The sequence below is a fragment of the Sphingobacterium sp. SG20118 genome (assembly GCF_044740685.1).
GTDB lineage: Bacteria > Bacteroidota > Bacteroidia > Sphingobacteriales > Sphingobacteriaceae > Sphingobacterium.
Genome location: NZ_CP172826.1, coordinates 807,403 through 922,745, shown reverse-complemented (window position 1 = coordinate 922,745; position 115,343 = coordinate 807,403). Strand labels below are relative to the sequence as shown.

At 36.9% G+C, this 115,343-nt stretch carries 96 protein-coding genes, 6 tRNA genes, 3 rRNA genes and 3 pseudogenes (2 of these 108 only partly in view); 54 read left to right on the top strand and 54 right to left on the bottom strand.

Annotated features, from left to right (window positions below; all coding sequences use genetic code 11):
• Positions 1–286, bottom strand: partial view of a Gfo/Idh/MocA family oxidoreductase gene (locus tag ACFX5U_RS04275; RefSeq protein ID WP_400262597.1) — the 5' portion only. 464 nt of this gene lie to the left of the window's left edge; the window shows 286 of its 750 coding nt (coding positions 1–286); it begins with the start codon at positions 284–286; its stop codon lies off the left edge, out of view.
• An 11-nt stretch (positions 287–297) separates the two neighbouring features.
• Entirely contained in the window at positions 298–2,082 is a 1,785-nt protein-coding gene (gene argS, locus ACFX5U_RS04270) for an arginine--tRNA ligase (RefSeq protein WP_280570059.1), read from the bottom strand.
• Positions 2,083–2,191: 109 nt separating this feature from the next.
• Between argS and ACFX5U_RS04265 the strand changes: the two genes are divergently transcribed.
• Both ACFX5U_RS04265 and ACFX5U_RS04260 read left to right on the top strand, forming a co-directional pair.
• Positions 2,192–3,583, top strand: coding sequence for an arginine decarboxylase (locus ACFX5U_RS04265; protein ID WP_038696556.1), 1,392 nt, complete (start codon positions 2,192–2,194; stop codon positions 3,581–3,583).
• A 354-nt stretch (positions 3,584–3,937) separates the two neighbouring features.
• The gene (locus tag ACFX5U_RS04260; RefSeq protein ID WP_400262596.1) at positions 3,938–5,239 is read left to right on the top strand and encodes a DEAD/DEAH box helicase; all 1,302 of its coding nucleotides are present in this window, start codon (positions 3,938–3,940) and stop codon (positions 5,237–5,239) included.
• Positions 5,240–5,269: 30 nt separating this feature from the next.
• Here ACFX5U_RS04260 and ACFX5U_RS04255 read toward each other — a convergent pair whose 3' ends face one another.
• Both ACFX5U_RS04255 and ACFX5U_RS04250 read right to left on the bottom strand, forming a co-directional pair.
• On the bottom strand, positions 5,270–6,229 hold the full coding sequence (locus tag ACFX5U_RS04255) for a GNAT family N-acetyltransferase (protein ID WP_280570067.1): 960 nt from the start codon (positions 6,227–6,229) through the stop codon (positions 5,270–5,272).
• 4 nt (positions 6,230–6,233) lie between these two features.
• Complete coding sequence (locus ACFX5U_RS04250) at positions 6,234–7,067, bottom strand: 1-acyl-sn-glycerol-3-phosphate acyltransferase (protein WP_400262595.1); 834 nt, start codon at positions 7,065–7,067, stop codon at positions 6,234–6,236.
• Between the two features lie 231 nt (positions 7,068–7,298).
• Here ACFX5U_RS04250 and ACFX5U_RS04245 point away from each other — a divergent pair, with 231 nt between their 5' ends.
• From ACFX5U_RS04245 to ACFX5U_RS04200, 10 genes are all read left to right on the top strand, one after another.
• Positions 7,299–7,961 carry a CBS domain-containing protein gene (locus ACFX5U_RS04245; protein ID WP_400262594.1) on the top strand — a complete coding sequence of 221 codons (663 nt, stop codon included), beginning with the start codon at positions 7,299–7,301 and terminating at the stop codon, positions 7,959–7,961.
• Positions 7,962–8,034: 73 nt separating this feature from the next.
• Positions 8,035–8,922 (top strand): NAD kinase, encoded by an 888-nt coding sequence (locus ACFX5U_RS04240; protein ID WP_280570075.1) that lies wholly within the window; start codon positions 8,035–8,037, stop codon positions 8,920–8,922.
• Positions 8,923–9,300: 378 nt separating this feature from the next.
• Entirely contained in the window at positions 9,301–10,038 is a 738-nt protein-coding gene (locus ACFX5U_RS04235; RefSeq protein WP_038696542.1) for an isoprenyl transferase, read from the top strand.
• 121 nt (positions 10,039–10,159) lie between these two features.
• Positions 10,160–12,727, top strand: coding sequence for an outer membrane protein assembly factor BamA (gene bamA / locus ACFX5U_RS04230; RefSeq protein WP_400262593.1), 2,568 nt, complete (start codon positions 10,160–10,162; stop codon positions 12,725–12,727).
• A 77-nt stretch (positions 12,728–12,804) separates the two neighbouring features.
• Positions 12,805–13,206, top strand: coding sequence for an OmpH family outer membrane protein (locus ACFX5U_RS04225; RefSeq protein ID WP_400262592.1), 402 nt, complete (start codon positions 12,805–12,807; stop codon positions 13,204–13,206).
• Positions 13,199–13,339, top strand: a complete 141-nt coding sequence (locus tag ACFX5U_RS04220) for a hypothetical protein (RefSeq protein WP_400262591.1) — start codon at positions 13,199–13,201, stop codon at positions 13,337–13,339. The genes ACFX5U_RS04225 and ACFX5U_RS04220 overlap by 8 nt, the downstream gene beginning before the upstream one ends.
• 116 nt (positions 13,340–13,455) lie before the next feature.
• Positions 13,456–14,016 carry an OmpH family outer membrane protein gene (locus ACFX5U_RS04215; protein ID WP_280570086.1) on the top strand — a complete coding sequence of 187 codons (561 nt, stop codon included), beginning with the start codon at positions 13,456–13,458 and terminating at the stop codon, positions 14,014–14,016.
• A 319-nt stretch (positions 14,017–14,335) separates the two neighbouring features.
• Positions 14,336–15,091 (top strand): hypothetical protein, encoded by a 756-nt coding sequence (locus ACFX5U_RS04210; RefSeq protein WP_400262590.1) that lies wholly within the window; start codon positions 14,336–14,338, stop codon positions 15,089–15,091.
• Positions 15,092–15,101: 10 nt separating this feature from the next.
• Positions 15,102–15,635 carry a 4Fe-4S dicluster domain-containing protein gene (locus ACFX5U_RS04205; RefSeq protein WP_400262589.1) on the top strand — a complete coding sequence of 178 codons (534 nt, stop codon included), beginning with the start codon at positions 15,102–15,104 and terminating at the stop codon, positions 15,633–15,635.
• Positions 15,636–15,656: 21 nt separating this feature from the next.
• Positions 15,657–16,451, top strand: a complete 795-nt coding sequence (locus ACFX5U_RS04200) for a (Fe-S)-binding protein (protein WP_280571749.1) — start codon at positions 15,657–15,659, stop codon at positions 16,449–16,451.
• A 46-nt stretch (positions 16,452–16,497) separates the two neighbouring features.
• Here ACFX5U_RS04200 and ACFX5U_RS04195 read toward each other — a convergent pair.
• The 7 genes from ACFX5U_RS04195 to ACFX5U_RS04165 form a co-directional block, all read right to left on the bottom strand.
• Positions 16,498–16,581, bottom strand: a tRNA-Leu gene (locus ACFX5U_RS04195).
• A gap of 88 nt (positions 16,582–16,669) precedes the next feature.
• Positions 16,670–17,221 carry a hypothetical protein gene (locus ACFX5U_RS04190; protein WP_400262588.1) on the bottom strand — a complete coding sequence of 184 codons (552 nt, stop codon included), beginning with the start codon at positions 17,219–17,221 and terminating at the stop codon, positions 16,670–16,672.
• Positions 17,211–17,549, bottom strand: a complete 339-nt coding sequence (locus ACFX5U_RS04185) for a hypothetical protein (protein WP_400262587.1) — start codon at positions 17,547–17,549, stop codon at positions 17,211–17,213. Before ACFX5U_RS04185 ends, ACFX5U_RS04190 begins: the two co-directional genes overlap by 11 nt.
• A 159-nt stretch (positions 17,550–17,708) precedes the next feature.
• Positions 17,709–18,284: a Gfo/Idh/MocA family oxidoreductase gene (locus tag ACFX5U_RS04180; protein WP_400262586.1), complete on the bottom strand. Its 576-nt coding sequence runs from the start codon at positions 18,282–18,284 to the stop codon at positions 17,709–17,711.
• A gap of 7 nt (positions 18,285–18,291) precedes the next feature.
• On the bottom strand, positions 18,292–18,735 hold the full coding sequence (locus ACFX5U_RS04175; RefSeq protein WP_400262585.1) for a Gfo/Idh/MocA family protein: 444 nt from the start codon (positions 18,733–18,735) through the stop codon (positions 18,292–18,294).
• 15 nt (positions 18,736–18,750) lie between these two features.
• Positions 18,751–19,302 (bottom strand): hypothetical protein, encoded by a 552-nt coding sequence (locus ACFX5U_RS04170; RefSeq protein ID WP_400262584.1) that lies wholly within the window; start codon positions 19,300–19,302, stop codon positions 18,751–18,753.
• 74 nt (positions 19,303–19,376) lie between these two features.
• Positions 19,377–21,953, bottom strand: a complete 2,577-nt coding sequence (locus ACFX5U_RS04165) for a phosphoenolpyruvate carboxylase (protein WP_400262583.1) — start codon at positions 21,951–21,953, stop codon at positions 19,377–19,379.
• 191 nt (positions 21,954–22,144) lie between these two features.
• Here ACFX5U_RS04165 and ACFX5U_RS04160 point away from each other — a divergent pair, with 191 nt between their 5' ends.
• Positions 22,145–22,555: an organic hydroperoxide resistance protein gene (locus tag ACFX5U_RS04160; RefSeq protein WP_038696524.1), complete on the top strand. Its 411-nt coding sequence runs from the start codon at positions 22,145–22,147 to the stop codon at positions 22,553–22,555.
• A 57-nt stretch (positions 22,556–22,612) separates the two neighbouring features.
• On the opposite strand, the gene ACFX5U_RS04155 is transcribed toward ACFX5U_RS04160, so the two are convergent.
• Positions 22,613–22,876 carry a hypothetical protein gene (locus ACFX5U_RS04155; protein WP_400262582.1) on the bottom strand — a complete coding sequence of 88 codons (264 nt, stop codon included), beginning with the start codon at positions 22,874–22,876 and terminating at the stop codon, positions 22,613–22,615.
• Between the two features lie 46 nt (positions 22,877–22,922).
• Here ACFX5U_RS04155 and ACFX5U_RS04150 point away from each other — a divergent pair, with 46 nt between their 5' ends.
• The gene (locus ACFX5U_RS04150; RefSeq protein WP_400262581.1) at positions 22,923–24,845 is read left to right on the top strand and encodes an FUSC family membrane protein; all 1,923 of its coding nucleotides are present in this window, start codon (positions 22,923–22,925) and stop codon (positions 24,843–24,845) included.
• A 19-nt stretch (positions 24,846–24,864) separates the two neighbouring features.
• Positions 24,865–25,851 (top strand): YpdA family putative bacillithiol disulfide reductase, encoded by a 987-nt coding sequence (locus tag ACFX5U_RS04145; protein ID WP_400262580.1) that lies wholly within the window; start codon positions 24,865–24,867, stop codon positions 25,849–25,851.
• On the opposite strand, the gene ACFX5U_RS04140 is transcribed toward ACFX5U_RS04145, so the two are convergent.
• Positions 25,840–26,445: a TetR/AcrR family transcriptional regulator gene (locus ACFX5U_RS04140; RefSeq protein ID WP_038696518.1), complete on the bottom strand. Its 606-nt coding sequence runs from the start codon at positions 26,443–26,445 to the stop codon at positions 25,840–25,842. The genes ACFX5U_RS04145 and ACFX5U_RS04140 overlap by 12 nt on opposite strands.
• A gap of 104 nt (positions 26,446–26,549) precedes the next feature.
• On the opposite strand from ACFX5U_RS04140, the gene ACFX5U_RS04135 reads away from it, so the two are divergent.
• From ACFX5U_RS04135 to ACFX5U_RS04120, 4 genes are all read left to right on the top strand, one after another.
• A complete protein-coding gene (locus ACFX5U_RS04135; RefSeq protein ID WP_400262579.1) occupies positions 26,550–26,984 on the top strand; it encodes an FAD-binding protein in 435 nt (144 codons plus the stop codon).
• Positions 26,938–27,567, top strand: a complete 630-nt coding sequence (locus tag ACFX5U_RS04130; protein WP_400262578.1) for a hypothetical protein — start codon at positions 26,938–26,940, stop codon at positions 27,565–27,567. Before ACFX5U_RS04135 ends, ACFX5U_RS04130 begins: the two co-directional genes overlap by 47 nt.
• 261 nt (positions 27,568–27,828) lie before the next feature.
• Positions 27,829–28,341, top strand: a complete 513-nt coding sequence (locus ACFX5U_RS04125; RefSeq protein ID WP_038696514.1) for an RNA polymerase sigma factor — start codon at positions 27,829–27,831, stop codon at positions 28,339–28,341.
• Between the two features lie 18 nt (positions 28,342–28,359).
• Positions 28,360–28,605: a cytochrome b5 domain-containing protein gene (locus ACFX5U_RS04120; protein ID WP_038696512.1), complete on the top strand. Its 246-nt coding sequence runs from the start codon at positions 28,360–28,362 to the stop codon at positions 28,603–28,605.
• Here ACFX5U_RS04120 and ACFX5U_RS04115 read toward each other — a convergent pair whose 3' ends face one another.
• The 5 genes from ACFX5U_RS04115 to mgtE form a co-directional block, all read right to left on the bottom strand.
• Entirely contained in the window at positions 28,606–29,520 is a 915-nt protein-coding gene (locus ACFX5U_RS04115; RefSeq protein ID WP_280570114.1) for a PfkB family carbohydrate kinase, read from the bottom strand.
• A gap of 61 nt (positions 29,521–29,581) precedes the next feature.
• Positions 29,582–29,655, bottom strand: a tRNA-Asn gene (locus tag ACFX5U_RS04110).
• A 655-nt stretch (positions 29,656–30,310) separates the two neighbouring features.
• Positions 30,311–30,384 (bottom strand) — tRNA-Asn (locus ACFX5U_RS04105).
• A gap of 120 nt (positions 30,385–30,504) precedes the next feature.
• Positions 30,505–30,578: transfer RNA gene (locus tag ACFX5U_RS04100), tRNA-Asn, on the bottom strand.
• Between the two features lie 133 nt (positions 30,579–30,711).
• The gene (gene mgtE / locus ACFX5U_RS04095) at positions 30,712–32,094 is read right to left on the bottom strand and encodes a magnesium transporter (protein WP_038696508.1); all 1,383 of its coding nucleotides are present in this window, start codon (positions 32,092–32,094) and stop codon (positions 30,712–30,714) included.
• 782 nt (positions 32,095–32,876) lie between these two features.
• On the opposite strand from mgtE, the gene ACFX5U_RS04090 reads away from it, so the two are divergent.
• Positions 32,877–35,417: a TolB family protein gene (locus tag ACFX5U_RS04090; protein ID WP_400262577.1), complete on the top strand. Its 2,541-nt coding sequence runs from the start codon at positions 32,877–32,879 to the stop codon at positions 35,415–35,417.
• Between the two features lie 59 nt (positions 35,418–35,476).
• Here ACFX5U_RS04090 and ACFX5U_RS04085 read toward each other — a convergent pair whose 3' ends face one another.
• Complete coding sequence (locus ACFX5U_RS04085; RefSeq protein ID WP_038696505.1) at positions 35,477–36,667, bottom strand: phosphoglycerate kinase; 1,191 nt, start codon at positions 36,665–36,667, stop codon at positions 35,477–35,479.
• Positions 36,668–36,779: 112 nt separating this feature from the next.
• The gene (sppA, locus tag ACFX5U_RS04080; protein WP_280570124.1) at positions 36,780–38,543 is read right to left on the bottom strand and encodes a signal peptide peptidase SppA; all 1,764 of its coding nucleotides are present in this window, start codon (positions 38,541–38,543) and stop codon (positions 36,780–36,782) included.
• A 111-nt stretch (positions 38,544–38,654) separates the two neighbouring features.
• Here sppA and folK point away from each other — a divergent pair, with 111 nt between their 5' ends.
• Both folK and ACFX5U_RS04070 read left to right on the top strand, forming a co-directional pair.
• A complete protein-coding gene (folK, locus tag ACFX5U_RS04075; protein ID WP_400262576.1) occupies positions 38,655–39,146 on the top strand; it encodes a 2-amino-4-hydroxy-6-hydroxymethyldihydropteridine diphosphokinase in 492 nt (163 codons plus the stop codon).
• The gene (locus ACFX5U_RS04070; protein ID WP_051959766.1) at positions 39,139–39,486 is read left to right on the top strand and encodes an Hpt domain-containing protein; all 348 of its coding nucleotides are present in this window, start codon (positions 39,139–39,141) and stop codon (positions 39,484–39,486) included. Before folK ends, ACFX5U_RS04070 begins: the two co-directional genes overlap by 8 nt.
• A 3-nt stretch (positions 39,487–39,489) precedes the next feature.
• On the opposite strand, the gene ACFX5U_RS04065 is transcribed toward ACFX5U_RS04070, so the two are convergent.
• Positions 39,490–40,167: a phosphatidylcholine/phosphatidylserine synthase gene (locus tag ACFX5U_RS04065; RefSeq protein ID WP_038696499.1), complete on the bottom strand. Its 678-nt coding sequence runs from the start codon at positions 40,165–40,167 to the stop codon at positions 39,490–39,492.
• A 68-nt stretch (positions 40,168–40,235) separates the two neighbouring features.
• A pseudogene (gene rho / locus ACFX5U_RS04060) lies at positions 40,236–41,727 on the bottom strand (transcription termination factor Rho).
• A gap of 332 nt (positions 41,728–42,059) precedes the next feature.
• On the opposite strand from rho, the gene ACFX5U_RS04055 reads away from it, so the two are divergent.
• The 3 genes from ACFX5U_RS04055 (at position 42,060) to ACFX5U_RS04045 (ending at position 45,835) form a co-directional block, all read left to right on the top strand.
• Positions 42,060–43,787: an MFS transporter gene (locus tag ACFX5U_RS04055; RefSeq protein WP_400262575.1), complete on the top strand. Its 1,728-nt coding sequence runs from the start codon at positions 42,060–42,062 to the stop codon at positions 43,785–43,787.
• 243 nt (positions 43,788–44,030) lie between these two features.
• Complete coding sequence (locus ACFX5U_RS04050) at positions 44,031–44,885, top strand: N-acetylglucosamine kinase (protein ID WP_280570135.1); 855 nt, start codon at positions 44,031–44,033, stop codon at positions 44,883–44,885.
• A 131-nt stretch (positions 44,886–45,016) separates the two neighbouring features.
• Positions 45,017–45,835 (top strand): UDP-2,3-diacylglucosamine diphosphatase, encoded by an 819-nt coding sequence (locus tag ACFX5U_RS04045; protein WP_038696491.1) that lies wholly within the window; start codon positions 45,017–45,019, stop codon positions 45,833–45,835.
• 35 nt (positions 45,836–45,870) lie between these two features.
• Here the strand turns inward: ACFX5U_RS04045 and ACFX5U_RS04040 are convergent, their stop codons facing one another.
• Positions 45,871–46,554, bottom strand: coding sequence for a metal-dependent hydrolase (locus ACFX5U_RS04040; RefSeq protein ID WP_280570138.1), 684 nt, complete (start codon positions 46,552–46,554; stop codon positions 45,871–45,873).
• 71 nt (positions 46,555–46,625) lie between these two features.
• Complete coding sequence (locus ACFX5U_RS04035; RefSeq protein ID WP_400262574.1) at positions 46,626–46,865, bottom strand: YbaB/EbfC family nucleoid-associated protein; 240 nt, start codon at positions 46,863–46,865, stop codon at positions 46,626–46,628.
• 125 nt (positions 46,866–46,990) lie between these two features.
• Here ACFX5U_RS04035 and ACFX5U_RS04030 point away from each other — a divergent pair, with 125 nt between their 5' ends.
• A complete protein-coding gene (locus tag ACFX5U_RS04030) occupies positions 46,991–47,617 on the top strand; it encodes a hypothetical protein (RefSeq protein ID WP_400262573.1) in 627 nt (208 codons plus the stop codon).
• A gap of 108 nt (positions 47,618–47,725) precedes the next feature.
• Here ACFX5U_RS04030 and ACFX5U_RS04025 read toward each other — a convergent pair whose 3' ends face one another.
• Complete coding sequence (locus tag ACFX5U_RS04025) at positions 47,726–48,706, bottom strand: hypothetical protein (RefSeq protein ID WP_400262572.1); 981 nt, start codon at positions 48,704–48,706, stop codon at positions 47,726–47,728.
• 238 nt (positions 48,707–48,944) lie between these two features.
• On the opposite strand from ACFX5U_RS04025, the gene ACFX5U_RS04020 reads away from it, so the two are divergent.
• Complete coding sequence (locus tag ACFX5U_RS04020; RefSeq protein WP_038696481.1) at positions 48,945–49,529, top strand: thymidine kinase; 585 nt, start codon at positions 48,945–48,947, stop codon at positions 49,527–49,529.
• A gap of 209 nt (positions 49,530–49,738) precedes the next feature.
• On the opposite strand, the gene ACFX5U_RS04015 is transcribed toward ACFX5U_RS04020, so the two are convergent.
• A complete protein-coding gene (locus ACFX5U_RS04015; RefSeq protein ID WP_038702166.1) occupies positions 49,739–50,257 on the bottom strand; it encodes a glutathione peroxidase in 519 nt (172 codons plus the stop codon).
• A gap of 10 nt (positions 50,258–50,267) precedes the next feature.
• Positions 50,268–51,134 (bottom strand): N-acetylglucosamine kinase, encoded by an 867-nt coding sequence (locus ACFX5U_RS04010; RefSeq protein WP_038696479.1) that lies wholly within the window; start codon positions 51,132–51,134, stop codon positions 50,268–50,270.
• Between the two features lie 347 nt (positions 51,135–51,481).
• On the opposite strand from ACFX5U_RS04010, the gene ACFX5U_RS04005 reads away from it, so the two are divergent.
• Positions 51,482–53,215, top strand: coding sequence for a M61 family metallopeptidase (locus ACFX5U_RS04005; RefSeq protein ID WP_400262571.1), 1,734 nt, complete (start codon positions 51,482–51,484; stop codon positions 53,213–53,215).
• Positions 53,216–53,271: 56 nt separating this feature from the next.
• On the opposite strand, the gene ACFX5U_RS04000 is transcribed toward ACFX5U_RS04005, so the two are convergent.
• On the bottom strand, positions 53,272–53,772 hold the full coding sequence (locus ACFX5U_RS04000) for a hypothetical protein (RefSeq protein WP_038696475.1): 501 nt from the start codon (positions 53,770–53,772) through the stop codon (positions 53,272–53,274).
• Between the two features lie 190 nt (positions 53,773–53,962).
• Here ACFX5U_RS04000 and ACFX5U_RS03995 point away from each other — a divergent pair, with 190 nt between their 5' ends.
• The 3 genes from ACFX5U_RS03995 to ACFX5U_RS03985 all read left to right on the top strand — a co-directional run bounded on the left by ACFX5U_RS03995 (position 53,963) and on the right by ACFX5U_RS03985 (position 56,802).
• Positions 53,963–55,177: an AMP-dependent synthetase/ligase gene (locus tag ACFX5U_RS03995; protein ID WP_400262570.1), complete on the top strand. Its 1,215-nt coding sequence runs from the start codon at positions 53,963–53,965 to the stop codon at positions 55,175–55,177.
• The gene (locus ACFX5U_RS03990) at positions 55,107–55,733 is read left to right on the top strand and encodes a hypothetical protein (RefSeq protein ID WP_400262569.1); all 627 of its coding nucleotides are present in this window, start codon (positions 55,107–55,109) and stop codon (positions 55,731–55,733) included. The genes ACFX5U_RS03995 and ACFX5U_RS03990 overlap by 71 nt, the downstream gene beginning before the upstream one ends.
• 67 nt (positions 55,734–55,800) lie before the next feature.
• Complete coding sequence (locus ACFX5U_RS03985; RefSeq protein ID WP_280570159.1) at positions 55,801–56,802, top strand: YihY/virulence factor BrkB family protein; 1,002 nt, start codon at positions 55,801–55,803, stop codon at positions 56,800–56,802.
• A 58-nt stretch (positions 56,803–56,860) separates the two neighbouring features.
• On the opposite strand, the gene ACFX5U_RS03980 is transcribed toward ACFX5U_RS03985, so the two are convergent.
• The 3 genes from ACFX5U_RS03980 to cls form a co-directional block, all read right to left on the bottom strand.
• On the bottom strand, positions 56,861–57,439 hold the full coding sequence (locus ACFX5U_RS03980) for a hypothetical protein (protein WP_400262568.1): 579 nt from the start codon (positions 57,437–57,439) through the stop codon (positions 56,861–56,863).
• Between the two features lie 28 nt (positions 57,440–57,467).
• Complete coding sequence (locus ACFX5U_RS03975) at positions 57,468–59,591, bottom strand: carboxypeptidase regulatory-like domain-containing protein (protein WP_400262567.1); 2,124 nt, start codon at positions 59,589–59,591, stop codon at positions 57,468–57,470.
• A gap of 91 nt (positions 59,592–59,682) precedes the next feature.
• A complete protein-coding gene (gene cls / locus ACFX5U_RS03970) occupies positions 59,683–61,170 on the bottom strand; it encodes a cardiolipin synthase (protein WP_400262566.1) in 1,488 nt (495 codons plus the stop codon).
• 246 nt (positions 61,171–61,416) lie between these two features.
• On the opposite strand from cls, the gene ACFX5U_RS03965 reads away from it, so the two are divergent.
• Genes ACFX5U_RS03965 through ACFX5U_RS03945 form a run of 5 tightly spaced genes read left to right on the top strand, consistent with a single transcriptional unit; the run spans position 61,417 to position 67,233 of the window.
• Positions 61,417–62,577, top strand: coding sequence for an efflux RND transporter periplasmic adaptor subunit (locus tag ACFX5U_RS03965; protein WP_280570168.1), 1,161 nt, complete (start codon positions 61,417–61,419; stop codon positions 62,575–62,577).
• A gap of 34 nt (positions 62,578–62,611) precedes the next feature.
• Positions 62,612–64,405: an efflux RND transporter permease subunit gene (locus tag ACFX5U_RS03960; RefSeq protein ID WP_400262565.1), complete on the top strand. Its 1,794-nt coding sequence runs from the start codon at positions 62,612–62,614 to the stop codon at positions 64,403–64,405.
• Position 64,406: 1 nt separating this feature from the next.
• A complete protein-coding gene (locus ACFX5U_RS03955; RefSeq protein ID WP_400262564.1) occupies positions 64,407–65,768 on the top strand; it encodes an efflux RND transporter permease subunit in 1,362 nt (453 codons plus the stop codon).
• 9 nt (positions 65,769–65,777) lie between these two features.
• Positions 65,778–66,875, top strand: a complete 1,098-nt coding sequence (locus tag ACFX5U_RS03950) for a TolC family protein (protein ID WP_400262563.1) — start codon at positions 65,778–65,780, stop codon at positions 66,873–66,875.
• On the top strand, positions 66,862–67,233 hold the full coding sequence (locus ACFX5U_RS03945) for a TolC family protein (protein WP_400262562.1): 372 nt from the start codon (positions 66,862–66,864) through the stop codon (positions 67,231–67,233). Before ACFX5U_RS03950 ends, ACFX5U_RS03945 begins: the two co-directional genes overlap by 14 nt.
• Here ACFX5U_RS03945 and ACFX5U_RS03940 read toward each other — a convergent pair.
• The 11 genes and pseudogenes from ACFX5U_RS03940 to ACFX5U_RS03890 form a co-directional block, all read right to left on the bottom strand.
• Positions 67,226–67,924 carry a sulfite exporter TauE/SafE family protein gene (locus ACFX5U_RS03940; RefSeq protein WP_400262561.1) on the bottom strand — a complete coding sequence of 233 codons (699 nt, stop codon included), beginning with the start codon at positions 67,922–67,924 and terminating at the stop codon, positions 67,226–67,228. The genes ACFX5U_RS03945 and ACFX5U_RS03940 overlap by 8 nt on opposite strands.
• Before the next feature lies 1 nt (position 67,925).
• Positions 67,926–68,348, bottom strand: a complete 423-nt coding sequence (locus ACFX5U_RS03935; RefSeq protein WP_038696459.1) for a FixH family protein — start codon at positions 68,346–68,348, stop codon at positions 67,926–67,928.
• 31 nt (positions 68,349–68,379) lie between these two features.
• A complete protein-coding gene (gene ccoG, locus ACFX5U_RS03930) occupies positions 68,380–69,762 on the bottom strand; it encodes a cytochrome c oxidase accessory protein CcoG (protein WP_400262560.1) in 1,383 nt (460 codons plus the stop codon).
• 11 nt (positions 69,763–69,773) lie between these two features.
• Positions 69,774–70,643: a cbb3-type cytochrome c oxidase N-terminal domain-containing protein gene (locus ACFX5U_RS03925; RefSeq protein ID WP_038696455.1), complete on the bottom strand. Its 870-nt coding sequence runs from the start codon at positions 70,641–70,643 to the stop codon at positions 69,774–69,776.
• Between the two features lie 2 nt (positions 70,644–70,645).
• A complete protein-coding gene (locus ACFX5U_RS03920) occupies positions 70,646–70,837 on the bottom strand; it encodes a hypothetical protein (RefSeq protein ID WP_038696453.1) in 192 nt (63 codons plus the stop codon).
• A gap of 14 nt (positions 70,838–70,851) precedes the next feature.
• Positions 70,852–72,991: pseudogene (ccoN, locus tag ACFX5U_RS03915) on the bottom strand (cytochrome-c oxidase, cbb3-type subunit I).
• Positions 72,992–73,468: 477 nt separating this feature from the next.
• Positions 73,469–73,580, bottom strand: a 5S ribosomal RNA gene (rrf, locus tag ACFX5U_RS03910).
• 111 nt (positions 73,581–73,691) lie between these two features.
• A 23S ribosomal RNA gene (locus ACFX5U_RS03905) occupies positions 73,692–76,578 on the bottom strand.
• Positions 76,579–76,803: 225 nt separating this feature from the next.
• Positions 76,804–76,877: transfer RNA gene (locus ACFX5U_RS03900), tRNA-Ala, on the bottom strand.
• Positions 76,878–76,888: 11 nt separating this feature from the next.
• Positions 76,889–76,965: transfer RNA gene (locus ACFX5U_RS03895), tRNA-Ile, on the bottom strand.
• Between the two features lie 122 nt (positions 76,966–77,087).
• Positions 77,088–78,617 (bottom strand): 16S ribosomal RNA (locus ACFX5U_RS03890).
• Together the 16S, 23S and 5S rRNA genes with 2 tRNA genes alongside form the textbook arrangement of a ribosomal RNA operon.
• Positions 78,618–80,314: 1,697 nt before the next feature.
• Between ACFX5U_RS03890 and ACFX5U_RS03885 the strand changes: the two genes are divergently transcribed.
• Genes ACFX5U_RS03885 through ACFX5U_RS03865 form a run of 5 tightly spaced genes read left to right on the top strand, consistent with a single transcriptional unit; the run spans position 80,315 to position 85,493 of the window.
• Positions 80,315–80,662 carry an ankyrin repeat domain-containing protein gene (locus tag ACFX5U_RS03885; RefSeq protein WP_400262559.1) on the top strand — a complete coding sequence of 116 codons (348 nt, stop codon included), beginning with the start codon at positions 80,315–80,317 and terminating at the stop codon, positions 80,660–80,662.
• A complete protein-coding gene (locus tag ACFX5U_RS03880) occupies positions 80,652–81,824 on the top strand; it encodes an ankyrin repeat domain-containing protein (protein ID WP_400262558.1) in 1,173 nt (390 codons plus the stop codon). Before ACFX5U_RS03885 ends, ACFX5U_RS03880 begins: the two co-directional genes overlap by 11 nt.
• A gap of 4 nt (positions 81,825–81,828) precedes the next feature.
• Positions 81,829–82,314, top strand: coding sequence for a DUF2271 domain-containing protein (locus ACFX5U_RS03875; RefSeq protein ID WP_038696447.1), 486 nt, complete (start codon positions 81,829–81,831; stop codon positions 82,312–82,314).
• A 6-nt stretch (positions 82,315–82,320) separates the two neighbouring features.
• Positions 82,321–84,504 (top strand): PepSY domain-containing protein, encoded by a 2,184-nt coding sequence (locus tag ACFX5U_RS03870; protein WP_400262557.1) that lies wholly within the window; start codon positions 82,321–82,323, stop codon positions 84,502–84,504.
• Positions 84,505–84,527: 23 nt separating this feature from the next.
• Complete coding sequence (locus ACFX5U_RS03865; RefSeq protein WP_400262556.1) at positions 84,528–85,493, top strand: FAD:protein FMN transferase; 966 nt, start codon at positions 84,528–84,530, stop codon at positions 85,491–85,493.
• A 19-nt stretch (positions 85,494–85,512) separates the two neighbouring features.
• On the opposite strand, the gene ccoS is transcribed toward ACFX5U_RS03865, so the two are convergent.
• From ccoS to ettA, 7 genes are all read right to left on the bottom strand, one after another.
• Positions 85,513–85,689 carry a cbb3-type cytochrome oxidase assembly protein CcoS gene (gene ccoS, locus ACFX5U_RS03860; protein ID WP_038696441.1) on the bottom strand — a complete coding sequence of 59 codons (177 nt, stop codon included), beginning with the start codon at positions 85,687–85,689 and terminating at the stop codon, positions 85,513–85,515.
• A 24-nt stretch (positions 85,690–85,713) separates the two neighbouring features.
• Positions 85,714–88,101: a heavy metal translocating P-type ATPase gene (locus ACFX5U_RS03855; protein ID WP_400262555.1), complete on the bottom strand. Its 2,388-nt coding sequence runs from the start codon at positions 88,099–88,101 to the stop codon at positions 85,714–85,716.
• A 9-nt stretch (positions 88,102–88,110) separates the two neighbouring features.
• A complete protein-coding gene (hemN, locus tag ACFX5U_RS03850; RefSeq protein WP_400262554.1) occupies positions 88,111–89,487 on the bottom strand; it encodes an oxygen-independent coproporphyrinogen III oxidase in 1,377 nt (458 codons plus the stop codon).
• 4 nt (positions 89,488–89,491) lie between these two features.
• Positions 89,492–89,905, bottom strand: a complete 414-nt coding sequence (locus tag ACFX5U_RS03845) for a lactate dehydrogenase (RefSeq protein WP_280570219.1) — start codon at positions 89,903–89,905, stop codon at positions 89,492–89,494.
• A gap of 196 nt (positions 89,906–90,101) precedes the next feature.
• Positions 90,102–91,163, bottom strand: coding sequence for a response regulator (locus ACFX5U_RS03840; RefSeq protein WP_038696432.1), 1,062 nt, complete (start codon positions 91,161–91,163; stop codon positions 90,102–90,104).
• A 6-nt stretch (positions 91,164–91,169) separates the two neighbouring features.
• Positions 91,170–92,360, bottom strand: coding sequence for a PAS domain-containing sensor histidine kinase (locus tag ACFX5U_RS03835; RefSeq protein ID WP_038696430.1), 1,191 nt, complete (start codon positions 92,358–92,360; stop codon positions 91,170–91,172).
• Between the two features lie 3 nt (positions 92,361–92,363).
• The gene (gene ettA / locus ACFX5U_RS03830; RefSeq protein WP_038696428.1) at positions 92,364–94,046 is read right to left on the bottom strand and encodes an energy-dependent translational throttle protein EttA; all 1,683 of its coding nucleotides are present in this window, start codon (positions 94,044–94,046) and stop codon (positions 92,364–92,366) included.
• A 181-nt stretch (positions 94,047–94,227) separates the two neighbouring features.
• On the opposite strand from ettA, the pseudogene ACFX5U_RS03825 reads away from it, so the two are divergent.
• Positions 94,228–96,763 (top strand): annotated as a pseudogene (locus tag ACFX5U_RS03825) (ATP-dependent Clp protease ATP-binding subunit).
• Between the two features lie 307 nt (positions 96,764–97,070).
• On the top strand, positions 97,071–97,307 hold the full coding sequence (locus ACFX5U_RS03820) for a hypothetical protein (RefSeq protein WP_400262553.1): 237 nt from the start codon (positions 97,071–97,073) through the stop codon (positions 97,305–97,307).
• 194 nt (positions 97,308–97,501) lie between these two features.
• On the opposite strand, the gene ACFX5U_RS03815 is transcribed toward ACFX5U_RS03820, so the two are convergent.
• Both ACFX5U_RS03815 and ACFX5U_RS03810 read right to left on the bottom strand, forming a co-directional pair.
• Positions 97,502–98,596, bottom strand: a complete 1,095-nt coding sequence (locus ACFX5U_RS03815; RefSeq protein WP_400262552.1) for a hypothetical protein — start codon at positions 98,594–98,596, stop codon at positions 97,502–97,504.
• A gap of 14 nt (positions 98,597–98,610) precedes the next feature.
• The gene (locus ACFX5U_RS03810) at positions 98,611–99,423 is read right to left on the bottom strand and encodes a hypothetical protein (RefSeq protein ID WP_400262551.1); all 813 of its coding nucleotides are present in this window, start codon (positions 99,421–99,423) and stop codon (positions 98,611–98,613) included.
• A gap of 677 nt (positions 99,424–100,100) precedes the next feature.
• Between ACFX5U_RS03810 and ACFX5U_RS03805 the strand changes: the two genes are divergently transcribed.
• Complete coding sequence (locus ACFX5U_RS03805; RefSeq protein ID WP_400262550.1) at positions 100,101–100,568, top strand: helix-turn-helix domain-containing protein; 468 nt, start codon at positions 100,101–100,103, stop codon at positions 100,566–100,568.
• 286 nt (positions 100,569–100,854) lie between these two features.
• On the opposite strand, the gene recN is transcribed toward ACFX5U_RS03805, so the two are convergent.
• Complete coding sequence (recN, locus tag ACFX5U_RS03800) at positions 100,855–102,522, bottom strand: DNA repair protein RecN (RefSeq protein WP_400262549.1); 1,668 nt, start codon at positions 102,520–102,522, stop codon at positions 100,855–100,857.
• A gap of 649 nt (positions 102,523–103,171) precedes the next feature.
• Between recN and ACFX5U_RS03795 the strand changes: the two genes are divergently transcribed.
• The 6 genes from ACFX5U_RS03795 to ACFX5U_RS03770 all read left to right on the top strand — a co-directional run bounded on the left by ACFX5U_RS03795 (position 103,172) and on the right by ACFX5U_RS03770 (position 108,833).
• Positions 103,172–104,227 (top strand): Fic family protein, encoded by a 1,056-nt coding sequence (locus ACFX5U_RS03795; protein WP_400262548.1) that lies wholly within the window; start codon positions 103,172–103,174, stop codon positions 104,225–104,227.
• 162 nt (positions 104,228–104,389) lie between these two features.
• The gene (locus tag ACFX5U_RS03790; protein ID WP_400262547.1) at positions 104,390–106,003 is read left to right on the top strand and encodes a DUF4139 domain-containing protein; all 1,614 of its coding nucleotides are present in this window, start codon (positions 104,390–104,392) and stop codon (positions 106,001–106,003) included.
• 103 nt (positions 106,004–106,106) lie between these two features.
• Positions 106,107–106,724, top strand: a complete 618-nt coding sequence (locus tag ACFX5U_RS03785; protein WP_400262546.1) for a sprT domain-containing protein — start codon at positions 106,107–106,109, stop codon at positions 106,722–106,724.
• A 2-nt stretch (positions 106,725–106,726) separates the two neighbouring features.
• Positions 106,727–108,151 (top strand): M28 family metallopeptidase, encoded by a 1,425-nt coding sequence (locus ACFX5U_RS03780; RefSeq protein WP_400262545.1) that lies wholly within the window; start codon positions 106,727–106,729, stop codon positions 108,149–108,151.
• Positions 108,117–108,374, top strand: a complete 258-nt coding sequence (locus ACFX5U_RS03775; RefSeq protein WP_400262544.1) for a hypothetical protein — start codon at positions 108,117–108,119, stop codon at positions 108,372–108,374. Before ACFX5U_RS03780 ends, ACFX5U_RS03775 begins: the two co-directional genes overlap by 35 nt.
• Before the next feature lie 45 nt (positions 108,375–108,419).
• Entirely contained in the window at positions 108,420–108,833 is a 414-nt protein-coding gene (locus ACFX5U_RS03770) for a hypothetical protein (RefSeq protein ID WP_038696383.1), read from the top strand.
• A gap of 260 nt (positions 108,834–109,093) precedes the next feature.
• Here the strand turns inward: ACFX5U_RS03770 and ACFX5U_RS03765 are convergent, their stop codons facing one another.
• Positions 109,094–109,351: a hypothetical protein gene (locus tag ACFX5U_RS03765; protein ID WP_038696381.1), complete on the bottom strand. Its 258-nt coding sequence runs from the start codon at positions 109,349–109,351 to the stop codon at positions 109,094–109,096.
• Between the two features lie 286 nt (positions 109,352–109,637).
• Between ACFX5U_RS03765 and ACFX5U_RS03760 the strand changes: the two genes are divergently transcribed.
• Positions 109,638–110,165, top strand: a complete 528-nt coding sequence (locus ACFX5U_RS03760; RefSeq protein ID WP_038696379.1) for a hypothetical protein — start codon at positions 109,638–109,640, stop codon at positions 110,163–110,165.
• On the opposite strand, the gene ACFX5U_RS03755 is transcribed toward ACFX5U_RS03760, so the two are convergent.
• Positions 110,162–112,507 (bottom strand): BamA/TamA family outer membrane protein, encoded by a 2,346-nt coding sequence (locus tag ACFX5U_RS03755; RefSeq protein ID WP_400262543.1) that lies wholly within the window; start codon positions 112,505–112,507, stop codon positions 110,162–110,164. The genes ACFX5U_RS03760 and ACFX5U_RS03755 overlap by 4 nt on opposite strands.
• 6 nt (positions 112,508–112,513) lie before the next feature.
• On the opposite strand from ACFX5U_RS03755, the gene ACFX5U_RS03750 reads away from it, so the two are divergent.
• The 3 genes from ACFX5U_RS03750 to ACFX5U_RS03740 all read left to right on the top strand — a co-directional run.
• Complete coding sequence (locus ACFX5U_RS03750) at positions 112,514–113,263, top strand: RNA methyltransferase (protein WP_038696375.1); 750 nt, start codon at positions 112,514–112,516, stop codon at positions 113,261–113,263.
• Between the two features lie 67 nt (positions 113,264–113,330).
• On the top strand, positions 113,331–114,506 hold the full coding sequence (locus ACFX5U_RS03745; protein WP_400263564.1) for an MFS transporter: 1,176 nt from the start codon (positions 113,331–113,333) through the stop codon (positions 114,504–114,506).
• A gap of 48 nt (positions 114,507–114,554) precedes the next feature.
• On the top strand, positions 114,555–115,343 hold the 5' portion of the coding sequence (locus tag ACFX5U_RS03740) for an AI-2E family transporter (protein ID WP_400262542.1). Its footprint extends 72 nt past the window's final position; the window shows 789 of its 861 coding nt (coding positions 1–789); it begins with the start codon at positions 114,555–114,557; the stop codon falls past the right edge of the window.

The following is a 115,343-nucleotide window of genomic DNA, read 5'->3' as shown; positions in this document are numbered from 1 at the left end:
CAACCACATGCTTCCCTGCCAGCAATGCTTGCTTTGCAAAAGGATAGTGCATATCATTCGAAGTTGCTATGACCACCAAATCGATGGACGCATCTTCTAATATCGAATCGATATGATCTACAGCAATAGCCGTAGGGTATTGCTCTCTTAAAATTACTTTTTGCTCTTCTTTTCGAGCAGTTACTTTTACTAATTCCAAATCAGGAATAGACCGCATAACAGGGGCATGAAAGACTTGCCCTGAAATACCAAACCCAACTAAACCAACACGAATTTTTTGATCCATAATCATATAAATTACATACGTTCAGGAACTTCAATTCCTAGTAAACTCATTCCTTTAGCAATAATTTTTGCAGCAGAAGCCGATAGATGTAAACGGAAGTTTTTTACTTCTTCAATTTCAGCCTTCAAAATAGTCTCCTCATGATAAAATTTATTGTACAATTTTGCAACATCATAAATGTAATTGGACATTTGAGCAGGACTAAATTCTTGAGCTGAGATCGCGATTACACTCGGGAAATTCCCCAAAGTCATAATCAAATCACGTTCATATGCTGATATAGAGGCAGGAGTTGAGACCGCAGAGCATTCCTCAAAATTTGCTTTAGAAAGCACAGACTTAATACGAGCATAAGTATACTGGATAAACGGTCCAGTGTTCCCTTGAAAGTCAACTGACTCCTTAGGATCAAATAACAGACGTTTCTTTGGATCTACCTTTAATAGGAAATATTTTAATGCTCCCATACCGATGGTATTATAAAGCGCATTTTTATTTTCTTCTGAAAAGCCTTCAGTTTTACCCAATTCCTCGGTACGTTCTTTCGCAGTCTCGATCATCTCTTTCATCAAGTCATCCGCATCAACAACAGTTCCTTCGCGAGATTTCATTTTACCAGAAGGTAAATCCACCATTCCATAAGATAGATGTAATAAACCATCGGCCCAAGGTTTGCCTAATTTTTTCAAAATTAAAAACAACACCTTGAAATGGTAATCTTGTTCATTTCCCACTACGTAAATAGAATCATTCATCTTGAATTCATCATATTTCAATTGTGCTGTACCCAAATCCTGAGTGATATAAACCGAAGTTCCATCGCCGCGTAATACTAACTTTTCATCTAAACCTTCGGCAGTCAAATCAATCCAAACAGAATTATCTTCTTTCGTAAAGAAGACACCACTATCCAAACCTTCTTGGATGATATCTTTTCCTAACAAATAGGTATTTGACTCGTAATAATATTTATCGAAGTTAACGCCCAACTGATTATACGTTTTTTCGAAACCTGCATACACCCAGTTGTTCATCGTTTTCCAAAGGCCTATCACTGCTTCATCGCCAGCCTCCCATTGTTGTAACATTGCTTGCGCCTCTTTAATCAAAGGAGCATTCTTTTTGGCATCTTCTTCAGTTTGACCTTCAGCTTTTAGTGCATCTATTTCTTTTTTATATTCTTTGTCAAAGACAACATAATATTTTCCCACCAAGTGGTCGCCTTTCATACCTGTTGACTCTGGAGTTTCACCATTTCCAAACTTCTGCCATGCAAGCATAGATTTACAAATGTGAATACCACGATCATTGACCAAGTTAGCTTTTATCACTTCATAACCATAAGCCTTTAAAAGCTCTGCCACAGAATAACCTAATAAGTTGTTTCGAATATGTCCTAAGTGAAGTGGTTTATTGGTATTAGGAGAAGAGTACTCCACCATTAATCTTTTTCCATTCGACGGAAAAACTCCAAAATCACTTTTAACGATAGTCTCATTTAAAAGCGTGATCCAATATTGATCAGCAAGACAAATATTAAGGAAACCCTTGATGACATTGAAATCAGTTATCGCTGTTATATGAGCTTTCAAATATTCACCTATCTCCGTACCTGTTTGCTCAGGAGATTTCTTAGAAAATCGGGTAACAGGAAAAGTTACGATTGTAATTTGTCCTTCAAACTCTTTGCGTGTCTCTTGCAAAGCAATTTGATTTTCAGAAATATCTGCATTATAAAGCTGTTTTACAGCTTGAACAGTGACTTCAATAAGTCTGTTTTGAATAGAATTCGCCATGTAATGATTAAGTAAAATATGCAACTCCCTGAAATAGAAGACAAAAATAATTCACATTCCCTATTCTTGTATTCATATTGAAAGTATATCTTTGCAAAAATAATAAAAAATGCAGAGCTATCAGGAATTTCTTGACCTAAGTGTTGGTTTTCCGCAAGACGGATTCGAAATCATCGACGACGAATTGTATTTCCACGATTTGAATTTAATGGAAATGATAGAAACGTACGGTACGCCGTTACGTTTTACTTACTTGCCAATCGTCAGCAAAAAAATTCAACAAGCGAAAATTTTGTTTCAAACCGCAATTTTGAAACACAACTACAGAGGGTCTTACAAATATTGTTATTGCACCAAATCTTCCCACTTCAAACATATCGTTGAAGAGGCATTGAAGAATGAAATTCACTTAGAAACATCGTCTGCATTCGATATGCCGATGATTGACTCTTTGGAACGTCAAGGTACCGTAACAAAAGACATCACCGTTATATGTAACGGTTTTAAAACCTATCAGTACAAACAATACATCATCGATATGATTCATGATGGGTATACTAACATTATCCCTGTCTTAGATAATAAAGAAGAATTTAATCTTTATGATGATGAAATTGAATTGGAGCAGCCATGTGCTTTAGGTATTCGTATTGCATCGGAAGAACAACCCGACTCTCAATTTTATACATCGAGATTAGGTATTCGTATCGAAGAAGTAATCGAATTCTACAACAACAAGATTGCGAACAACCCTAATTTCAAGGTAAAGTTGTTACACTTCTTTATTAATTCAGGAATATCGGACACGCCATATTACTGGAATGAGTTAGAAAAGTACGTTACATTGTACTGTAAGTTTAAAAAGGTAAATCCAGACTTAGATACATTAGATATCGGAGGAGGCATGCCTTTCAAAGATTCTTTAGTTCACGATTTTGATTATGAGTATATGGTCAATGAAATTGTGAATAGAATCAAACAAATCTGTGCACAACATGAGGTGATGGAACCTGATATTATTACAGAGTTTGGAAAATATACGGTTGCGGAGGCCTCAGGTATCCTATACAAGGTATTAGGTCGTAAATTGCAAAATGATCGTGAAAAATGGTTTATGATCGATGGTTCATTTATTACTAATTTACCAGACGTTTGGGCTTTAAACCAAAAATACATTCTACTTCCAATCAACAATTGGGATTCAGAGTATGAGCGTGTGAACTTAGGTGGTATTACCTGCGACGGGCAAGATTATTATAATCAAGAAGCTCATACCAGTTCTGTATTTATGCCTAAGACGCGAAAATTGCAATATTTAGGATTTTTCCATACAGGCGCATACCAAGATGTATTAAGTGGCTATGGAGGCATACACCATTGTTTATTACCATCACCAAAACATGTCATCATCCGTCGTAACCGCGATGAAACATTCAATTACGAGGTGTTTGGCGAGGAACAGAATTCGAAACAGGTTATGAAATTATTAGGATATCAATAAATTCATCAATAGATGTTATAGAAAGGGGTTAGAATTATAAATTCTAACCCCTTTCTTGTGAATTATTGACTTTAACCGCAACAGATTACTACTTTTATTCTCCGGACTAGTCGATAAAAATATTTCATCCTAGACAGCCAATTTTAGATGTCATACTTTAATCCTATACGGCAACTATCCGGTTATATAACGTATTTTAAGAATACATATAATTTATAGTGTATAAATGTCTCAATTGAAGATCTGAACAAAGAAAGAGAATCCGCAACTAGAAAAAACTCAATTGTTTCAATAAATTACAAAGCAATCCACAAAATTAAGTTACCTTTGTCACTTACAAATACATAAATAAGATTGCAATTTCAAGATTTAAAACTCATAGCACCAATCCTTAAGGCGTTGGATGCTGTTGGATATACTACTCCCACTCCGATTCAGGAACAAGCGATTCCCATTATTTTTAGAAAAAATGATTTATTAGGTTGCGCTCAGACAGGAACTGGTAAAACAGCAGCTTTTGCTATTCCTATAATTCAAATGTTAAGCTATTCAAAAGTTAAAACTGCGAAAAAGAATATTCGCGCATTAGTTTTAACTCCTACACGTGAATTAGCTATTCAAATTGAAGAAAACTTCAATCAATATTCAAAAGACCTTCCAATTAAAAATCTAGTAATTTTTGGTGGTGTTGGCCAACAACCTCAGCGCGATGCTTTAAAGAAGGGTGTCGATATACTTATTGCAACACCAGGTCGTCTCTTAGATTTATATGGACAGGGATATATTGATTTCAAACATTTAGAATTTTTTGTTCTGGATGAAGCTGACCGTATGTTGGATATGGGATTTATCCATGATGTAAAGAAATTGATTAAAATAATCCCTGAAAAAAGGCAAACATTATTTTTCTCAGCTACTATGCCTCCTGAGATTCAAAAGTTATCAAGTCATATCCTAGTTGACCCTATTAAAGTGGAGGTCACGCCAGAATCGAGTACAGCTGAAAAAATTCAACAAGAGGTTTATTACGTTAAGAAAAATGATAAGAAGGATTTATTGATTCACATTTTAAAAGAAAAGAACGTAGGCCATGCATTAGTTTTCTCTAAAACAAAACATGGTGCAGACCGCATCGTTAAAGATCTTGAAAAAAAGAATATTCAAGCTGCTGCAATCCACGGTAACAAATCACAAAGTGCACGTCAAAATGCGCTTAAAAACTTCAAAGATCGTACTTTACGTGTGCTAGTTGCTACAGATATTGCAGCTCGTGGTATTGATATCGACGAATTGGCATTTGTTATCAATTACGATTTACCGAATATCCCTGAGTCATATGTACACCGAATAGGCCGTACAGGTAGAGCAGGTAAAGATGGAAAGGCAATCTCATTCTGTGATGAAGAAGAATATGCATTCCTACTTGATATTCAAAAATCCATACGTATGGAGATTCCTTTGGTCGAACAACATCCATATGCTATGCATATATCAGGGGTAGCACCTAAGAAGGCAGGAGCGAAAAAATCTGGCAAACCGGCATCATCCTCCAGAAATGGTCAAAGCTCGTCTATTACCAGCGGAAATAGAAGAAGACCTTCTGCTCCAAGATCGGACAGCCGAAATAGAAGTACTTCAAGAAGAAGAGATTCTTAATCCGAAAAGAGATAAAACAAAAAGAGAGGCTTAGCCTCTCTTTGGTTTTTTATTACCATACTCACGATCTCGCTCGAAAGTACTCATATGTCTCTCCTTTTTGACAGGGTATACATCATCAATCGTTATCAAGATACCAGTCTCCTCAACCTCACCAAACTCACCGTTCATGGCTGTACCAAATGACTTCATAGTAGGTGAAAGGTTCATGTAGGTATTGATTAAGGGCGGAATATTCTCTCCCAAGGCACGTACCTTACTGTTTAATAATTTATACGACTCTTTATAGTCCAAACCTTCAAACATACCTTCAAATTTAGAAAAATCATTTTCGCAATTCAAATTAGGTATTGGCACAACTAGATTTTCTTTATCTGGAAAGTGGTATTCCATAAAATAGAGCAGCAAATCACGCGCTTCTTTATTATAATGAGGATACATGGTTACCTTACCAAAAAGATACTTTATATCTGAATTAATCATAACCAAAGCCCCTAGACCATCCCATAAGTTATCCAAAGAGAATATTCCCTTTCTATTATCAATGGCAGGTTGAAATTTTGGCTGAACAAAGGACCTTCCTAACTCTATCGTGTAAGGTAAATAATCACTTTTAAACCGATCAGAAAATTCAAAATAATGTGCTGTTGATAAATTAGGAACACCATTTATCAAAGATGCATCAGCACATTTAATCACACGGTAGCCAGCTACAACTTCCTCCTCTTCAGGATTCCAAGCAATTAATTGATCATAACAGTCTGCACAGGTATCATTTTCATCAATATCAATCGATAATCCAGTACCACCACCTGCACCTCTAAAAGTCAATTCTCTTAATCTTCCTATTTCACGCATCACATTTGGTGCATTATGATAGTTGATCAAATATATTTCGTTATTTCCATTGTTGGTATACCGTAAAAAAGCATCCTTACCTAATTCTGCCTTTAATAAGTTTCTATCAACAGGAGCAATAATTTCTTGCATAATTCTATTTTTCTTGAGACATTCCGTAAACCAATCGCTTCACTTCTTCAGCCCATTTTTTTTCGCTTTTAGATTGATCGAAATGTGTATAAGATATTTTTTTGCCAATGACAATCGTCACAGTTTGATTTCGTTGAGAAAACATTTCATCGGGTAGATAAAGCATCTCCAAATTTACCTTTAAGCCAATCTTCTGTCTTAGCTTTGCAAAATTATAAAAAAAGTTAGAGTTTTTACCGTCAATATAGACAGGTACTACATCTTTTTTATATTTCTTCGCCTTATTTATAAAACTTTTCTTCCAATCAAGATCTTCAATTCTTCCACCTTGCTGTTTTCGAGAAACCAAACCGGCCGGAAAGACCAATAAAGCACTATCCGAAGCATAGGCTTGCTCTATAGCCGCAATACCACTTTTCCCTTGTCCACCTAATTTATTAACTGGAATAAATAGCGGTTGGAGATTGCTAACGTTCATCAATATATCGTTCACCAAAAATTTAACATCTTTGCGATGACGACCAATAGCATGCATAAAAGCAATTCCATCTAAACCTCCTAAGGGATGATTGGAAGCAAAAATAACACTTTCATTAACCAGAATATTCTCGACACCTTTTAACTGTACATTGACGCCTAGATCTTCAATCAATGCATCCACAAAATCCAATCCTTTCAAATCTGAAAAACGAGTCATAATATCATTGATGTCATCCTCGTGAATCGTCTTTTCTAAATATTTCAACAAAAAAGAAGGAATCCATTTTGCTAATTTCGGACTCTTGTTCCGAAGGACTTCTCTTACTTCAATAAATTTTCGACTTGCGATCTCACTCATAAAATTCCAGTACTATGATTTAACTTACTTACATATATAAAATATAAATCGCACTTTTGTAAAAGTAGATAAAATTTGTGCAATACATTATCAATAATATAATAAACTGTGCAAAGTTAAAGTAAAAATTTAATGACCTTTACTGTAATAAAGCTTTTTTAGTACTAAACAGTTTTATTTCTAAACTTTTTAGTAATTTTAAGGTCATTAGTATACAGATAAATAATTCATATGTATATCGCAAACATTCCCCTATCCCAAAACACAACGATTAAGCAAACCGATACCGTCGCTTTTGCCTTAGATCGTATGGAAGATTTTCAATTTCATTTACTACCTGTTGTAGATGGTGATGACTATTTGGGTTATATCGGTCAAAATGATCTACTGAATGCATTGGATGATCAACTTTCTATTGCTACGATACACTTAAAAACCGAACCTATATACGTCAAAGCAAACCAACATCCATATGATGCGATTCGTTTAATGACGGCATACCATCTCGATGCTTTGCCAGTTCTGGACGAAAACAATAAATTTAAAGGAATGTTAACTTCATTAGAACTTGTAAAAACAATTTCAGTACTGCAATCTCTCAATGATATAGGAGCCATTATCGTTTTAGAAATTGGCACTCATGATTTCTCATTATCAAAAATAGCACACCTTATCGAGGCCGAGAATTGTCAGATATTAAATTGTGCTACAAAGGCGGTTCCTGAAAACGATTCATTACAGGTCATCATAAAAGTGAATAAATCAAATATCTCCAGTTTACTTTCCTCATTTGCCCGTCAAAATTATAAAGTGATTACTAGTTTCAATACTTTACAAGAATTTGATGATTTAGACGATCGCTATCAACAATTGATGAATTACATCAATATTTAGCATTACGCTACTTTTTTCTCATCTTTGGCAAAATAATGTAATCATTACCCCTAGATAAAAATTACTGTACAATATGAGAGTAGCAATTTATGGTAGAGATTTTAGTCCTTCGGTTATCCCGCACGTAAGCCATTTGATGGAATACTTAAAGGGTAAAAATGCCGAAATTTGGATTTACGACAGCTTTTATAAATTCCTAAAAAAACAATTTGAGTGTTCGGAAACTTTCCCGACCTATACCTCAAACCAAGATTTACCTATTGATACTGATTTTATGCTCAGTCTAGGTGGAGATGGGACAATGTTATCTGCAGTATCATTAATTCACAATTCGGGAATCCCAATCGCTGGAATAAACTTTGGAAGATTGGGTTTTTTAGCTTCAATCAATAAAACAGATTTTGAAACATCCATAGATCAGATTTTCGCAAAAACATATAAAATACAAAAAAGGGCACTTTTAGCTGTGGAATCTCCGGACAGGGAACTTTTTGGGGGAAACAGTAATTATGCTCTTAACGATATTACAGTTTTTAGATATGATAGCTCGGCAATGATTACCGTGAATGCTTATTTAAATGGCGAGCTATTAAATTCATACTGGGCCGATGGTCTAATCATAGCAACCCCAACCGGATCGACGGCTTACTCCTTAAGCTGTGGTGGTCCCATTATTATGCCGGGTAGTGGTAATTTTGTTATCACCCCCATCTCTCCTCACAATTTAAATGTACGACCTGTCGTTATATCTTCTGAATTTGAATTAGAACTAGAAATTGAGAGCCGCTCTGAAAAATATATATTGAGCTGTGATTCTAAAAATGAAACAGTGGAGAGTAATGTAAAACTAAAAATAACTAAAGCACCATTCTACATTAATTTAATTCGATTAGAAGGAGAAAGTTATTTTGAGACCCTTCGAGAAAAATTACTTTGGGGATTAGATGTGAGGAATTATTGATATTACCATAAATTTCTAATTTGCGATTCATCAAAAAGATTTATATTTACCAAAAAATATTTAGACTAGCTTATTCGTATATGTTTCCCTAGCCAGAAATAGCAGCTAATTTACAGCATATGTGATAGCCCAGCTGGATCAAATTATTTAATAAACTGTAGACACTGGGGTATAGGTATTCACATCATTATAGCGCTATTATAGCCGATGTGATATGCGCTCTTCAAAACCATTCTCTGCAGGAATAAGTAAAACAATGGTGATAAAAGCAAGAGAAATTAATTTAGAACGCATAACTAAACTATACATAATTTAAGATAGTTTTTATTATAAATGTTTGTACGAATCGTGAGATAGGCAGAAGAAAAGAAATAGAACATGAGCACAATAGATCATATTGACAAAAACAATCTTCCCCAACATATTGCCATCATTATGGACGGTAATGGAAGATGGGCAAAAGAAAAGGGTAAATTACGCATTTTTGGCCATCAGAGTGGTGTTAAGGCAGTAAGAGAAGCTCTAGAAGCCACAATCCAAGTCGGCGTTAAACACCTTACATTATATGCATTCTCATCTGAAAACTGGAATAGACCTAGATTAGAGGTGATAGCACTCATGGAGTTGCTGGTTTCTTCATTAAAAAAAGAAGTCAAGACTTTTCAAAAAAATGGTGTTCGCTTGAATGCAATTGGAGATTTATCCAAATTACCAAAAAATTGCCAAGAAAAGCTCCGAGAAACAATGGAATTGACAGCGAACAATACCAAATGTGTTCTTACTTTAGCATTGAGTTATGGTTCTCAAGAAGAAATCGTACAAGCAACAAGAGAAATAGCTGAAAAAGTTGTTAAAGGAGAGTTAAATATTGATGAAATCACCACCGAAGTATTTCAACAAAATCTATATACCGCGAACTTACCAAATCCAGATTTACTCATACGGACAAGTGGTGAATATAGAATTAGTAATTTTCTTTTATGGCAGATTGCTTATGCAGAATTTTGCTTTTTAGATAAGATGTGGCCTGAATTCGAGCAAGAAGACCTATTTAAAGCCATTCTTGATTATCAAAAAAGGGAAAGAAGATTTGGAAAAACTAGCGAACAGATCTAATCTTTATTAGTAACTTTGCTGACTGATTTTAAACCTTCACATTTGCTGGTTCTTAAATTTTTCTTAATTAACAAAAATTAACAACTGATTGATGTACTTTAGCATCAATAAAAATTTATAAATGAAGCGCATACTATTTGTTATATTATTTTTAGCATGTACCCAACCACAATTCGCACAAGCACAAGTGAATGGAACTGCTATTAACCTGAACGACCCCTCCCAAATAAGTTATCTATCCCCTAAAGATTATATCATTGGTGGTGTCACAGTTTCGGGCACGCAGCACCTGGACAACAATGTATTGATTACGATATCAAAACTAGTTGTTGGGCAATATATCCAAGTTCCTAGTGAGGAAACATCAAGTGTAGTAAAAGTGATGATGGCACAAGGTCTTTTTGATGATGTGCAGCTATGGGCTGAAAAAATTGAAGGTGAAACTATTTTTCTTGACATCCGTGTCGTTGAAAGACCTCGTTTAACGCGTATAGACATCAATGGCTTAAGTAAGAGCCAGACTGAAGAAGTACGAAAAAGATTAAACGATAATACTGGAAAAGTAGTAAATGAAAATTTAATCAACACTACTCGTAATACAATTCAACGTTTTTTACGAGAAAAAGCTTACTTGTATCCAGAAATTAAAATCAGTACATTAAAGGATACCGCACAGGTAAACAATGAGATTTTAGTGGCAGATGTAGATCGTAAAAGCAAAGTCCGCGTTCAAAAAATCACCTTTACTGGAAATAAAGATTTTACACAAAAGCAACTTCGTAAAAATTTAAAAGGTGTTAAGCAAAAAGCTTGGTTCCGTATTTTTGGACCTGGTAAATTTAAGGACGAAAAGTACAAAGAAGCAAAGGAAACTCTAGTTTCCAAAATGCACAATAAAGGTTACCGGGATGCTGAAATACTGAAAGACTCTGTCATTAAAGTTGATGACAAAAATGTATTGGTAGACATCGACATTTATGAAGGTCCCCAATATTATATTGGTAACATCAGATGGACGGGTAATGCGAAATACACTGATACGGTTTTAAATCGTATTTTGGGGATGCGCAAAGGTGATATCTTTAGTGAAGAAAAGCTAACAACGAAATTATTAGGTGGAGGTCGTAACAGTGATGATATTTCTTCATTATATATGAACGATGGTTATCTAACTTTTTCTATTGACCCTGAGCAAACAAGAGTATACAACGACACTATTGACTTAAATTTACGCGTCTATGAAGGTGCACAATTCACCATCAACAACATTATTGTAAAAGGTAATGATGTTACAAATGACCGCGTTGTATTGAGATCCATTCGTACTAAACCTGGTCAAAAATTTTCAAAGGAATTAATTATGACATCTGTTCGTGAGATTGCACAATTGGGTAATTTTGATGAGCAGAAAACAAACCCAGTTCCAGAAAATATTAATCATGCAGATGGAACAGTTGACCTTATATACAATGTCGCTGAAAAACCTTCGGATCAGGTAGAGTTATCAGGTGGTTACGGTGCCGGACAGATTATCGGTACTTTAGGATTAACATTCAATAACTTTTCGACAAGTAACCTTTTTAATAAAAGCTCTTGGAAACCATTGCCACGCGGTGACGGACAAAAACTAAGTATTCGTGGACAAACCTCAGGTAAACGTTACCAGTCGTATAGCTTCTCATTCTCAGAGCCATGGTTAGGTGGTAAAAAACCTATTTACTTTGGATTAAGTGCTTATACATCAAGCTCTTCATATGGAGGTTTCAACATGTACACTGGAGAGCAAATGGTAAAAGATGCCGAGTTAAACCGTATTTGGATGACTGGTATAACCGCAACCTTAGGTAAACGTGTACAATGGCCAGATAATTGGTTCCAAGTAAATACGTCATTATCTTTCCAACGCTATAAATTGCAAAATTATGCCAACTATTTCTTATTTGACAATGGTACAGCATATAATATTAACTTAACACAGGAAATTAGCCGTAATACAATTGATGCGCCGATTTACCCAACTTCAGGATCCAACCTTAAGTTCTCGGTACAGGTTACGCCTCCTTATTCGTTATTTAATAACATAAATTATCAAACAGCTGCGGATGAAGTTAGATATAAATGGACAGAGTACCACAAATGGAAATTTGATTCACAATGGTATGCAAAAATTGCTGGTAAGTTAGTCTTCAAAGCACAAGCACAATTTGGTTTCTTAGGTAGCTACTCTAATAAAACTGGCATCTCAACCTTTGAGCGATTCAAAGTGGGTGGTGATGGTATGCAAGGATTTGACTTCTTACAGGGTTCTGAAATCATCGCTATGCGTGGATATGCAAACGGCGTTATCATTCCAGAAGGAACACAAAATGTAGGTGTGGCAAGAAGTTCAGGAAGTCCTATCTATACAAAATATCAAATGGAATTGAGACATCCTGTGATGTTGAATGAACAAGCGACTGTCTTTGTATTAGCCTTTGCTGAAGCAGGTAATACTTGGAACAATTTTTCAGAATATAATCCATTTAAAGTTAGACGCTCTGCTGGTGTAGGTGCACGTATTTTCTTACCAATCTTCGGAATGTTAGGAATTGATTACGGTCATGCATTTGATCCAATTCCAGGATTAACAAGCAGCGTTTGGAAACAAAACTTCACATTTAGTATCATGCAAAATATGGGCGGATTTTAATCCGGCTTAAACTTTTTGCTCGAATAAATGTCATATAAAAGGAATTCATATATTAGTGGAAGTATAACAAGAAGAACATGAAAAAAATAGTTTTAGCAATAGCATTTGTTGTAGTTACGGTATCAGCTACTTTTGCACAGAATTTTGCATATGTTAATTCGGAATACATTTTAAAACATATTCCGGAATATACATCAGCTCAAAAACAATTAGATGATCTTTCTCAAAAATGGCAATTAGAAGTTGATCAACAATACGCTGAAATTGAAAAATTATATAAAGCGTATCAAAACGATCAAGTTTTATTAAACGAAGACATGCGTAGACGTCGTGAGGATGAAATCGTAAAAAAAGAAAAAGATGTTAAAGATTTTCAAAAGCAAAAATTTGGTTTTGAAGGCGAGTTGTTCAAACAGCGTCAGCAATTGGTAGAAACCCATTCAACTACGTGTTTCAAAAGCCATTCAGGATTTGGCTAAAGCACAAGGATTGGATATCGTAATGGATAAAGGTCAAGAAACTACTTTCCTTTACGCAAATCCAAAGCTAGATAAAAGTAATGATGTCATTATTAAATTAGGATTAAAACCTAATGCAGCACTTGCAAACTAAATATTAGTTTATTAATATTGCGGTAAGGAATACGAGAATTAATAAGTATTAAATTAGAAACACGAAAATTAGTCTCATAATATTTAAAGGGACGATTTAAGATTAAAATGAAAAGAATGAAAAATTTATTTAAAGGTGCTATTGCATTTGTAGCAGTTTTTTTCGCTACTCAGTTAGCGCATGCACAACAAAAAATTGGGCATCTTAATTTGATGGAAATCATACAATCAACTCCAGAATTCAAAACTGCTGAAGGTCAATTGAAAACTCTAAGCGATGGAAAGACTAAAGAGCTTCAAGACATGTATGCGATGTATCAAACAAAGCAAAAAGAAGCAAATGACAAAGCGCGTAACAGAAGTGAAGCAAATAAAGAAACAGTTGATCTTGAATTACAGAAATTAGGTAATGAATTACGTGATATCGAAACACGTATCAACGAAAACCAACGTGTTGCTCAAGAAGATTTAAACAAAAAAGAAGAAGAATTAATCTCTCCTATCCATAAAAAAGTAACAGATGCTATCACTTTAGTATCTAAAGAAAAAGGTTTTGCTTATGTATTTGATATTTCAAGCACAAACATTCCTTACTTTCAAGGTGGTGATGATTTAACTGCTGATGTTAAAACAAAATTGGGTATCTCATCAACTGCAGCTACTCCTGCAAAAAAATAATTTCATGCATCCCTCAAGTAAAATTTAGGTTTACATAAAAAACAGCAGTCCCAAAAGGGCTGCTGTTTTTTTTTACCTTACCTTACCTTACCTTACCTTACCTTACCTTACCTTACCTTACCTTACCTTACCTTACCTTACCTTACCTTACCTTACCTTACCTTACCTTACCTTACCTTACCTTACCTTACCTTACCTTACCTTACCTTACCTTACACTTATCCATATATGTCATTTATTTTTAAGAATTATAAATAATATATTATGCATGCATACTATATTATTTATATTATATTTGTGTATACTGTGATAAAAAAATATGATTAACCAACTTATATTTACATTATGCTTTATTGGCGCCATCTTGCTGTTTGCCAAAAATGCCAGACAGCTATATAGAAATATTAATTTAGGCAGAGCGCTTAATAGAAACGACAAACCTGGAGAACGTCTTAAAACTATGCTATTAGTAGCCTTTGGTCAAAAGAAAATGTTCAAAAGAATTACTCCTGCCATTCTGCATCTTTTCGTTTACATAGGTTTTTGTATCATCAATATTGAAATGATTGAAATCGTCATAGACGGGATGTTTGGCACCCATCGCTTTTTGTCTTTTCTAGGAGGCTTTTACGATATCCTCATCGCTTCATTTGAATGGCTTGCATTAGGTGTATTAGTAGGCTGTATAATTTTCTTAATCCGTAGAAATGTCATTCACTTAAAGCGCCTGAATAGTGCTGAATTAGCGAACTGGCCTAAAACCGATGCTAACCTTATTTTGATAGTAGAAATCCTATTAATGACAGCTTTTTTATTGATGAATGCGGCAGATCAAAAATTACAGCTCCTAGGAGGATCTCATTATAGCCCAGTGGGCTCCTTTCCAATCAGTCAATATTTAGTATCCATTCTACCTCATGACCCAAGTAGTTTAGTACTAATTGAGCGTACATCTTGGTGGTTTCCATATCTTGGGCGTATTGGCATTCTTAAATTATCTGCCCTATTCAAAACACCTCCATATTCTACTGGCATTTCCAAACACGTACTTCTCGAACCTGAAACCAAAGGGTGAATTGACGAATATGGAAAACGTGACAAATGAGGTGAAGGCAATGTTGGACCCTAGTTTTACCCCTCCCCTTTCAGAGCAACCGCTACGATTTGGAGCAAAAGACGTCCAAGACTTAACCTGGAAAAACCTATTAGACGCCTATACATGTACCGAATGTGGACGGTGTACATCATCCTGTCCTGCCAACATTACAGGAAAACTATTATCACCGAGAAAAATCATGATGGATACACGCGATCGTCTTGAGGAAGTGGGAAAGAATATAAAGGCTAATGGGGCATTTGTAGACGACGGAAAATCTTTACTAGACACATATATAACACGTGAAGAACTATGGGCCTGTACAAGCTGTAATGCTTGCGTAGAGCAATGCCCAGTGAACATAAATCCTTTAGAAATTATTGTTGAGCTGCGAAGATATACTGTTATGGAAGAATCTCAAGCGCCAGCGAGCATCAATACCATGTTTGGGAATATCGAAAATAATGGTGCTCCATGGAAATATTCGCAAATGGATCGTGCAAACTGGACTTCTCAACAATAACCCTTTTACAGAACTATAATGATGGAAAAAGAATTACACGTACCGACCATGGCAGAATTGACGGCCAAAGGTGAAACCGCAGATATTCTATTTTGGGTAGGTTGCGCCGGAAGTTTTGATGAACGCGCTCAAAAAATAACAAGGGATATTTGTCGTATCCTACAACATGTCGGATTGAAATATGCCATTTTAGGTACAGAGGAAAGTTGCACGGGTGATCCTGCAAAACGTGCTGGTAATGAATTTTTATTCCAAATGCAAGCCATGATGAACATTCAGGTATTGGATGGCTATGAAGTAAAAAAAATAGTAACAGCATGTCCGCATTGTTTCAATACTCTTAAAAACGAGTATCCGGCACTTGGAGGCAATTACGAACTTATACATCATACCCAACTGATTCAAACTCTCATTGATGAGGGAAAATTAAAACCTGCAGATGGGCATGATTTTCAGGGTAAAAAAATCACCTATCACGACCCTTGCTATTTAGGTCGTGCAAACGAAGTCTATGAAGCTCCAAGGAAAGTACTGGAAAGCTTAGATGCCCAATTAATCGAATTAAAGAGATGTAAGAGCAATGGCCTTTGTTGTGGCGCTGGTGGTGGACAAATGTTCAAGGAGCCAGAGAAGGGTACAAAAGATGTTAATATAGAACGTATAGAAGAAGTAATCGATAGTCAAGCTACTGTAGTTGCTTCCGCTTGCCCATTTTGCATGACCATGTTAAAAGATGGTGTTAAAATTAAAGACAAGGAAAAAGAAATCGAAGTATTGGATATCGCAGAAATAACGGTAAGAGCCAATCAAATATAAAAAAAGGTCTGGAAATATCCAGACCTTTTTTATCATCAACGTGATGTACCCAGGAGCAGATTCGAACTGCCACACCCATACAGGCGCCACCCCCTCAAGGTGGTGCGTCTACCAATTTCGCCACCTGGGCCTATTTTTAAAATGGTATCGCAAATTTAAACGTTTTTTTAAATTCTACAAGCTTTTTCTGCTTAGATATTCATTTTTATTTATCGGTCCTATTTTAGCAGGTTCTTTTTGATCAATGTATGGATTACACCATCAACTAAACCGACACGAGGTACCATAATTTGCTTCAGATGCCCATATTTCATAATGGTCATAAAAATCTCCGTTGCAGGAATAATGACATCAGCACGATCCTCATTCAGCCCCAATAAAGTGATTCGTTCTTTTAATGAATAAGATGTCAAATAGTGATAAAGAGCCTTTAGCTTAGCATAAGAAATTGGCTTATCAGCCTTTTCATTTGCTAAACGTGAGAGCTTGTTAATATTTCCACCAGTACCAATGCCATATACCTGCTTATACATTTTCGTATTATGGGATACCCATTCCTTTAAATCATCCCAAGTCTCTTGTTCATCCTTATTGTCTAAAATACGAATTGTACCTAGGTTAAAGGATTTTGAATTCACCAATTTAGCATTGGCAAACAAAGACAACTCTGTACTTCCTCCACCAACATCGATATACAAATAAACCTTATCCATATCCATCTTTGCTTCCAAATGGCTATTGTAAATAATCTCAGCTTCTTTAGTTTCCATCGATAATAGCGATATCAATGCCAATTTCACTTACTTTTTTAACAACTTCTGGTCCATTGGTCACATCGCGCATTGCAGATGTCGCACATGCCATGTAATCTTCGACATTGTACACATCCATCAATTCACGGAATGCACGCATTGTCTTTACTAGATTATCCGCTTTCTTAGGCGATAATTTTTGATGAATAAAAGCATCGTCCCCAAGACGTAGTGGAACTCTTAATAGTGTATTCTTTTTAAAAGAAAAACCTTCTTTTTCTTGAATAATATCAGCAATTAAAAGTCTAACCGCATTTGAGCCGATATCGATGGCAGCATATCTCACATTAAAGCATTTAAAGTAAATAAAAATGATTTTGGTTTATCTTTTGCAAACACGTCCATTAGCGCTCACAAAAAGACCTCCTTAATTGTTTCGAAATTATAAATAATAAATGAAGTCGAGATGATGTTAATGTTAAATTATTATGAACACGATAATAATTTAACACAAAGTCGGTTGTTGTAATATTTCCAATTGCCAATAAATCTGTTCTTCAGTTACAAAATAAGCCTTATTATTCCTAATCTGCTCATATACTGCATCAAACAACAGCATATAATCACCTTTAATCGATTTTACGCTTTCTGATACCATATTGCCTTGGTCCAAATAAGTCAGTAAACCCTCTTCATGCTGATTTTCTTCCCCATAATGATCCTCAATCGGACTAATGCCGGCAAGCAGTTGATTTTCTTGAACATCCGTTCGGCCTTTTACAAAAGTGCCTTCAGTACCATGTAATAAAAAACTATATTGAGATTCTAAAACCAACATACTAACAGTAATGAACACCGTAAGTCCTTTATCGAAAGTCAATAATAGCGTTGCAAAATCATCCACTTCAGAATCTTTGCGATGGATGGATGTCCGTTTTATGGCAGATATTGGTTTACCAAATAAAGATATTACCTGATCCAATAGATGAGAGCCCAAATCAAATAAAATACCAGCTCCAGGGCGCTTAGTCTCTTTAAAAACCTTCTGCCCAATCTCAGCTCTAAAGCGATCAAATCGCAAGTGAACCTCAACAGGCTCTCCTACCTTTCCAGAGTGTAGAAACCGAGGCTAGGGCATTGAAATCCGAATCAAATCTTCTATTGTGATAGGGTAATACAAACTTACCCACCTTTCTTCCTAAATCGAACAACTCTTTCGCCTCAGAAACAGTAGGAGCAAAAGGTTTTTCAATCAGCACATGCTTTCCAGCTAACAAAGCCTGCTTAGCAAAGGAAACATGTGTATCATTAGGTGTATTGATGATCACTAGCTCAATTGCTTCGTCTGCCAGTAATTGTTCGACACTATCATAACTGATAATCGAAGGATTGTCCAATTGGGCTTTTTTAGTAGATCGTTCAACCACAGCTCGCAAATCAAACCGATCATTATTGGCTATAAATGGCGTATGGAATACCCTTCCGGACATTCCATACGACAAAACACCTGTAACTATTTTATTTACAGTCATTAAAGTATTTTTTATTTAGTGATGTGCGTGCTCGTCTACTTTACCACCTGCAAGTTTGTAAACCTCTTGTAGTTTTGTTAAACTTTCCTCTGAAAAGTGGTTAATATCCGCATTTGTATTTTTTGACTCTCTAGTCAATTTAGTATTTACTTCAGTTTGGATTTTTAAAACTGTAGCAGCATACGCCTTATCATTGAATACAGACGTACTATCAGCAGCTAATGCAGCAGGTACTTCAAAAGCAGGAACACCTCTCATAGCATCATTCACATGCAGTGATAATGCCAAGGAGTCCAAGTGTGGAAGTATCGTACTATACGCTTCTTGAATCTTAGATGACAAAGCTTTCGTCTCAGCTGATGTCGATTTTGACTCAGCAAACTTTGCTAAATTCACTAAATAATTTCCTTCCTCACCAACATATTTAAACATAGCATATCCGTCGCCATCAGCTAAAGAAGCTCGTGAGTTTTTATATTGTTTATCCAAACCTGTTTGGTAGTTACAAGAAGCTAATAAAGAACTTCCACAAACTGCTACCGCAACAAATAACTTATTAAATTTCATATCGATTATATTAACAGCACAAAAATAATAAAATAAACGGGCTTCAAAACTCTTATTAAAAAAGAGTTGAAACTTTATGCCACATTTCTACCAGCATTGACTACTCCATATATGGTTCTAGCAATTAATTTAGCATAGATTTCTCTTTTCTTTTCATCTAATTTGCCTTCATTAATTAATTTGATAGCATAATGTTGTATTATCAATAGGGGCAATACGATATTTTCACGCGCCAAAATAGATTCACGATCTATAGGGTAATTCTCCATTAATTTTGATGTATTGCTAAGCTTCAACAAGTATGCTTTGGTAACCAAAAACTCCTCATGTAGCATTTTCCAAAATTCGCCGTACTTTTCATCAAACTGCATATAAGATGTAATGTCAAAGTTCGATTTAGTCATCGACATCATACAATTATCGATTAACGTCTGGAAAAAACCTGAAGACAGATACAATTGCTGTACATCCTTCCAAAGGTTGTTTTGCTCTGCCCATTTAAGCGCCGTACCCACTCCATAAAAACCTGGAATATTTTGTTTCAATTGACTCCAAGCAGTTACAAAACTAATGGCGCGCAAATCCTTAAGCTTCAACTCTTTATCTGAATTCCTTTTAACAGGACGACTACTGATATTGATCGAAGAAAGTACTTTCAAAGGTGATAAGGTCTCCAAATAACTTAAGAACAATGGATTTTGACGTAAATCCATAAACTTATTGTAACTCAAATCTGCTAAACGATCCACTATGCCCTTTTGATGCGGAGTCAATGTATCACCAGATTTTTGTTTCAGATCAGAAATGATACCAGCATGTAGCAATTGCTCAATATTGAACCTAGCCGTATCTAATGAGCCGTATTGACTACTGATGGTCTGTCCCTGAATGGTCAATTGTATATGATCATTTGCAATTTCCTGTCCCATGGATGCATAGAATCTTTGTGTCTTACCTCCTCCCCTTGCAGGCGGCCCTCCACGACCATCAAAGAAAACGAGATCCACACCATATTCTCTCGCAATTGCTGTCAATTCTATTTTAGCACTATAAATAGACCAATTGGCCATCAAATAACCACCATCTTTTGTACTATCAGAGTAACCAAGCATAATCGTTTGCTTATTACCTCTCAGTTTAAGATGCTTTGCATATTCCTTATTGGTATACAATGATTTCATCACATCGGCCGCGCGAGTTAAGTCATCAACGGTTTCAAATAAGGGTACAAAATCAATCGTCAAGGTGTCTTTAGTCCAGCCCGACCATAGGAACAACTGTCGTAATCCTAAAATATCACTTGCTTGTTGACAATTACTAATAATAAATCGTTGAGCAGCACGCTCAGAACCCGATTTTTGAATATTCTTTAATAAACGTATTACTTCTAGGGTATCTTTTTCCAATGCCGTAGCTTCATCATCAAAAATCAGATCCAATTCCTTAAAATTGATATTTTTTTGTTTATCTTCTTCAGACAACAATCCAAATCCTGATGCAACACCTGTCTCTTCTGGATATTTCTTAGTGATATAATCAAAGGTCTGTGTCAGAATACTACTATCTTGGCGAATATCCAACGTTGTAAAGAAACAACCGAAAGTCATCACTTTACGCAATAAATCATCTACAATCTCTACAAAAAGATTATTGTGATCTTCATGAAGTACCCTTTGTATAGCTTTTAGGTTTTCAATAATATTGTCGGTCTCATCGATAGGAGCTTCAACAGGATTGAAACTATTTTCATAAAACAGTTCCTGTAGATTGTCCATATATTTTTCAACCCCTCTAAAAGTAATACGACGCTTAACAACTCTGAAATCCCTATAATAACAACGGAACAAAATTGTTCTTAACAACGTAGCAACTTTTTTTGTACTTTCGGCACTAACATTTGGATTACCATCGCGATCCCCTCCAGGCCAAAAACCAAGCTCAATTAACTGTTTTACTTCAGCAGTCTCGATTCCTAACTCATCATCGATATAGGTCTGAATTTCTGAAGCAACCTTATAAAATACATTTTCCAGAAACCAAGCTAAGCTAATAGCTTCATCTACTGGAGTTGGTTTATTATTATTGATAAAAGGAGTTTTTCCTAATTGTTGCAATAATAAATGGATATTGTGAATATCATTCTCTTTAATTGCACTAATTAAATCATTGATGATCGATAAAACGGAGCCCGGGTAAAATTGAGTTGGATGAGCGGTCAATACTAAACGAACTGAAAAATCCTTTAATTTCGCAACGATTTTTCTTTTAAGTTCCGGATTAGCTTCAGCTGATTTAATCAAAGAACCAAGCTGCGCTGAATTATCAGTCTTACCTATTGCTTTAAAAGACGAATCTTCAATCGCATCAAACAAAACAACTTGCCTTTCTATATATTGCACAAAACGAAACAATAAATCGATCTGAGTCTCCTCATCCGAATAAATATCGTGTTGTTCAAAAAAGCTATTGATAATTTCCTCAGGTGTCTGATGCTTCTCTACACCATTTTCACAATGCTTTGCAAAAAATGGCAATAAGGTACCTGTATCCTTTACTTGCTGAAACGGTAGTGTTAAAAATAAACTTTTGAAAAGTTCAAATCGCGTCAAAACTTCGTTTTGAAAAACGGCTTCTTTTGTACTTAATTTCATATTATAGAAAAAACAATTGTAGTTATTGGAGAATGTTTAAATATTTTCAAACATTCAAATATATAAAATTTATATCTTAATAAAGGTATAAATGAAAAATAGCTAACAATAACATCTTAACATTACAATATTATTAAGAACAAATTCAATTCTCATTTGTTATGATAGTTACATCAATCATAATATACGTAATGGGACAATTATATACAGCAGCAGTGACTGCAACAGGAGGACGCAACGGGGAAGTAAAATCTTCCGATGGGATTATTGACTTGATTGTTAAAAAACCTACTGAAATGGGAGGTGAGGGTAAAGCAACCAATCCGGAACAATTATTTGCTGCCGCGTGGAGCTCCTGCTTTTTAGGAGCCGTGGCTGCTGTGAGCGAGAAAAATCATGTCGATATGACCGATGCAACAGTTACCGTCCGAGTGACATTCAACGAAGAAAATAATGCTTTCTTTCTTTCAGCAGAAATTGACTTACATGTTCCTACATTAAGTATTGCAGAAGCTCAAAAATTAGCAGAAAAAGCACATCTCGTATGTCCTTATTCCAAGGCAACAAAAGGAAATGTACAAACAAAAGTTAGCGGTATCTAACACCGACGTACCGTTTTTTAAAAGCTACGCTTTTTATCGAAATAGCGTAGCTTTTCCTTATTCGATCTTGTATATTTGTTTGTATTCAACATTATGAAGCAAACACAAGAAATAAAAAGTTTTTTTTATAGCCAATATTTCGCCGATGGTATCAGGATTACTATCGGCTGCATTGTGCCCGTGATTATATTCGCTGCCATGGGGCAATTCATGAATGGAAACATTCGTATCCTTTGGTGCATTATTACTGGGATTATCCGATACCCCCGGGGCTCCGTCCCATCGTCGTATCGGAATGTATTTTACTAGTATCTTCACCATAATCACATTTATACTTACGGTATCTATCAATACAAATGTCTACCTGGTGACGATATTGATAGCCATATTATGTTTCATTTTTGCAATGTTTGCTGTGTTGAATGCGAGAGCTTCTAACGTTGGTTTGATGTGTACGCTAATGATGCTCATCCATGTGGATACTCCATTTACACTATATGCTGCACTCACCTATTTGTTTTACTATAGCATTGGCTGCCTTTGGTACATGATCGTGAGCTTATCCATTACACAAGTAAGGCCATACCGGTTAACACAACAGGAGTTGTCCGAATCAATACGTCATGTAGCAGATTACCTCCGTTTAAAAGCCAATTTTTACGATATTAATGTTGATAATGATAAAAACTATCTTAAGCTTATTGAGAAACAAGTAGAGGTCAATAATCATCAAGAAAATGTTAGAAATTTACTGTTTCAAAGTAAAAGATCCATTAAAGATACGACCAAGACAGGTCGTTATCTCACATTCGTATTCAACGATATCATTGATCTTTTTGAACAAAGTATGGCTACACATTATGACTACAATACAGTCAGTGAAAAATTTGGACATACAGGTATCTTAAATGAATTTAAGCACATTATTTTAAAATTAACAAATGAATTGGATCATATTGCATACCAATTAAATGCCAATAGGACACCCACTCCCATGTATAATTTTGACCAAGAAATCAATCTGTTACATCGGAAAATTGATAGTATTGAAAAAGAATTTCACTATAATACCATAGCATTAAGAAAAATTTTGATCAACGTTCGGGATATCATTCGACATATCAACGATATCTACAGTTACTCTCATTTGAAATCTACAGAAGTCAGCAAATTGGAAATAGATGACGCAAAAAAATTCATCGAACCCTCTATCATCGATTTTAAAAAGATTAGAGAAAACTTAACACTAGATTCAACTTATTTCAGGCATGCCTTACGGATGGCTATAGTAATGTCTGCTACATACTTCCTTGCTAAATCGTTCCACATTAGTGAAAATATATTCTGGATATTATTAACCATCATGGTGATTTTAAAACCCGGCTTCGGGCTGACGAAATCTAGGAATATACAGCGCTTAATGGGAACCATTATCGGCGGCCTTATTGGTGCTTTCATACTGTATATGGTGCATGATGAAACGATTCGTTTCATTTTATTGATACTTTTCTTCTTAAGTGCATACAGTCTTTTTCGAGTAAATTATATCGTTGCCGTTATTTTCATGACCCCCTATGTCCTCATCATGCTAAGCTTTGTGAGTACAAATACAATGGAGGTAACGAAAGAACGTATTTTAGACACATTCATCGGAGGAATGATTGCTTTTCTTTCAAGCTACGTTATTTTCCCAAATTGGGAATCGACTCAAATTAAAGAATCGATGCAAAAGCTATTGATTGCCAGCTACCATTATATCGCACTGACATTGAAAGAGATTGCAGGAAATGACCCGACCATCACAGAGTACAAATTAGTACGAAAAAAACTGTACGTAGAAACGGCCAATATGGGTTCAACTTTCCAGCGCATGCTAACAGAACCCAAGAATAAGCAAAAGTATACTAAAGATGTAAATAGGTTTGTTATTTTTAATCATGTGCTTGCCTCTTTTGCTGTTACGCTTCACAATCAAGTTACTTCTTCGAAAGCCAACCATACGATCACAAAAAACCACGTTAAGTTAATTCGAAAGATTTTGAGTGCGCTAGAAACTGCAATTAGAGCACTGAACAGCTCTAACGAAGAAAATAAATTCATCCCAGTAGATTTTCAAATACCAGAAAATCAAGTAGCCACAGATGATTTTGAGGACGAAAACAGTAATTTACTAACCGAACAACTACAATTTATCACTAAAATTGTTTCGGATATAGCTAAATTGGTCCAGCAATTAAAGGAGAAGGCAGATGCAGAGCTTGAACCGACATTAAACAATAACGACAACTAATTTTAAATGAATAGCGAATATGCAAGATAATCATTACGATATCATTATTGTAGGTGGAGGCCCAATTGGACTTGCCTGTGCTTTAGAAGCTTCTCTGAATAACCTTTCCTATGTAATCTTAGAAAAGGGATGCCTTGTCAATTCGCTGTATCATTACCCGCAAAACATGACTTTCTTTTCCTCATCGGATCGATTAGAGATTGGCGATATTCCATTTGTAACCACACTTCCGAAGCCCAAGAGATCCGAAGCCCTAGAATATTATCGTCGCATTCAACAGAAATTCAAGTTAAACATTAAATTGTTCGAAGAAGTGACCGCTATCGACAAGCATAATGATATTTTTAATACAAAAACCACTAAAAATATCTACACCTCTAAATACGTCATTATAGCAACCGGATTTTACGATATCCCAATGCTACTCAATATACCAGGTGAAAATCTTGATAAAGTAAAACACTATTATCAAGATCCGCACTATTATGCAAACCAAAAAGTTATTGTAGTAGGTGCCAGTAACTCGTCAATAGATGCAGCGCTTGAAACATTTAGAAAAGGTGCAGATGTTACACTGGTTATTCGGGGTAAAGAAATAAGTCCAAGAGTAAAATACTGGGTCAAACCTGATATTGAAAACAGAATTTTAGCTGGTGAGATTCGTGTATTTTATAACAGCAGTTTAAGTGAGATAAGCGACTCTCATGCCCATATTCAGACTCAAGATGGTGAAGTTATTTTAGAAAACGATTTTGTTTTGGCACTAACAGGCTATAAACCTAACTTTAAGTTCCTCAAATCAGCAGGAATTAACATCGCAAACGAGTCGCCTTGTCAACCTGAACATGACCCTGATACTATGGAGACCAATGTAGATGGGCTTTACCTAGCTGGTGTTGTCTGTGGCGGATTAAATACGCACCTGTGGTTTATTGAGAATTCGCGCATTCACGCACAACAAATTCTAACTGATATTAAGCATAAAGAAGAAAATTTACTTTCTTAAACCTTTTAAGAATATCTTCATCATCTTTTTTTGTAGACTTAAAATCACATCAAATTCATCTTTAGTTGGGAAAAGCATATTTTTTATATCCTTCAATATACCCATTCTCATCCCTAATAGAGAATAGAGAAGAATCCGAGCTGTACCTTCAATATCAGCCACTTCGATTTCATCTTTCTCTACACCTAAAGTTAGAATTTCTCCAATAAGATCAACTTCTCTAACAAAAGATTCTTTGAATACACGTTCCAACTCTTCAGGAAGCTCTTTAACCATATTGATCGTATATTCAAATAAGTTGTAATATTGATTGATGATTTCAACTCGTTTGTCAATGGTATACATCAGCATTTCTTCAAAGTCGTTACAAGTATCGATTTTCAATTTAATATCCTGAACCATCTTATCTATTACATACTCAAATACAGCTGAATATAGACTGTTTTTATCTGGAAAATAATAGTAAAGAAGTGCTTTTGAAAAATTCAAATCTGTTGCAATCTCAGACATAGTCGTTTTTGCCATACCAAAATGAGCAAAACGACGTGTAGCCGCCTCCAATATCTTAATCCTTTTTAAATCTGCATTTGCCATCAATTCAAAAATTAATTACCCTTAATAACTGCTTTGTACTATCTTTACTAACTAATATATAAAGATAATTTATTTTTTTGATTTTTTGATAAAACTAGTCAACAATGCATATAAATATACAATCAGCTATTTCATTAAAAAAATATAATACATTTGGTATTGAGGAAATTGCTACAAATTTCATTGAAATAACCGACCCCATACAACTACTAAGTGCATTTGAAGCAGGTATATTCGAGAAGGATTTTCTAACATTGGGAGGAGGAAGTAATATTTTATTTACCAAGCCATACCAAGGTTATATCATAAAAATAAATATTAAAGGAATACAAGCGACAACACTTAAGCAAGATATTTTTATTACTGCTTCAGCAGGAGAAATATGGAACGATCTGGTATGGTACTGTATAAACAATAATTATAATGGCCTAGAAAACATGGCACTCATCCCTGGGACAGTCGGCGCCTCCCCTGTTCAAAACATTGGAGCCTATGGAAACCGAACTCATGAATATCTTCTACAGTTGCGTAGCTTTTGATACGTTAGAAGGGGTATTTCGAATTTTCCACAATGAAGATTGCAAATTTTCTTACAGAGATAGTATCTTTAAATCCGAGCAAAAAGGACGATACATTATCACTGAAGTAACCTATAAGCTAGATACTTTACCATCCATAAATACCACGTATGGCGCAATAAGTAAGGAATTAGAAAATAGAAACATCACCAATCCTACCATTCGAGATATCGCTGAAGTTGTCTCTGCTATCCGTGTAGAAAAATTACCTGACCCAAGCACAGTTGGAAATGCAGGAAGTTTTTTCAAAAACCCCATCATATCCTTAGAACAGTATAATAAATTAAAAGAATTATTCCCGAATATAATTAGTTTTAACATGCCTAACAATCAAATTAAGCTCGCTGCTGGGTGGCTTATTGAACAGTGTGAATGGAAGGGTAAGGTTGTAGGACAAGCTGGTGTCTGGAAGAATCAAGCTCTTGTACTAATAAATATACATTCTGCTACAGGAAATGAAATTTTTGAACTATCGTCTAAAATAATAAACGATGTTTATCAAAAATTCAATGTAAAATTAGAACGCGAAGTAAACATTTTTTGATTAATAATAAAATAAATATTAGTGAGAAAGAATAAAAAAAAACGCGAATTAAAGGCATTTGAATAGGCGATTTCATAAAAAAAAACATTTCTACAGACGAAATCCACTGTTAAATATCTATTAATTTTATATCAATTGTCAATAATTAGCATACTATTTGTAAATACTCAACTGAACCGTATTAGAATCGCTGGGGAATTATTATTTCTCACTCAGTGTTTTGTAAACCATTCATTTAAATATGAATATAAATTCAGTGATATGACTAAGTATGAATTCAACTCATTAGTATTAGAGCAATCAGACTCTCTAAAACACTACGCAAGAAAGTTTACGAACGATAGCGAGGACGCTAACGATTTGGTGCAGGACACACTGCTAAAGGCTGTTACTTACTTTAACAATTTCAGAGAAGGGACAAATCTCAAAGGATGGTTATATACCATTATGAAGAACACGTTTATAAACAATTATAGACGAATTGTTAAAACAAACTCCTTCATAACCAAAGAAGAAGAGATTTCAAATGCAAATCTAATCTTATCTGCATCTAAAAATCAAGGAGAAAATAAATTTGTTATGGAAGATATCCACATGGCTCTTTCAAAACTTTCTGAAGATTATTATATCCCATTTAGCATGTACTTCGAAGGATATAAGTATCATGAAATATCAGAGCATTTATCCATACCAATTGGAACTGTTAAAACGCGAATACATATTGCTCGAAAAGTAATGAAAAAATCATTATCGACCTATAAGCTTATCGATTAAGATTTTTTAACTTCGGCCATGGATAATTATGAAAATCTTACGGTGTACTCGAAGTCTAAATTAGCATTAAGAAATGGTCAAGATAGACCTGAGATATGGGTTGCATTTAGAGGATTAATATATGATGTCACCGATAGTCGACTGTGGAGAGCAGGCAAACATTACGAACATTGGGCAGGTCAAGACCTAACTGAGGAGCTTGCAGAAGCTCCTCATTCAGATCAAGTATTTATAAAATTTCCTATTATCGGAAAGATTGGATAATTAAAATTCAAACTTAGCCAACGATACAAATGCTTTCAATCTAGCTTCAATCTCTTCCTGAGTCAACGTTTGTAATCGCTCAGTACCGAATTTCTCAACACAGAAAGATGCTAATGCCGACCCATAAATAGTGGCATTCTTCATATTTGTAAAGTTGATTGTTTTTACTTTTGCTAAATAGCCAATAAAGCCACCTGCAAATGCATCACCAGCACCAGTTGGATCAAATACCTCAGCCAATGGTAATGCAGGCGCTGAGAAAATCTGTCCTTCACCAAATAATAATGCACCGTGCTCACCTTTTTTGATGATTAGATATTTTGGTCCCATTTGTAAAATAACTTCTGCAGCCTTCACTAACGAATATTCACCTGACAATTGACGAGCTTCACCATCATTGATCGTTAATACATCAACATGGTTCAATACTGCTTTCAAATCATCCATTGCAATATCCATCCAGAAATTCATGGTATCCAAAACAACCAATTTAGGTTTGTTTTTTAGGCGATTTAAAGTCGTCATTTGAACTTGAGGAGTAGCGTTACCCAACAATAAGAATTCACAATCTTGATAAGATTCAGGAATAATTGGGTCAAAATCTGCCAATACATTTAATTCTGTCGTGATGGTATCACGGCTATTCATATCATTATGATACTTACCAGCCCAGAAAAATGATTTTCCGCCTTCAATGATTTGAATCCCCTCAACAGCTATACCTTTACTAGTAATGATATTTAAGTTATCATCTCCGAAATCTTCACCAATTACGCCTACTAATTTGACGTTATCATATAAGAAAGATGCTGAAAGGGCTGCAAAAGTACCAGCTCCGCCAACAATTTTATCTGTTTTACCAAAAGGTGTTTCGATAGCGTCGAATGCTACCGTGCCCATTACTACTAAACTCATAGGTATATAAATAAATAACTTAAACAAAAAAAACCGGCTTAAAAGCCGGTTTCACCTAACGCTCCTGAAGCTGGGCTCGAACCAGCGACCCTCTGATTAACAGTCAGATGCTCTAACCAACTGAGCTATTCAGGAATCTTCTCAAGAAGGACAACTAAATATCCCTCCCTTTTGACGCTACAAAAATAGCTAAATTCAACGTATTTGCAAATTTTTTTAAATATTTTTTATTTTTTAGCGCTAGAAATATAAACCTCATCCAGAAGACCGCATGATATCGATTGATAACAAAGCAATTACATACATCCACGCTAATTTCTTTCGGATACGAAACCACAACATGAATACAAATACTGCAATGAATACCAGAATATTTATCTTCTCTAAGCTATCGAACCTCTTTAAAACATGTAAGAATCATCAAAAGGCAGTATATCGCAAGTAATCCTACAGCATTAAGAAAAGCTATACCACCCTTCAACTACAACTTGCCATTTCAAAATCTAGTCCAATATTACCCCAGTAACCCAACAATATAATCACATCTGACATTATCTACTCAGAGAACATCTGAAATGCTATAAAGACATCCAGACCAAGTATAGTAGACTTTTTTTTATTAGAAGCTGTATGTTATTAAGGCATGGGAATCACACTTGAGCAATGAGATAGACTTCAACCTATAGCAAAATAGCAATTTTCCTCCTTTAGCATTCAGGCTCGCCAGCACATTTTAAAAAAAACATAACAAAAGCAAAAAGCCTCTCCAAAATGGAAAGGCTTTGTTTTGCTCCTGAAGCTGGGCTCGAACCAGCGACCCTCTGATTAACAGTCAGATGCTCTAACCAACTGAGCTATTCAGGAATCATTCAAGAGTATATTACTATAGCTCTTTGGTCATTTAAGAATTAAAATTCTTATCTCTTAATACGTTCAATCTAGATTTTCGATTGAATGACGATTTTACTATTCAAAATCGTTTTGCTCCTGAAGCTGGGCTCGAACCAGCGACCCTCTGATTAACAGTCAGATGCTCTAACCAACTGAGCTATTCAGGAATCCTTTTACTTTTCCGAAGCGTCAATTCCGTTTCGGTGATGCAATTATCGGAAGATTATTGCACTCTTACAAATCTTTTAAAAACATTTTTCGCAACTCCCTCGCTTCCAACTAGAATAAATTTCATGGCATTTAGATCAAAACACCCTTTAAGAGTAAAACAGCAAATGTAAAGTAAATTAACAGGCCGGTTACATCTACCAAAGTTGATACAAATGGAGCGGAAGAGCTAGCGGGATCAGCTCCGAGTCTCCTCAATATAAAAGGAAGCATCGATCCCATCAACGACCCCCATAGGACAACGCCTACTAATGATAAGCTCACCACAAGTCCTACCAAAACCCAATGTTCACCGTAAACATGTGAAAAAGCTTGCCAGGTCATGATTCGGATAAATCCGAGGACACCAAGAATCAATCCGAGTAAGAATCCAGAAACAAGTTCTCGTTTCATGACTCGCCACCAATCCCCTATCGTTACCTCACCTAGAGCCATTGCCTGAATAATCAATGTAGACGCCTGCGAGCCACTATTACCCCCGCTCGATATAATGAGTGGCATTAAAGCAAATAACATGATAGCACTCGCCAATTGGTGCTCAAAATGCTCAATAACGGTCGCCGTGAGTAGTTGTCCGAAAAATAATACCACCAACCAGCCAGAACGCTTTTTGACCAAGTTGACTATAGAAACATCCAGATAAGGTTCGTCCAAGGCTTCAGTTCCCCCAAATCGTTGCATATCCTCGGTATATTCCTCATTTGCCACCCATAGTATATCATCAATCGTAACAATTCCCAACATAATCCCCTGTTCATCGATTACTGGCAAGGCCACTCGATTGTTCATCCGGAAAATATTAATGGCTTCTTCTTGGGGATCATTGGCATTTAAAGAAATGAGACGATTATCTATAAGCTCACCAACAACAACATTTGGATCGGCCATGAGTACATCTTTAATCCGGATATCATCAATCAATTTACCTGCTGCATCAATAACATACAAAACATCAATCGTCTCCGAATTCTTCCCATACCTACGGATATGCTCTAAAATGCGAATAATATTCCAATGTGGTTTCACCGTGATATAATCGGGTGTCATCAAACGACCAACACTATCTTCAGGATAACCTAATAAAGAAAGGGCTTCTTTACGATCTTGCGGAGGCAGTAGAATAATCAATTGCTTCACTACATCCCCATCCTTCAACTCACTAAAAAAGGAAGTTCTATCATCGGGGGGCATTTCATTGATTAATTCACTGATTTTAGTACCGGAAAGCTTTTTAAAAATACGTTCTTGTGTCGGGAAATCCAAGATACGAAACACATTAACCGCACGGTTCAAATTTAGGGTCTCTATGAATATATGGCCATATTCAGGAAGCTCATCAATTAGCGCCTCTACATCTGAAATATTTAGCTCATTTAAATATGCTTGTAATCCATCATTATCCTTCGACTCAATGAACTGTTCGATTTGTTCTACCTGCATTTCCAATTCTTCCATAATTCCCTTCCTTTACTAATATGCTACATCGGTGTATTTAAAATTTTATGCAAAAATCGTCTTTTTTAGAATAATATAAGAATTTATTTGATTTAGTATTTAAAAATACTAAATCTCAAAAAGGAAACAACTGATAAAATCACTTTTTAATACCATTATCTTATCTTTAGGCAAGATAGGATAATAAAACAACTCACTGTAAAACAGCTATAAATAAACAGAAAATTGATTTACTCAAAATGCCCACTAGCCTAAAACAAACCCATGCATGTGCCACAAAAAAAAGTGATTTTTATAGCCCCTAATTTTTGACTTCGCCCAAGGGGATAAAACAATAGCAAAATGAGTAATTTTAAATAAAAAAGTTATCTTATTTTAGCATAAATAATCCGACAGAATTACAAAAAACACAATAAACACACCTATGTGATATACACCGTTAAAAAACCTGATAACGCAAATTATAAGCAAATATACTTGATGCATTAAATATAGCACACAACTGAAATACATGAAAACATACTGGTTAACAATTCTATTATCAATTTTAACTTTTCATACCGGAATCTGTCAAATTTTTGAAGATAGTCAAGCACCTCCGTCTCAAAAATGGCATCAAATAGACTGTCAGGAATTTAGGCTTATCTTCCCCATCGAGATGAAAAATGGTGCTATTACCTTAGCGCATCAAATTGAAACGTATTTAAAAATTAGCAGTAGAGACCTTCAAGTAACGCCCAGAAAGATTTCATTAATTCTACAAAACACACAGCTGCAACCCAATGGTTTTGTTCAGCTTGCCCCTAGAAAATCCGAACTCTATAGCAGCCCTACACCAGAAACCCGACAACCAAGAATGGCTTCCCAATCTCGCACTGCACGAACTTAGACACGTCGTTCAGTTCGATAAATTGACAGGCAAGCTCAAAGCTCCTTTTCTAGAACAACTAGCACTCGCGATCTATGGACTCACACTCCCTTCTTGGTACTTTGAAGGGGATGCAACATGGACAGAAACCCACTATTCAAAAGGAGGAAGAGGAAAACTACCATCCTTTGAAATGCCTCTAAAAGCAAATGAAAGCGTTAATAAAAAATATAAATTTGAAAAATACTTATTGGGTTCATATCGTGACAAAGTACCAAGCTATTATACAATAGGTTATTTTATGACCCATTATCTAAAACAAAATTTCAAGGAAAACTTTGAACCGGAATTGTACGATAATCTTAAGAAAAATATACTCACACCTTACAATTTTAGCCGATCGCTAAAAAAAATGACCGGCTACAACAATAGTGGCTTATTCACGAGAACCATGAACGACCTCAATCATAAATGGCGTACAGATATAAGCGAGAAAGACCTCTATGAGATAATAGAGCCCAAATCAAGCAAAAACTACCAAGACTGGCTTTTACCTAAAAGAGATGAAAACAATAACTTATTAGCCTTATTACAATCAGCTAATAACACCTCCAAAATCGTTAAAATAGACACCAACAACCGTATTTCAACACTCATAAACATTGGGAGTCAAATCACCCCAAATTACGATTTCAGGAATAACATGATTACTTGGGACGAACAAAAAAGAGATTTACGTTATACAAAAAGGACCTATAATGTCATCAATATCTACCATTTAAAGACTGCGAAATACGAACAAATAAGTTTCAAAAGCAGGTATTATTACCCGATAATTCACCCTTTCAAGCAAGAAATATTAACTATTGAAGTAGACTTAGGTAACCAAACATCCATTAGCATAATCGATATCAATACGAAGAAAGTATTGAAAAATATCCCAATGGATGCAGATATATTCTTACAACAACCGTGTTTTAATGCCGATGGTACTAAAATCATCGCCATTGCAATCTCAAATAAAGGAACTAACTTGGTGGAAATACCACTAGATTCCACACAAATGACATTCCTCCAAGATTGGGGAAACGAACAGTTTGAAAGACCACAATATATCGATGAGAACAACATCCTGTTCAAAGCACAATATGGCGGTGAAGATAATTTATTCCAATATAATAAACAGTCAAAAATAACCTCCAAATTAACTCGCGCTCCTTTCGGAGCTTTCAATCCGACTTATAACCCCGAGCATAATGAAATACTTTTCAATAATTATCAGCACAATGGATATAAAATATCCAAAATAACCTTAAACAACCAAAGCAACGAGGAAACTCGACCGACACCTTATCGCGGCAACGAGGAACTCAACAACAAACACATTGAAATCACCACCGATAGCTCGACTGCCTATATCGTGAGTCCTTATAAAGGTATTTCCAGAACATTCAACTTCCATAGCCTTTCATTAAGCAACACCAATTTTGAAAGCTTAGACAATTTTAGACCTGGTATTTTCTGGCTATCAAATAATATACTCAATACAACACAGTTAGTAATGGGTTATGAATATGACACAGATATCAAAAAATCAATCTACTCCGCGACATTAAATTACAATAAATACCTCCCAAAATTCACCCTAAAATATGAAAACAAAGGTCAAATCGGGACAGCTACTATCGCCAATAAAGCGGATAGCACGCTCAACTTTGACTGGAGAGAACATGATGTATCCGCACAAATTGCAATACCCCTAGGATATTACAAACGCAACTATAGCTACAGCACAGGTTTCAATTTTGCTACATCATACCTACAACGATACAATTTAAGTATCAGAAACCTCAATAACTTTACCACAAAAGTATTGTTACCGTTAACGTATCAATTTTATTGGAATAGGAATGCGATGATGGCAAAAATGGATATAACTCCAAAATGGGGACAAAATTTTAGCATTACCTACCGGCACCTTCCCTTTGAAGATCAGCTACATGGAAATATATTTTCAATCAGAACGGGTTTCTATACCCCTGGTTTTTTAAGCAATCATGGTTTTCAACTGAGATTCGCCTATCAAAAAGCATCGGGTCAGTACCAATATAGCAATGACATCCCCACCATCAGTGGATATGGATATTACAAGTACGAGAAAATTAAAAACACGTTATTGCTGAACTACAGGTTCCCCATCAGCTACCCAGACTGGGCAATTGGAGGGTTGACTTATATTAAACGTATTAAAGGTGGTGTGTTTGCTGATTATCAAAATATCCATCAGCAATCCAATGCGAGTCCAAAATCTTTTGGTTTAGCAATTTCTGCTGATTTTAACGCATTCCGATTCCCATTACCCAATTTCGAAGCAGCTCTTAAACTAACCTATATCAATGACATAACAGCGACACAAAAAGTTGTTCCCACATTCAGCTTAAATTATACTTATTAAAGCCCTTTAAATAAAAAAGGCATCTCACGATGCCTTTTTTATTATTTACATAAGCGTTATTATCCTTCGATTGCTTTCACTCCAGGTAAAACCTTACCTTCCATGTATTCCAATAAAGCACCACCACCAGTGGATACATAACTTACTTTTTCAGTCATTCCAAATTTAGAAACAGCAGCAGCAGAATCACCTCCACCAATCAATGAAAAAGCACCTTTTTCAGTTGCATTAACCACTGCATCAGCAACAGCTCGCGTTCCTACAGCAAAAGTATCAAATTCAAAAACTCCCATAGGACCATTCCATAGAATTGTTTTAGATGATTCAATAATTTTAGCAAAGGCTTCACCCGACTCTTTACCAATATCCAAACCTTCTAAATCAGCAGGAATCTGATCATTAGGTCCGTCATATACATTCGCATCGTTAGAGAATTTATCCGCAATCTGAGCATCTGTAGGCAACACTAAGTTAACACCTTTAGCAGCAGCCTTTTTAACAAGCTCTCTAGCTAAATCCAATTTATCTAATTCCACTAAAGATTTTCCAATCTCTCCACCGCGCGCTTTTACAAACGTATAAGCCATACCACCACCAATAATCAAATTATCGACACGATCCAACAAAGCATCGATCAATTCCAATTTATCAGAAACTTTAGCTCCACCCATAATAGCAGTAAACGGACGTTCTGCTTTGTTTAATACTTTCTCCGCATTACCAATTTCTGCAGCCATTAAATAACCAAAGTATTTTGCATCAGGGAAAAACTGAGCAACTACAGCAGTTGAAGCATGAGCACGGTGTGCAGTACCAAAAGCATCATTAACATAAACATCACCTAATTTCGATAATTTCTCTGCAAAAGCAACATCGCCTTTTTCTTCTTCTTTATAAAAACGAAGATTTTCTAAAAGTAATACTTGACCAGGTTTTAAGTTTTTCGCTTTTTCAACAGCTTCTTCACCAATACAATCATTAGCAAATTGAACATCTACTCCTAAAACTTGAGATAAATGTGATACAATATGTTTTAATGAATACTTATCCGTTGGTCCATCCTTAGGTCTTCCCAAATGCGACATCAAGATAACTGCCCCACCATCATTTAATACCTTTTTGATTGTAGGAGTAGCTCCTTGAATTCTATTGTCATCTGTAATATTAAAATTATCATCTAAAGGAACATTAAAATCCACACGAATCAGCGCTTTTTTGTTAGCGAAGTTTAAATTATCTACTGTTTTCATCTCTATTGTTTATATGAAGTATTACCTATCCATCCAAATGGACAGCTAAATATAAAAAAAGCCTTTTACTATTCGAATAATAAAAGGCTTTTTTTGATAAATTCAAAAAAAATTAATGAATTTCAATCGAATATGGCAGTTTTGCCATAATACCTGATTGACCAGAAACATTTTTTATAACATTAAAATATTGATAAAACTCACCCATTTGCTGTTCAGCCATCCAAATCTGGACTTTTTCTTTAGATGTAGATAAGAACATAGACAAGGCATCCTCTTTAGCAGGATATTGCTTTATCGAATACGAATCTATTTTTGCTTTTTTAGCAGCAGATTGAATTGCATCATCGATGCCACCAATACGATCCACTAGACCCATTTTTAAAGCCTGTTGTCCGGTCCACACCCGTCCCTGACCGATACTATCCACCTGGGCAATTGTTATTTTACGACCATCTGAAACACGCTTCATAAAAGTTTGGTAAACACGGTCGACCTCAATTTGGATGATATCACGCTCCTCCGCTGTTAAAGGTCTATCTGGAACCATGCCCAAATCCGAAAATTTTCCCGTTTTAACACCATCAAAGTGAATTCCAATCTTAGTGTTCAATAAATTTTTAAAATTCGGAATTACACCAAAAACACCGATTGAACCCGTAATAGTATTATCTTCAGCAAAAATCGAATCCGCTGCCGCCGAGATATAATACCCTCCAGATGCAGCATAATCACCCATTGAAACAACGATTGGTTTCACCTTCTTCGTCAACTCAACTTCTCTCCAAATAACATCAGAAGCTAAAGCCGAGCCCCCTGGAGAATTCACCCGAAAAACAACTGCCTTTACTTTATCATCTTCACGCAATTTACGTAGCTCTCTAGAGATTTTATCAGACCCAATTTCACCTTTTTGCCCCTCACCACCAACAATAGCACCTTCAGCATATAGAACAGCTACTTGTGTCGATTCATCTGCACTAGGATTTTTAAATTTATAATCTAATAAAGAAACCGTAGACAAATCATCTTTCGCATCAACCTTTATCCTAGTCTTCAACTCCGTAATAAGTTCATCTTTATAAAGTTTAGCATCGGCCAATTTATAATGCACAGCATCATCAGCATTGCGAACGAGATAATTACGCGCTATCATATCCAACGAATCGGCTGAAACTCCCCTAGAAGATGAAATTTCATCAATAAAAGTTCGGTAAATACTACCTAAATATGAATTAACTTGTAAACGATTCGCCTCGCTCATTTCATTTAAAAAATAAGGCTCCACTGCACTTTTAAAAGTTCCGACTTTTACAACCTGCATATCGACACCCAGTTTATCAAAGGCATCTTTCATAAACATCGTAGAACTTGCTAAACCTTTAAAGTCAATAACTCCTTCAGGATTCACATATATCTTATCGGAAACACTCGCGATATAATAGGCTTTTTGAGAGTAGCTCTCATTATAAGAAACGATAAACTTGCCCGAGGATTTAAAATCCAATAAGACATCTCTAATTTCCTTCAGACTAGCAAATCCAGTAGCAATGGAACTAGCATCCATATAAATACCTTTTATTTTACTATCCACCTTTGCATTTTTTATCCTTGCGATAATATCATCTAAACCTATGTTTTTAGTGTTATATCCAGGAATATCAAGCGAACCAAAAGGATTTTCGACAGACCGTTCTGAAATCGAGTGATTAAAGGAAAGATATAGAATAGAATTATCTTTCACCACCACATCTTTCTCAGAAGAAGCAGAACTTACTATAGCACCAATAATACCTAATGTTATAATAAATAACACTACTGTTGAAATCACGATTCCAGTGACAGTAGCAAGTACATATTTAAAAAATGATTTCATAAAATAAATAATCTAAAGTTTGATTGTTACATTAGTCCGTAAATTACTACAAATGTTACAAATTAATTTTTAAATCTTTCATTTAATTAACTAAAATTCTATATTTATAAGGTGAAAAGCATCTACATTTTATTAGGAGCAAACCTTGGTGACCGTATAGCGCAGTTAAAAGGTGCTTCCGAAGCCATTGAAAGTTCAATCGGAAAAATTACAAAGGCCTCTACAATAGTAGAAACCGAAGCTTGGGGAGTAGAAGATCAACCTAGTTTTTTAAATCAAATTATTGAGGTCAAAACCTTCCTCAACCCCATAGAAGCATTAGAAACATGTCAAACAATTGAAAACAAACTGGGAAGAGTACGTTCCGAAAAATGGGGAGCTCGAGTCATTGATATTGACATCTTATACTACGAGCATGATGTCGTAAACTTACCGAATCTACAAATTCCCCATCCTTACATTCAGGAACGAAAATTTACCCTAATTCCGTTAGCCGAAATCGCACCAGATTATATACATCCAATTTTAAAAAAGAGCAATACAGAACTCTTATCCCTGTGCGAAGATTCATTGGAAGTAAATATTTATCAGAATCATGTATAAACACATAAGCCCAACCATTATCCAACAGAGTATGTTTAACAATCAGGATATGATTAAAGAATTCATAGCGCTGTACAGAACGCAAACCCCCATAGACTTCAAAAAAATAGAAATCGCAGTTATTGAACAGCAGTTTCAAAAGATATGTGATGCAGCACACCATATAAAACCCACAATGGAATATATTGGTGCTAGCCATATCAAAGATGCCCTGCAAGAAATGGAAATGCTGGCCCAAGAGAATAAAGAATTCAGTATTATTCAAAATGAATTTGAGACATTAAAATCGCATTTCACCGAACTATTCATGGAGTTGGAACAGTATGAAACATCCTTATAAGTCCTATTTCAAACGCTGAAAATGTAAAAATGACAGCAAAATGTAAACAATAAGTATGATAGGCAAAGCTAGAAATTGAAAAATAGCAAAAAGTACAACTGCCAAAATAACAAAGATAAACTTGTACTTATTCTCTGCCCAAGACAGCGAAGATAGCTTCATGGAGAACAACTTGATTTCACTGATCAATAAATAACTTGTAACAGCTATACTGATTAAAAGGAAATAGGGATTTAGGATAATTTCGGGGTACTTATCGGCGATAAAAGGCAACGATAAAACATAGAAAGTATTCATCGGTGTATTTAATCCTATAAAATCTGTAGTTTGACGCTCATCAAGATTAAACTTCGCCAATCGTACTGCAGAAAAAACAGTCACAAAAAAACCTAAGTAAGCAAATACTGGCTCATTAACAAACACATCCCCCAACAGCTTATAAAGAATGGCTCCTGGCAAGAAACCAAAACTCACCATATCAGCCAACGAATCTAATTCTTTACCAATATTCGATTTCACATGCAACAGTCTAGCGACCATACCATCGAAAAAATCAAATATACCAGAGGCCAATACGCAATAAGCTGTCGCCATATAATCACCTTTAAGTGCCATTAAAACCCCGATACATCCACTCAGTAGATTTAAGCACGTTATGGTATTAGGAATATGTTTTTTCATATTTTATATATAAATAAAAAAGCCATCATTTTAATAAATGATGGCTAAATTATTAAATTCAAATGGAATTACCCATTCATACTAATCAAAAACTCTTCATTGGACTTAGTACCACGCATTTGCGCTAATAAAAATTCCATCGCTTCGTTCGAATTCATATCTGCCAAGTGATTACGTAATACCCACAGACGACGGATAGATTCTTTGTCCATTAATAAATCATCACGACGCGTACTTGAAGCAGTCAAATCGATAGCAGGGAAAATACGTTTGTTCGCCAATTTACGATCCAATTGTAATTCCATGTTACCAGTACCTTTAAACTCTTCGAAAATAACCTCGTCCATTTTAGATCCAGTCTCTGTAAGCGCTGTTGCTAAAATAGTCAATGAAACCTCCATGCTCAATATTACGTGCAGCACCGAAGAAACGTTTTGGTTTATGTAAAGCATTTGCATCCACACCACCAGATAAGATTTTACCCGATGCCGGAGCAACCGTGTTATAAGCACGAGCCAGACGTGTAATAGAATCTAGTAAAATCACAACATCATGGCCACATTCAACCATACGTTTTGCTTTCTCTAAAACGATATTCGCGATTTTCACGTGACGTTCTGCTGGTTCATCAAAAGTAGATGAAACAACTTCAGCACGCACACTTCTCGACATATCTGTAACTTCCTCAGGTCTTTCATCAATTAATAAAATAATTAAATAGACTTCAGGATGATTTTTAGCGATCGCATTTGCAACCTCTTTTAATAAATTTGTTTTACCCGTTTTTGGTTGAGCTACGATAAGACCACGTTGTCCCTTACCTATCGGTGTAAAAAGATCCATGATACGTGTCGAATAGTTACTCGTACCCAAATCCAAATTCAAACGTTCAGTAGGGAATAATGGTGTTAAGAAATCAAAAGGAACACGGTCACGAATTTCCGCAGGGTTTTGACCATTGATGGCTTCTACGCGTACCAATGGGAAATATTTCTCACCTTCTTTCGGAGGTCTGATACTACCTCTAACCGTATCTCCAGTTTTCAAACCAAATAATTTGATTTGTGACTGAGAAACATAGATATCATCAGGAGAAGTTAAATAGTTATAATCGGATGAACGTAAAAAACCATAGCCATCAGGCATGATCTCCAATACCCCTTCATTGACAATAACATTATCAAAATCTGCATTAGATGAAGTTGATTCTACTTTTGAAGGTGTTGATTTTATTACTGGAGTTGTTTTTATATTTTCTTCAGATTCTGATGGGGCTACTTGACTATCAGCTGAATCTATTTCTTCGTTTTCTTTTTTCCGAATAGTGACAGGCTCTGATGATTTTACTGCTGCTGTTCTTATTCTTTTTCTAGGTCTCTCAGTTGATTCATCAAGATTCTCTTCCTTTGCTTCAGAAGTATTTTCGGACTCATCACCAGTACTGATAATTTTTTCAATTAGCTCTTGCTTTCTAAGCTTATCAGCGTCACCGATACCTATTAATTTTGCAATTTCGCGTAATTCAGACACGAGTTTTGCATTTAATTCATTAATATCCATTAAATTTTTATTATGATATATTAGGATTTTATTTTAAAATGAAATCTATTTATTGCGCTCCATTAATCTTTATGATTAACAAACCAAGGGATTTAAGAACTAAGTGATTTCTTTACACCTGAAGCGGAATAAATTATGAGAACCTGCACAAAGAAAAAAAACAAATACCACATTTCAAAATTTATTGCAAAAAAAATCATCCATATGACAAACTATTTTTAATTAAATCGTTTTACTAAAAAACAAACGCACTTATTAACGTCAATATTATATTCAGTTTTGACATTTTTTTTTTAAGTTAGCGGAGAAAAAAAACAAAGCAAACGATTTAGATGGAAAATAAACTTATCAAAACAAATTATCCAGCCCTATATACATTAATTATTGTATTTTTCTTTTGGGGTTTCATTGCAGCAGGAAATAGTGTATTTATTCCTTTTTGTAAAAACTACTTTCATTTAGACCAATTTCAATCCCAGTTGATTGACTTTGCCTTTTACACCGCGTATTATCTAGGTGCCTTATTATTATTTATTTTCAGTACATTTTCTGGAAAAGACTTAGTAGGTAGATGGGGGTATAAAAAAAGTATTGTCTATGGCTTACTTTTCTCCGCATTAGGAGCAGCAGCCATGATTGTCGCTGTAGAAGTCAATGTATACGTAGGTATGCTACTTGGCTTGTTCACGGTTGCACTAGGCTTCTCTCTCCAACAAACAGCTGCCAATCCATTCGCAGTCTTATTAGGAGATCCCAAAACTGGTTCTTCACGTGTCAATTTAGGTGGTGGAATCAATTCTTTTGGAACAACCATTGGACCATTGGTAATCGGTTTTGCCCTATTTGGAACCTTCGAAACAATTTCAGATTCCGAAATTGCCAATTTACCCTTAGATAAAGTAGTATACCTATACATAGGTGTCGGTCTATTATTCTTGTTGGCTGCTAGTTTATTTTATTTCAGCAAAAAGGTGCCTGCAGGAATAAGTAACGAACCTATGGAAAAAGCGAATAAAGCGCTAAATACCCTAGTCATCATGACGATCTTGCTTTTCGCTATGTTTGCACCTGTTTTTTTAAGTTATAAAAGTGATGTAGCACTTCAATTGGAACAATTACAAGGACAATTGAAAAATCTAACAGACCAAGTTAGCATTGACGAATTAAAGCTTCATATAAAAGAAATCGCACATCCCCTAGAGATACAACGCATGTTGTGGTTAGCAGGAGCGTTAATAGTAGTGATTGGGGGTCTGATCTTTGCTAACGTAAAAGCACAGAAAAATCCAGAAGGATGGGGCGCGATGAAATACCCACAACTTGTGTTGGGTATGATTGCGTTATTTCTATACGTAGGAGTCGAAGTAGCCATCGGAAGTAATTTAGGTGAGCTACTTACCCTAAAGGAGTTCGGAAGCCTACAATCATCTCAAATCACACCCTATGTATCCATGTATTGGGGAAGTATGATGATAGGCCGATGGGCTGGTGCCATCACAGCATTTAACCTGACTAAATCAACGAAGAACATCTTACTGATCATTGTTCCATTAGTCGCATTCTCCATTATCATAGGAGTCAACACATTAGCAGGTTTCGAAATGTCTCACCTTTATTATTATGTTGTGTGTATCATTATACAGATCGGCGCATTCTACGTGAGTAAAGAAAAACCTGCCAGAACATTAATTATCTTTGGATTATTTGGAATCATTGCCATGGTCGTAGGTCTTCTATCTACCGGCACTGTAGCCATATATTCTTTCTTAGCCGGAGGATTAGCTTGTTCTATTATGTGGTCATCTATCTTTAGTCTTTCAATTGTTGGTCTTGGAAAATATACAGCCCAAGGTTCAGCCTTCTTAGTAATGATGATTCTTGGTGGAGGTATCATCCCCCCTATCCAAGGAAAATTAGCAGATATAATAGGAATACACAATTCTTATTTACTTCCATTGGTCGGTTTCATTTACATTGTGTTTTTTGCCGTTGCCGTAAGGTCCGTGTTGAAAAAACAAGGAATTAATATTGATGATATCGAATCAGAGGGAGGCCATTAAGGTCCATAAGCTGTTAGCTAATTGTAAAAAATACACTATCAAATCAAACAGATAGTGTTCATAAAAAAGGCCTTAATTATAGAATTAAGGCCTTTTTTATGAACACCAATAATCCTAGCTCAAATAATATTTCATTTTACTATTGCCAGAATACATAAATTATAAATAAAAAAATGTATTTTCGGAAATCGGATTCAAATAATCCTATTTTAAAACGAAAAACTCAATTAAAACTACTCAATAATGATTATTATTGCTGACGGAGGATCAACGAAAACAAACTGGTGTTTGTTGGATGATTCAAACAAAAAAATTTACTTCAACACAGAAGGGTACAACCCATATTTTGTAGATAGCGAATACATCGTTAACTCTTTAAGAAAAGGTCTACCCAATGATTTACCTTTTGAAGATATCAAAGAGGTTAACTATTATGGGGCGGGGGTCCATAATAAAGAAAAAGCTGATATCGTTGTCAAAGCTATTCAGGAAGTATTTCCAAAGGCCCAAGTTGAAGTTGGACACGACTTATTAGCTGCAGCCAGAGCTTTACTAGGTAAAGAATCAGGATTTGCCGCTATCTTAGGAACGGGTACCAACTCTTGTATTTACGATGGAAATGAAATCACCTATAACATTGATTCTTGCGCATACATCTTAGGAGATGAGGGAAGTGGCAGTTATATCGGTAAAAAATTATTAACGGATTATATCCGCGACTTAATGCCTCAAGATGTTCGTAAAGTATTTTATGACACTTACAAAATCACTCCTGATGAAATCATGGACGCGGTATATACCAAACCATTAGCCAATCGTTTCTGCGCAAGCTTCAGCAAGTTTGTGTACGACAACAATGTTAATATTGAATACACACGCGCAATCGTAGATGATGCTTTCGAAGCATTTTTCAGAAACTTAGTGAGTAAATATCCAAATTACCAAGACTATACATTTAACTGTATTGGCTCTGTAGGCTACAATTTCCGCAATGTTTTGGAAGAAAAAGCCCAGCAATATGGAATGAAAGTTGGAAAAATATTACGCTCTCCTATTGATGATTTAGTTCAATTTCATATCAATAGAGCGACAAAATAGTCTCAAACTATTTACGATTATTAATAATAAAGGGTGAAGATAACTATCTTCACCCTTTATTATTAATAATTTCATAACAGAGCATTTATATGTACATCATATTAAAATGCGTCTTTTGAAAAAAGGAAGTTATGAAACGAAACCTAGATATTGTAGTATTATCAGACATTCATCTCGGAACACATGGAAGTCACGCTAAAGAGTTACTTTATTACTTGGAGTCCATCGCTCCAAAAATGCTGATTTTGAATGGTGATATAATCGATATCTGGCAATTCAAAAAAAGCTACTTTCCATCCGAACACCTACATGTTATCAAAAAAATAATTGATTTAAGTGCTAATGGAACGGAGGTTTATTACATTACGGGAAACCACGATGAAATGCTTCGGAAATTTGCCGACTTAAAACTGGGTAATATCAAATTGACCAACAAGCTCTTACTTTCACTCAACAACAAGAAAGCATGGATCTTCCACGGAGATGTATTTGATGCCTCCATTCATCATTCCAAATGGTTAGCAAAATTAGGGGGATGGGGTTATGACAAACTCATCCAATTGAATCATTGTATCAATTGGTTTCTATTGAAAATGGGGAAAGAGAAATATTCATTATCAAAAAAGATAAAGAATAGTGTCAAAAAAGCGGTTAAATACATCTCAGATTTTGAAGAGACAGCAACAGAGCTCGCTATCGAAAAGAATTACGATTATGTAATCTGTGGGCACATACATCAACCACAGATAAAAGAAGTCATCACCAGAAAAGGTACTGTCACCTACATGAATTCAGGTGATTGGGTTGAGAATTTAAGTAGTTTAGAATATCATAATGGTGAATGGACCTTATTTCATTACGAAGATTATAAAGAATCCATTCTGAAAAATAAACTAACAGAAACACCGCTATTCACTTTAGAAGATTTAAAAAAATTAGTAACGATATAACAATCAAAAGGGGAATAACCTATCCCCCTTTTGATTTATAATTCGATTGATTCTCCAATTGCTGGTAAATAAAGTGTCTTACCAGAATTTGCGAACTTCGCTAATGCCTTTTCTTTATCAATAACGATAGGAGGAAAAGTATCGTAATGGATCCCTACAATCTTATCACAATTGATAAATTCAGCTGCTCTAACCGCATCATCAACATCCATGGTATAATGGCCACCTATTGGTAAAAAAGCCCAATCAAGACCCAGACCTGCCAAAAGCTTCATCTCCATGGTAAGGCCAGTATCTCCAGCAAAATAGATTTTCTTATTGCTGGAATACAAGATAAAGCCTACAGGAAAACCTCCATACTGCCCATCAGGAGTACTGTTGGTATGCAATGCATATACCATTTTAACGGTGCCAAAAGTAGTCTTAATAGTCCCTCCGAGATTAAATTCGATTACTTTATCATCTGGAACACCTTGCTTCCTTACCCACGCTGCAGTTTCAACAATTGCAGCAACAGTTGCCTGGCTATTCTTTTGAATCTGCGCCATATCAGCTACATGATCTTGATGACCATGACTTAAAAAGATGTACTCAGGCAAGAGGCTGTTTACATCGATTGATTTGGCTAGCGGATTATAGCTGATAAAAGGATCCAATAGCACGTTGTGCCCGTCAAAATCAAACGCTACACACGATTGTCCGTAATAGGTCGCTGTCATAAGATTATTGATTAAATAAACCTCCTAAACCACCAAGCATATCCTGACTCGCAGCCGACATCTCAGCCTGACTAACCTGTTTCTGCTTGTGTCAATGCTTTATTCAAAGCTACGACAAGTAGTTCCTCCAACTCCTCTTTATCAGCATTACCCAAAAAGATAGGATCAATGGTAATTTCTTTAATTTCTTTATTAGCTGTGGCAACGACTTTTATCAATCCACCCTCAGCCTCCCCAAAAACAGAAATATGATTTAATCTTTGTTTAATTTCTTCTGCCTTCTGTTGCGCTTGGAATAATTTATCAAACATAATGTATAATCTAAATGAAAAATTCTAAATATATTGCAATTTACAAATTTGAAATCAAAACATAGATGTCAAAATTACCTTTCATTTAATTCGCAAGTTCAAATCATCCTTTGTAAATTTGTGCCATGCAAAGCAATCAAGAAATTTTAGTAGAAGCTATCCTAAATCAATATGAGGTAGATCAAGCGCATTTACCACAAGAAATTTTAGATAAAATTTATGCGATCCCTGCTGATTTGGTAACAAGTGATGACATTATCAATTACACAAAATGTGTAGGTCAATTAATCAATAAAAATGATAAAATAGCTGAGCTTTTGGAAGTCTTGGAGGATGACGTACATATTATCACACATAAGCTGAAATTTATTACAGCAAATGACCGTCCCAAAGTGATCATTTTAGATGACATCAATCCAACGATTATCAATACCAGTAAGTATTTGCAATCCTGCATTACTATTGCAGGTGGAATACCGACAAATTCGATTGCAGATGCCGATAAAGTTATTATCATCAATGCAGAAGAGATGACAGTAGCACAGGTACCATCATTATTATCAGATCCTAATTGGGCAGATAGTAACGCAGTAAATTTAAACCAAGTTTTTTTGATCAATACAAAAGGATTTGGAAAAGTAGCTGGCCAGAACTATTGTGTAGAACTAGAGACATTAGCAGAAATTTTACAACCAAAATACTTCTTTTATGGGTTAGAAGGTAATACTTGGTTACAATTTCAATTAAAATAATCCGACAGAATGTCCCATAAACAACAGCATAAAGCTTCTTCCGAAAGCATTCCCTGCCGACTCTGTCAACAGGAATTCATAAAAAAAGCTGACAAAAGTCAGCTTTTTTTATGCAAATCTTTTACGAAGCAAAGCATAAAGCTTTTCAACCGATTGCGGTTTCTCAACCCATCTATTCTTTACGGCGTAATTAGTTTGTAAGAATGCGTCTGCTTCCGCATAATCATTACATCTATTCAGCAATTCAACAGCTTCACTGTAAGCTAAGCTATAACCATTAAATAGATCTTTAATAAACAACAATTTATCATTCAGATTAATGATGGCTTTGATATCCTTAACCTGTGCCGTAGCTCCTGCCGCTGCATTCATTTCATAAACACGATTTTGGACACCTGCCTTTTTCTGTTGCGAAATAATTTCATTTAAAGTGAGTGGACGAGCGGGTGCCTCTTCTTGGACAGGAGTCACAGGAAGAATTTCCTCTACAATGACAATCTCCTTCGGTTCCTCTATCACTTCATTAATAATAACTGCTGCTTCTTCTACTTCCGGTTGAATAGGTGCTTGTTGAACAGGCTGCTCTACTTCTTTTTCAGCAGAAACTGGTAAATCAACCACCACTTCCTCTTTTACAACTTCAACTGGTGTTGGCTTTGGAAGATTATCTGCTATCGGTTTCGTATCTGATTCCTCTTGGAGAACAACAGGTTGAATAGGTGTATGAATCTCATTCTCTACAGGAGTTGCGATGGGCGATGCCTGTTCCTCTTTGGTCTGGCGACCTTGAAACAAGTTAGAAGGTGGTGTAAAGTAATTGTTGAACGACAATTTCTCTTCCTCTTCTCTATGTATGGACACCTTTGGTGCTGCCAACTCATCCTCGCGAGCCAATTGATTCCCCTTATCCAACAGATCTTGAGCTTTTAAAACACCCGCTTGAGCAGCTATATATTGTGCCGTGGCCTCTAACAATGCTAAATCCGTCTTTTTATTTTCAAAGCCATTATTCGAAAGCTCCAGGTATTGAGCATTCAACTCTTGCAATAAATCACCTATTTTATCAAATAAATTTTGTTTCGTAGCCATAAATTTTTACATTTCCTTTCCCTATTTCCAATAAAAAGCTTAAATTTTACAATTGGAATTAAACTTCATTTTCAACTTACTGATTTATACTTTATTGTTAAGTATTTAGCCTTTATAGACTCAAATTTAATATTAAATTCTGATATTAGCAGGACTTATGTGGTATTATTTTTCTATAAACATCAGATTCATCACTGATTTCCAATAATACCCAATTTATTGATTTTAATTCATTTAAATGCTTTTTTCTGAACATAATTTCACACAAAGAGGACCACTATACGGGAGTATAGAAGTTATTTGTGGATCCATGTTTTCCGGTAAAACCGAAGAGCTCATAAGAAGGCTAAAACGTGCGCAGTATGCCCGACTACATGTAGAAATTTTCAAACCTGCAGTTGATAAAAGATATGATGATCATCTCGTCGTATCGCATGACAGCAATAGTATTCCTTCTACCCCTGTTGACCATTCCTCTTCTATATTACTGCTGAGTCAAGACACACAAGTTGTCGGCATTGATGAAGCGCAGTTTTTTGATGAAGGGCTGACAGAAGTTTGTGTCAAATTGGCAAACAAAGGAATTCGTGTCATAGTTGCAGGACTTGATATGGATTTTATGGCACAACCTTTTGGTCCTATACCGAATATTATGGCTATTGCAGAGCACGTTACAAAAGTACATGCCGTTTGCATGCAATGTGGAGCCCCTGCAAACTACTCATTTAGAACGTCTTCGGACACAAAAACAGTCCTTCTTGGCGAAAAAGATGCATATGAGGCAAGATGCAGGAGTTGTTACTATAATTTAACAAATAATTAACATTATCTTAATGTATAAATCGGTTTTTGGCATTACCTTTGTATAACTTATAACAACAACGATAATAACAGCTAGAAATAGCTACAAAATACTTTTCATAATTTAGGTTTATAATTGGTTAGTTAAAGTCCACCCTCCCAAGGTGGACTTTTCTTTTTTATTGTAATGATAAAAAAAACCAACAAGATATTCCTGCTGGTTTTCAATTCTTATTTCTTTACCCAATTGACAATCTCATCTGCCATTGGATTGACGGCCGAACGATAACGATGGATTAGCTTGCCATTCTCATCAATTAGAAACTTTTCAAAGTTCCATTTGATTTCCCCTTCAAAATCAGGATTTTTCTGAGCAATCAAATATTTAAATAAAGGATCTATTTGGTCGCCCTTCACCTCAACCTTTTCTGCCATTAAAAACTCAACACCATAATTCTGTTCACAAAACTCCTGTATATCTCCATTTGTACCAGGTTCTTGATTACCAAAATTGTTGGCAGGGAATCCAATGATTACTAAATCTTTACCATAGAGCGAATATAACTCTTGCAGATCTTTATACTGCTTAGTGAAACCACACTTAGAAGCAGTGTTCACAATTAAAATTTTCTTTCCTTTAAAATCAGACATCTTAACATCTTTACCTTCTAAAGTTTTAAAGCTGTAGTCATAGATGCTCGGGTTTCCAAAAATTATGGAAAAACAAGCGATTATTGTTGATAAAATCATCATATTATTATTAAATATTTACAAGTGGACTTTTCTCTCTCTCTATCACAAAATCAAACAATTCGTTGATCGGCGACTTCAGTATTTTGCCAATTTGAATATGGTACCCATTACAAACATCGCGTAAAATCAAATCGAGATAGTAAGCGATAGATCCAACAAAGTGACATTCATAATCCTGATAATCTTGATAAGTTAAAATACAAGTCTGCACATACTCTTCAAAACCCGAACGCACAAGCTCATCAATAAACGGGTGTGTAATATTGGCCGATAAAAAAGGTGCAAATGATGCTAAATAAGCATTAGGACGTTCCTTTTGGTACACATTCTTTATTACAATTTCTTTAGAGATCCGATAATTTTCAGCAAAATTCTCTGCTAAATCCTTAGGCAATCTACCATATAAAAATAATGTAATCAGTTTTTTCCCAAACCAGGCCCCAGACCCCTCATCCCCTAGCACATAACCATTGCCATGATTGGAAGGCTGTACCTCATTGCCATCAAAAAAACTAATATCAGATCCAGTACCTAGCGTAGCAATATACCCTTTGTTTCTACCACAAGTAGCCAAGGCACTACCCACAAGATCATTTTCAACGGAAATAAATGCATTCTCAAACAGAGGAGTCAATGCATTCGATACCATTTCTCTACGATCTGGAGAAATACATCCCGCACCATAGAAATAGAGCTCTGTTATTTCATCAGCATATGGAATAATCTCCGGAATCTCTTTAATTACCCTTGTTATCTCTTTATCGTTTACGAAAAACGGATTAAGTCCATTTGTAGAAAAAGACAAAGGAGGGCTATCCGGAAGTTCCAATTTCCAATCTGATTTGGATGAACCGCTATCAACTATTAAAATCATAAATAATAAGATTATGCTCTATCGAGCGTATAAACTTAGATAAATTTGCTTAGATTCACAATAGAATTCCATTGCTATAAATGTAAAATTATTCGTGTTTTATTGCTTTATACTGCTTTCATGAATGCAACACAACTTCTATTCCAATCCTCTCCCATTGAGAGCCCTATCTAGCGGTAATATACAAATTATTAATTTTATAATAACCAAAAATAGCACTGAAAATAAAATAGTATGCTAAAAAACAGAAGTCCAAATAATTTTGTATAACACTCATAACCTTGTACTTTTGTATACCACAAATATATTTTGAACTGATATTCGTATCGGTTATTTAATCTTTTAAAATGATCGAAAAAATAAACTGTACATCAAAAATACATTTTGATGTTTCCTTTAGTGAGCCTCAAGCACATTACGCAGATATAAAAATGTCTATCACCGAAATTCAAGCGGATTTTATTGATGTCAAAATGCCTGTATGGTCCCCAGGATCTTACTTAGTACGAGAGTATTCAAAGCAGATTGAACGTTTTACGGTCGAAGACCAGATGGAGTTTGAAAAAATAAGTAAAAACACTTGGCGTATATACAACCATAACAAAAGCTCAATAACCCTCAATTACCATGTATATGGGTTTGAGACTTCGGTACGTACCAATTTCATCAATGCAGATCATGCTTTTATTGTACCAACAGCTACATTCTTACATATAGCTGGAAGGATCGCCGAACCCGTAACTGTCCGATTCTTTCCCCATAAGCTATGGGAAAATATATCAACAGGTCTTGAAAAAATCGGACAAAACATGTTCTATGCTTCAGACTTTGATATTCTTTACGATTCACCTATAGAAATTGGCAATCAGGATATATGGACAATTCAAGCATCAAACGTGGTGCACGAGTTTGCGATGGTTGGTGGCGGCACCTATAACAAAGAAAGGTTAACCGCCGATGTAAAGAAAATTGTTGAAGAAGAAACCCGTATTTGGGGGTCCAACCCCAACAAAAGGTATGTATTCATCACACATAATTATCAATCTGGAGGAGGAGGGCTAGAACACCTCAACTCCACTGTATTGGGAGCATCAAGAACGGCATATAGCAACGAAACCTCCTACAAGACATACCTCAGCCTAATCGCACATGAGTACTTTCATTTATGGCATGTAAAGCGTCTTCGTCCTAAAGCATTGGGGCCATTTAACTACGATCAAGAGAACTATACAACAGGTCTATGGATTATGGAAGGCTTTACTTCGTATTACGACAACCTGATACTCAAAAGATGTGATTTCTTTTCCGAACAAGAATATCTAAACCTATTAGCGAATGATTTTACAACTGTCCTCAATCGTCCGGGGCATCTCATTCAATCTGCAGCAGAAGCCAGCTTTGATTCTTGGGTAAAATACTACCGTCAGGATGAAAACTCTCCAAACTCGAGCATATCCTACTACAATAAAGGAGCGATGTTGACGGTCCTGCTAGATTTAAAGATAATTGCTTCTTCTAACGGTACTAAAAAACTCGACGATGTCCTAAAAGCAGCCTATAATCATTTTTATCTGCAACAAAACCGGGGTTTTGAGGAACTCGAGTTCCAACAGCTTGTAGAAGAAGTCACCGGTATTACTGTCAAAGAAATCTTTGAAGCAGCTCATGAACATAGCGAATTACCCTATAATCAGTATTTCAACCTTGTTGGATATGAGATCATGGACATTAATGCTGATAGCAAAAATTTAGGAATAGGGATTAGTTATCAAAAAAACGATGGTATCCAAACTGTCACGGCAGTAGAAAGAGGTTCTAGCGCTTGGGATGGAGGTTTAAATGTACGCGATGAATTGATCGCTATCAATGGTATCCGGTTGGATATGAAAGATAAAGAATACGACTATTTTATGCAGCATAGCACAGCAGGAGAACTTTTAGATGTTTTGATAGCGCGAGATGGGATTATCAAAAATCTTAAAATAGAAATTCGTCCAAATAGTAAGAAATTATTCAGAATACAACCATTGAAGGAACAATCCGAAGAACAGAAAAAATTAGCTCAATTCTGGCTATCTTAAAATAAATAAGGTCACTTTATACCCAAGTGACCTTATTTATTTTTATAGACCATTTACTAAAATCTATAACGGAATGAAAAACCAATTGGATCTAGTAATTTGATGCTACTAGACTGCAGAAAATCTAAATAGGGTTTTACATCCAATGAAACCTGAAAAGGAGTTTCTGGAATATTATATTCTACTCCTATAATCCCATCTATACTAAGTGCTAACTCAGAATCATATTCAACACGGCTGCCATCGATTGTTTTGTCTTTCTCTTTATAAGAGCCAAAACCACCACCAAACCCATAATACCAATTAAAAGCAGATGATAAAGGTTTATAATATTCATACAACCCCACTACTCTAAACCGTCTATAGTCTGAATTGCTCTGAATACTTAGGAGCGCTTCTAAGGCGCGATCATTTGAAAGTGTGTGTTTATAGGTAATCCCTTGGGCAGAGCCAAAACGAGCTCCGATTGCCCCTTTTGAATCTAACTGTGCAAAAGCTTCATTTGATAATCCCGATAAGCCAATTGCCATTCCTAAGATCCAAGATAATTTTTTCATACGTAATGTCAGTGTTTTTTATTCAATTTAATTTTCAAAGGTAATATCAATAATTAAACGACGCAAATTCTAAAATGTTATCAAATTATTTTAAATATAAAAAATGTACATCAAAACATTTTTCATATATTAGATTACATTTGAATACTTAGTAATAAACCAATTAAGTAAATATTTTAAATATTTCATTATGGCACAACAAAGTAGAATTTTTGATCTCCTAACCAACTATAAATCCGAATATTCGAATAAAACTATTATTGCTGGCCGCGATAAAAATGCACATTGGCAAACCTATCAAACCGAAGATTTTATTACTAAAATAAACAATCTTAGTAAAGCATTATTGGACATCGGATTGCAAAAAGGTGATCGTGTAGCCCTCATGTCAGGAAATCGACCAGAATGGAGTATCGTGGATTTTGCCTGTAATCAATTGGGGATTGCGCTTGTGCCGCTATATCCAACATTAGCACCACAAGACCTGTCATACATCGTCAACGATGCAGAAGTTAAGTTAATATTTGTGAGCAATACAGATCTTTCTGAGCGTGTTGACACTGCGCTGAACGACCATCAACTGACCATTCCGATCTATTCCTTCGACCACACAGCGCATCATAAAGACCTGGATAGCCTATTTGAAATCGGTGAAAAACTAAGCACAGATTTAATACCATATAACGATGCCATCCAAGAGGATGATTTATTGACATTGATCTATACATCAGGAACAACAGGGAAACCGAAAGGGGTATACTTATCCCATAAAAATATTTTAAGTAATGTACAGGCTTGTAACCACCTCATAAGACCCGATTTCAAAAAAGCAATCAGCTTTTTACCTTTATGCCATATTTTCGAACGTATGGTCGTCTATATGTATTACTCAAAAGGTGTAGAGATTTATTTTTGCGAAACACTGGATAATGTAGTCGTCGATATCAATGATGTCAAACCAGATCTTTTTACAACAGTACCACGTGTATTGGAAAAAGTGTATGATAAAATTGTTTCCAAAGGGAAAGATTTAACAGGAATCAAAAAATCATTATTCATGTGGGCCCTTGACCTAGGACTGCGCTATCAAGAACCAGCAAAAAATAGTGCTTGGTACAATTTTCAACTCGCTATCGCTCGCAAATTAATTTTTTCGAAATGGAAAGAAGCATTAGGTGGTAATATAAAAATAATCGTTTCAGGAGGAGCAGCATTACAAGAAAGACTAGCACGTGTTTTCTGGGCAGCAGATATGAAAGTGTTAGAAGGCTACGGACTTACAGAAACTTCTCCCGTTATCGCAGTCAATACATTTATGGATACAGGTATCAAGTTTGGAAACTGTAGGGCGACCACTCAAAAACCTAGAAGTAAAAATAGCACCGGACGGGGAGATTCTTGTTAAGGGGCCAAGCATCACTTCTGGTTATTACAAAAATGATGAAGCCACAAAAGAAACATTTGATGAAAATGGATTTTTAAAAACAGGAGATATAGGAGAAATATCATCCGATGGATTTTTAAAGATTACGGACCGTAAAAAAGAGATGTTTAAAACCGCAGGTGGAAAATACATCGCTCCACAAGCAATTGAAACAAAGCTGATGGAATCCACGCTTATTGCTCAGATTATGGTACTGGGAGAAAACAGAAAATTTCCTTCGGCATTAATTGTACCCGCTTTTGAAGAAATCGAAAAATGGATGAAATTTAAGGGAATAGCTGTTGTTTCAAAAGAGGAAACAGTTAAAAACCCAAAAGTAATCGAAAAATACAACCAAGAGATCGAGCGTTTATCAACAGAATTTGGTCACTGGGAAAAAATAAAAAAATTCATATTACTTCCCAAAGAATGGACAATAGACGACGGCCAATTAACGCCAAAACTAAGTCTGAAAAGGAAAGTTATACTCAAAGAGTTTGACGAAAAAATTGAAGAAATGTATCAAGAACTTAGCTAAATAAATACCCCCTACCTAAAATAGGGGGTATTTATTCTTAAAATTTGTTTTATTTGCACATCACATTATGAAAGAAGTATACTTTAAAGATTTATTGACGCTTACCTACTGGAAACAAGTTTTAAAATTAGTTTATGATGCCTTTAATGGATTTATGGATGACAACTGCATGAAAAAAAGTGCATCCTTAGCCTATTATACCGTTTTCTCTATCGGTCCATTACTCATGATCGTCATCTGGTGTATTGGCTTCTTCTACGGTCAACATTTAAGTCAAGAAACATCCGCACAAAAGGAGGTTTTTGATGAATTGATGGTCTTGTTTGGTAAAGATGTAACCCTGCAAATCCAATCTTATATTCAAAAGATAAATTTTGAAAACAAATCAAATATTGGAATTACAATCGGTATCGTCACACTTATTATTACTGCTACCACGCTCTTTGTCGATATCCAAGACTCCATAAATGATATATGGAAAGTAAAACCTAAGCCAAAAAAAGGATGGCTCAAATTAATCATCAATCGACTGATCTCTTTTTCCATCATCATTGCACTGGGTTTTTTACTTATAGCTTCCCTCATGATTAACGGGGTTATTGCGGCCATTACCAATTTGGTTATACAGTACTTCCCTTTTATTCCTATCACATTGATTGATTGGATCAATACAAGTATCACCTTTGTGATCATTGTAACCCTTTTCGGTTTCATCTTTTCATTTCTACCCGATGCAAAAGTAAAATTCAAAGATATCCTTGGTGGAGCTATTTTCACAGGCTTATTGTTCATGCTAGGCAGGTATTTCATATCCATCTATCTGACCTTATCTTCGACAGCGAGTTTTTACGGTGCTGCAGGCTCCATTATTGTCATGCTATTATGGATATACTACTCCGCCGCAATTTTATACTTCGGTGCTGAATTCACTAAATTCTACGCCCAAAAATTAGGCGGAGGTATCGAACCCCGATCCTTTGCAGTTGTTATTGAACAGACAGAACGTATTAAGAAAGTAGGCGATGATGCAGACTCTAAAGAAGGAGAAGTTTTGAAGAATATAAAATAAAAGGAGCCGCTTAATAAGCGGCTCCTTTTTTATCAGTACTTTAAACGTGTAGTCTTTACTATAATCTCACTTCATAATAAATTACTTTTCGGCCTATATTTCCTGTATCATCCATTCCTTCTACAATAACTTTATAACGACCATTGCCATCTGCATTATAAAAGTCTAAAGCAGTCTCTCCAGTCTCCGTAACCTCTACTTTCGGATTCCAATACACAGTCGTTCTTAAATCATTCACAGCCTTGCTTTCTGGCGTTTCGTAGGTTGGTGTATAAAATTTTCTTTCTTTTATATAACCCAACGGAAACAGGTCGATGACATTCGATTTTGGTAACAATTTTTCTATTTCCGCCAAAGACATTCTAGGTTTTTTAGCTTCTATTTTCTTAGTATAAATTGAGACAACCCCATTATTTTGATACATTCTTGAAACAGTTCCCAAATCATCTTTCAGGAAAATCTCAATTCCTTCGATATCGATAACATTGATACTATTAAGACCAGGTTCATCTATAGCCATTCCATTGAGGAAAAATTGGACCGGTACACGGCCACCGCTATTATAATCTCGAGAAACGTAATATTTCTGAGTTTGCGAGTCGTAGGTTATCCCTGTCAACAAGGTACTCAGACACATCGTTAACACGTTACAACCTGCCAGACGCTCAGGTTTCAATACGATGTTCAGGCATGGATAGTCCCGAAATCGCTGGAAAATCTCTATTCGTAATTACTTTTTTCTGAACCCCAACAACAGCTACCTCATCCAATAGAATAGATTTTCGATATTCCTTTTTACTATTTTCCAAGTATGGGGCAATCGCTCGATCAATATTCATAACAAAGTTGTTCTTATAAGCATTGTCCTTATCAATCTCCGGAAAATAAGATTGATCCATATTAATGACCATATTGCGGTAGTTATCATTTCCACGCGCATTAACAGTCACTTTAGACGAATCGGCAAAAACGAGATCCTTAAAGAAAAATCTTCCTTTATCATCCGTATAAGCATCTTTACGGATACTGCGTGAAGGAATAGAAAGTAGTAAACCGCCATTGGACACCGTTCTTCCAGTATTTAAACGCAGCGTCCCAGCCAATTCAATTCCCTGCTCTGGCATAAATGTTAAAGTAGGAAGTTTTTCTGCTATTAGATCTTGGTAGTCAAATCTACGGTATCCCTGAGTCATCAATAATGCATCTAAAGCTTGATCCCGATTCGGATTTTTTTCATCGAAGTAAGCATTCGGATTTTCAATGTAGCCCTTTAGCTCAGATGTCACCAGAAAATTGCTTACAATAGAAAGATCTTGATTATCATCATAAGGAACTTTAGATTCATCGATAACAGCGATTGAATACCTTCCTGGATATTTCTTGCCATTATTCAATACGGAAAGCTTCAGATTGACTTTTTCTTTCGCTTTGAATTGTTCCTTATTAACAGCTAAATTAATATCCAATAGCTTTTCACTTTTCACAAAAGTTAACCGTTCACTCACAACTTTACCATCGGGAGTCATCAAAGTGACTTGTGCAATACCATTGGGAAGGCGCTCCTTTGGAATGACGATTAAAGCTGTCGAACTTTTTAAATTCGCTTGAGCTGCATAAACAAGATGTCCATTGGATTGCACCAATACATAGTACGATTGATTTGGATTTTTAGTATAATCCTCGTCACTCGTCACAATGGCCATATTTAAATTGGTCTCATCTTGTTTTACGTAAACAACATTTGCCTTATTCTGAACGACTGCTGGTAATTTATATTTCTTTTCTTGACCATTAGCAAATGTAACCACTGCTTCGTACTTTTCATTTGCCAATGGTAGCAAATGAAAATAACCCATTCCCAGTCCTAAATCTGAAAATTCAGCAACTTGTTTGCCTTTGCCATCCAGAATACGACCTTTCACAGGAACGCCTTTACCTTCTGCAGATACAGCTTTAAAAGCAACATTTTTACTGATTCCAGCTAACAAATCACCACCCTCCGGAAAAAATTGCACATCAGCATCCCAAAGCGAATTCTTCAAGGAGAACGAACTTGTCAATGGTTTTTCATTCCTATTTTCTTGAATCGAAACCTCCAAGAATGCTTTTTTCAAAATATCTCTTTCCTTGGCACTCAAATTCACCGTAAGTTTACCCAAACCATCGGTTTCACCCTTTCCATTTGAGATCGTTTCCCATCCTGAAATCAAGGACCAATTCACTTTTGAATTAACCAAAAGTTTACCAACTGCATCTCTAAATTGAATGACCGCTTGACTTTTAGCAGCGTTTTGATCGTTATTGATAAAGGAAATGTCTGTGATGAGCTTTTTATTGATGACATCGCCAACAGGAACTACCTTATTATAAAAATAATCGGTAGAAAAATTACTCATCCATTTCGTATAGGCCCGAAAGCGATAGTTCTCTTGTTTCAAATATTGTGGATCCAATACCAAATAACCATCACCCATACCTTTATCCAAAGGAATCCGCAAAGTTTGGATCAATGAATCTCGGCTATTGAGTACCTCCACATAAGCAATTTTACTGGGTTCATATTCTGCAAGATTCCGAGACAAATAGGTGTTAAACCAAAGGGTATCCCCTACCGCATAGTAAGGTTTATCAAAATGTAAATGCAATTTTTCAACTGGAAACACTTGAAACAACTTTTGGACGCGCTCGACTACTGTATTGATAGGGAGTGTAGAGTCAGTGGTCTGAGCAACCAACTGCTGTGCGCCACAAACGCCCATCGAAAACATCAATAATTTTATATACTTCATCTAATACTACTGGTAATTAAAATAGAATAGATAAATATATTCAATTTTAATTACATATCGGAAACATCCCCTATTTTTAACATTTTTTAGGCTATAGCAATGGCGCCAAAAGTCGACACAAAGAATCGATTCCACGCTTCCATTTTTTACGGTGCGCCCAAGTATACAACGTTATTAAATCAGACGTTTCCTTATCGATTTCAAATTGATGCTCAAGACGTTTACAATAAGACTCGTCCGACACCACACTCGCAATTTCATAATTGATGTAGAAGCTGCGCATATCCAGATTTACTGTGCCTACAAACGCCAATTGCCCATCAATACAGATGGTCTTGGCATGGATAAAGCCTTTGTTATACAGATAGACTTGAACCCCGCGTTGTAAAAGGGGTTTCAAAAACGAAAAAGAGGCATGTTGCACAATATAAGAATCCGATTTCTCGGGCAACATCAGCGTTACCTTTACTCCCGATGAAACAGCAATCTCCAAAGCTGTTGATAGCTGCTCACTTGGTATAAAGTAGGGCGTACACAATTGTATACTTTCCTTAGCCTCATTGATGGCCAATATAATGGCTTCCATATTAAAAGGCCCCAAAGAGCCTGGGTCACTGGAAGAAAATGAAACAGCAGCTTTCTCGGGCATATGCTCTATATTGAAATTCAAATATTCCTCACTCAATAAAAATGGCTCTGCTTCAGTTTGGTTCCAACTATTCCAAAATTGAATCTGTAAATTATTGACCGCGATTCCTTCCACTGACATTGATGTATCCCGCCAATAATCACTTTGATGAGGATGATTGATATACCGATCCGAGATATTAATGCCACCAACAAAACCATATTGGCAATCTATGACTACTATTTTTCGATGGTTACGGTAATTACCATTTGCTAAAGAAGTAAAGTTAACAGGTAGAAAGGCTACAAATTGGTAACTAGGTGGATGTTTACTTAAATGTTTGATGACATCAGGAGAACCAAAGCTGTCCAATATCAAACGTACCTGAACACCAGATTTAGCTTTTTCTTCTAAAATATCGAGCACTTGTGTACCAATATTGTCCAATTCAAATATGTAATATTCCATATGAATGGAATGCTTGGCCTCTCGCAATCTTCTGAGCAGAACAGGAAATTTTTCCTCCCCATTAATAAACAGTTCAACCCGATTATTCAAGGAAAAAAAAGCTAATTTCTGATTCTTCAAGTAATCAAAAACACGAGACAATGTTCCAATTCTTTTGTTAATAGTTTCCAATTGCTCATCCATTCGAATGAGACTTTCCTCCCATGCCGCCAGTAATTTTGGATGTTGTTCTCGATTGATATGCTGCAATCTCCTTACTTTTCTAAACTTTTGACCAAACAAATAATAAAGAATAAGCCCCACAATAGGTAGAAAAACGATTACCATTACCCATGATATTGTTTTCGTTGGGTTTCTATTCTCAATAAGGATCGTACTAATAACCCCAAAATAAAGGATAAATAACGGAAGCCAATACCAATTTAATAGCCATTGCCATAACTGATTCCAATCAATATCAATCTGACTCATCAAGTTTTCCATATAATAATCCACTAAATTTAACCTTATAAGTAACAATTGTCCAGATCAAACGTTTACATTTGTAACATATTAGATACACGCAATAGGATTGCATAACCCTCAAAAGTTTGATACATTTGAATAAATGAAGGTTGTTAACAAACGTTAAATTAAACAATAACGTTTTAATTGGCAACATTTATGTTACATTACACAAAAGTTTAAAAGTCAAATGTTAATTATCAATTAACAACTATTTTATATTTTATGAATAAAATCACGCTCTTTACCTTAGCACTTTGCTCTTCAGGAATATTATTTTTCAGCTGCAATTCTGGTAAAACTAAAGAATTAGACAAAAAAAACAATGCTATCGCTCTACCAATATACTCAATTGATACAAGTTCTGCGAATACCATCAAAGATTATATCGGAACTATTGAGGGTAAAGTAAATGTTGAAATCCGTCCACAAGTGGAGGGAGTTTTAGAAGAGATCTATGTCGATGAAGGTGACTTTGTCGAAGCAGGTCAAAAATTATTTAAAATTAATGCCTCTGCATACGATGAAATCTTTAATAATATGGTTGCCACGGAAAATGTGGCCAAGGCAAAACTACAAAATGCCCGCTTAGAGATTGAAAGATTACGTCCCCTTGTGGAGAATGAAGTCATTTCAGAAGTACGTTTAAAATCTGCTCAATCGGAATTCGACGTTGCAAAAGCATCGCTACAGCAAGCATCAGCAGCGGTACGTTCTGCAGATATAAATAAACAGTTTACAACGATTAAAGCCCCTGTTTCTGGTTATATCGGTCGTATTCCTAAGCGGGTAGGAAATTTGGCTACAAAAAATGATGCGCAATCGCTAACCGTATTATCCGATGTCCAAGAAGTATATGTATACTTCTCTATGAGTGAATCCGACTTCTTATATTTCACTAAGAAACAAGCAAAGCAAGACTTACAAGATTCCATTCATACACCCAGCGGAAAGATTCGAAAACTTGCCTTTCCAGAAGTCTCTTTAGTATTGGCAGATGGCGAAGCTTATAGCCAAAAAGGTAAAGTAGATGCTGTCAATGGACAAGTAAATAGGACTACTGGCGCAATCTCTTTGCGTGCTACATTCCCGAATATGCAAAATATATTGCGTACAGGAAGTACAGGAACTTTAAAATTTGTAGAAACACAAAAAGGAGTCATTCAAATACCACAAGTATCTACTTCAGAATTACAAGATAAAACTTTTGTATACGTTGTCGATAAGAACAATACGGTTCACCGCAGAGCCATCAAGATTGAGGGAAAATCCAATTCAAACTATATCATCTCTGAAGGCTTAGCCGTTGGAGAAAGAATCTTACTATCTGGTTTCGACAAAATATCGGAAGGTGCAACTATCATTCCGATTGACAAAACCCAATAATCTTTTTTATAATTTTCAACAAAAACCCATATAAATGCTAAAAACATTTGTTAACAAACCCGTATTGGCTACCGTTGTTTCCATGCTATTAGTAGTATTAGGAGCAGTGGGGTTAAAAATGTTACCCGTTTCACGATTTCCAGAAATAGCACCCCCATCTGTAGTCGTTTCTTTAAGCTACCCTGGTGCTAACGCTGAAACGGTAGCGAAATCAGTTCTTTTACCTATAGAAGAAGCCATTAATGGCGTCGAAGATATGACTTATATCCGTTCCACCGCCAGCAACTCTGGTTCTGGTTCGGTACAGGTATTTTTTAAAACGGGAATCAACCCAGACATTGCTTCTGTAAATGTTCAAACGAGAATATCAAAAGCGATAGGCTCTATTCCCTCGGAAGTTAATGAGGCAGGTATCACCGTCATGCCCCGACAATCCGGTGTGATTATGACCATCAATTTATTTTCTGATACCAAAGAGAGTATGTTTGATGAAACTTTCTTACAAGCATATTCGCAAATTAACATCATCCGTCCCCTACTCCGTGTAGATGGAATCGCCCAAGTATCGCGTGTTGGTGCTCGCGATTACTCCATGCGTATGTGGTTGAATCCAGAGAAACTTGCGGTATTCAACCTCATCCCTGATGATGTTATTGCCGCAATCAAAGATCAGAATTTTGAGATTGCTCCGGGAAAATTTGGAGAGACTTCCGATGAGGTTTTTGAAACAGTGATTAAGCATAAGGGCCGTTTTAGTCAACCCGAAGAATTTGAGAATATCGTCGTCAAAACAAATAAAGATGGTTCCATATTATACCTAAGGGACTTAGCTCGAATAGAATTTGGTTCATCAAATTTAGGCTCAGATAATAAGGTAAATGGTAATCCCGGTTTAACTCTGAATATAACCCAAACCTCAGGATCCAATGCCCATGACATCGATATCGAAGTACGAAAAGTATTAGAAGAGCTATCCAAGACATTTCCAGAAGGAATCAAATACGAAGTTTCCTATTCGGTAAGGGATCAAATTGACTCTTCCATTTCCCAAGTGAAGCATACCCTATTTGAAGCCTTTATCTTGGTATTCATTATTGTCTTTATCTTTTTACAAGATTTTAGATCCACGCTCATTCCAGCCATTGCTATACCCGTATCCTTAATAGGTACATTTTTCTTCCTGAATTTATTTGGTTTCTCCCTCAATGTCTTGACCATGTTTGCATTGGTCCTTTCCATCGGTATTGTGGTCGATGATGCCATTGTCGTGGTAGAGGCCATTCACTTAAAAATGCATGAGACCGGCATGAAAGCCAGGGAAGCCACACTCTCCACAATGTCTGAAATTTCTGGAGCTATCCTATCGATTACCCTAGTTATGGCTGCCGTATTCATTCCTGTAGGTTTTATGGAAGGTCCTGCTGGTATTTTCTATAGGCAGTTTGCATATACATTAGCAACCGCTATTTTAATTTCTGCAGTTACCGCTTTGACTTTAAGTCCGGCCCTATGTGCCTTGATTTTAAAAGCTCCTGAACATGGAGAAGAATCAACTCAACCAGAGAAAAATAAATTTACGGCATATAAAAAACGTTTTTTCACCGCGTTCAATACTTCGTTTGATAGCTTAACATCACGTTATATCTTAGGCGTAAAGTATTTAATCCGGAACAAAAAAATTGCCATTACAGGATTGGTTGTTATTTCAGGTCTAGGATTCGCATTATTACTCTTGGCACCTAAAAGTTTTATACCTACTGAAGATGATAGTTTTGTTACTTATTCTTTAGCCATGCAACCAGGAGCTTCGTTGGCAAGAAACCACTGAAGTGTTAAGACGTGCCGATAGTATCCTTCAAAAACGTAATCCTGACATTTCGGGAATGACGACAATCTCCGGTTACAATGCATTGGATGGCAGTACAAGCCCTGCTTATGCAGTAGGTTACATTAACCTAAAAAGTTATGACAAGAGAGAGAAAATAAAGAACATTGAACATTTCATGGATACTATCCGTCAAGATCTTTCGGTCATCAATGAAGCGACATTCAATGTGTTTCCGAGACCTACAGTTCAAGGTTTTGGAGATTTCGCCGGAATTCAATTGGTGTTGGAAGATAAGTTAGGCGGAGAAATCTTGGATTTCAGTACGATTGCCGACAATTTCATCAATGAAATCAATCAATTACCAGAAGTTAAGAGTGCCTATACTTCCTTTAAAGCTAATTTCCCGCAATATGAAGTGGACATTGATGCTGTTAAGGCAAAATCATTAGGTGTGGATATTAAATCATTAATGTCAACCATACGCGCATATTATGGACGCGTACAAGCAGGTGATTTTAGTCGTTTCGGACGACAATATCGGGTATATATTCAGGCAGATTACGATTATCGAACAGACCCAGAGTCTTTCAAATCAATTTTTGTACGTAACAAGAATAACGAAATGGTTCCGATCAGTACGTTATTGACTCTAAAAAAAGTGGTAGGTCCAGAAACCATAACACGTTATAATCTGTACAATGCCATCACCATTAATGCCAACCCCAATGAAGGGTACAGTACGGGTGATGCAATGAATGCGATTGAGAAACTAGCGATTGAAAAATTACCTGGAAACTATGACTACGAGTGGACAGGGATGAGTTTAGAAGAAGCAGAATCCGGTTCGCAAACCGTACTGATATTTATCATGAGTATCGTCTTTGTATACTTCCTATTATCAGCACAGTATGAAAGCTACATCTTACCATGGGCAGTTTTACTATCTATCCCCGTAGGACTAGTTGGCGTATACGCAACAATATTGATGGTAGGTTTAGAAAACAATATCTATGTACAGGTTGGTGTCATCATGTTGATAGGACTGCTCGCAAAAAATGCCATACTGATCATTGAATTTGCCGTACAAGAACGTAATAAAGGACTGAGTATATACGATTCGGCTATTGCAGGAGCAAAATTACGATTACGACCGATCTTAATGACTTCCTTCGCATTCGTTGCTGGATTAATACCGCTTATGTGGTCTTCAGGTCCTTCAGCCCAAGGTAATCATTCCATAAGTTTCGGTGCTGCAGGAGGAATGCTATTTGGGGTCATATTGGGTATCTTTATTATCCCTGTGCTCTATGTTATATTCAAAACTTTAGATGAACGTCTAAAAAATAAATTTAAAACAAATTAGTCGTCACATATGAAAAATATAAATCGTCATATCTGCTTATTAGCGGCTATCTTGCTCTTATTTTCCGCATGTAAAGTCGGTCAACGCTATCAAGCACCAAACTACAACCTACCCGACAATTATCGTTTAGATTCCAACGGTACGGATACCCTAGAAAACCTAGCGTATGTAAATTGGCGTGAATTCTTTACAGATTCAAGTTTGGTCAAATTAATAGATGCTGGCTTATCAAATAACTACGATATGCGCACTGCTATCCTGAATATTCAGATTGCAAACCGTCAGCTAAATCAAGCAAAGGCCGGTTACTTACCGGAGTTAGATGCAACAATTGCAGGCATCGGACAAGAGTGGCGTTCCAAAAATTACTATGGAGGACCTGCATCAAAAATCTATGAAGGAAAAGATGCAAAAAATAACCTTTTCAAAACACAATCCCAATATTTAACAACATTAAACCTCAGTTGGGAAATTGATATCTGGGGAAAAATATCCTCGCAAAAAGAGGAAGCATTGGCCAACTACTTGGGCACAGCCGAAGCAAAAAATGCCATACAGACAAGTTTGATTGCAAACATCGCAACTGGCTATTTTAACTTGTTGAAACTCGATGCACAAATAGAAGTAGCCCTTCGAAACGTCCAGTTGAATGATAGTACACTACGCATGATCCAATTACAGTTTGATGCCGGAGAAATTACTTCATTAGCGATCCAACAAACGCAATCTCAACGACTCCTTGCGGCTTCATTAGTACCCCAATTAGAACAAGAGATACAAATTCAGGAGAATGCACTTTTGGAATTAACCGGAAGTATGCCTGATAAAATCGAACGTGGTAAAAGTTTAAAATATCTTATTGATGAATCTAAGATTTCACTGGGATCTCCATTGAATTTAATACGCAACCGACCTGATATTCGAGAAGCGGAGTTTGACCTTATCGCTGCAAATGCTCAAATTAATATCAAACAGTCATTGCGATATCCTTCATTGACTTTGGGAGGAACTTTAGGTGTCAACTCGATGTTACCTGAAAATTGGTTCAACATACCAGGTTTCCTTACTCGGATCGGCATTAGGCAATTTAACTATGCCTATTTTTAAGAATAAGAAATTAAAAACAGATTACGAAGTCGCAAAATTGGAAAGTGAAAAAGCAGAAATAGCATTACAAAAAACAGTGCTACGATCCGTAAATGAAGTTTCGAATAGCTTTACTTCCCTTTCCAAGCTAAAGGAGCAATTGGTATTGGCAGAAGCACGTGTAGACAATTCACATTTAGCTGTTAAGAACGCCAGTCTGCTATTTAAATCTGGATACGCAACCTACCTAGAGGTTATTACTGCTCAATCCAATGCCTTGACATCGGAATTGAATTTAGTTTCAATAAAACAATCCCAGCTCGATTCATTCGTGGAGCTTTATAAGTCTCTGGGTGGTGGATGGTCAGCCACTAAGTAAAATTACAGTTCATTGCTCCATCAACATGGAGCAATGGACTTAAATAGGGAATATCCAAATTTGCGCCACGCAGCAAAAACCAAATTCCCATTAAAAGATAAAGAAAGGGAAGCCATCTCGAAAAATTTACTCGAAAATAAGTTCGGACAACATTTCCAAAAAAAGAAAAAACCAATAATAAGGGCAAAGTCCCCAATCCAAACATAATCATAAAGAAGAAACTGGATAAACTTGATTCGGTATTCATAGCCGCCGCTGCTGCCATGTACAGCATTCCACAAGGTAAAATTCCATTCAATACACCAGCGACAAAACTACCCCCTGGTCGATTCAACCAACGGCCCATAAGTTTAGCAATAGGCTGTACAAGACGTCCCTGTAATTTTATAAAAAGTTTGTATCTGATTTGGAAAATCTGAAAAGCACCTATAGTCAATAGCAAAACACCTGTTAAAATACTTGCCCCCTGTTGCCAGCCCTGTATCGTTGCGATTGCACCAATCGCCCCTAGCACAATACCATATAAACCATAAGTCAGCAATCGTCCCAATTGATATAAAAGCTTATTGATGGCCATATGCCAGCTGATTTTTTGACTTCCTTGTGTTGCAAGAAGTAATGGTCCACACATAACTGCACAGTGTATGCTGCCAAATAACCCCATAAAGAAAGCGAAATATTGATAACTCATATTATAAATGCACTTGGTGATCAGTTAAGAATTCCATTCCACCATTACTCCAAATAATTTCTAATTTCCATGCCCCCTTTTTGAAACTTGAAAGCGGTAACTGGTATACATTAGCCCTTGTCTCAAAGGGTAATTCTAGATCTTTACTTCTATCAGAAGGCCTCTTAAATAACAATTTTCCTTTATTTTCAGGCTTAACAAATTTAATATACAAAGTATCACGATCAACTTTCAGGCTAGGTTTTGCATGTTGATCGATTGCATTTATCTTTTTATCATAAATCTGATTATAATTTAGACCCTGTTCGTAATAATCCATATCCTCTAAACTATCACTATCACGACTGACCATATAGATTCCTGTCAATATGATCCCAAGCATGAATACACCTAAACTAATAAATATTTTATTACCCCAATTCATTTTCTATTGTTTTTAAACTTTCCATTCTCCCTTACATCCCTGGTGGAGCAATAAAAGTTGTGTTTAACGTTTTCACTTTTCTATCTCCTGAATAAATCTCAACCTTTACATCTTCTTTATATTTTTTGACCTCATCTTTATTGATTAGAAGAAAGAAACTTAAAGAGGCATGACCATCTTTAGCTAAGCTTTGTATGGGGTTGACGACTTGAATGTGTAATTTCTTATCCACGGGAATCAAAGTAAAAGGTATCTCATCTCCACTTTTATTGGTGAGTTCAATAGCATAAAGATTACTGATCATACCATCATCACGCAATTGATACGAACTACCTTTTGCTCTGAGCAGCGTAGCCCCGACATCAGATCGGGTACTAATTAAAAGTACAAATACAGAAATTAATGCTATTAACACAATCGAATAGGCGATAGCTCTTGTATGATTACGCTTTTCTATCGTTCCTTCTATTTCTCCCATCGCATAAAAACCAATTAGCTTTTTAGGCTTACCGATTTTATCCATCACAGCATCGCAAGCATCTATACAAGCTGTACAGCTCACGCATTCCATTTGCAGACCATTTCGAATATCAATACCAGTAGGGCAAACATGTACACACAATTGACAGTCAATACAATCTCCCTTTGTTTGCGTTAAGGCGGCTTTATGCTTACCTCTTGGTTCGCCACGACGATGATCGTAAGCAACCGTTATACTTTGATCATCCAACAGCACCCCTTGCAACCGGCCATACGGACAAATGGTGGTACAAACAATCTCTCTAACGTGGGCAAAAACTCCATAAAAAACCAAGGTAAAAATGAAGATAGCAAACAATCCTCCGAAATGCAGTTCAATAGGATCTGTTATTATCTTATAAAGAGCGTCGACACCAACTATATAGGAAAGAAAGATATTCGCGATAAAAAATGAAATCAATAAAAACAGGCTATGTTTTAATACTTTTTTAAAGATTTTCTGATGTGTATCAGGACCAGCATTCAACTTTTTCTGTTGTTGCCAGTCTCCTTCAATCCAATATTCAATTTTTCGAAAGATCAATTCCATAAAAATTGTTTGCGGACAAGCCCAACCACACCAAATACGTCCAAAAACAACAGTAAAAAGCACTACACAAACCATCACGATCAACATTCCGAATACAAAAATGTATAAATCTTGAGGGTAAAAGATACTACCCATAATACTGAACTTACGTTCAATGATATTAAACATCAGCATGGGTGCTCCTCCAATCTTAATGAAAGGAGCAGTAAATAAAAACAAGAGCAAACCATACCCCACCCATTGCCGCAATTTATACAGATCTCCCGCAGGTTTCTTCGCATATACCCACTTGCGTTTTGTGCTCATTGCTGGATTACTGGGTGAATTTGCTACTCCTGTTTTCATAATATTACTTTTTACCGAACTATCGTTGAATCAACTCCTGCAGGACTTTCATCTGCTGATACATAGGTCACCTCAATACCCTGCGGTTCTTTTGGATTTGCAGGCTTAGTATCTCGAATAGAAATGATATAGCTGCTCACCTCGGCAATTTGTGCTGGCGTTAATGTTTGCTCCCAAGGCACCATACCCTTATCTGGGATACCATACTTAACCGTTTTAAAAATATCTTTAACTTCACCTCCATGTAGCCAATATCTATCCACTAAATTGGGTCCTATACTTCCTTCTCCAGCTCCTCCATGACAGGCGACACAATTGGCTTGAAAGATTGCACTACCAGCTGCTACTTGAGACGCATCATATATAACATTGGATTCATCGACCAAATTAGCTGCTTGAGCAAGATATTCCTGACGTGCAATTTCGGCTTTACCCATCTCTTGTACATATTCTTGATCTTGATTCATTCCCCAACTGAACACATGATAAATCAATAGATAAACAACCGCAAAAGCCATTGACGAATAAAATAAAGCATTAAACCATATTGGAATTGGATTATCCAGTTCCGTAATGCCATCATATTCATGATCGATCATCAGGTCTTTTTCTTCAGAAATCGGACGTAAGCCCAATAAATTATTCCAAAAGGATTTTCGAGATTCCTTTCTTCTAATTTTCACTGATTTCTCCTCTTCAAGAATATGTGGCATTGTCATTCGTAGGATCGAACGCATTGCCTTATTAACTGTCAGTGCTGATATCAGCAAAACAATCATTGTAACAACAAACACAATGATTAAAATATCCTGATAGACACTACCTGAGCCCAACGTCCAGGTTTCTACATTAGAAATTGTTGTATTTAAAAATAAACCCATATTTATAAACTATCTGATGATTGACTATTGTTATTATCATCCTCTTGGAATGGAATGTCCTTCATATAAGAAATATGCTCTTTATTCATTCTAAACAACATAATACCGACAATAATGAAGAATACTAGAAATATCCATAATGAAGCGATCAGATACAGTTCGCTACCATTTAAATTTGTGATTTGCTTGAACATAATGCCGCTATTTTTTAATTTTGTTCATCTACGATTTCGTCCTGTTTCGGCTCAGCTTTAATATCTGTTCCCAATCGTTGTAAGTAGGCAATCATGGCAATGATCTCTCTATTAGCCAATACGTTAACCTGATTTTTCTTCAAGTCATCAACGATAGCCTGCGCTTGCTTATCCAAATCCGCTTTAGCATGAGCAATCTCTTGATCACTATAAGGCACACCCAAAGTACGCATGGCTTTCAATTTAGCCGTCAGTAACGAGTTGTCTAATTCTTGATCGATCAACCAAGGATACACAGGCATGATACTACCCGGAGAAGTAATAGTAGGATCTAACAAATGGTCAAAGTGCCATTTATTCGGATATTTACCACCGATACGATGCAAATCAGGACCAGTCCGTTTTGACCCCCATAAGAACGGATGATCGTACACATATTCCCCTGCTTTACTGTATTCACCATAACGCGCGGTCTCCGATCTAAAAGGACGAATCGATTGTGTATGACAATTCACACAACCCTCCCGGATGTAAAGGTCGCGTCCTTGGATTTCTAAAGCTGTGTATGGTTTCACACTTGCTATCGTTGGTATGTTAGATGAAATTGTAAAAGTGGGAATCATCTCTACCACACCTCCTATTAGAATAGCGATCAATGCGAGTACCATAAACATAACAGGCTTACGCTCCAGACGACGGTGAGTCGATTTTTCGTTCGTTGTTAGGGGCAATAGAGCAGGCGCTTGCGCAGGTTCATCAGCTAACAATTTACCTTGTCGCATGGTTTTTACCAAGTTGTAGGTCATCAATATAGCTCCACCTAAATATAAAGCTCCACCAAAAGCACGCATCATATGCATCGGAATAATTTCCAATGTTGTCGCTAAAAAATTGGGATATTTCAAAACACCTTCAGGTGTAAATTCCTTCCACATTAAGCCCTGTACAACCGCTGCCCAATACATGGGAATTGCATAAAATAAAATCCCTAATGTACCGATCCAAAAATGCGCAGATGCCAATTTTTTAGAATATAATTCCGTTCTATAAATACGAGGAATCAACCAGTATAAAATTGCAAAAGTCATAAAACCATTCCAGCCCAAAGCGCCAACGTGTACGTGTGCAACTATCCAATCTGTAAAGTGTGCAATTGCATTCACCTGTTTCAAAGACAACATAGGACCTTCAAACGTTGCCATACCATAACATGTCAAGGCAACCACCATAAATTTCAGAACAGGTTCAGTTCTAACTTTATCCCATGCACCACGGAGCGTCAATAAACCATTGATCATACCTCCCCAACTTGGAGCAATCAACATAATGGAAAATGCAACCCCTAACGATTGAACCCATCCAGGTAGTGCCGTATATAGCAGGTGATGAGGACCTGCCCAAATGTAAATGAAGATTAAAGACCAGAAATGAAGAATACTCAACTTATAAGAATACACAGGACGATTAGCCATTTTAGGTAAAAAATAATACATCATACCTAAGAAAGGAGTCGTCAAGAAAAATGCTACAGCATTATGACCATACCACCATTGCACTAAAGCATCCTGTACTCCAGAATATACATAGTAACTTTTCCAGCCCGATACCGGCAGCTGAATAGAATTGACAATATGTAAAACAGCAACAGTAACGAAAGTAGCAATGTAAAACCAAACCGCTACATACATATGTCGCTCCCTACGCTTGATAATTGTACCGAACATATTGACTCCAAACACCACCCAGATTACGGTGATACCCAAGTCAATCGGCCATTCCATTTCTGCATATTCATGACTAGTCGTCAATCCAAGAGGCAAGGTAATTGCCGATGCTACAATGACTAATTGCCAACCCCAAAAATGGATTTTACCAAGTAAATCACTGAACATCCGTGCCCTAAGAAACCCGTTGCAAAGAATAGTATACGCCCATGAAAATTGCATTACCTACAAATGCAAAGATTATTGCATTTGTATGAACAGGCCTAATACGGCCAAAGGTGGAAAATTGAATTCCAAAATTCATCGCCGGCCATACCAATTGGGTAGCTATAAGTAGCCCAATGGACATACCAACTATCCCCCAAATTATGGTAGCGATTCCGAAATTTCTGACAATCTTATTGTCATAATTAAACTGCTCTAACTGCATTACTTATAATATTGATTTCTTAATCAAAAGTAGAGCTAGTTTTATGACATTAAAATGATAACGATGACCAAAAAAAATAACATTCGTCACATATTTATATGAAAATGGTAACATATGAGCAAAACAAACGCTCAAAATGGACATGAATTTGAAAACAAATGGTTCTATTTAGGATATATATAGTAATTATAAAGATGATATTGAGGATTCAATATCGCTATAGCAGTTGCCTGAAGCTTCAATTCGACGTAAAAAGAATGATAAAAACACGATGAATTTCATGTATATGACATTAATTTTCCGTTGATAGCGGAATAAAGGAAACAAGTTACAAAGGGAGAAATAAAATTACCTTAGCTCTCAACAGCTAAGGTAATACCAACAGCTCTAGCGATATTTCCGGTCCGGCGGTGCTGTCCCCCAGAAAATCCGGAACACAAAAAAGCCCTTGCTGTACTGCAAGGGCTTCTGTATAAAAAAAGGCACCGACCTACTCTCCCACCTGTTACGGCAATACCATCGGCTCTGGCGGGCTTGACTTCTCTGTTCGGAATGGGAAGAGGTAGACACCGCCGATATAGGCACCTAAAATAAGGTTATCAGAATATAGAAACACTATCCATTACGGATAAAGTGACCATCTGATCTATAGACAATTGAAAGAAAAACTAAAAGAGGAAGACAACAGTGTCTGCGTTGCTTGAGAAAGCTTCGGGTGATTAGTATTGCTCAGCTATGGTATCTCTACCTTTACACCTGCAACCTATCGACGTAGTAGTCTTCTACGGCCCTATAAGGAAGTCTCATCTCGTGGCTAGTTTCGCACTTAGATGCTTTCAGCGCTTATCTATTCCCGACGTAGCTACCCAGCCGTACACCTGGCGGCATAACTGGTTTACCAGCGGTCAGTCCATCCCGGTCCTCTCGTACTAAGGACAGATCCACTCAAACTTCCAACGCCCACAACAGATAGGGACCGAACTGTCTCGCGACGTTCTGAACCCAGCTCGCGTGCCACTTTAATGGGCGAACAGCCCAACCCTTGGGACCTTCTCCAGCCCCAGGATGTGACGAGCCGACATCGAGGTGCCAAACCTCCCCGTCGATATGAGCTCTTGGGGGAGATCAGCCTGTTATCCCCAGCGTACCTTTTATCCTTTGAGCGATGGCCCTTCCATACAGAACCACCGGATCACTATGTCCGTCTTTCGACCCTGTTCGACTTGTTGGTCTCACAGTCAAGCAAGCTTATGCCATTGCACTCCTCGTACGGTTACCAAGCGTACTGAGCTTACCTTTGAAAGCCTCCGTTACCTTTTTGGAGGCGACCACCCCAGTCAAACTACCCACCAAACAATGTCCTCGATATAACCGAGTTAGAAACCGGATACAGAAAGGGCGGTATTTCAAGGTTGATTCCATGACTCCTAGCGAAGCCACTTCAACATCTCCCGCCTATCCTACACATCCTGTACCCAATTCCAATGTTAAGCTATAGTGAAGGTGCATGGGGTCTTTCCGTCCCGTTGCGGGTAATCGGCGTCTTCACCGATACCACAATTTCACCGAGCTCATGGCTGAGACAGCGCCCAGATCGTTACACCATTCGTGCAGGTCGGAACTTACCCGACAAGGAATTTCGCTACCTTAGGACCGTTATAGTTACGGCCGCCGTTTACTGGGGCTTCGATTCAATGCTTCTCTTACGATGACATCCCCTCTTAACCTTCCAGCACCGGGCAGGTGTCAGGCCTTATACTTCATCTTTCGATTTTGCAAAGCCATATGTTTTTGTTAAACAGTCGCCTGGGCCTTTTCACTGCGGCTTCTCCATTGCTGGAGGAAGCGCCCCTTCTCCCGAAGTTACAGGGCCATTTTGCCGAGTTCCTTAGCCATGATTCACTCGAGCACCTTAGGATTCTCTCCTCGACTACCTGTGTCGGTTTACGGTACGGGTTTTTATAACCTGAAGCTTAGCGGGTTTTCTTGGAAGTCTGTTTACCTGCTCTATCAACGCCGCCGAAGCTTTGCTGTACTATTGGGTTTCAGCAGGGTCGGCGGATTTGCCTACCGTCCCTATACCTACGCCTTTCAACGAACTATTCCGTCAGTTCGCGGCAGTGTCACTACTCCGTCACCACATCGCAGTTATAAAAAGTACTGGAATATTGACCAGTTGTCCATCGGCTTACTCCCTTCGGATGCGCCTTAGGCCCCGACTAACCCTGATCCGATTAGCGTTGATCAGGAAACCTTAGTCTTTCGGTGGGCGGGTTTCTCACCCGCCTTATCGTTACTTATGCCTACATTTGCTTTTCTATGCACTCCACGACCCATTACCAGATCGCTTCACCGTAAATAGAATGCTCCCCTACCAGATGTATCTAATGATACAAATCCATAGCTTCGGTAATACACTTGATGCCCGTTTATTATCCACGCCCGGCCGCTCGACTAGTGAGCTGTTACGCACTCTTTAAATGAATGGCTGCTTCCAAGCCAACATCCTAGCTGTCTAGGCAACCGGACCTCGTTAGTTCAACTTAGCGTATATTTAGGGACCTTAGCTGATGGTCTGGGTTCTTTCCCTCTCGGCCTTGGACCTTAGCACCCAAAGCCTCACTGCCGGCCATATCTTATAGCATTCGGAGTTCGTCTGGATTTGGTAGGATTTGACTCCCCCGCACCCAATCGGTAGCTCTACCTCTATAAGACTCTATGCCGACGCTGTTCCTAAAAACATTTCGGGGAGTACGAGCTATTTCCCAGTTTGATTAGCCTTTCACCCCTACCCTCAGGTCATCCGAAAACTTTTCAACGTTTATCGGTTCGGTCCTCCATTACATGTTACTGCAACTTCAACCTGCCCAAGGGTAGATCACAAGGTTTCGCGTCTACCTCATCTGACTATGCGCCCTATTAAGACTCGCTTTCGCTTCGGCTGCGTGGCTGAACCACTTAACCTTGCCAGACAAGAGTAACTCGTAGGCTCATTATGCAAAAGGCACGCCGTCACTGCACCTGGCAGCTCCGACCGCTTGTAAGCACACGGTTTCAGGTTCTTTTCACTCCTCTGTTCGAGGTTCTTTTCACCTTTCCCTCACGGTACTAGTTCACTATCGGTCTCTCAGGAGTATTTAGCCTTATCAGATGGTGCTGACAGATTCCCACAGGGCGTCTCCGACCCCGCGGTACTCAGGGTACTGCTAGGCTAGCATTCTATACGTGTACCGGGCTATCACCGTTTATAGCTGGGCTTCCCATCCCATTCCACTTCTGTTTGCTAATGCCACATCGCAGCCCTACAACCCCACTGATGCCGTAACATCAATGGTTTGGGCTCTTTCCCGTTCGCTCGCCACTACTTGGGAAATCATTATTATTTTCTTCTCCTACGCCTACTTAGATGTTTCAGTTCAGCGCGTTCGCGTATTATACAACATACCTTCAGTATGCTAGGTTGCCCCATTCGGAAATCTTCGGATCGAACTCACATTTGCTGATCCCCGAAGCTTATCGCAGCTTATCACGTCCTTCATCGCCTCTGAGAGCCTAGGCATCCCCCGTGTGCCCTTATTTACTTTCTTCACCTCATAGCCCTTTTGCTACTATGGGTTGCTTTTTGATATATATAACCATGATGCTACGCATTAATCCGTTCGGCCTTGACCGAGGGTCTTCATAATACATCGAGCACATCACAGTATTGTCTCTACTGTTGTCTTCTCTTGTAATTTTTTTCTTTCAATATGTCAAAGAACTCTTTGTCCCCCTTATAATGAACACAATATCTTGGTGTTCGGGCAGACCTGTGGAGAATATCGGAGTCGAACCGATGACCCCCTGCGTGCAAGGCAGGTGCTCTAGCCAGCTGAGCTAATTCCCCGTATCGTTTTATGGTAGTCCCGAGCAGATTTGAACTGCTGACCCCTACATTATCAGTGTAGTGCTCTAACCAACTGAGCTACGGGACTAGCTTATCATTCTCTCTCTGGACCATCCTACAGGGATGGGCACATTTCTTCAAATGTTTCTTTTTGTTTCTATAATATAAATCATGTGTATACGTAACGAGCTTCAATCTTGAATGCTCTAGAAAGGAGGTATTCCAGCCGCACCTTCCGGTACGGCTACCTTGTTACGACTTAGCCCCAATTATCGGTTTTACCCTAACACGCTCCTTGCGGTTACATGCTTTAGGTACCCCCAACTTTCATGGCTTGACGGGCGGTGTGTACAAGGCCCGGGAACGTATTCACCGCGTCATTGCTGATACGCGATTACTAGCGAATCCAACTTCATGAGGTCGAGTTGCAGACCTCAATCCGAACTGTGAATGGCTTTTAGAGATTAGCATCATATTGCTATGTAGCTGCCCGCTGTACCATCCATTGTAGCACGTGTGTAGCCCCGGACGTAAGGGCCATGATGACTTGACGTCGTCCCCACCTTCCTCACTGTTTGCACAGGCAGTCTGTTTAGAGTCCCCGACATAACTCGCTGGCAACTAAACATAGGGGTTGCGCTCGTTGCGGGACTTAACCCAACACCTCACGGCACGAGCTGACGACAGCCATGCAGCACCTAGTTTCGTGTCCCGAAGGACTGATCCGTCTCTGGATCATTCACTAACTTTCAAGCCCGGGTAAGGTTCCTCGCGTATCATCGAATTAAACCACATGCTCCTCCGCTTGTGCGGGCCCCCGTCAATTCCTTTGAGTTTCAATCTTGCGACCGTACTCCCCAGGTGGATAACTTAACGCTTTCGCTTGGACGCTTACTGTGTATCGCAAACATCGAGTTATCATCGTTTAGGGCGTGGACTACCAGGGTATCTAATCCTGTTTGATCCCCACGCTTTCGTGCATCAGCGTCAATGCTAACTTAGTGAGCTGCCTTCGCAATCGGAGTTCTAAGACATATCTATGCATTTCACCGCTACTTGTCTTATTCCGCCCACTTCAAATAGATTCAAGTCCTACAGTATCAAAGGCACTGCGACAGTTAAGCTGCCGTCTTTCACCACTGACTTATAGGACCGCCTACGCACCCTTTAAACCCAATAAATCCGGATAACGCTTGGATCCTCCGTATTACCGCGGCTGCTGGCACGGAGTTAGCCGATCCTTATTCTTCAGGTACATTCAGCTACTTACACGTAAGTAGGTTTATTCCCTGACAAAAGCAGTTTACAACCCATAGGGCAGTCATCCTGCACGCGGCATGGCTGGTTCAGAGTTGCCTCCATTGACCAATATTCCTTACTGCTGCCTCCCGTAGGAGTCTGGTCCGTGTCTCAGTACCAGTGTGGGGGATTCTCCTCTCAGAGCCCCTAGACATCGTAGCCTTGGTGAGCCGTTACCTCTCCAACTAGCTAATGTCACGCGAGCCCATCCATATCCTATGAATATTTGATCATCGAGTGATGCCACTCGATGATGTTATGCGGTGTTAATCTCTCTTTCGAGAGGCTATCCCCCAGATATGGGTAGGTTGCTCACGCGTTACGCACCCGTGCGCCACTCTCATCAGAACTAAGCAAGCTTAGCTCTGAATCCCGTCCGACTTGCATGTATTAGGCCTGCCGCTAGCGTTCATCCTGAGCCAGGATCAAACTCTCCATTGTAAAATGAAGTGTAAGATCAAGACTATTTATAATAAATAGAATTGTCTTGTATTTTATTTCTAATTCTAAAATTGAACAGGTTGATTTTTTTTAACTTTCGTCGTTTCTCAACACTACTCGTTACGTTACATGATTATATTTTTAAAGAACTTTTTTCGCTTCCGCATCTCGCTTCGGCTATATGATGTCGGCATTGCGCCGTTATCGATCTTGTTTTGGTTCCCTTCGTTTCCGTTGGGACTGCAAAGGTAGAGATCTTTTTGGTATATCCAAAATAAATGTGAAAATTTATTTTTGGAGTCCTTTTCGATTTCTGCGTCTAAATAACATAGACCCTCTTTTTTTCAGTGTCAGCCCTTTCGAACCGACCGTTCCTCCCTTGCGGAGTGGTGCAAAGATAGACCATTTTTATATTCACTTCCAAACGTTTTCTTGCTTATTTATTGAGAAAGGGGGTAACTTGCTGTATCATTGGATGATTGTTTTTTCAAAGAGCCGAACTGAGAGCTGGATATCGATCAAAAAGCAGGTGCTATGGCCGATCGCTCCTTTATGATGGCCGATCGCATGCTTCTTATTACAGCGCTATAGATTAAGTGTGGATACGCAATAATAGACGGAAAGACCAGATTGCTCCTTGTATGTAGCATATAGTAACCACATATTGTACAGCTATAGATAAGTAGGGATGATTATCAATAGAACAGAATGTCCGATCGCTCCTTATATATAGTATAGATACTTTATCAATAAATCTGAATGTACAATAATAGACAGAAATGATTAATACTTCCTTTTCTATAGTATACCGTGCGTACATTATTGTCTCTTTATTAGAATAAGTGTGAATACGCAATAGTAGAACGAGATGCCCCCCTTTATCATAGCATACTTTGGGTTCGATCGATAAGTGTAGGTCACTATCAATAGCCCGCGAAGATAAGACCGATTATTGAGTACAACAGCAGATATTCAATATGCAGATCCTACTTGGATTATAACCTGAGTAATATGAACTAGGTACCAACTTCGGTATTAAAATAGATGTAGATTAGATATAGTTTGGTATTAATAGGGGGTTAATAGAGATATACCCCTATTAACCCTCTACCAACCCCCTATAATCCCACTCTTAATACACTATTAAAGATGAAGTTGGTACTAATTTGATATCAACGTATTATCAAGATGATTTCCGGACCTTCATAACCACCTTAAGGATTTCAATTGCCATTCGTTATGGACAACACATTAAACTCTCCCAATAAACCAACTATACACCAACTGTTACCCAAAACATCAAATAGAAAAACAAAGTGATACTTATCGGTTAGCCTGTTCATACGACAGATGAACCTATTCCTTATAATCGGAATAAGAATTGGATCCATCTCTCAACAATGACAAGAAACCTAAGAAATCTAACAACTCGCAAATCTTAAGCACAGCTTCAACCCATTATAGTCAACTTATATATAGGACCCGATATTAGATTGACACCAATGGATCCCACCTTATATAATAAGCTATCCTAAACTAAAAGGAGATCACTCGCTATTTTAATTCAACATCTATCCTCTCCATTAATTCTAAATTTAATTTTATTTTTTTTTGAAATCATATAATATTTTATAGATTTGTCTACTATTTAGATTTAGTATAAATAAAATCAACACTTAAAATATTCAACTCAAAATATGAAAAAGATATTCTTAGCAGCTTTACTTTTTTCTGCTCTATACGGGAAAGCCCAAAATAACAATACATTAATGAACGCTGACTTCTGGAAAGGTGCTCCAACACTAGCAGCAGTCAAAACTGAAATATCAAAAGGAAATAGTCCTTCTAAACCAAATGCCGCGTCATTTGACCCCGTAACAATGGCTATTCTAAATAAAGCTCCAAATGATGTTATTCAATTTTTAATTGAACAAGAAGGTAACAGCGTTACTAAAAAAACACATCATAGCCGTAGTTATCTACACTGGGCAGTATCAACCGGAAACATCGAACTTGTAAAATATCTAATAGCTCATGGTTTCTGATGTCAACTACCAAGATAGCCATGGCTACCCTATTGCGGCATATGCAGCTTCTACAGGAAATAAAAATACAGTAATCTATGATCTTCTATTTGAAGCAGGTGTCAATCCAAAACAAAAATATGAGGATGGGGCAACATTGTTATTGTTAGCAGTAGCATCGGATGATGATTTAAAAGTAACCGATTATTTTATATCAAAAGGATTATCCGTAACAGAACGCGATAATTTTGATCGAACTGCTGCTGACTATGCAGCAAAATTAGGCAACATAGGTATTATCGAAAAACTTATAGCAAGAGGTGTAAAACCTACAAATGAAGCGCCTTTCTTCGCTACGCAGGGATCAAAGCAAATTACAAACGGTATTGAAACGTATAAATATCTAGTAGAAACCCTTCATTTAGACCCTAAAGCGACAAATAAAGATGGTGCAACGATTCTTCAAGCGCTAGTTCGTAGACCCAACATAGAAATCATCAACTACTTTTTGGATAAAAATGTAGACGTTAACAAGGCTGACAAAGAGGGTAACACTGTACTTATGGTTGCTTCTGCTGGAAAAGATGCTAAGTTGGTCGAGTTATTACTATCGAAAACCAATAACGTAAATGCCATTAATGATAAAGGCGAATCCGCATTGACAAGAGCAATTGCAAGTGGTTCATCTGAAATTGCGTCCTTACTTCTAAAAAATGGAGCGGATATCAAGATCTTAAATAAGGATGGAAATAATCTAGCTTACTACTGGCTGAATTCATACACAGAAACGGCTCCTCAAGGATCTCGTGCTGCTCAAGGGGGAAATCAACAGGGGAATAATTTTGAAGAAAAGCTAACCTTACTGAAAGACAATGGACTAACAGTTACCGATCTTCAGAAAAATAAAAGCTCGCTATTGCACTTAGCTGTTGCGAAGGAAAACTTAAACCTAATCAAAAGGGTTGCTTCAATGGGAACTGATATCAACGCGCAGGACAATGATGGCATGAGTCCCTTACATAAAGCGGCATTAATTGCAAAAGACGATACTATTCTACAAGAATTGATTTCGATTGGTGCTAAGAAAGACCTTATGACGTCATTTGATGAAACCGCTTATGATTTGGCAAAGGACAATGAATTTCTTACGAAAAACAATGTATCTATCGATTTCTTAAAATAACAGTATGAAAATTTCACTAAAATATATCCTACTTATATCCGTTATCACGCTTTTCAGCGCAAATTCATTTGCACAAACTAGCAAATTCAAATGCATGATTCAAATGAATAGCTATGAAGGCGAAGGTGCTTACGTTATCATATCATTAATCAACCCTAAAGGAGCTTATGAAAAAACGCTTTCTGTTTTGGGGCCAGATAAACAATGGTATAACACCCTAAAGGAATGGCACAAGTTTCAAACAAAGTCCAACGGAAAATTGAGTGCAATTACAGGTGCCTCAGTTGGTGGAGGCGATCGTGCAATGAGAACAATTGAAATTGACGATGCAAAGTTAAACAAAGGATATAAACTACGTTTTGAATCTGCTGTTGAAGAACAAAAATATCATGTTACAGATGTCGAAATACCATTGACCGTAGAATCGCTTGCTGAACGCGCCAATGGTAAAGGATATATCCGATTTGTAAAATTAAGTAAAGTCCAATAAGTAATAATGACCTTATCCATATGGAGGTATGCACATTTAGCTCTTGCCGTAGTATCATCCCTATTTTTACTCATTCTTTCCTTAACCGGAATTATATTAGCGATAGATGCTGTTAACGAAAAAACACAAGCATACCAAGTAGAAAATTCGAGTTCCATAAACCTTGCGCAATCCATAACAGGATTGCGCAAGGTTTATCCTGAAATCATTGAAATAGCAGTCGATCACAATCAATTTGTCAGTATCGATGCTTTGGATGAGGAGGGCAATACCATAAAAGCCTATATCAATCCGATAACGGGTGCAGTATTAGGTGAAATTAAACCCAAAAGTCAGTTTATACAATGGACGACTGCATTACATCGCTCCTTATTTCTCCATGAAACAGGACGTATCATAGTCGGCATAGTTTCCTTTTTACTCTTACTGATTAGCATAAGTGGAATTGCGCTCATCCTTAAACGTCAACAAGGAATCAAGAATTTTTGCGCTAAAATAAATCGCGATTTCTTCGCTCAATATTTCCACGTTGTCAGCGGTAGACTATTCTTAATCCCAGTACTCATCATCGCCTTGACTGGGACATACTTATTTATGGCTCGCATGGATCTTATGAAGAGACCAAACGAAGAAATCAAGCATAAGCTTATAGATGGTACTGAAAATAAAAAAATAGAAGAATTCCGTATTTTTCAAGAGAACACGTTTGCTGATCTTGAAAAAATAGAATTTCCTTTTATGGACGATGATCCAGAAGAGTATTACACCCTTAAGTTTAAAGACCGCGTGGTAACCGTCAATCAATTTAATGGCGATATAATCAGGGAAGTCAAATATCCATATACCGCAGCTCTAGAAAAACTTAGTCTTGATATCCATACGGGTAGAACAAATGTTATCTGGGCAATTATCCTAGGTCTCGCTTCATTAAACATCGTTTTTTTCATCTATTCAGGATTTGTTATTACTTTCAAGCGAACAAAGACTAAGGTTAAGAACAAATATAAAGCTGATCAAGCAGAAATCATTATTTTAGTAGGTTCGGAAAATGGATCCACTTTATTCTATGCCAATCAAATACATAAACAATTGTTAGGAGATGGCAAGCGTTCTTTTCTTACCTCAATGAATCAGTACGGTAAATATCCGAATGCTCAGCATCTGATTATATTCACCTCTACTTATGGAATCGGGACAGCACCAACCAATGCCTCAAATTTTGAAGAATTGGTTCTGAAATTCCCGCAGAATAAACATGTACACTATAGCGTTGTAGGATTCGGCTCTCGAGTTTACCCTGACTATTGTGCGTACGCTGCACAAATCGACGAAATTCTAGAAAAACAGAATTGGACTACCCGATTCTTAGCGCTGCATAAGATCAATGATAAATCAATTCCCGAACTCACAAACTGGATTCATCATTGGAGTGAGAAATCATGTATAGCCCTAGCTACAGCACCTTCATTATATCAAGCAAAAGTTGACGGGATTAGAAAATTGAAAGTGATCAAAAAAACAGGTGAAGATCATGCAACATTTACAGTTTTACTAAAACCACAATCAAAACTAAAATTTGAATCAGGCGATCTCTTGGCCATTTACCCCGCCCATGATAATAGAGAACGGTTCTATTCTATTGGACAAAATAATGGGATGATTCAGCTTGAAGTAAAATTGCATGAAAATGGATTGGGTTCAAATTTTCTATACCAATTAGCGGAGAACGATATCATTCGTGCTCGTGTGATGCGTAATCCTGACTTTCACTTTCCAAAAGTGCCAGCAGTCATTATGATTGCAAATGGAACAGGTATAGCTCCATTTTTAGGAATGATCCGCAATAACAAGAACACAGCTATTCATTTATATGCTGGCTTTCGATATGATAACAGTCTGACGCAACGTTATCAAGATTTCGCTCGAGAGCAAATTGCAAATAACCACCTCAATACATTTCACTTTGCTTATTCAAGAGAGCAAGAGTCACAGTATGTCATGGATCTCATTAAGCAGGATGTTCTTCTGTTCTTAGCACATTTAGAAAGTGGAGGCGTTATTATGATTTGTGGATCACTCCGTATGCAACGCGACGTGGAGCAAGTTATTGAAGAAATAACGTTATTACATAAAGATAGCGCATTAAGTCATTATAAGGAAAGCAATCAAATCTTAACAGATTGCTATTAATGTAAATCGTCACGCAACAGATTATGAAGTTTTTGTATACGCTCGTTACTTTCCTACTTTTCCATTACAGCTACAGCCATGCACAAATTGTCGTGAGGCAACAAACTACTTTGATGGGCTCTGTATTTGAGATTACTGTGGTTGACCACGATAGCACAACAGCGCATCATCATATTGATTTGGTAATTGCTGAAGTATCGCGAATTGAGAATCTCATATCAGAATGGCGACCCGAAAGTCAGATTTCAGAAGTTAACCGCAATGCAGGAATCAAACCAGTAAGGGTAGATCGCGAAGTTTTTAATTTGACAAAAAGGGCAATTGCATATGCACAACTTTCCAATGGGGCTTTCGACATCAGCATCATTGCTTTAGACAAAATCTGGCAATTCGACGGATCAATGACGGCATTACCTTCAGAAGAAGTAATTCGAAAATCGATTGAAAAAGTAGGTTATAACCACATTATTTTAGATAGCATAAATAGCAGTATTTACCTCGCCTTGCCGGGTATGAAGATTGGTTTTGGATCAATTGGAAAAGGCTATGCTGCCGATATGGGTAGAACTTTGATGCAGGCGAAGTCTGTTAAAGCAGGAATCGTAAATGCTTCTGGCGATATCGCCACTTGGGGTCTTCAGCCTAATAACAAACCTTGGTTAATCGGGATTAAAAATCCCTTTAAGTCTTACAAAACGATTAAAATACTGAAGATGAAAGAAAGTGCTGTTGCAACATCAGGTAATTACGAGAAGTATGCTGAGATTGATAACAAACGATATGCCCATATCATCAATCCAAAAACGGGTATCCCTGCAACCGGCCTAACGAGTGTTACGATCTATGGTCCATCAGCAGAATTTGCCAATGCATTAAGTACGTCCATTATGGTCCTAGGCCAAAAAGAGGGTGTAAAATTGGTTAAAAGATTCCCCGATTACGACTACCTATTTATTACAGATAAAGGCAAGGTGTTAAAGAGTAACTAGGTACTCCTCATGCCCACTACTATTTTTTAAGCACCTGCTTAGGTTCTATCTCTTCCAAATCATCATCAAATAAAATACGGACAGAAGGTGTATAGGTATCATCATGCTGTCCTGTTTTATTAGCCCAAAAGAATGCCCCTAAAAATATTAAAGCAAGAAATACACTACATCCAATCAACATAAAAATAATACTCATACCTTATTTTATTTAATAAAATCACTATAAGCCTCTCCTCTTGGCATACCAATGTGTCAACAAGCTCGTAAAAGATATAATGGTGACAGTGCTGATGGGCATCAATATCGCAGCAAATAATGGCGACATCTCACCTTGGACGGCAAAACTCAACCCAATGACATTATAGAAAAGTGAAATACCGAAACTCAAATGTATCACACGTACCACATCTTTACTAAAGTCAAAAAATTGCGGCAATTTTTCGAACGAAGCACCATCCAAGATTGCATCGCAACCAGGTGAAAAATTATTGATATCATCACTAACTGCGATTCCCAATGCGGCAGCCTTCAATGCACCAGCATCATTTAAGCCATCACCAAGCATACAGATATGTCTTCCATTTTCTTGGATTAAGTTTATAATTTCCAATTTATTCAATGGCGATTGATTAAACATGAGTTGGGCTGTTGGTGGAAAAAGATCCTTCAAAACATCTTTTTTATGATCATTATCACCAGAAATCAAATGCAGATCGTATTTTTTCAAGTTATGTATAACACCCGATAATCCTGGACGCCATGACTGTTCCATGGAGAAACAACCTTTTACTTCACCATTGATCGCAACAAATACGTGGGATTCTTCACCAATAGTTTTAGAAGCACCGACAAACCGGGCGCTCCCTATCTTAACGATCGCTCTACCAATATGCGTAACCGACCCCTCACCTACACTTTCCTGATAGCTATTTACCGGGACAGCTTCTATATCCTCCATCCATTTGACGATCTCTCTGCTCAAAGGATGACTTGAATTACGACAAGAAGAATATACTAATCTTTTTTCCTCTGCGGTTAAGAAACCTTCAAAAGCAATCCCATTCACCATTGGGGAAGAAATTGTTCCTGTTTTATCAAAAACTACGGTATCGACCGTAGCCATCTGTTCTACTGTTGCTGCATTTTTGGCATAAAATTTATTTCGATCGAACACACTTAAAGCGGCTGCAAGGGTAAAAGGAGAACTTAATGCCAATGCACAGGGACAGGCAATAATCAATACTGCTGTAAAAGCACCCCAAGCCTTGTTGCCATCTTGGTCTATCATCCAAAATACTGTCGCAGAAACAGCAATCAATAATAAAACAATCGTAAAATATTTACTGATGTACCCAATAAAGGTTTGGAATGGCTTATCGTAGTGTTTATAATTTTCATTATTCCACAATCTGGTTAAATAAGACTGGGATACAGACTTGACGACCTCCAACTCGATGGCTTTAGCCGTTTGACGCCCTCCTGCATAGATGACTTCACCCAAAGTTTTGGCAACTGGTTTTGATTCTCCTGTTACAAAACTAAAGTCTATACAAGCTTCTCCATTTAACAATAGCGCATCAGCAGGAATTATTTCATTATTACGTACCAGAATACGATCTCCGACCTGTAGGTCAGCAAGCTGAATCGCTTTTTCTTTTCCGTCGACTATCGTGGTGACTGCCACTGGAAAATAACTCCTATAATCCCGTTCAAAAGATATATGATGATAGGTTTTTTCCTGTATCCATTTTCCTATCAAAATAAAAAACACCAAACTACATAACGTATCTGCAAAGCCTGCTCCTGACTGCGTGATGACATCATACGCAGTACGCACAAATAAGATAAAAATCCCTAAGGCCAATGGTACATCCAGATTTAATCTTTTTTGGCGAATACTTAGAAATGCAGATTTAAAATAATCTGATGCACTATAACACAGTACAGGTATCGCAAATAATAAATTTGCATATCCAAAAAACAAAGAATATGATTTTTCAAATGCTGCAAGTCCGAAATATTCCGGAAAACTCAACATCATGGAATTTCCAAAACAAAACCCCGCAACTGCTATTTTAGCAATTAATGGATTTGAATTCGCTTTTTTCCCTTCTTTAACGATATCCTGCAAGGTAACTTTAGGCTCATAGCCAATGCTTATCAATAAGGCGACAAGATTACGAAGCGATAGATCTTGGTGTTTAAATGTGATGCTCGCCTGTTTTTTCATAAAATCGACCTGCGAGGATAGCACGTTTGGATTTATTTTATATAAATTTTCTAACAACCAAATACAAGAGCTACAGTGAATTACAGGGATATAAAAAGTAACGATGGTAATCTGCTCCCCTTTAAAATCAATCAATTTATCAGCAATTACCGGTTCATCTAAGTATGCCAGATTTACAATTTCCCCTTTATTCGATTTACCAGGATGTTGATTGTAGCGGTAATAACTTTTCAGATTATTATCATGTAGAATCTGGTATACCGTCTGACAACCTAAACAACAAAAATCATGATCATCGTACCTATAATCGCTCGAAAGAAGCGCGTCACCACAATGAAAACAAGATTGATTTACTTGGATATCCTTAATTTCAACCATTGTCTTATCTTAAATAGCTTGACTAAATAATTTCTTTTCTCCCTTAGACTGTTGGAGCTTCAAATCAAATTGCATACATACATTCCTCAAAAAGGACTTACCTAATGGAGAAATCGTGATAATATCCTCTTCCACCGTAACCAATCCTTCCAATATCATCACTTCCAATCTATTTAAAATCGCTTCATTGAAAGGAAACCCGCTCACGAACTTTGTTTTTCCTTTACACATGAGGTTCAGGATATACCGCCTAATGACCAAATCTTCTGGATCAAGTAGGTGCCCTTTCACTACAGGGATTTCATTTTGTGCTAACAGTTTTTGATACTCTTCGACACTTTTCACATTTTGCGCAAAACCATCCCACGAATCACTGATAGATGACACTCCCAAACCAATAAGAAGTGGACGATAACGATCGGCATATCCCATAAAATTACGATGGAGTCTTTCTTGCTGAAAGGCAAGAAACAACTCATCACCTATCCTAGCAAAATGATCCATCCCGACATCCTCATATCCAGCCTCTTGTATTAATTTCTTTCCAGCTGTATATAGCGCTAATTTTTCTTCGCCTCTTGGTAGATCTTCTTCTGTATAATGACGCTGCCCAGGTTTAATCCAAGGGACATGGGCATAACTATAAAAAGATATGCGATCCGGATTCAGTTTTAGAGATGCTTTTAGCGTATCGGTTATGGTCGCTAGGTTCTGTTTAGGCAAACCGTATATTAAATCAAAATTAATAGAAGTGTAGCCAAGTGTACGTGCCTCTCGCATCACACGCTGCACATCTGCCACTTCCTGTTTTCTATTAATTGTGAATTGTACTAATGGATCAAAATCTTGAATTCCTAAGCTCAATCTTCGAAAACCTAATTGATACAAAACAGCTAAGTGCTCATAAGTCGTATTACCCGGATGCGCTTCGAATGAAAATGACGCATCTTTAGCGATTTGAGCTTGTGCTTTAATACCGTTAATCAGTTTTGCAAGATGTTCTGGTGCAAAAAAAGTAGGGGTTCCTCCACCGAAGTGAATTTCAGAGATCAAAGGCGCACCATCCTTCAATATTGCTGTATACATCCCCCACTCTTTTAGTAAACTAGTTATATATGGTATTTCAACCCTATGGTTTTTTGTAATTCTTGTATTGCATCCACAGTAGGTACATAGACTTTCACAAAACGGAAGATGGATATAAAGACTTATTCCGGCATCTTTCGATTTTTGATAGGAATGGTAGACCCTTGTAGACCATTCATCAGGAGAAAAATGATCATTATCCCAAAAAGGAACGGTTGGATAACTCGTATAACGTGGAGCTGCAACATTGTATTTTTCGATTAACGCTTGCAGTCTAGATTCGCTTGTATTGTCTATCATGAACCTATGATTTTACAGGACAATCTTTCAAACAGCAACAAGCGGTACCTACGCATTTTCCTGCGCCCCACAAATTCAAATTACGGATCGTTTGTTCTGCAATTCCTTTTGGACTTTGATCTTCAAATGGCGTATTGGCTACTTGTATATCTAAATTTCCCGCTTCCACCAAATCAATATGATCGGTTCCTAAGGTGCGTGTCATAATTCTGGCCACCCCCATACTTTTTAAGGTCTGCATCATGGAAGACTTCAAAATATCAGCTCCCGAAATGACCACAACATCCTTTCCTGAAGCATACACTTTAGTTTCTTCATTAAGGCCATTGGCGATTAATGTCAAATCATGCATTTTGCCATTGGCTACTGCTAACAACTCCTTTTCATGAGTCTGAATACTATAAACAACTACTTTCATGCGATCTCTTTTGAAATTCTAAATCCGAATAAAACAAAAGTAAATAGACTTCAAATTCTTACACATGAAGTTGGTCAGTTAAAAAAGTGATCTTCGTCACATATTTAAGCGATAATGGTCAATGGTCTAAAAATATAAAAGGGGTGGATTCTTTTGAATCCACCCCTTTTATATTTTATAGCCAGCAAAAAATGCGCTATTGCTTAATATTTCGAAGTTTTTTAACCGATATAATACGGATTGCACTTTTCTCTTTAGCAATTAGATCTTCATCTCGAAAATCAGAAAGAATACGAGAAACAGTTTCATTTGCAGTACCTGCAATCGTCGCTATTCCCTCTCTGGATATCTGAATAACACATTCATCGTCATTCCCCAGGTCCATACTTTTTTCAACAACACTGATTAAGGCATTTGCGATTCTTTTACGAACGGTACCATAGGCGAATCCCAGCAGCTGTTCTTCTTTTCCCCTGATATTACCCGTTAGTAGTTTAATAAACTTTCCTGCTATCAGTGGTTTTCGGTACATCAATTCAAAAAAATCTTCCTTACTAATGAGTGCAATTTCAGATTTATCAACAGTTTCCACATTATCGGAGTATTTCTCATTCAATAACATGGCTTCATAACCTAGATATGTACCTGCTAACTGCATATCTGTAGAAAGTTCACGTCCATCTTCATAACAAAGAAAATTTCTGACAGTTCCACTTATTACAAAATAAACGAATACTGGAGAATCTCCTTGTTCGTAAATGGGTTGCTTTTTTTTAAATACTTTAACACGCGATTTATCGACCAATTCCTTTAACAGGAAATCTTGTTCTTCAGAACTGAGGTACAAAGAATTCTTGATGGTGATGGCCTCTCCAATTTGTCCACGTTTTTTAAAACGAACGTCTATCGCATTTAGCAGTTCGACGTCATCAAAAGGTTTTGTTAGATAATCATCAGCACCCAATTCCATCGCTTTTCGCATATCCGAGCGTTCTGCTTTAGCAGTCATAAAGATAAATGGAATATGAGCCGTTTCTTCGTTTTTACTGAGAATATATAAAACCCCATAACCATCCAATTCGGGCATCATAATATCGCACAATATCAAATCAGGTAAATGAGTGGTTGCAAGTTCCACTCCAGAGCGTCCATTTTCTGCAGCGATTACATGATATTGACCGGTTAACTCCAAAATCTCTGTCGCTCCCTCTCGGATATCTGAATTATCTTCTATAATTAGTATTGTCTTCTTTTCCACTTACAACTATTTTTCTTGCGTAAATATCATCTTAAAAAAAGCTCCTTCATTAATGGCAGATTTATATTCCAATGTGCCCTCCATGAGGTGAACATAGCGTTTCACGATATTCAATCCAAGTCCAGTACCCGGAATATTACCCGTATTATGTGCTCTAAAAAATGGTTCAAATAGATTGACCTGTTCCTCTACAGGAATACCAATGCCATTGTCTCGCACTTTTATAATACAGGTATCCGCGTCAACTATCGTATTAAATTCAATGAAAGTGTCTTCTCCGGAATATTTTATGGCATTTGAAATCAAATTGACAACTGCATTTTTCAATAAGTTAGCGTCCAGCATAAATATACCAACGGCACCGGTATGTTGATAGATGATATGTTGATTTTTCTTACAGATCAATTGCATCTCTTCAGTAATTTCTTCTGCTAATTCGACTACATTAATCATCTTTTTATCAACCGTGACCACTCCAGCTTCGAGCTTTTCTAAGGAAAGAAAATCATTTAAGATGCTCGTTAGTAATTGAACTGAACCTTTGATCTTGTTGGTATGTTTTAGCACACTAGCAAAATCGGGTTTTTCGATATACTTATCGATTAAGGCTGCGGATAATTGCACCGAACTCAATGGCGTTCTAAACTCGTGTGAAGCCATGGAAACGAACCGCGATTTTAACTGACCAAGTTCTTTTTCTTTTTCCAAGGATTTGGAGACTTCAGCCTTTGTTTTTTCCAACTCCGACACCAGCATAATCAAGTCCTTCGTTCTTTCGCTTACTTTTTGCTCCAGTTCAACGGCGTGTCTTTTCAGTCGATTTTCTGCCAGTTTCTCTCGTGTAAGGTCATGAATAAATCCGGTAAAAATATTTCTTCTTTTATACCATACCTCACTCACAGCCAAACGAAACGGGAAGGTGGTTCCATCTTTTTTCCTTCCAAGAACCTCCCTTCCTATCCCGATTATTTTTTTATGACCTGTACTTTTATAATTACTGATATAGCTATCGTGCTCACTATGGTACGGCTCGGGCATTAACATCGAAACATTATTGCCTATTACCTCTTCTCCAGTGTAACCAAATAAACTAGAAGCTGCCGGATTGATAGATTCTATAATACCGCGATTATCAATGGTAATGATCCCATCGATAGCATGATCAATAATCGCCTCTAAAAGCTTCGCACTGTCCATGAACTATTTTACTAATTTTTTATATTTAAGACGATGTGGTGTAACATCACCAAGTCTTTTCTTTCTATTTTCTTCATATTCCGAATAGTTACCCTCGAAGAATCTCACTTGAGAATCACCTTCAAAGGCTAGAATATGTGTACAGATACGATCTAAGAACCATCTATCGTGGGAGATGACTACAGCACAACCACCAAAGTTCTCCAACCCTTCTTCTAAAGCACGTAAGGTATTTACGTCAATATCGTTGGTAGGCTCATCTAAAAGCAGTACGTTAGAACTTTTCTTTAATGTAATTGCCAAGTGTACACGGTTACGCTCACCACCTGATAAAACACCTACTTTCTTTTGTTGATCGGCACCGTTAAAGTTGAACTTAGAAACATATGCTCTCGAGTTTGACGAGCGATTGCCCAGCATGATATTTTCATTACCATCGGTAATATTTTCCCATACTGATTTCTCAGGATCAAGGTCATCATGGTTTTGATCTACATATCCAATAACAACGGTTTCACCTACTTTAAATGTACCTGTATCCGGTTGCTCCTGACCAGTGATTAGGCGGAATAAAGTTGTCTTACCAGCACCATTGGGACCAATAATACCTACGATACCAGCAGGAGGAAGTGAGAAACTTAAATTTTCAAATAAAATACGGTCACCATAGGCTTTAGAAATATTATCCGCCTCGATCACGACATTTCCTAAACGCGGTCCTGGCGGGATGAACAGTTCTAATTTTTCTTCACGATCTTTCGTTTCTTCAGATGCTAATTTATCATAGTTATGAAGACGCGCTTTAGATTTGGCATGTCTCGCTTTTGGCGCCATACGTACCCATTCCAACTCGCGCTCTAATGTTTTCTGACGTTTTGATTCTGTTTTCTCTTCTTGCGCTAAGCGTTTTGATTTTTGATCCAACCAAGAAGAGTAATTTCCTTTCCAAGGAAGACCTTCGCCACGATCCAACTCAAGGATCCAACCAGCCACATTATCCAAGAAGTATCTATCGTGGGTAACGGCAATGACAGTTCCTTTATATTGTTGTAAATGTTGTTCTAACCAATCAATAGACTCTGCGTCCAAGTGGTTGGTAGGCTCATCCAACAATAAAACATCCGGTTCTTGAAGTAAAAGACGACACATTGCTACACGACGACGCTCACCTCCTGACAAATTGGCAATCTTCGCATCTGGTTCAGGACAACGTAAAGCATCCATTGCGCGTTCTAATTTCGAGTCAATTTCCCAAGCATTAGTCGCATCAATAATATCTTGAAGCTCACCTTGTCTGTTTAATAGCTTATCCATCTCATCTGCATTTTCATACACTTCTGGTAAGCCAAATTTTTCATTAATTTCTTCGTATTCTTTTAAGATAGCAGTTATTTCAGCAACACCCTCTTGGACAATTTCCAAAACAGTTTTTTCAGGATCCAAAATAGGCTCTTGCGCTAAATAGCCAACAGAATACCCTGGAGAGAAAACAACTTCACCTTGGAATGATTTATCTAAACCGGCAATTATTTTTAATAATGAGGATTTACCCGAACCATTAAGACCGATTACACCAATCTTTGCACCGTAGAAAAAAGAAAGGTAAATATTTTTTAAAACTTGTTTTTGAGGGGGGTAGATTTTGTTGACACCCGCCATTGAAAAGATTATTTTTTCGTCTGACATACTAATCAATTATACTTTATTTGGACAATAAATACACACAAATGTAAACTTTTATACTGACATTTTGATCGAATTTGTAGGATGGCTTAATTGTTGATAAATATTACTAAAATATTAAGGATTGATAAAGTAAATTTATTACATTTATATCATTCTGGTCATTAAAAGAAAGGTAAATTACATGGAAGCAAAATTTTCACCGCGCGTAAAAGATGTCATATCGTACAGTAGAGAAGAGGCTTTGAGATTGCGTCACGATTATATTGGTACGGAACATTTATTGTTAGGTCTGATTCGTGAAGGTGATGGCATGGCAATCAAGATTCTGAAAAATATCGGAATCGATACTGCAGCTTTACGTCTATCTGTAGAGGAGGCCGTGAAAAGCTCATCTGTATCTCGCGCTCCTATTGGCAATATGCCACTTACAAAACAAGCAGAAAAAGTACTTAAAATCACATATTTAGAAGCTAAGATTTTTAAAAGTGAAATCATAGGAACAGAACATTTATTATTGGCAATTTTAAGAGATGAGGATAATATCGCTTCTCAAATATTGCAGCAATATCAAGTGAGTTATGATATCTTCAAAGCGGAAGTAGAACAAAATAAGACAACAATTCGTGATGAGGCTCCAGGATCGTCGACTGGTGATGACGATTACCCTGAGGAAGAGCAATTCATTCAACCTAAAAAGGTCTCTGATATTAAATCTAAAACTCCGGTTTTGGATAACTTCGGACGTGACTTAACAAAAGCCGCAGAGGAAGGTCGTCTTGACCCTATCGTAGGTCGTGAAAAAGAAATAGAACGCGTTTCTCAAATTTTATCACGTCGTAAGAAAAACAATCCGTTGTTAATCGGAGAACCGGGTGTTGGTAAATCTGCGATTGCAGAAGGACTTGCACTACGTATTGTACAACGTAAGGTATCACGTGTTTTATTCGGAAAACGAGTTGTCACACTTGACTTAGCCTCTTTAGTTGCTGGCACGAAATATCGTGGTCAGTTTGAAGAGCGTATGAAAGCGGTGATGAACGAATTGGAGAAATCACCTGATGTGATCTTATTTATCGATGAAATTCACACTATTGTGGGTGCTGGTGGAGCTTCGGGTTTCATTGGATGCATCCAACATGTTCAAGCCAGCATTGGCGAGGGGTGAAATTCAATGTATCGGTGCTACAACATTAGATGAGTATCGCCAATACATCGAGAAAGATGGTGCTTTGGATCGTCGTTTTCAACGCGTAACCATTGAGCCAGCGACTCATGATGAAACGATTGAAATTTTAAATCGTATTAAAGAAAAATACGAGGAGCATCATAATGTAAACTATACTCCTGAGGCTATTGAGGCTTGTGTAAGCTTAACGACTCGTTATATAACCGATCGTTTCTTACCTGATAAGGCTATCGATGCATTGGATGAGGCTGGTTCTCGTGTGCATTTGACGAACATACATGTTCCACAAACGATCATTGATATCGAAGAGAAAATCGAAGAAATCAAATTAGAGAAAAATCGTGTGGTGCGTAGTCAAAAATATGAAGAGGCTGCTAAGTTACGTGACACTGAGAAAAAACTGTTGGAGGAACTCGACCGTGAAAAATTAGCATGGGAAGAAGAAACTAAAGCGAAACGTTATGTCGTAACTGAAGATAATGTTGCTGAAGTTGTTTCGATGATGACGGGTATTCCTGTACAACGTGTGAGCCAAACAGATAGCCAAAAGCTATTGAACATGGGTGACTTGATGAAAAATAGAATCATTGGACAAGATGACGCTGTACATAAATTAGTGAAAGCTATCCAACGTACACGTGCAGGTTTAAAAGACCCGAAAAAACCAATCGGTTCATTCATCTTCCTTGGTCCTACTGGTGTTGGTAAAACCGAGCTAGCAAAAGAGTTAGCGCGCTTTATGTTTGATTCTCAAGATGCGTTGATTCAAATCGACATGAGTGAGTACATGGAGAAATTTGCGATTTCCCGTTTAGTGGGAGCGCCTCCGGGATATGTGGGTTATGAAGAAGGTGGACAATTAACAGAGAAAGTCCGTCGTAAACCATACGCCGTCATCTTATTGGATGAGATTGAAAAAGCACATCCTGATGTCTTCAACTTATTATTGCAGGTATTGGACGAAGGTCAATTGACAGATAGTTTAGGTCGTAAAGTTGATTTTAGAAATACAATCATCATCATGACTTCAAATATCGGAGCACGTCAATTAAAAGAATTTGGTCAAGGTGTTGGTTTTACCACTGCGGCAAAAACTACACAGGCGGATTCACATTCTAGAACTGTTATCGAAACAGCTTTAAAACGTGCATTTGCTCCCGAGTTCTTAAACCGTATTGATGATGTAATTGTCTTCAACTCGTTATCTAAGGAGAATATCTTCAAAATCATTGATATTGAATTGCAATCTCTTTTTGGTCGAATTACAGATTTAGGCTATACGATAGACTTGAGTGATGTTGCTAAAGATTTTATTGCAGAGAAAGGATATGATACTAATTTCGGAGCCCGTCCATTAAAACGAGCAATCCAGAAGTATTTGGAAGATCCAATCGCTGAGGAAATATTAAAAGGTGATATCAAATCTGGCGATCGTCTAAAAGTCGATTTAAATGCTGAAACGAAAGAAATTGAAGTAGTTGCCGATCGTTCTGAAAGACCAATCGAGCCTGCTGATAAGAAAGAAGATTAATAGAATTTGAGTTATTTATAAAAATGCACCATTAGTGGTGCATTTTTTGTTAGAAGTGTTAATAGAATGTTAAACTTCTTCGTTAATCAGGAGTCATACTAAAGAGCAAACAAGAAAAAAACTAGAGATATGAAAAGAATTTTATTAGCCCTATTAATAGGTGGTGCAACCTTAACTTCGCTTAGTTTCTTGCACGAAGGAGTATATTACACAAGGAAATGATATTTTAGATGGCTTTAGCTATGTATATCCTGTTAAATCCAATCAGTGGAAAAAAGATGGAAACCTTTACAGTATAGAGATTGCTGTGAAAAACTTAGATGAACAATATTACGAGGATGGGCATGTTAGTGTAGCTGTAAACTTTGCAGGATCTGATGCCTATGAAATGATTCCTTCTGAAATATTTGGTCATGACTATTCATCTAACTATTCAATTGGTAAAGTGCGTATTTTTGCGAAGGATGTAAGTGGTTTAACTCCACAAGCTCCTGACGATATGGCTATCAAAATTGTTTTGACAGACGCCGAAATTGGTAATTAATCATACTTAGCAAAGAATAAATGCCCCTACTTAAGGGACATTTATTCTTTGAATCTAGTACAGCGACCACTATTGCTTAGTTTCATTACTAAACTAAATAACTATAAAATTATCGTACCCTATTATCAAGAGATTTGCATGAGCCAAACCAGCTGAGTTAAATTTAAACTACTTTGATCAGCTAAGCAAAAAACTTATTCTACAATAACGTTTATACCCGCCATATTAGCCTTGTATTTTATCTTTTCAATCAGGCCATAATAGCTCCAGTTTCGTAAGAGGAATTCATCTCCTTTAGCGAACTCTTCTTTCATCTTTTGATTGACCAACAGTAAAGTACCAGCCTCAGATTTCACACATATATCGATCAACTTTCGACTATATAGATGGAGACGACTATCTACATACCGCTTCTCCTTTTCGTTAAAATGTTCCAAACTTTTCAGCTTTTTCTTACGACCATGACCTCCCCTATTGAATGCTGCAGCTTTTTGCAACCGTTGCCTAGCAGCCTGAATAGCCATCCGACGGTATAGAAATTCTTCTTTGTTTCCTATTTGATAGCTATCCTTATCAATAGATACTGCAATCGGATGCTCTACAGACAATGATGCTTCAGCAATGATATGATCTTTAAGTTCGTGTTGCTTTTTTGGTAACTCCAGAGCTAGCAACAGAAATATCTTCCCTTTCACAATCTGAATAGAACTCGCGCAAATCTTAATCTGCCCAACCAATGCTCGCTGTAGCAATACCCTTTTATCTGAACGGTCTTTACCTAGATACGTGCGGAAGGGAATTTTGAAAAGCTTCAATTTAAAATCCCAACCTTTCTCATCATTGCTCAGTTTCACCTGATTTCCAGAAAAGGGTATTGGCATATTTTTTTTATAATTTCGCAATGATTTTTCACCTTTCCAATAAGCCACACGATCAATACTAAAAACCCTGTTTAAGGTCATATTAATTGCGGAAATAATATTCGACGGCAGTTTACCTTTAAAATATAAAGCCAATATTTGATAAGTAGTATTCAACTTCGAAGTAGTGAATATACCTTCCTGATCCTTATTAAAATCTCCCAATTTAACCTTAACATCATCACGCAAATAAATTAGATCTTTCATCTGCTCTTGGATATATTTGTGTGTCATTACCATATTCGATCCGCGGTACACAATGTCCTGCCATTCGAATAACTTTTTATAATACTCAGACCGTTGCTCTTTATCATCACAATCCAAATAAATTTGAACTTTCCGAGTTAAAATAATAGTATCTTTTTCCATAACGGGTTATTTTATTAAGCTGTTTTCTTGGCAGTTTTGATCTTAGCATGCGCCTGTACAAACAGTTGTTTGACCATAGATGGATTCAACTGTAGCGCTTCTGAGATTTGCTCAAATGACAATTGAAGCTCATAACGCATACGAAAGATTTCGGTCTGTTGATCATTGAATTCACCTTCAAGAATAATTTTTGATGGTTTGTTTAGTACCTCCATTTGTTGCGTATTATTGAATATAGAACGGAGTGTCTCAATGGTTTTTTCAACCTGTAAGCTCACTTCATAGTCAGATATACCGCCCAAATAATGGGCAATACGTTCATAGTTAAAACTATATTTTAGACAAAGTTTGATGAATAGTTGCTGTTGATTGTTAAGGCTTGGCAATAGTTTGTTAAGCTTATCCAATCGCTCTTGTTTTTCTTCGTCAAGTTTCTCCAAATAGATCAGATCAACTTCATCCTCTTCTTCTATTTCATAGCCGAGTAAAAACTCTTGATAATCCTCAATACCATCTAAGCGCAGTAAGCTTTTGTGAAATCTATTTCGCGTTGTGTTATAGAATGCAAATAAAGCCGATTTAACCTGTACCTTTAAAAAGTTAAAGGTATCGTCGATATCCTTCACTTGTTTTCGGTATAGCCATAATCGCAATAATGCTTCCTGAGCTATACTCTCAGCTGCACAATCATCCTTTGTAGCCCGGAATGATTTCACAAAAAGATATCCGTAAAAGCGATTGTAGCAATAATTTAAGCCACGCTCATCTCCATCTTGAAGCAGGGAAATATACTTTTCGGCTTTCAGTACTTGTAAAGTTTTATTCATAATCATCGTTTTAGTTAAGGCATATGAGCATGCCTGTTCTTGGTTATTCACCTCAGCCGGCCTGGCGGATTTTATTGGAAGCTGAGATCATGTTTGAGGTATATTAAAACGACTTAGAACGTTCATATCATATTGGAATTGATCAGAAATTAGTAGCTTTCTCAAGAGAATGTCTATCTATTTTGAACACAAAGAATGAAACAACCACTTATATCTATTTTTTAGTAAAAAATTATTTTCAAACTATATTCGATAAGAAAAGTTTATGTGAACGAGTTGTATGCCTTCCAAATCTTGGAAACTAACGCCCCAGTACTATTTAGATATTTAGTGAGTGGCAATGACCCTCACCCTACGGCTGTACAAGCAACCTCAATTATTGTATATGGTGAACTAGAAACTAACCTTCTAACCCCTTAACGTCCTAAGTTTCTCACCCTCTAACTCATCACATAGTGATTCCTAACCCACTAACTATTCCGATCAATACCAATACGTCAAAGAACTAAGAAGCTTAATCTTGGTTTATAATTCCTCTCACCGAAGAACAAATTACAATTTTGTCATTACCAACAAACTTTCGTAATTTTAAATCAAATTTAGACTTTGTCATCCATATTAATTCATGGTATCCTACCGATTTACCGGTAAAGTACCGACCCACAAAATCATAGCATATGAATACTATTTTTGAAGAAAAAAAAGAAACCATGCACATCGGTCACAATATAAAACGGATAAGAGAAATTCAAGGAATTAAACAGGAGGCACTTGGGTTGTTATGCAGAAGCAGATACTCCCAACAACGTATTTCTGATTTTGAAAATATGGTGGCTTTTGATGAACCTCTTTTAAAAGAACTGGCAGGCGCACTTGGGGTAACACCAGATTTTGTCAAATCTTTTAAAGACGAGAATGTTATCTATAATATACAACACTCACACACATTCAATGACCAATCGACTAATTCTAGTCAACATACCCAACCGACATTCAATTCAGATGGGTCTGACAAATTATTAGCACTACTGGAAAAATTCATTGAAGAAGACCGCATCAAGACCCAATCCATTGCAGCATTAAGCAAAGCGGTACTAGATCTTGCGAGCGAAGTAAAAAAATTGAAAGAAGATAAAAACCATTAGAATACAGGTTTGTTCAATATTGCTTGATTTAGAAACAAGGCTTTACATTTATGGCGTATCACTTTGTACTCTTAAACATCTCTTTTCAGCATCAATACAACAGTCATATTCTAGGAAGTAAATAAAAATAATTTAGATATACCCTATTTCCAATTGCCAAATACCAATTTGTTCCGAATTAGGATTAAGAACATACTACACATAATCAGAAAAAGATTAAGAAGAAACAGAAGAATTATGTTGATCTCTTTCGTAATGTAGCATCATCATTATATTTTTTATAAATCTATCCCACCATGTTCAACAAAGCTTTTGCATGCGCCAAAGCGGCCGAAGTTGGTTTTATGCCACTCAACATCTGAGCGATTTCCTTGATTCGCTCTTCTTGGTTTAAAAGCACAATATTGGACTTTGTTTTATCACCTTCATCGATTTTGTAAACTTTAAAGTGCGATTTCCCCTTTGATGCAATCTGCGGAAGATGGGAAATAGCGATAACTTGCATATCTCCAGCCAATCGTTCCATGATTTCGCCAACTTTCAGTGCTACTTCCCCTGAAATACCAGTATCAATTTCATCGAATATGATGGTTGGTAAAGCAGAGCTCTTCGCGATTAATGATTTAATAGCCAACATCACACGCGATAACTCTCCTCCTGAAGCCACCTTATGGATCGCTTGTAATTCTTGACCTTTATTTGCTGAAAACAAAAATTGAATGTTGTTCATTCCACTTTCTTTTAATTCATTTTCTGCTAGATCTGTCAATTTCACTTCCAGTTTAGCATTGGGCATGCCGACTTCTGCCAACATAGAAACCACATGTTCTTCGATTTCCGGCAAAGCGGTTTGACGTAGTTCCGTTAATGCTTTCCCTTTTTCCAAGGCATGCTGGTAAGTTTCAGACAATTCTTTTTCTAATGCCAGAATACGTTCATCTTGGCTATTGACATCCAGTAATTTTTGCTCTAGGACGTCTTTAATAGCTAATAACTCTTCCACAGAGTCTACATGATGTTTTTTCTGAAGATTATAGATCAAACTTAAGCGCTCATTGATGATTAATAATTTATCCTCATCCAAGTTTGTACCTTGTTCTAAACTGCCAATTTCTGTTGCAATATCTTTCGCTTCTATCCATACACTGCGAAGTCGATTGTTTAACTCTGGTAAAGCAGCTAGGTATGGGGCCACAGATTCTAGCTGTACCAGCGACTCTTTCAACTGCAAAACTACGTTCTGCTCTTGTTCTTCCAAGATATGCAATGCTCCTAGCAAACCTCTTTTGATTTCCTCTGCATTCTCCAGTTGCTGTTGCTCAGCTTCCAAGCTCACCTGCTCACCTTGAGCCAGACCAGCATGATGAAGTTCATCAAATTGAAATTGATTAAAATCAGCCTCAATATGCGCCTGTTTGGCAAGTTCCCTTATTTTTCGCAATTCATTCTTCACTTTTTTATAACGAAGAAATGAATGGAGGTAACTTGCTTTCAAATCAGCAGATTTCGCAACATTATCGACCACTAAAAACTGAAATTCTTCGGTATTGATCTGCAAAGTAGCATGCTGCGAGTGGATATCGATTAACCTTTCGCCTAAACTTTTAAGTACAGCTAGCGTAACGGGGGAGTCATTGACAAAAGCGCGTGATTTACCATCTACACTTATCTCGCGACGAATAATGGTTTCCTTTTCATAATCCAGATCATGTAGCAAAAAGAAATCTTTCAGGTCATATGCTTCAATTTGAAAGAAACCTTCGATGCTACATTTCTTATTTTGATTGAAAAAGTATTTTCCTTCTACCCTACTCCCTAAAATAAGAGACAGAGCACCCATGATAATGGATTTACCAGCACCGGTTTCGCCGGTTATAATATTCAACCCTTTATCAAACCGAATGGATAGCTCATCAATTAAAGCGTAATTCTTAATATCTAATCTTGCTAGCATACTTTTATACGTCTATTTTTTACTTAATGTATTTTGTAAAGCCTCTTATTATCCTATCGGAAAGCAGTATACACGCAAACAACAATACGACAACATCTTGATTTTATATTGGATTTATACAGATTCTATCTCAAACTTAGATAAATTGCTTTTTATATGCAATATAATTGTGTTTCAAATCAATACAATTTATAATTTTCCTTCCGACCTTCAAGAATATCTCTTTGCAAAGGAAATTTAATAAATAATGTCTTGGTATTGTAGCTGTAAAAAGCCCTATGCTCTACATCATTACAAGCACTAAGGTATAGACAAAAAACCATAAATACTAAATAAAATAGTCAAATACCTACTATTGTTAGTAAACAATATGCTATAGATTGACCCTAAATAGACGAAAACCAACTCTCAAATAGCTATATAGGGCAAAAATATTTTATGGAATATAATTTTGGATATACGGAGTTACCCATTTATTAACGACTACAAAAGGATGATTATCAATTTAGCTCAGACTATTCTAAAAGAAGCGATTGCTACCAACAAATCAATAGGTAATCGTGAAAAAGTATATATAACAGACTCTTCATGATAAATAAATTTAATTATCTTTACATGACAGTGTATTCATATATAAAAACTTTGCACGATGGAACTAAATTTAGAAGCACCATATAATTCATTACCGTATTTACCTGTATTACAATCAAAGATTGAGACAATACCCATATTAAGGCAAGTCGCCAAGTCTGGTATAGCTTTGGCAGAGTTGAAAGGAATAATTCACACTTTACCTAATCAATCAATTTTATTAAATGCTGTCATTCTCAAAGAGGCTCGTGCAAGTTCTGAAATTGAAAACATAATTACTACGCATGATAAGCTTTATCAAGCACTGTCAATCAAGGGAAGCGAAATAGATTCGTCAACAAAAGAAGTTTTGCGTTATCGCGAAGCCATTTTAGAAGGTCACCGGACTATAGAAAAGCGTGGGTTCTTAAATACAAATACAATTATTGCCATTCAACAGATACTGGAAGAAAACAATGCAGGATTGAGAAAACTTCCTGGCACTTCTCTAAAAAATGCAGTAACAGGTGAAGTCATTTATACACCTCCTGATGACAAGGAAGTTATCCTATCATTAATGAAAAACCTAGAGGATTACATTAATGAAGAAAATGAGGTTTCTCCTTTAATCAGGTTAGCAATACAGCATTACCAATTTGAAAGTATCCACCCATTTTACGATGGTAATGGCAGGACAGGTCGTATCCTTAATGTACTATACCTGATTTTGCACGGGCTACTTGACAGTCCAGTACTTTATCTGAGTGACTATATTATTAAAAATAAGTCTAACTATTATCGTTTACTTCAAGAAGTAAGAACAAAAGATGGATGGGAGGACTGGATACTTTTTATATTAAAAGGAGTTGAAGAAACAGCAAAACAAACCATACAACAAATTGATTCCATAAAAAATATGTTTACGCAAACACAGGAAAAAGTGAAAGCTGAAGCACCAAAACTCTATAATAAGGAATTATTGGAACTAATTTTTGAACAACCCTATAGTAAAATCGAGTTTGTCGTTGAGCGCATGGGGGTTTCTAGGATAACCGCAGCTAAATATTTAAAAGGCTTAGAAGAAACTGGGCATATTATTTTCAAAAAAAGTTTGGAAAGAAACATTATATATTAATCAATCCCTGTTCGAAATATTAAAAAAATAACCTGCATATAGATTATTTAATTTACAGTGCTATGTGAAACAGAATCGAAAAGTAGCACTAAATAGGTGCAAAAATATTTTATGGAATATAAAATATTACCGCATCTTTATATAAAGTATTAAACGAACAGGATGGATATAACAAAGATTTCATTAACAATTGGAAGCATCATGATCAGTGGTGGTTTATTTGCTCAGAATGCCAAAGTTATTAAAACAGATTTAAAAGAAGTGATGCTGTACACCAATTCAGCCGAGCTTAATCATCATGCTACGGTAAATCTTCCAACTGGAGCAAGTGAACTCGTTTTTACGCATGTAGCTAATAATATCGATGAAAACAGTATACAGATCGGTAGTTCCCCGAATGTTACGGTCATGTCTGTAAGATCGGCTGTGAACTATGTCGAAACTGATGTTAAAAGCGATGCTTTTATAAAGGCAGAAAACTATTTCAAGAAAGAGACCAACACCCTTAAAACTTTTGAAAATCAAAAAGCGACGGAAGAAAGTATCCTGAAGCTATTGGAGAACAATCAAAAAATAGCAGGTGCTAATGGCAGCACTACGGTTGATGAACTCGCTAAAATGGCTAATTACTACAAGACCAAATATCTGGAAGTAAAAAGCAATATAACGACCTTGGATGATCAAATCATGAGTCAACAGGATATCGTCAACAAAGCCAAGATACAATTGGATGAAGTCCGAGGACAAACAACAGGCTCTGGCGGACAGTTGATCGTGCAGGTAATCAACAATCAGGCTGGTAGCCAACCTTTTGATATTACCTACACATCTACTCAGGCATCTTGGTACGCATCTTATGACCTGCGCTCAGCAAATATCTCCGCTCCCTTAGAAATTATCTATAAAGCGAACGTAACGCAGGCAACGGGCGTAGATTGGAAGCAGGTTAAGTTAAGTTTATCGACCGGAAATCCTTCTCAATACGGGATAGCCCCCACACTAGAGCCATGGCAACTGTATTATAACCAAGATATACCGACTGCACCGATGGCTTTGCAAGGTAGGGCTGCGGGACTTGTTTTAGATGAGGTGACTACAACTCAGAAAAAAAACATCCGTATTCGTGGGACAAGCACGCTTAATAATTTCACGCAACAAAACGAGAATCAGTTGAACACGACCTTTGATATCGCTATTCCATATGATGTCGCATCGAATGGTAAACCACATAGTGTTTCTTTGAAAGAGTACAAACATCCAGCAAACTATACTTATTTAGCGCTTCCAAGATTAGATCCTAATGTTTATTTAATAGCTGAGTTGACGGATTATGAAAAACTTAACCTGATGCCAGGTACAGCAAATGTGATGTTCGAAAATATGTTGGTAGGCAAAACCATCATTGACCCAAATGCAACTAGCGACACACTCAGAATGAGCATGGGTAAAGATAAGATGATCAGTATTAAGCGCGATAGAGTCAATGATCTATCCCAAACCAAGATTTTGGGTGGCAGTAAAAAACAAAGTCTCGTATACGAAATTACAATCAAAAACAATAAGAAAAGTAATGTGACCATCGCACTACAAGATCAGATTCCAATTGCGACAGATAAATCGATGGAAATTACATTAGATGAACATAATGGAGCTGACGTAACGAAAGAAACAGGTATACTCAAGTGGAATGTGGATGTCCCTGCAGGTGCCACTAAAAAGATAAGATTTGGGTATTCCATCAAATATCCAAAGGATAAACAGATCAGTATTTATTAAAAAGCTGTCTAAATTAAATAAGAAAACCGCTGTATGAATATAGCGGTTTTCTTATTTAGTTTCGGTTTGTTATAAGGTCATATAAAATATTTATGTTTGTACTATGGAAGATTATAGTGGCACATTGCGAAAATATATGCCAGAAGTGGCCGCTCCCATTATTTCCAGATGGATCAATGATACGGGATGTTTATTAAAAATATCAAAGTCTCGCAGCACCAAATTTGGTGACTATAGAGCACCTTATCGTGGGGCAGGACATCGCATATCTGTCAATCATGACCTGAATCCTTATGCTTTCTTAATCACAACGATTCATGAATTTGCACATCTAAAAACATGGCAACAATTCAAACATCAAGTAAAGCCACATGGTATTGAATGGAAATATAATTTCAAACAATTGATGGACCCATTCTTACAGTTAGAGGTCTTTCCACAGGATATTAAAGATGCAGTGGTCAAATATTTAGAAAACCCTGCTGCTTCAAGTTGTACGGACCTTCATCTTTTTAGAACGCTACAACGATTTGATAAACAATCGGAACAAATTTTCACGGTAGAGATGCTCCCTGAAAAAGAGCATTTTAAACTAAAGAATGGTCGTATCTTTCAAAAACAGTCAAAAATAAGGAAGCGTTACAGGTGCCTCGAGATCATGACCAATAAGGTTTATCTCTTTAGCCCAATTGCTGAAGTAGATCCTATCCAAATCAAGTAAATATGAGAAAACAATTTAAACATATTGCATTAAGCATGTTAATGGCATCGACCTTGTCGGTTGTTGCACAAAAAAATCAAACGACATTAGACCACAATGCCCTGAAGAGTGTCACAGAAAAAAGTTATAAAGCTCAAATTCTAAAACTTTCCTCGGATGAATTTTTAGGACGCAAGCCATTTACCAAAGGCGATACCTTAGCGACACAACATATAGCAGCTGAGTATAAAAAACTAGGCTTAAAACCCGGAAATGGGAAGAGCTATTTCCAAGAAGTGCCCATGGTGGAAATTACGTCAACTCCAAATGTATTATTGACCTTAAAGTCTGACTCAAATCAGATGACCCTGCACAATCTATCCGATTATGTCGTGACCAGTCGTCGTCTTCAGGAACATGTTGAATTGAAAAATACAGCATTGGTTTTTGCAGGATTCGGCATTGTAGCGCCTGAATATGATTGGAACGATTACAAAGACTTGGACGTGAAAGGGAAAACCGTTGTGGTTATGGTCAATGATCCTGGGCATTATGATAAAACTCTTTTTAAGGGTGATACCATGACTTATTACGGTAGATGGACCTATAAATATGAAGAAGCCGCACGTCAGGGTGCCGCGGGTGTGCTGATCATCCATCAGACCCAAGCAGCTAGTTACGGTTGGAATGTGATTCGAACAGGTTGGGGAAATGCTCCTCAAATGGATTTAGACAACGTAAGTGAGCCTAATAAATACGCGCAAGTTGAGGGTTGGTTATCTACAGAAAGTGCTTCCAAACTCTTCAAATTGGCCGGATATGATGATTCGTTATTAGACAAGGCAAAGCAGAAAGGTTTCAAGGCGATTCCTTTAGGTATAAAAACAGATTTCGAGGTCAGCAATAAAATTAAGAAATCAAAATCCAATAACGTTATAGCGATTCTAGAAGGTAAAAGTCGCAAAGATGAATACATTATCTATACTGCCCATTGGGATCATCTAGGTATTGGTGAGGCGGTGAATGGTGATTCGATCTATAATGGTGCCATTGATAATGCTGCTGGTGTCGCGGCATTATTTGAAATTGCTAAAGCTTTTAAAGCTGCAAAAAAAGCGCCTGAACGTTCCATTGTATTTCTCGCAGTAACTTCAGAAGAAGATGGATTATTGGGTTCTGATTATTACGTTAGAAACCCGATTTACGCGTTGAACAAAACAGTTGCCAACATCAATATGGATGCTTTTAGTGCCGCCGGTGCAACCAAAGATATATCGATCGTTGGTAAAGGCCAATCGGATATGGACGATTATGCTGAACGTTCGGCTTTAAAATTTGACCGTTATACGAAAGCTGAAGGAAACCCGAGTTTCTGGAGGCTTTTATCGTTCCGATCATTTCAATTTTGCAAAGGTGGGCGTTCCTGCTCTCTATGCCGGAAGTGGTAGCGACTATATCGAGCAAGATACATCTCTTATAGCAGATCGTAAAAAAGCACTCGCTGGACGTTACCATGCGGTCAATGATGAGGTCATTCCAGAATGGAATTTTGATGGTATGCTAGCAGATATCCGCTTGTTTTTTGATATTGGTTATACGTTGAGTCAAGAAGCTACGTTCCCAAAATGGAAAGATAAATCTGAATTTAAAGAAATAGGCGAAAAGCGTTAGTTATTTTATACTTTTGTATTCAAAGAATTATTTAAAGAAGAAATTATGTTACACTTACACTCGACATTAGCAATTATCTTATTGTTAGCTCTGATTGTTTCAATCATCATTACCTTTGTAAACTTCTCAGGTAATAAACCGTATAATAGAAAAATTGCTCTTTTAGGTTTTATTGCCTCTCATTTGCAATTATTAATTGGATTGATTTTATTCTTCGTATTAAAATACCCATCCATGATCTCCGGCTCTATTATGAAAGATCCAACGATGCGCTTTAAAATTATCGAACATCCGTTAACAATGATTATCGCGATTGTATTGATTACAATTGGTTATTCAAAAGCTAAAAAATTGACTGATGCTAAGCAAGCAAATAAAACAGTATTGATTTTTTACATTCTTGGATTAATTTTAATATTGTCTCGTATTCCTTGGAGTACATGGTCGATCTTCGCATAAACTATCCTTATCAATACGATATAAAAAAGGCGGTGTTTCTTAAAATAAGAAACACCGCCTTTTTTATTAGGACAAATTTCATCCTGATTACGCCAAAAGAACAGACCTAAGCCATCCTTTACCTATTTCTACCTATAGGTTCGAAATGTATCAATGAGGCTCAGTCCTCTCTCCTTTTTTAATTAAGGAGTTATGAAAAAAAGGCATAAAAAAAACGTCAACTCGATTTGAATTGACGTTTACTATATATCTATCTTGATTTATTTATTTTTTCCGAATCCTAAAATTCCGAAAACTGTTCTAAATGCAATTAAAGTTGCTACGATCACACAAATATTTGCTATTGTTGAAAACATCGATACATGTTGATCAAGGCTTGTGCAAACATCTGGTACAAATCTAATGAATACTCCTATAAGACCTAAAACGATAGCTACTACTAAAGTCTTGTAATAATGAGTTTGATTTGCGTTATTATCAGTCTTTTTTGGTTCTCTATGTTGTACTGTTTCTGCCATTTCGATTTTATTTTTTTGTACCACAAAGGTACAAATTATTCATTGTTTCGGAAATAAAATAACAAAAACATTTATTCAGTTTTAAAGGCTATCTATTTTATAAAGAGCTAGAAAATGTCTAAAATTGCAGTGAAAACAATTTTTAATGAAACCATGATGAGCGCAGATCAATTAAAATTGAGAAAAGCACTTGGCTCATAATAGATTCATGACCGATAAATCGAGTAAAACGAGTTCAATAATACGATTGAAAACTGATGCTCATTATTAAAAACAAATTTTTCTGATGAAAAAGTTATTATTTCTCTTCTTACTCCTTCCAATTTTTGGGATGGCACAAATTCAAAAAATAGAAAATTTTGTGGTAAAAGAAAATCTGTCGCGCAATGGTAAACTGGCTATTATCGCAGTAGATTCTGCTGAAAACACAAATGAACGTATCAATGGTACTTATAAATTCAGCATCAATGGTTTTACCCAAGATTTGCAGTTCCATCAGGGAATCGCTGTTCCTGATGATAGGATTGAATCGTCGACATTTGTCTTTTTTAAACACAAGAATCAAGGAAATTCGAAGGCACGCTTATTTTATATCTACAAATCAGATAAAGGATTATCTGCATTTGCCATCAGTGGCTTGATGTTCTTGGTTATCCCAGCTGTCATCCTATTGATTGCTTACGCATTTAAGAAGTTATTGCTGACTGCGATTATACTCGCGATAGGTTTCTTTTTCTTCAATCATTCGCAAGGTTTAAATATTTCTTCTATAATCGAATCAATCTTCGCAAGTATAAAAAATCTGATTATTTAAAAGGGTAGCCCTATCCCAAAGTTATATTGAATAAAATTATAACGGTCTGGTCTATGTGTCTGATAATATTGATCCTTAAATTCCTTGGAGTCGAAAAAATGTTTTAATACCCATTGATCACTTCCTTCGAATTGAGGATCTTTCACTTTCAAGCCAGCATCCAATCGGATAATAAAGTAATCGGAATCGAACCGCAATCCAAACCCTGTTCCTATTGCAATTTGTTTTAAGAATTTATCCATCTTAAGCTCGCCGCCTGGATTTAATTCATTCTTTTTTAATCGCCAGACGTTTCCAAAATCAACAAAAGTAGCACCATTCATCTTTGCTCCCAAGAAGCTGTTTAATATCCGGAATCGGTATTCGGCATTACCTTCAAATTTAATCTCACCCAGTTGGTCCAAATTGCGGAGATTCACTCTTAGATCTTCCTTTACACTTGCACGATTATAATTTCCAGGGCCTAAGGTTCGTGCTTGCCAAGCTCGCATACCATTCATACCACCACCGTAAAAGCTTTTTTCAAAAATCATCAGTGACGAATTATTACCATAAGGTATGGCAATACCCGGGTTGATCCTGAACACAAATTGTTTATTTCCGCCTAGATTTCGGTAAAGCCGATAATCGAGCTCCGTTTTAGCATACTGTAGGTAAGGAACACCAAGGATCTTTTTTTCACCGTCTAAATTTTCATCAAACTTGATGACGCGACTTATTAAATCCAATACATTGCCACTCAAATCTACAGAACCTTTGAAGTAATTGAAATTCTCTTTTTTAGTCAGCTTCTTGGCATTGTAAGTAAATGCATACTGTGTACCCAATCCAAAATATTCGCGATTGTTACTTCTTACATATAAGAGATAACCTTGCTCAATTAAATTCTGTGCGAAATTTTCATTTAACCGACCTTGTCTATATTCCAGTACAATCGGTGTAAAACTGTGAAATTTATTTTCAGATTCGTACCAAGAGTAATTCAGGGTATTGATAAAGTATCGATTGGAATAAGTGGCATCTTGATTGAAAACTTGCAGACTGGAAGAGAAGGTCGTCCTGGCTAATCCGTATTGACTCGTGTTATTCACATGAAAAGGTGTCATTAATCGTGGTATGATTAGATTTACACCAATTTGAAAATCATTGTTAAATATCTTGTTGGAAAGTCCACCGCTAAGTCTCGGATCAAATAAGACTCCGTATCGTAATTTCACTTCCAACAATTCTGCTCCACCAAAGATATTACGATGCGAAAATGTATTTCCGATATTAAAACCACTCATACCTGAACTCAAGGTAAATTCTCCTTCGATTTGGTTTCCCATCAACGGCCGGGGTACCATCTCATAGAATACATCCAATTGGTTGGAATCGGTCTTCTGGTAATTGATTTTAACACTTCTAAATCCGTTCATCTCATACAGACGGTCGTAAGAGGCGTTTTCTTTCGAAAGATTGTATAATTCTCCCGATTTGATGTACATATACCGTGTTAATGGTTTCAATCGAAATTTATTGGTCTCGTCTGTGAAATGAATATTTGAGATGCTATCGTAAGTTTTTTTGATTTCCTTTTTTTCTGTTCCAAAGTTGCGAATCGTGACGAATACATTTTCAATTTTATAGACCTGATGCGTCGTAGAATCACTTGGATTTTCAACTTGGAGCTCAAGATTCAACTGTTGCTTTTTTGATGATGAATCTACTGCTACACGCATGTATTGACGGATATAATCAAAATAACCGTGATTGCGCATGGTTTGATATAGCTTTTCCCTTTCCGTAATAAGATCGACAGCATCGTATTGCTTTCCTACAATAATACTCCCATTCGGCTTCACTTCACGTGCGTAGAGATCAGCAACAGCAGTATCAGCAAAATTATAGGTGATTTTATTTAGGTAATAGGGTTCGCCCAAAACGGTATTGAAATCTAGTGTTGCTTTTTTATTTTTAACCGTAATAGCGGGAACTACACTGGCGGCAAAATAACCTTTTGAAAATAAAAACCGTTTAATTTGTGTCGCAGATAACTCCACTAAACTCGTATCCAACAAACGGGGTGCTTCACCTACATTCCGTAAATTACGTTTTTTATATTCCCCGTTTTTAGTATTAAAAAGATTATAAATAAATAAATTAACCCTTGAATTTGCTCTGATATCATTGGAGACATAAAGCGCTGCTGCTTCTTTTAATTCTGGCTTCACCCCTTCTATATCCACATGTGCCACCAATGCTTGGTCCTCATTCAAGAAACGTGCTGAACGGCAAGATGTGAAAATTAGCAACAAAAGCGCTATACTTGTAAAAGCTAAAAAGCGTTGATTATTTATCATTAAAAAATGTTGTCAAAAGCACAAATTACTCTAATATCATCACTTCAAAATAAAAAGTTTCGCAAACAACATGGTCTTTTTATTGTCGAAGGAATAAAATCTGTTATCGAATTCCTATCATCCTCTTATCAAGTTGACAGCATATTTTATACAGAAGATGTACTCGCAAAAGTGGGTAAAATATCGGGAAATATAAAATCTTATGTACTGACTGAAAAGGAATTTGAAAAAATCAGTGCATTAAAATCTCCACAAGGGATATTAGCTTTAGTACATATCCCGAAACAAGCGGAATTAAATGTCTTAGATTTCAAAGCAAAGCATACCTTGCTATTGGATGATATCCAAGACCCCGGAAATTTAGGAACTATAATCCGAACGGCAGAGTGGTTTGGTTTTCAACATATCATTTGCTCTATCGGCACTGTGGATGCGTACAACCCAAAGGTCGTGCAAGCGACAATGGGTTCTCTTTCTCGGACCCAAGTTCATTATATTGATCTCAAGACTTTCATTTTAGAGGCTAAAATTCCGGTATTTGGGGCTTTATTGAATGGAGATAGTATCTACCATACGGATTGGACGAACGAAGGATTTATTGTATTGGGAAATGAGGGTAACGGTATTTCTGATGAAATTATCGCTCTTGTTGACAAACCCATTACGATTCCGCGCATAGGTGAGGCAGAATCGCTCAATGTTGCTGTGGCCACCACCATTTTTTGTTCAGAAATAGCAAGATTAAAGAAATTATAAGATATCGCCTTCTTTACATTAAAGAGGGCGATTCATTTTCACACCATACAATAGCGCATCTACTATGATGGAAAATAAATCCATTTACACATTACAATTTGCCTTACTTTGTCTAAGCTCGCTTTTATTCTCTGCGAGTTTCAATATGATCATTCCCGAATTGCCCAACTACTTAAGTGAGATGGGGGGTGCTGAACATAAGGGTTTAATCATTGCATTATTTACATTAACTGCTGGGATATCACGGCCGTTCAGTGGTAAGCTAACCGATAGATGGGGACGTGTACCCGTGATGGCAATCGGATCTATCGTTTGTTTCTTGTGTGGTTTTCTGTATCCAGTCCTGACGACTGTGTCTGGTTTTCTCCTACTGAGATTGATACATGGTTTTTCAACTGGTTTTAAACCAACCGCAACTTCTGCCTATGTTGCCGATATCATTCCGCGTGAACGTTGGGGTGAGGCTCTGGGTATGCATGGTCTTTGTTTTGCTATTGGGGGTGCTGTAGGTCCAGCCATTGGTAGTGCCATATTCCAATATTATGGCATTAACATCATGTTTTATAGTTCTTCCCTTTTTGCGCTACTCTCTATTGTCATTGTGATGAATATGAAAGAGACAATTACAAAAAAAGAAAAGCTCAATCTCTCCATGTTCAAGATATCACGAACAGATATTATTGATGTTGGCGTATTGCCTGCGGGAATTGTCACCTTTTTATCTTACTCAGCATTTGGAGCAATTTTAACGCTGATTCCGGATTGGAGTGACCACCTCAATCTTAGCAATAAAGGAATTTTCTTTGCAGCATTCACCATTGCTTCGATTTTAATCCGCTTTGTTTCCGGAAAAGCATCAGACAAATATGGTCGGATCAAAGTCATTATGGTCGGATTATTCATAGTTGGTGTTTCTTTATATTTAATCGGTCAGGGTGATTCTTTCAATAAATTAATGCTTGGTGCGAGTGTTTACGGTATCGGGACCGGTATTTTATCTCCTGCAATCAATGCTTGGACGATAGACCTTGGAAAACCCAACCAACGTGGACGTGCAGTGGCAACAATGTATATTTCCATGGAGGCAGGTATTGGCTTAGGGGCATTATTTGCAGGGCTATATTATCAAGATATCATCACACGTATACCACAGGTGATGTATTTTAATGCCCTATTCTTAGTTATAGCACTTGGATACATGTTTTTTTGGCAAGGATTTAGCTCTAAGAAAAAAACAGATTAATTGGTTTACCAATGCATATCACCCTATCGTTTATTATCAAATTTTAATATGGAAAATAAAACCGGAAAAAGACCCTATTCAATTGAGCTCGCATCTAGCTTATTTGCATTAGCACTAATTATTGGATTTTTATATGTTACGCAAAGCGTAGTGGTTCCCTTACTTTTTGCGATCATACTTTCGATGACGCTCTACCCAGTAGCCGCTTTTTTTGAAAACAAATTAAGGTTTGGGAAGGCACTTGCTTCCATTATGGCTGTCATTGTGGCTATTTTGGTTATCAGCACGTTGCTATGGTTTATTATACACCAAAGTATCATTATCGGAAAAGATGCTGTCGCTATTCAAGAAAAGGTGCTGGTCGCGTTAGAATCTATTCAAAATTGGGTCCAATCACAATTTGGATTAGAACGAAGTGAGGTGATTGAGAAAGTCCAAGAACAAGGTAATCGGGTTCTAGAAAATGTTGGTGGCTACATTTCGGCAGCATTTGGTTCCATTGGAAGTATGTTGGCTGGAGTAGTCCTAGTGCCTATCTTTATTTTCTTTCTACTGTACTACCGCGACTTCTTTAAAGAGTTCTTTTTTAAATCCTTTAAAAACACAGATAATAAAAAAATTCACGGTGTGTTAAGTAAAATCTACCAAGTGGTACAAAGTTACTGCCTTGGACTTGTCACTGTGATGGGAATTGTCGCCGTTTTAAACACTGCTGGACTGATGTTAATGGGCATACAGTACGCTTGGTTTTTTGGCTCATTGGCTTCCTTACTCATGCTACTCCCTTATATCGGTATCGCTATTGGATCCATATTACCCGCACTTTTTGCCTTAGCG

Bases quoted from the DNA above. Each gene is read 5' to 3' on its own strand.
- argS (WP_280570059.1), bottom strand. From the start codon at position 2,082: ATGGCGAATTCTATTCAAAACAGACTTATTGAAGTCACTGTTCAAGCT.
- ACFX5U_RS04265 (WP_038696556.1), top strand. From the start codon at position 2,192: ATGCAGAGCTATCAGGAATTTCTTGACCTAAGTGTTGGTTTTCCGCAA.
- ACFX5U_RS04255 (WP_280570067.1), bottom strand. From the start codon at position 6,229: ATGCAAGAAATTATTGCTCCTGTTGATAGAAACTTATTAAAGGCAGAA.
- ACFX5U_RS04250 (WP_400262595.1), bottom strand. From the start codon at position 7,067: ATGAGTGAGATCGCAAGTCGAAAATTTATTGAAGTAAGAGAAGTCCTT.
- ACFX5U_RS04245 (WP_400262594.1), top strand. From the start codon at position 7,299: ATGTATATCGCAAACATTCCCCTATCCCAAAACACAACGATTAAGCAA.
- ACFX5U_RS04240 (WP_280570075.1), top strand. From the start codon at position 8,035: ATGAGAGTAGCAATTTATGGTAGAGATTTTAGTCCTTCGGTTATCCCG.
- ACFX5U_RS04235 (WP_038696542.1), top strand. From the start codon at position 9,301: ATGAGCACAATAGATCATATTGACAAAAACAATCTTCCCCAACATATT.
- bamA (WP_400262593.1), top strand. From the start codon at position 10,160: ATGAAGCGCATACTATTTGTTATATTATTTTTAGCATGTACCCAACCA.
- ACFX5U_RS04225 (WP_400262592.1), top strand. From the start codon at position 12,805: ATGAAAAAAATAGTTTTAGCAATAGCATTTGTTGTAGTTACGGTATCA.
- ACFX5U_RS04215 (WP_280570086.1), top strand. From the start codon at position 13,456: ATGAAAAATTTATTTAAAGGTGCTATTGCATTTGTAGCAGTTTTTTTC.
- ACFX5U_RS04210 (WP_400262590.1), top strand. From the start codon at position 14,336: ATGATTAACCAACTTATATTTACATTATGCTTTATTGGCGCCATCTTG.
- ACFX5U_RS04205 (WP_400262589.1), top strand. From the start codon at position 15,102: ATGGAAAACGTGACAAATGAGGTGAAGGCAATGTTGGACCCTAGTTTT.
- ACFX5U_RS04200 (WP_280571749.1), top strand. From the start codon at position 15,657: ATGGAAAAAGAATTACACGTACCGACCATGGCAGAATTGACGGCCAAA.
- ACFX5U_RS04190 (WP_400262588.1), bottom strand. From the start codon at position 17,221: ATGGAAACTAAAGAAGCTGAGATTATTTACAATAGCCATTTGGAAGCA.
- ACFX5U_RS04175 (WP_400262585.1), bottom strand. From the start codon at position 18,735: ATGACTGTAAATAAAATAGTTACAGGTGTTTTGTCGTATGGAATGTCC.
- ACFX5U_RS04170 (WP_400262584.1), bottom strand. From the start codon at position 19,302: ATGAAATTTAATAAGTTATTTGTTGCGGTAGCAGTTTGTGGAAGTTCT.
- ACFX5U_RS04165 (WP_400262583.1), bottom strand. From the start codon at position 21,953: ATGAAATTAAGTACAAAAGAAGCCGTTTTTCAAAACGAAGTTTTGACG.
- ACFX5U_RS04160 (WP_038696524.1), top strand. From the start codon at position 22,145: ATGGGACAATTATATACAGCAGCAGTGACTGCAACAGGAGGACGCAAC.
- ACFX5U_RS04155 (WP_400262582.1), bottom strand. From the start codon at position 22,876: ATGGTGAAGATACTAGTAAAATACATTCCGATACGACGATGGGACGGA.
- ACFX5U_RS04145 (WP_400262580.1), top strand. From the start codon at position 24,865: ATGCAAGATAATCATTACGATATCATTATTGTAGGTGGAGGCCCAATT.
- ACFX5U_RS04140 (WP_038696518.1), bottom strand. From the start codon at position 26,445: ATGGCAAATGCAGATTTAAAAAGGATTAAGATATTGGAGGCGGCTACA.
- ACFX5U_RS04135 (WP_400262579.1), top strand. From the start codon at position 26,550: ATGCATATAAATATACAATCAGCTATTTCATTAAAAAAATATAATACA.
- ACFX5U_RS04130 (WP_400262578.1), top strand. From the start codon at position 26,938: ATGGAAACCGAACTCATGAATATCTTCTACAGTTGCGTAGCTTTTGAT.
- ACFX5U_RS04125 (WP_038696514.1), top strand. From the start codon at position 27,829: ATGACTAAGTATGAATTCAACTCATTAGTATTAGAGCAATCAGACTCT.
- ACFX5U_RS04120 (WP_038696512.1), top strand. From the start codon at position 28,360: ATGGATAATTATGAAAATCTTACGGTGTACTCGAAGTCTAAATTAGCA.
- ACFX5U_RS04115 (WP_280570114.1), bottom strand. From the start codon at position 29,520: ATGAGTTTAGTAGTAATGGGCACGGTAGCATTCGACGCTATCGAAACA.
- mgtE (WP_038696508.1), bottom strand. From the start codon at position 32,094: ATGGAAGAATTGGAAATGCAGGTAGAACAAATCGAACAGTTCATTGAG.
- ACFX5U_RS04090 (WP_400262577.1), top strand. From the start codon at position 32,877: ATGGTTTTGTTCAGCTTGCCCCTAGAAAATCCGAACTCTATAGCAGCC.
- ACFX5U_RS04085 (WP_038696505.1), bottom strand. From the start codon at position 36,667: ATGAAAACAGTAGATAATTTAAACTTCGCTAACAAAAAAGCGCTGATT.
- sppA (WP_280570124.1), bottom strand. From the start codon at position 38,543: ATGAAATCATTTTTTAAATATGTACTTGCTACTGTCACTGGAATCGTG.
- ACFX5U_RS04070 (WP_051959766.1), top strand. From the start codon at position 39,139: ATGTATAAACACATAAGCCCAACCATTATCCAACAGAGTATGTTTAAC.
- ACFX5U_RS04065 (WP_038696499.1), bottom strand. From the start codon at position 40,167: ATGAAAAAACATATTCCTAATACCATAACGTGCTTAAATCTACTGAGT.
- ACFX5U_RS04055 (WP_400262575.1), top strand. From the start codon at position 42,060: ATGGAAAATAAACTTATCAAAACAAATTATCCAGCCCTATATACATTA.
- ACFX5U_RS04050 (WP_280570135.1), top strand. From the start codon at position 44,031: ATGATTATTATTGCTGACGGAGGATCAACGAAAACAAACTGGTGTTTG.
- ACFX5U_RS04045 (WP_038696491.1), top strand. From the start codon at position 45,017: ATGAAACGAAACCTAGATATTGTAGTATTATCAGACATTCATCTCGGA.
- ACFX5U_RS04040 (WP_280570138.1), bottom strand. From the start codon at position 46,554: ATGACAGCGACCTATTACGGACAATCGTGTGTAGCGTTTGATTTTGAC.
- ACFX5U_RS04035 (WP_400262574.1), bottom strand. From the start codon at position 46,865: ATGTTTGATAAATTATTCCAAGCGCAACAGAAGGCAGAAGAAATTAAA.
- ACFX5U_RS04030 (WP_400262573.1), top strand. From the start codon at position 46,991: ATGCAAAGCAATCAAGAAATTTTAGTAGAAGCTATCCTAAATCAATAT.
- ACFX5U_RS04025 (WP_400262572.1), bottom strand. From the start codon at position 48,706: ATGGCTACGAAACAAAATTTATTTGATAAAATAGGTGATTTATTGCAA.
- ACFX5U_RS04020 (WP_038696481.1), top strand. From the start codon at position 48,945: ATGCTTTTTTCTGAACATAATTTCACACAAAGAGGACCACTATACGGG.
- ACFX5U_RS04015 (WP_038702166.1), bottom strand. From the start codon at position 50,257: ATGATTTTATCAACAATAATCGCTTGTTTTTCCATAATTTTTGGAAAC.
- ACFX5U_RS04010 (WP_038696479.1), bottom strand. From the start codon at position 51,134: ATGATTTTAATAGTTGATAGCGGTTCATCCAAATCAGATTGGAAATTG.
- ACFX5U_RS04005 (WP_400262571.1), top strand. From the start codon at position 51,482: ATGATCGAAAAAATAAACTGTACATCAAAAATACATTTTGATGTTTCC.
- ACFX5U_RS04000 (WP_038696475.1), bottom strand. From the start codon at position 53,772: ATGAAAAAATTATCTTGGATCTTAGGAATGGCAATTGGCTTATCGGGA.
- ACFX5U_RS03995 (WP_400262570.1), top strand. From the start codon at position 53,963: ATGGCACAACAAAGTAGAATTTTTGATCTCCTAACCAACTATAAATCC.
- ACFX5U_RS03985 (WP_280570159.1), top strand. From the start codon at position 55,801: ATGAAAGAAGTATACTTTAAAGATTTATTGACGCTTACCTACTGGAAA.
- ACFX5U_RS03980 (WP_400262568.1), bottom strand. From the start codon at position 57,439: ATGTGTCTGAGTACCTTGTTGACAGGGATAACCTACGACTCGCAAACT.
- ACFX5U_RS03975 (WP_400262567.1), bottom strand. From the start codon at position 59,591: ATGAAGTATATAAAATTATTGATGTTTTCGATGGGCGTTTGTGGCGCA.
- cls (WP_400262566.1), bottom strand. From the start codon at position 61,170: ATGGAAAACTTGATGAGTCAGATTGATATTGATTGGAATCAGTTATGG.
- ACFX5U_RS03965 (WP_280570168.1), top strand. From the start codon at position 61,417: ATGAATAAAATCACGCTCTTTACCTTAGCACTTTGCTCTTCAGGAATA.
- ACFX5U_RS03960 (WP_400262565.1), top strand. From the start codon at position 62,612: ATGCTAAAAACATTTGTTAACAAACCCGTATTGGCTACCGTTGTTTCC.
- ACFX5U_RS03950 (WP_400262563.1), top strand. From the start codon at position 65,778: ATGAAAAATATAAATCGTCATATCTGCTTATTAGCGGCTATCTTGCTC.
- ACFX5U_RS03945 (WP_400262562.1), top strand. From the start codon at position 66,862: ATGCCTATTTTTAAGAATAAGAAATTAAAAACAGATTACGAAGTCGCA.
- ACFX5U_RS03940 (WP_400262561.1), bottom strand. From the start codon at position 67,924: ATGAGTTATCAATATTTCGCTTTCTTTATGGGGTTATTTGGCAGCATA.
- ACFX5U_RS03935 (WP_038696459.1), bottom strand. From the start codon at position 68,348: ATGAATTGGGGTAATAAAATATTTATTAGTTTAGGTGTATTCATGCTT.
- ccoG (WP_400262560.1), bottom strand. From the start codon at position 69,762: ATGAAAACAGGAGTAGCAAATTCACCCAGTAATCCAGCAATGAGCACA.
- ACFX5U_RS03925 (WP_038696455.1), bottom strand. From the start codon at position 70,643: ATGGGTTTATTTTTAAATACAACAATTTCTAATGTAGAAACCTGGACG.
- ACFX5U_RS03920 (WP_038696453.1), bottom strand. From the start codon at position 70,837: ATGTTCAAGCAAATCACAAATTTAAATGGTAGCGAACTGTATCTGATC.
- ACFX5U_RS03885 (WP_400262559.1), top strand. From the start codon at position 80,315: ATGAAAAAGATATTCTTAGCAGCTTTACTTTTTTCTGCTCTATACGGG.
- ACFX5U_RS03880 (WP_400262558.1), top strand. From the start codon at position 80,652: ATGGTTTCTGATGTCAACTACCAAGATAGCCATGGCTACCCTATTGCG.
- ACFX5U_RS03875 (WP_038696447.1), top strand. From the start codon at position 81,829: ATGAAAATTTCACTAAAATATATCCTACTTATATCCGTTATCACGCTT.
- ACFX5U_RS03870 (WP_400262557.1), top strand. From the start codon at position 82,321: ATGACCTTATCCATATGGAGGTATGCACATTTAGCTCTTGCCGTAGTA.
- ACFX5U_RS03865 (WP_400262556.1), top strand. From the start codon at position 84,528: ATGAAGTTTTTGTATACGCTCGTTACTTTCCTACTTTTCCATTACAGC.
- ccoS (WP_038696441.1), bottom strand. From the start codon at position 85,689: ATGAGTATTATTTTTATGTTGATTGGATGTAGTGTATTTCTTGCTTTA.
- ACFX5U_RS03855 (WP_400262555.1), bottom strand. From the start codon at position 88,101: ATGGTTGAAATTAAGGATATCCAAGTAAATCAATCTTGTTTTCATTGT.
- hemN (WP_400262554.1), bottom strand. From the start codon at position 89,487: ATGATAGACAATACAAGCGAATCTAGACTGCAAGCGTTAATCGAAAAA.
- ACFX5U_RS03845 (WP_280570219.1), bottom strand. From the start codon at position 89,905: ATGAAAGTAGTTGTTTATAGTATTCAGACTCATGAAAAGGAGTTGTTA.
- ACFX5U_RS03835 (WP_038696430.1), bottom strand. From the start codon at position 92,360: ATGGACAGTGCGAAGCTTTTAGAGGCGATTATTGATCATGCTATCGAT.
- ettA (WP_038696428.1), bottom strand. From the start codon at position 94,046: ATGTCAGACGAAAAAATAATCTTTTCAATGGCGGGTGTCAACAAAATC.
- ACFX5U_RS03815 (WP_400262552.1), bottom strand. From the start codon at position 98,596: ATGGAAAAAGATACTATTATTTTAACTCGGAAAGTTCAAATTTATTTG.
- ACFX5U_RS03810 (WP_400262551.1), bottom strand. From the start codon at position 99,423: ATGAATAAAACTTTACAAGTACTGAAAGCCGAAAAGTATATTTCCCTG.
- ACFX5U_RS03805 (WP_400262550.1), top strand. From the start codon at position 100,101: ATGAATACTATTTTTGAAGAAAAAAAAGAAACCATGCACATCGGTCAC.
- recN (WP_400262549.1), bottom strand. From the start codon at position 102,522: ATGCTAGCAAGATTAGATATTAAGAATTACGCTTTAATTGATGAGCTA.
- ACFX5U_RS03795 (WP_400262548.1), top strand. From the start codon at position 103,172: ATGGAACTAAATTTAGAAGCACCATATAATTCATTACCGTATTTACCT.
- ACFX5U_RS03790 (WP_400262547.1), top strand. From the start codon at position 104,390: ATGGATATAACAAAGATTTCATTAACAATTGGAAGCATCATGATCAGT.
- ACFX5U_RS03785 (WP_400262546.1), top strand. From the start codon at position 106,107: ATGGAAGATTATAGTGGCACATTGCGAAAATATATGCCAGAAGTGGCC.
- ACFX5U_RS03780 (WP_400262545.1), top strand. From the start codon at position 106,727: ATGAGAAAACAATTTAAACATATTGCATTAAGCATGTTAATGGCATCG.
- ACFX5U_RS03770 (WP_038696383.1), top strand. From the start codon at position 108,420: ATGTTACACTTACACTCGACATTAGCAATTATCTTATTGTTAGCTCTG.
- ACFX5U_RS03765 (WP_038696381.1), bottom strand. From the start codon at position 109,351: ATGGCAGAAACAGTACAACATAGAGAACCAAAAAAGACTGATAATAAC.
- ACFX5U_RS03760 (WP_038696379.1), top strand. From the start codon at position 109,638: ATGAAAAAGTTATTATTTCTCTTCTTACTCCTTCCAATTTTTGGGATG.
- ACFX5U_RS03755 (WP_400262543.1), bottom strand. From the start codon at position 112,507: ATGATAAATAATCAACGCTTTTTAGCTTTTACAAGTATAGCGCTTTTG.
- ACFX5U_RS03750 (WP_038696375.1), top strand. From the start codon at position 112,514: ATGTTGTCAAAAGCACAAATTACTCTAATATCATCACTTCAAAATAAA.
- ACFX5U_RS03745 (WP_400263564.1), top strand. From the start codon at position 113,331: ATGGAAAATAAATCCATTTACACATTACAATTTGCCTTACTTTGTCTA.